Origin of the sequence: Streptomyces sp. NPDC015220 (genome assembly GCF_043079345.1) — a bacterium.
GTDB lineage: Bacteria > Actinomycetota > Actinomycetes > Streptomycetales > Streptomycetaceae > Streptomyces.
In genome coordinates this window covers 203557-318899 of the sequence record NZ_JBIBUK010000007.1, presented here as the reverse complement: position 1 = coordinate 318899, position 115343 = coordinate 203557, and the positions used below count along the sequence as shown (strand labels likewise).

Below are 115343 nucleotides of genomic sequence, written 5' to 3'. Positions count from 1 at the left end.
CAGTTTCCAGCCATCGATGTAGCCCGTGTCCTGCGGGCCCTGGTCCTGGACGCGCAGCTTCCAGGTCCCGTTGGCCGCCGAGGCGGACGCGTTGACCGTGTAGGTCTTGTGCACGTCCGGCGTCGGGTCGTAGCCGCTGCTCTTCAGCCGGTACGTCGACCCGTTCGGGGCGACCAGGTCGATCTGCAGGTCGCCGCTCCAGGTGTGCACGATGTCGACCGTGACCTGGAGGTTGGAGGGCGCGTTGCCGCTCCGGCCGGAGACCGTGATGGACGAGGTGACCGCCGAGCCGTAGTCCGGGATCTGCACGTCCGAGGTGTTCTCGAACGTGGAGCCGCCGCCGCCCGGGTCGCCGCCGCCGGAGCGCGAGCCGACCGCCACGGCCGCCCACGCGTCCTGCACCGCCTTGTACTCGGCGCTGGTGGTGCCGTACAGCTCGCCCGCCGCCGCCAGCGTGCCGGTGCGGGCGCTCGCGTAGTTGGTGGTGGAGGTGAACTTGGTGGTCAGCGCCCGGTACCAGATCTGCAGCGCCTTGTCCCGGCCGATGCCGGTGACCGGAAGCCCGTCGGCCGTCGGCGAGTTGTAGCTGACGCCGTTGATGACCTTGGCTCCGCTGCCCTCGCTCAGCAGGTAGAAGAAGTGGTTGGCGACGCCGGAGGAGTAGTGCACGTCCTTGCTGCCCACGCCCGAGGACCAGGAGTCGGCGGAGGCGCCGTCCTTGCTGGGCTTGTCCATGTAGCGCAGCGGGGTGCCGTCGCCGTTGATGTCGATCTTCTCGCCGATCAGGTAGTCGCCGGCGTCCGTGCTGTTGTTGGCGTAGAACTCCACGCCGGTGCCGAAGATGTCGGAGGTGGCCTCGTTCAGGCCGCCGGACTCGCCCGAGTAGTTCAGGCCCGCGGTGTTGGAGGTGACGCCGTGGCTCATCTCGTGGCCGGCCACGTCCAGCGAGGTCAGCGGGTCGTTGTTCCCGGTGCCGTCGCCGTAGGTCATGCAGAAGCAGCTGTCGTCCCAGAACGCGTTCACGTACGCGTTGCCGTAGTGGACGCGGGAGTAGGCGGCCTGGCCGTTGTTCTTGATGCCGTTGCGCCCGAAGGTGTTCTTGTAGAAGTCCCAGGTGACCGCGGCGCCGTAGTGCGCGTCGGCGGCCGCGGTGGCGGAGTTCGACGTGGTGCCGTTGCCCCAGGTGTCGCTGGACTGGCTGAACAGCGTGCCGGTGCCGGAGGTGCCGCGGTTGAGGTTGTACGTCTTGTGGCCGCCGCGCGCGCCGTCGTTCAGCGTGTACGTCGAGCCCGACTGGGTCGTCGTCAGCGTCACCTGGCCGCTGTACTGGGTGTTGCCGACACCGGTCTCGATGCCCTGGTAGCGGAACAGCTCCTTGCCCGTGCTCGCGTCCGTGACGACGTGCAGCCGGTTGGGTGTCCCGTCGTCCTGGAAGCCGCCGACCACCGTCTCGTACGCCAGCACCGGCGTGCCGCTCGCGGCCCAGATCACCTCGCGCGAGGACGGGGCGGCCGCCGCGTCGCTGCCGCCCAGGGTCCTGGCGCGCTGCACGGCCTGCTTCTCCGCGGTCGCCTTCGACACGCGCGGGGTGAGACTGGCGACCTTCACGGCCGCGCCCGTCGCCTTCACGACCCGCTGCGTCGTGCCCGACTTCGAGGTGTCGACGACCAGGTCGCCGCCGAGGACCGGCAGGCCGGCGTAGGTGCGCTCGTAGCGGGTGTGGAGGGCGCCGTCGGCGTCCTTGACGACGTCCTTGACGACCAGCTTCTCCTGCGCGCCGAGGCCGAGGTCCTCGGCGGTGCGCGACTTGGCCGAGTCGGCGTCGCGGATCAGCTCGGCGCGCTGGGAGGGGGTGAGCTTCACGGCGACGTGCGCCGGGTCGAGCCTGCCGGCATGCGGCGCCTGCGTGGGCGCGGCGCTCGCGGCGCCCGACTGGACGGCCGTGGCGATCAGCGCGGCGACACCGGCCAGGGCGACACCCGCTGCCCGCCGGTGAGTTGTGTGGGAGGTGCGTCTGCGAGAGCTGCTGCTACTCAACACTGACTCCTTCTGCGTGGCCACGGGTCGCGCGGCCAAGGGGGAGAACCGGACGGGGGGTGAGCCGTCCGGGCAGAACCGCGGAAGAACGCGGAACGAGGTGCGAAGTGCGTGAGGTGCGTGGAACGCGGGCGGAGCACAGCCGCGGAACCGTGGGGGGTCCTGTGGGCCGACTGTGAACGGCCGAAGGGAAGAGTGGCAGGAGAACGCGGACCTTGTCAGGGGCGCGTCATCAACTTGGCTGGAAATCGTTCGTTGTCCGGATGTTCATGTTCGGTATACGAACCGGATGGGCGGGACGCCCGGACGCCCCGCCCGCGGCGGACATCGCGACGTCCTGGACCGCGCCGGATCCGCGGCGGTCGGCGACCCGGGGAACCGCGTCGGGGCCCGCGGGCCCCGGCACGGCGAACGGCGGCCTCAGGCGTCGTGGTCCGCCCACACGTAGCCGTGCGGCAGGAGGTCGGCCACGGCGGCTCTGCGGACGCCGTCGGGCGTCGGCACCAGGACGTGGATGCCCGGGTGGTGGTCGAGGAGGACCTGCCGGTCGCGTCCGCACGGCGCGAGCACGCCACGACCCCGGTCCCCGACGGCGACGATGACCGACAGCTCCCGGGCGCCCGCGGCGCGGGCGTGCCCCAGCGCCACGAGCTCCGCGCAGGGGCCGCCGGTGAAGTGGTACAGGTTGATGCCGCCGAACGTCCGGCCCAGCACGTCCCGGACGGCGGCGCCGACGGTGTGCACCTCCCCGTCGCCGTTGGCCTCCACGATGCGCCGAGCGTGCTCGACCAGCCGCAGGTCCTCTTCCGTCGGCGGGTGCAGGGTGATCTTCATGCCCGGCACCCTACGGTCGCGCGGGGCGGCGGTGGGCGCCCCGGCCCGCCGCACACCGGCTCCGGCCGGCCGGACCACGCCCCCGTACCCCCGTCGGTCACGGGAGTACGGGGGCGTCGGAGCCCGGCCGTGCTCAGCCGAGGTGGGTGTGGAGCACCGCGAACAGCCCCCGGACGCGGCTGCCGTCCGGTGCGTCCCAGGCGCCGGCGACGTGGCCGGCCGCGGCCTGCGGGGGAACGGGCTGACCACCGCGCAGGACCCGGTGCACGCGCAGGGCCGCGCCGCCGTCAGGGCCGGTCAGTTCGGTGCTCTCCTCGGTGTCGGTGGCCGTGGTGGGGCCGGCGGGGAGCGGGGCCGTGCCCGTGTGCGAGCGGGTGACCTCCTCGTCCGGGGTGTCGCTCGTGCTCTGCGCCTGGGCCTGCGTCCGGCCCTCGATCAGGGCGTGCAACTGGGCGACGAGGACGGGGTCCTGGCAGCCGTCGTAGACCCAGCGCGGTCCCAGTACGCCGTGCTCCGTGGTGCCGATCAGAGCGTCCTGCGCCCCGTCGAGCGGGGCGCCGCGGTAGGTGAGCGGCACCAGGTAGGCGGCCGGGCGGGCGCCGGAGGCGTCGTGGACGACCATGAACTCGATCCCGACCTCGCCCGCGGGGTCGTCCAGCCGGAAACCGCCCGACTTCGACAGCCGCGGTTCGTCCCCGCCGCCCTGGTACCACCGTCGGGAGGGCAGCCAGGAGGTCAGCAGCTCCAGCTTGGTCGGCTTGAGGGTGGTGTCGTGGATGACGGCCATGCCGAGACTCTCTTCCGTTGACGTCGGTGTCGGTGCGGACGTGCGCCCACACACCTTCGCATTCCCCGGCGGACGCCGGCGCCGCCGCCACCGGCCGCCGGATCTCCGTCACCGGCCCGCCGGGGCCGTCCGCTCCCGGCGGCCGGGCGCCGCGGGCCCTCGTGCGGGTCGGTCACCGCCTCCCCGGGTCCCGGCGTCCGGTTCAGGCCAGGCTGTCGCGCCAGGCGCGGTGCAGCTCGGCGAAACGGCCCCGGCCGGCGATGAGTTCACGGGGCCGTCCGTCCTCCGCGATCCGGCCGTGCTCCATCACCAGCACCCGGTCGGCGATCTCCACGGTGGACAGCCGGTGGGCGATCACCACCGCCGTACGGCCCCGCAGGATCGTCGCCATCGCGCGCTGCACGGCCTGTTCGCCGGGGATGTCGAGCGAGCTGGTCGCCTCGTCGAGGATCAGCACCGCCGGATCGGCCAGCAACGCCCTCGCGAAAGCCACCAGTTGACGCTGGCCCGCCGAGATGCGGCCGCCCCGCTTGCGTACGTCGGTGTCGTAGCCGTCGGGCAGCGCGCTGATGAAGTCGTGGGCGCCGATCGCCTTCGCGGCGGCCTCGATCTCCTCGCGGGTCGCCTCCGGGCGGCCGATGGCGATGTTGTCGGCGACCGTGCCGGAGAACAGGAACGCCTCCTGCGTCACCATGACGACCCCGCGCCGCAGTTCGGGCGTGGCGAGATCGCGCAGGTCCACGCCGTCCAGCAGCACCCGCCCCGTGGACGGGTCGTAGAAGCGGGCCAGCAGCTTGGCCAGGGTCGACTTCCCGGCGCCCGTGGAGCCGACCACCGCGACGGTCTGCCCGGCGGGGACGGTCAGGTCGAAGCGGGGCAGCACCTCACCGCCGGTGCGGTAGCCGAAGCCGACCGCCTCGAACACCACCTCGCGGCCCGGCAGTTCGGAGGCGAGCGGCGGGAGCGGCCGGGGCTCCGTCGGCTCCGGGACCGAGGGCGCCTGGGCCAGCAGCCCCGCGATCTTCTCCAGGGAGGCGGCGGCCGACTGGTAGGAGTTGAGGAACATCCCGAGACGGTCGATCGGGTCGTACAGGCGGCGCAGGTACAGCACCGCCGCCGCCAGCACGCCCAGCTCCAGCGAGCCGTCCGTCACCCGGTGGGCGCCCCACAGCACCATCGCGGCGACCGCCGTGTTGGCCACCAGCCGGGAGCCGACCACATAGCGGGCCATCTCCAGCAGCGCGTCGCCGTTGGTGCGTTCGTGGCGGCGGTTGAGGACGGCGAAGTCGGCGTCGTTGGCGGCCTCGCGGCGAAAGGCCCGCACCGGCCGGATGCCGTTCATCGTCTCCACGAACTTCACGATCACCGCGGCGATCGCCGTGGACCGTTCCCGGTACACCCGCCCCGCGCGCCGCTGGTAGAGCCGCACCAGCAGGTACAGCGGCACGAACGACGCGACAGCGACGGCGCCGAGCCCCGCATCCAGCCACAGCAGCATCGCGGAGATGGAGAGGAAGGAGAGCAGGACCGTGATCAGTTCCTGCAGGCCCTCGTCCAGCAGTTCGCGCAGCGACTCCACGTCCGTGGTGGAACGGGAGATGAGCCGGCCGGAGGTGTAGCGCTCGTGGAAGTCGACGCTGAGCGCCTGGGCGTGGCGGAAGATACGGCCGCGCAGATCCAGCAGCACGTCCTGGTTGACCCGGGCCGCGCCGGCGATGAACGCCCACTGCAGCCCGCCGGAGGCGAGGGCGCACAGCAGATAGCCGACGGCCACCGCGACCAGCGGCCCGTGGTCGTGGGCGCGGAACGCCGGGACGGCCGTGTCGATCGCGTACGCCACCAGCAGCGGGCCCGCCTGGACGGCCGCCTGCTGGAGCAGCAGCACGAGCGTGGTCCCGGCGACGCGGGCCTTCATGGGGGCCAGCAGCGAGCGGAGCAGGGCGGCGGTCGCGCCGGGGGGAGTGGGCAGCACGTCCCGGTCGAAGGGGTCGCCGGCGTCCCCGGGGCGCGGCGGGTCCGCCTCGTCCTCGGCCACGGGGACGGATGTGGTGGGGGCCGTCATCGGTCCTCGTCCTCCTCTTCCTCTCGCGCCTGGCCGCCCGACATCAGACGGGCGTACTCGGCGTTCGTGCGCAGCAGTTCGTGATGGGTGCCGACGGCGGCGATCCGGCCGCCGGAGAGCAGGGCGACGCGGTCGGCCAGCAGCACCGTGGAGGGGCGGTGCGCCACGATCAGGGCGGTGGTGTCGGCCAGTACCCGGCGCAGCGCGGCCTCCACGGCGGCCTCCGTGTGCACGTCCAGGGCGGACAGCGGGTCGTCCAGGACCAGGAAACGGGGCCGGCCGACGATCGCGCGGGCCAGTGCAAGGCGCTGCCGCTGGCCGCCGGACAGACTGAGGCCCTGCTCGCCGACCTGGGTGTCGGTGCCCTGTGGGAGCGTGTGCGCGAAGTCGGCCTGGGCCACGGCGAGCGCGCGGTCCAGCTCGGCGGTGCCCGCCGTGCCGTCCGCGCCCATGAGAACGTTGTCGCCGACGCTGGCGGAGAAGAGGGTGGGCTCCTCGAAGGCCACGGCGACGAGGGCGCGCAGGGCCTCCCGGTCCATCGTGGTGATGTCCTCGCCGTCGAGGGTGATGCGGCCCCCGGTCACCTCGTGCAGGCGGGGGACGAGCGCGGTGAGGGTCGTCTTCCCGCTGCCCGTCGCACCGACCAGGGCCAGGGACTCGCCGGGGCGGACGTGCAGGTCGACGTCGTCCAGGAGGGGCGGGGAGTCGGGGGCGGCGTCGGGGTAGCGGAAGCGGACGTGCTCGAACCTCAGCCCGCCCGCACGGCCGGCGCCGGCGCCGGGCCGGGGACGGGCGTGCGGGGCGGCGGGACCGGGCGCCGCCGTATCCGCGTGGCTCTCCGGCCGCGCGTCCATCACCTCGAAGTACCGCTCCGTCGCGGTCGCCGCCTCCTGGCTCATCGCCAGCAGGAAACCGATCGACTCCACCGGCCAGCGCAGCGCGAGCGCGGTGGACAGGAAGGCGACCAGGGTGCCCGCCGACAGGGCGCCGTCCGCGACCCGCACCGCGCCCACCACCAGCGTCGCCCCGATGGCCACCTCCGGCAGGGCCACGATGACCGCCCAGATCGTCGCCAGCAGCCGGGCCTTGCGCAGCTCCGTGCCGCGCAGGGTGCCCGCCAGCTCGCGGAACGCGCGGGCCTGACTGCGGTGCCGGCCGAACCCCTTGATGACGCGGACGCCGAGCACGCTCTCCTCGACCACCGTCGTCAGGTCCCCGACCTGGTCCTGCGCGAGCCGCGCCGCGTGCGCGTACCGCTTCTCGAAGAACGCGCTCAGGGCGACCAGCGGCAGGGCGGGCGCCAGCATCACCAGCCCGAGCGTCCAGTCCTGGAGCAGCATGATGACGACACCCACCAGGATCGTCACGCCGTTGACCAGCAGGAAGGTCAGGGGGAAGGCGAGGAACTGGCGCAGCAGCATCAGATCGGTCGTGCCCCGGGAGAGCAACTGGCCCGACGCCCAGCGGTCGTGGAAGGCGACCGGCAGCCGCTGGAGGTGCCGGTAGAGACCGGCCCGCAGCTCCGCCTCGACGTGCGACAGCGGCCGGGCCACCAGCCACCGCCGCAGTCCGAACAGCAGCGCCTCGGCCACGCCGAGCAGCAGCAGGTACAGCGCGCCGAGCCACACGCCGCGCGTGTCCCGGTCGGCGACCGGCCCGTCCACCAGCCATTTCAGGACGAGCGGGATCACCAGACCCACGCAGGAGGCGACGATCGCGACGAACGCGGCGACGGACAGCCGGGCGCGCACCGGCCGGACGTACGGCCACAGCCGCAGCAGCGTGCGGACGGCGGAACGCCCCGGGCGGGACGCGGCGGGGCCCGTCGGCCCCGTGTCGTCGGGACGGGTTTCGGTGGCGGCAGGTGTCGTGGGCATCACCGGTGAGCCTACGGATCGGCGTCGGCGTCGCCCACCGAGTTTCGGCCGGACCGGGCTCCATCACCGGCCCTACGACCTGCGTCTTCGTCCGTCCGGGGGACGGCGTTCACCGCCCGGCTCGCAGGGGCCCGCCGTCGCACGTCCGTCCGCGCCGCGACGCCCGGCGGGCTCCCCGAGCGGGGCCCCACCGCCGCACCGGGCGAAAGCCCGGGCGGCCCGGCATCCGTGGGGCGGCCCGCCGCCGCGGGCGGTGGCTGACGACCGGGGCGTCCTCGGTCAGTCCGCGACCTTCAGCAGCAGCACCGAGCGGGCCGGCACGGTGACGGCCGAGCCCGCCGGGTGGCTCACCCGCGGGGGCCCGGTCTGGTCCTCCAGCGAGGTGTCCACCACCACCTCGTACCGCCGCGCCCAAGGCGGCCCCGGCAGGACGAAGCCCACCGGGCGGTCCCCGGCGTGCAGGACGGCCAGGAAGCTGTCGTCGAGGACCGGGGCGCCCCGCTCGTCGCGCCCCGGGATGTCCCGGCCGGAGAGGTACATGCCGAGGGTGGCCGCCGGGGCGTACCAGTCCCCTTCCGTCATCTCCGCGCCGCGCGGGGTGAACCAGGCCAGGTCCCGCAGTCCCTCGGCCGAGTGGGACCGCCCGGAGAAGAACGCCCGGCGGCGCAGCACCGGGTGGCGGTGGCGCAGGGCGATCAGCCGGGAGGCCAGCTCGCACAGGGCACGCCAGCCGGGGTCCTCCAGCAGGGACCAGTCCAGCCAGCCGATCTCGTTGTCCTGGCAGTAGGCGTTGTTGTTGCCGCGCTGGGTGCGGCCCAGCTCGTCGCCCGCGACCAGCATCGGCACGCCGGTGGACAGCAGCAGCGTGGTCAGCAGGTTGCGCAGCTGCCTGCGGCGCAGCGCCCGTATCCCCTCGTCGTCGCTCTCGCCCTCCGCCCCGCAGTTCCAGGAACGGTTGTCGTCCGTGCCGTCCCGGTTGCCCTCGCCGTTGGCCTCGTTGTGCTTGCGGTCGTAACTCACCAGGTCCCGGAGGGTGAAACCGTCGTGCGCCGTGACGAAGTTGACGGAGGCGTAGGGGCGCCGGCCGCCCCAGGCGTACAGGTCGCTGGAACCGGACAGCCGGTAGCCCATCTCCCGCACGTCCGGCAGGGCATGGCGCCAGAAGTCCCGCACGGTGTCGCGGTAGCGGTCGTTCCACTCGGCCCACAGCGGCGGGAAGGCGCCCACCTGGTATCCGCCCGCGCCCACGTCCCACGGTTCGGCGATCAGCTTGACCCGGCGCAGCACCGGGTCCTGCGCGATCACGGCGAGGAACGGCGAGAGCATGTCGACGTCGTGCATGGAGCGGGCCAGCGCGGCGGCCAGGTCGAAGCGGAAGCCGTCCACGCCCATCTCGGTCACCCAGTAGCGCAGCGAGTCGGTGATCAGGCGCAGCACGTGGGGCTGGACCACGTGCAGGGTGTTGCCGCAGCCGGTGTAGTCCGCGTACCGGCGCGCGTCCGGTTGCAGCCGGTAGTAGCGCTGGTTGTCGATGCCCTTCAGGGACAGCGTCGGGCCGTACTCGTTCGCCTCGGCGGTGTGGTTGTAGACCACGTCGAGGACGACCTCGATGCCGGCCGCGTGCAGCGCGCGCACCATCCGCTTGAACTCGCCGACCTGCTGGCCGGCGGTGCCGGAGGCCGCGTACCCGGCGTGCGGGGCGAAGTAGCCGATCGAGTTGTAGCCCCAGTGGTTGCGCAGGCCGCGGCGGAGCAGGTGGTCCTCGTGGGCGAACTGGTGCACCGGCAGCAGCTCCACCGCCGTCACGCCCAGCCGTACCAGGTGCTCGATCGCCGCCGGGTGCGCGAGTCCGGCGTACGTCCCGCGCAGTTCCTCGGGGACGCCGGGGTGCAGCCTGGTGAAGCCGCGCACGTGCAGTTCGTAGATGACCGAGTCGGCCCACGGGGTCTTGGGACGGCGGTCGTCGGACCAGTCGTCCCCGTCGTGGACGACGACTCCCTTGGGCACGTGGGGCGCGGAGTCGCGGTCGTCGCGCACGGTGTCGGCGACGTGCTGGTCCGGCCAGTCCCGCACGTGCCCGTAGACCTGGGGCGGCAACCGGAACGCGCCGTCCACCGCGCGCGCGTACGGGTCGAGCAGCAGTTTCGCCGGGTTCCAGCGGGCGCCGGTCCACGGGTCCCAGCGGCCGTGCACCCGGTAGCCGTAGCGCTGCCCGGGCATCACACCGGGGACGAAGCCGTGCCAGATCTCGTGCGTCAGCTCGGTGAGCCGGGCGCGGGTCTCCTTGCCGGCCTCGTCGAACAGGCACAGCTCGACGGCCTCCGCGCCGCCCGCCCACAGCGCGAAGTTGGTGCCCGCCACCCCGTCCGGGCCGACGCGGAAGCGCGCGCCCAGCGGCGTGGAGGCGCCCGGCCACACGGGTGCGGTGGGTGGCGGCGCCCCCCGCCGCACACCGGCCCCGCCGACGGCGGGAACGACCCGGGCCGCGGCCGGCAGCGCCTGGGCGGCGACCCGGCCGCCGGCGGCGCGCCCGTTTCCGGCGGCCTGCCCGCTTCCGGGGGTGGGCCCGTCGCCGGGGGTGGGCCCGCTGCCGGGGGTGAGTCCGTCGCCGGGCGCGCCTTTGTCGCCGGCGGTCCGCTCGGCTTTAGCGGCGCGCCCGTTCCCCGCGGCGCGTCCGTCGCCGCCCGCGCCTCCGCCGGCGCCTCCGCCGGTGTTTCCGTCGGTGGTGACGCCTCCCTCGACGGCGGGTCCCCCCTCGGTGGCGTGCCCGTCCGCGGTGTGCCCGTCCGGGGTGGCGGGCCCGTCCGCCACCGCCTCCTGCTCGGCTGCGCTCGACACCTGGTCGGCCCCTTTTTTCGGCTGTTGCGGCTCGTTCGGCTCCGGCCCGCTCCTGCGGCTTCCTCCCGGGCGCGGCCCCCCGGCGCGTGGTCCTCCCCACTGTTCTGCCCAGAGGTCGGGTCGCACTCACGTTTCCCGGGAGCGGGCCGGTCGTTGGGCAGCCCGTGAGGCACGTACAACGGCGCGCACGGCGCGCGAGGGCCGTGATGGCCGCCGTACTGACATGGGCAGGACTGCTGGCCGGGGCCGCCGGCTGCACCTCGGGCGACCCGGACGCCCTCGGCCGGGCCTTCGGCAAGCCCCCGGCGCCCGAGGACGTCATCCGCGTCGTGCCGGGCGACGGCAGCAAGGACGTCCGCCCGGATGCGAAGCTGCGGGTGCGGGTGGCCGACGGGCGCCTGGAGTCCGTCCGGGTCGTCAAGGCGCAGGACGCGCAGGACGCCCCGGTGACCGGGCGCCTCTCCCGCGACGGTCGCGACTGGCGGCCCGACGACGACCGGCTCGCCCTCGCCGCCAAGTACACCGTCGACGCGGTCGCCGTCGACGGGGACGGACACCGCTCCGCCCGGCACACCACCTTCACCACCTACGTCCCCGACGAGCGTTTCATCGGCTACGTCACGCCGGAGAACCGCGCGGTCGTCGGCACCGGAATGATCGTCTCCCTGTCCTTCAGCCGCGAGATCGCCGACCGGGCCGCCGTGGAGCGCGCCGTCCGCGTCACCGCCCGACCGCCCGTGGAGATCCGCCCGCACTGGTTCGGCAGGAGCCGCCTCGACTTCCGCCCCCGGGAGTACTGGAGGCCCGGCACCCGGGTCACCGTCGACCTGCGTCTCCGGGACGTCCAGGGGGCGCCCGGGCTCTACGGGCTGCAGTACAAGACCTTCTCCTTCACCGTGGGCCGCAGCCAGGTCTCCCGGGTCGACGCGGCCGCGCACACCATGCAGGTGCGCCGCGAGGGCGAGCTGCTGGCCACCGTCCCCATCACGGCCGGGGCGGCCAGGAGCAGCACGTACAACGGGAAGATGGTGGTGATGGAGATGCTCGAGGTCACCCGCATGAACAGCCGCACGGTCGGCTTCGGCGGCGAGTACGACATCTCCGACGTCCCGCACGCCATGCGGCTCACCGACTCCGGGACCTTCGTGCACGGCAACTACTGGTCGGTCCCGGACACGTTCGGGCGCACCAACGTCAGCCACGGCTGTGTGGGACTGAAGGACGTCAAGGGCGGCGGATCCGGGACCCCGGCGGGCTGGTTCTTCGACCGCAGCCTCGTCGGCGACGTGGTGGAAGTCGTCAACAGCAACGACCGGACCGTCTCGGCGGACAACGGACTCGGCGGGTGGAACATGGGCTGGAAGGACTGGACGGCGGGCAGTGCGGTCAAGTGATGGGCCGGGGGCACGGGTCGGGGGCCGGCGGCCGTGCGGAAGCGGTTTCCAGCGGCTGTCGAAGTTGGGACGGAACAGTGACATTCGGCTGACAACTCGCCCCTGACCTTGTGGTTACTATGCGCCAGTGCGCGCGGGACGCGCTGGGGCATGGGTCTGACCGGCCCGGGGAGGGGACGAACTTGAACGTGCGGCCGATATCGGGGGCGTCGGTTGACGCGCGGGTACGCGGGGGACGAGCGGGGACCAGGGGGCGCAGGGGGCTGCTCGCGCTGGTCTCCGGCGCGCTCGTCCTCGCCGTCACCGCGTGCGGGGGAGGCGGCTCGGACTCCGGGTCCGGCCAGAGCAAGGGCAAGGACGCCGGCACGACCGAGAGCAAGCAGTCGCAGGCGGTCGTCAGCATCGCGCCCAAGGACGGCGCGACGTCCGTCGACACCAGCGGCGCCCTCAAGGTCGCCGCGAGCGGGGGCACGCTCACCCAGGTCGTCGTCAAGGACGCCAAGGGCACCGAGATATCCGGGAAGATATCCGGCGGCGGCGCCTCCTGGACGCCGTCCACCCACCTGGCGGCCTCGACCAAGTACACCGTCCACGCGGTCGCCAAGGACTCCGCCGGCCGCCAGGCCGCCGAGGACTCCAGCTTCACCACGCTGACGCCGCGGAACACCTTCGTCGGCAGCTTCACCCCCGAGGACGGCTCCACGGTCGGCGTCGGAATGCCGTTCTCCGTCAACTTCACCCGGGGCATCACGCGCCCCGGCGCCGTCGAGAAGGCCATCCGGATCAAGACCGAGCCGGCCGTCGAGGTCGAGGGCCACTGGTTCGGCAACGACCGCCTCGACTTCCGGCCCGAGCACTACTGGAAGGCCGGCACCAAGGTCACCGTCAAGCTCGACCTCGACGGCGTCGAGGGCCGCCCGGGCGTCTACGGCAAGCAGTCCAAGACGGTCTCCTTCACCATCGGCCGCAACCAGGTGTCCGTCGTGGACGCGAGCAAGCACACGATGAAGGTGACGCAGGACGGGAAGGTCGTCCGGACCATCCCCGTCACCACCGGCAAGCCCGGCTACGACACCTGGAACGGCCGGATGGTCATCAGCGAGAAGCTCACGGTGACCCGGATGAACGGCGAGACGGTCGGCTACGGCGGCGAGTACGACATCAAGGACGTGCCGCACGCCATGCGCCTGACCACCTCCGGCACCTTCATCCACGGCAACTACTGGGGCGGCGGCGCCTTCGGCAACTTCAACGCCAGCCACGGCTGCGTCGGCCTGCGCGACGTGCGCGGCGGCTACGACAGCGGCGTGCCGGCCGCCTGGTTCTTCAACCACTCGCTGATCGGCGACGTGGTGGAGGTGCAGAACTCCCAGGACAAGACCGTCGCCCCGGACAACGGGCTCAACGGCTGGAACATGTCCTGGAGCGAGTGGAAGGCGTGAGCGCCCCCGCGCTCCTCCCGCGGCGGACGGCGGGCCCCGCCCGACGGACCGCCGCCCCCCTCCTGACGGGGCGCGGCCGGCCTGAGCGGCCCTTCTCCTGACGGGCGCGGCCGACGCGCGACGGACCGGCCCGGTGTGACAGACCGCACCGGGCCGGTTGCCGTTAATGGTGGTTAACCTGCTTCCCATGACCGTAACTCTGGAAGTCGCCGGGGGCGTCGGCACGCTGCGCCTGGACCGCCCGCCCATGAACGCGCTCGACGTCGCCACGCAGGACCGGCTCAGGGAACTCGCCGAGGAGGCCACCCGCCGCGAGGACGTGCGCGCCGTGGTGATCTACGGCGGCGAGAAGGTGTTCGCGGCCGGCGCGGACATCAAGGAGATGCAGGTGATGGACCACGCGGCGATGGTCCTGCGCGCCCGCGCCCTCCAGGACTCCTTCACCGCCGTGGCCCGCATCCCCAAGCCGGTGGTCGCCGCGGTCACCGGCTACGCGCTCGGCGGCGGCTGTGAGCTCGCGCTCTGCGCCGACTACCGGATCGCCGGGGAGAACGCCAAGCTGGGCCAGCCGGAGATCCTGCTCGGCCTGATCCCCGGCGCGGGCGGCACGCAGCGGCTGTCCCGGCTGATCGGCCCCTCCAAGGCCAAGGACCTCATCTTCACCGGCCGTCAGGTCAAGGCCGACGAGGCCCTCGCGCTGGGCCTGGTGGACCGGGTGGTGCCGGCCGCCGAGGTGTACGAGGCGGCGCACGCCTGGGCGGCGAGGCTCGCCCAGGGCCCGGCGATCGCGCTGCGCGCCGCCAAGGAGGCGGTCGACACCGGCCTGGAGACCGACATCGAGACCGGCCTCGCCGTCGAGCGGAACTGGTTCGCGGGGCTGTTCGCCACGGAGGACCGCGAGCGCGGCATGCGCAGCTTCGTGGAGGAGGGCCCGGGGAAGGCGAAGTTCCTCTGAGCCCCGACCGGCGCCCCAGAACCCGGATCGGCGCCCGGGAACCCGGATCGGCGCCCGGGAACCCGGATCGGCGCCCGGGAACCCGGATCGGCGCCCGGGAACCCGGATCGGCGCCCGGGAACCCGGACCGGCGCCCGGGAACCCGGACCGGTCCGTCCTCCCGTGACCCGGCGGTCACCCCTCGGGTCACGCGAGGTTGACCGGCAGTCCGGTCGCGTGTCGCTCGTTGGGGCGGTTCGCGGAGGCCGGGCGGCCCCGGGGCCGTGCCGCCTCAGGGGAACCGGACCCCGCCTCGGCCCGGGCCGTTCCGGCAGGCCGGCCCGGCCGCCACGGCGGTTGAAGTGCCACCGGCACATGCCCGCCCGATCCGGCGCACCGGGGGCGCCCGGGGGGCGCATTCCACCGGAACGGCAACGGGGGTCGTTCCGGGCGGCCATGATGGGGGGCATGGCGGGGCTGGAGGGCATGAGACAGCCGCGGGGGCAGGAGCATGCCGCCGCGGCGCGCTGGTCGCCCGCGGTCGAGGACGAACGGGGGCTGGCCGCCCTGGAGTCGTACGGCAACCCCACGGAGGCGGAGGTTCCGCTGCCGTCCCGTCCCGAGTCCGCGGCCACCGCCCGCCGGCTCGTCCAGGTCGTCGTCCTGCGCCACTGGGGCCTCAGCCCGAAACTGACGGAGGACGCGGTCCTGCTCGTCTCCGAACTCGTGGGCAACGCCGTGCGGCACACCGGCGCCCGCGTGTTCGGCCTGCGGATGCGCCGTCGCCGGGGCTGGATCCGGGTCGAGGTCCGCGACCCCTCCCGCGGGCTGCCCTGCCTGATGCCGGTGCAGGAGCTGGACGTCAGCGGCCGGGGCCTGTTCCTGGTGGACGAGCTGGCCGACCGCTGGGGCGTGGACCTGCTGCCGCGGGGCAAGACGACGTGGTTCGAGATGCGGGTGGCGGAGCGCTGACCCGGCGGACCCGGTCAGGCCGCCGAAGCCGGCGGTCCCGGCTCCCGCCCGACCGACGCCCACCCGGCGACCGTACGAGTGAATCGCCCGTTTTCTTACCGTACGCCTCTTAAATGGTGCGGGTGACCACCACCGACCGCCGCGGCGTGCTGCGGGCCGGAGCCGGGCTCGTCGCCGGGGGCGCGCTCGCCGCCGGGTGTTCGGCCACCGGTGCCGCCCCGCACGTCACCACGTCCGACGCCTCGCCCTCCGGCGCCCCCGGCACCGCGACCGCCCGCTCCGCCACCCCGTCAACCGCCCCCGTCCCGCGGCCCTTCCCGAACCAGCCCGCGCAGATCACCCACGGTCCGCGCGACAAGCCCCGCGTCGCCCTCACCTTCCACGGGCAGGGCGATCCGGTCCTCGCCCGCGCCCTGCTCACCGCGGCCGAGCGGCACGGCGCCCGTCTCACCGTGCTCGCCGTCGGCACCTGGCTGGAGCAGTATCCGCAGATGGCCCGCCGGATCCTCGACGGTGGACACGACCTCGGCAACCACACCCGGCGTCATCTGGCCGTCAACGCCATGTCCGAGGCCGACGCCCGCGCGGAGATCACCGGCTGCGCGGACCGCATCAAGGGGCTCACCGGCTCGATCGGAACCTGGTTCCGGCCCTCGCGCGCCCCGACCGCCTCGCCGCTGGTCCAACGGCTGGCCCGGGACGCCGGATACCCCCACGTGCTCTCCTACGACGTCGACTCCCTCGACCACACCCGGCCCGGCGCCGCCGCCGTCACCCGCAAGGTCATGGCGGAGGTCCGGGGCGGCTCCGTGGTGAGCCTGCACTTCGGGTACCCCGACACGGTCTCCGCCCTCCCCGACGTACTCGACGAACTCGCCCACCGCGGCCTGCGCGCGGTCACCACCACGGAGCTGCTGAGCTGATGCACCCCACCCCCCTCTCCCGCCTCACCCGGGCCCTGATCGCCGGCGCCGCCTGCGCCGCGCTGGCCGCGCTCTCCGCCTGCAGCGGTGCGGACCCCGGACACCGCAACGACGAAGCGCTCGGCAGCAAGGCGCCCGCGGAGCCCCGGCCCCAGCGGCAGCAGGCCGACGGCCTGGCCGGCATGCCGCCCGTCCTGGACCCCAAGGACGTCTACGCCGCCGACCGCCCCGGCAAACTGTCCCCGGTGGTCAAGGACTTCCCCTCCCGGATCTACGTCCCCAACACCAACTCCAACACCGTCACGGTCATCGACCCCAAGACGTACAAGGTCATCGAGACCATCCCGGTCGGCCGCCAGCCCCAGCACGTCGTGCCGTCCTGGGACCTGAAGACGCTGTGGGTCAACAACGACCTCGGCAACTCGCTGACCCCCATCGACCCGAGGACCGGCAAGGCGGGCGACCCCGTCGACGTGCACGACCCGTACAACCTCTACTTCACGCCCGACGGCAAGTACGCCGTCGTCATGGCGTCCAAGGACCGCCAGCTCGTCTTCCGCGACGCGCACACCATGGACCGGGTGAAGACCGTCCCCGTCACCTGCGCCGGCGTCAACCACGCAGACTTCTCCATGGACGGCCGCTACTTCATCGTCTCCTGCGAGTTCAGCGGTGAGCTGCTCAAGGTCGACACCGCGAGGATGAAGGTCGTCGGCCAGCAGAAGCTCGACTTCCACGGCGCCATGCCGCAGGACGTGAAGATGTCACCCGACGGCAAGAGGTTCTACGTCGCCGACATGGTGGCCGACGGGCTGTGGATCCTGGACGGCGACAGGTTCGGGAAGCCGGAGTTCCTCCACACCGGCAAGGGCGCCCACGGTCTGTACGTCAGCCGCGACTCCCGCGAGATGTACGTCTCCAACCGGGGCGAGGGCACCATCTCCGTCTTCGACTTCCCGAGCGGGAAGCTCACCAAGAAGTGGCGGCTGCCACAGGGCGGCAGCCCCGACATGGGCGGCGTCTCCGCCGACGGCAAGGTGCTCTGGCTGTCCGGGCGCTACAACTCCGAGGTGTACGCCATCGACACCCGCACCGGCCGACAGCTCGCCCGCGTCAAGGTCGGCAGCGGCCCGCACGGCCTCGCGGTCTACCCGCAGCCCGGCCGCTACTCGCTCGGCCACACGGGCATCTTCCGCTGACAACCCGGTAGCCGGACACGCCTGCGAACGGGTGACGGTCCGTCCCCCGCCGCCGCGGTACGGGGATCGTGCTGCGCATGATCACCACTCGTCCGCGGCGGCGGGCCGCCGCCGCCGTCCTGTCCCTCTCCGCCGTCCTCGCGACCACGGCCGCCACCGCCCCCACGACCACCGCCACCGCCCCCACGACCACCGCCGCCGCGCGCCCCGCGGCCACGGCGGCCGCGCGGGCCGCCGCGCCCGCCTGCCCCCGGTACGACGACCGGATCAAGGCGGCGGCCGACCGGCGCGTCGACATCGGCCGCATCACGCCCGCCCCGGCCTGGCGCACGACCTGCGGCACCCTGTGGCGCAACGACAACCGCGCCCCGCGGACCGTCTTCGAGGAGGGCTTCCACCCCCGTGACGTGCTGACCGGCCAGTACGACATCGAGAAGTACGTCCTGGTCAACCAGGTGTCGCCGTACGTCTCGACGACCTACGACCACGACCTCTTCAAGACCTGGAAGTCGAAGTACAACTACTACGTCGACGCCCCCGGCGGCATCGACGTCAACCGGACGATCGGCGACACCCACAAATGGGCCGACCAGGTCGAGGTCGCCTTCCCCGGCGGGATCGCCCGGCGGTACATCGTCGGCGCCTGCCCCGTCGACAAGGCCACGAAGACCGAGATCATGGGCGAGTGCGAGAGCAATCCGCACTACGAGCCGTGGCACTGAGCCCGTCGGCCCACGGGCCGCGGCCCCGGACCCGGCCGCCGACGGCGCCCGCGCCCCACGGGCGCCGTCCGGGCCGTCCGGCTTGAGTCTCCAGCCGCTGGAAGGCGCAGACTCGCCGACGTGAGCGAAACAGACGGCATCCGACCCCTCACCATAGGCGAGCTGGCCCGGGCCACCGGACTGACCGTGCGGACCATCCGCTACTGGTCGGACGAGGGCGCCCTGCCCCCGGTGGCCCGCTCCACCGGGGGCTACCGCCTCTACGACGCCGCCTCGGTGGCCCGCCTGGAACTGATCCGCACCCTGCGCGAGCTGGGCCTCGGCCTGGCGGACGTGCGCCGGGTGCTGGCGGGTGAGCGGACGGTCGCGGAGGTGGCCGCCGCGCACGTGGCCGCCCTCGACGCGCGCATCGCCTCGCTGAAGGTGACCCGTGCGGTGCTGTCGACCGTGGCACGACGCGGCTCGAACGCGGAGGAGACGACCCTGATGAACAAACTGGCACGGCTGTCGGCGGCCGAACGCGGACGGATCATCGAGGACTTCACGGAGGAGATCTTCGAGGGACTCGACACGGCCGACCCCGACATCCGCACCCGGCTGCGGTTCGCGACGGCGGACCTGCCGGCCGACCCCACACCGGCGCAGGTGGACGCCTGGGTGGAGCTCGCCGAGCTGATCCAGGACCCCGGGTTCCGCGCCCTGATGCGCCGGATGATCGAGTTCAACGCGGCCGACCGGGACCCCGACGCCCCGGCGGGCACCTCGCTGTGGTTCATGAGCCGCCTGGTGCAGCTCGCCGGCGAGGCGCTGCGGCAGGGCGTCGCCCCCGGGACATCCGAGGCCGAGGAGATCCTGCGCGGGCTGCTCGGCGACGCCGACCGGGCCGCCGTACTGGAGCGCCTGACCGCCGCGGCGAGCGAACAGGTCGCCCGTTACCGGCGGTTGGCGGCCGTTCTGAACGGCCTGGAGGCCCAGCCGGCGTACGACGAGGAGTTCTCGTGGGTGGTCGCCGCACTGAGGTCCGGCGTGGGCCGTTAATCTGACCTGCGTCACTACGACAGCAAGACAGATCGAACGCGACACAAAGGGGCGGACCGGTGGCGGACATCGAGGAAGCACGCAAGCAGTTCCAGCGGATCGATGCGGACGGCGACGGGTTCATCACCGCCGCCGAGTTCAAGTCCGCCCTGGCCCAGGGCGGTGACTGGAACGTCACCGACACGGTGGCCGAGGCGATCATCAAGCAACGGGACCTCAACGGTGACAAGGTCCTGTCCTTCGACGAGTTCTGGGCCTACCTGAACAAGTGACGCGGGCGGGGGCGCCGGGCCGTCGCGGCCGGGCGTCCCCGTCATGCGGTGCGGGCGGCCCCGCTCACCCCAGGGCCCTGTTCACCGCGGCCGGCACGGCCCGCACGGAGGCCGCCGTCGCCGACGCGTCCCGGCGGCCCGCCCCCACGCCGTGGCGCCGTTCACCCGGCGCTCGGCGTACAAGGTCGTCCCGTCGCGGCCGGGGTGCTCGCCGAAGTCCAGCACCTCCACCCGGAGCCCGGCGCCCGCGAGGGCGTCGACGAAGGCGGCGCGGCGGTCGGCGCCCGTGCCCTCGTGGTCGTCGGTGCGGTCGCAGGCCGAAGCGTGCGGACGGGACGGTGAGGCCCGGACGGGTCCCGCCGGACCGACCACGCGTGCGGTGGCACCGGGCCGTCCTCGGCCGGGTACGCGGCCCGGAACGGCTCGTACGGCTCCTTCGGCGTCACCCGTTCGGTCGGGACCCGGAATAGGCCGCACGGGCCGGGGGTTGCAGGTGGACCGCAAGGAATGCGCAGGACACCGACACCGACCTCCGGGAAGAGCGAGGCGAGCTGACATGAAGATCGGCATCATCGGCGCGGGCAACATCGGCGGCAACCTCACCCGGCGGCTCACCGCCCTCGGGCACGACGTGTCCGTCGCGAACTCCCGCGGCCCCGAGACCCTCTCCGAGCTGGCGCAGGAGACCGGCGCACGTCCCGTCCGCGCCGAGGAGGCGGCCCGCGGCGCCGAGGCGGTCGTGGTCACCGTCCCGCTGAGGGCGGTTCCGGACCTGCCGTCCGGACTGCTGACCGGCGCCGCCGACGGCGTGGTGGTGATCGACACCGGCAACTACTACCCGCAGCGGGACGGCAGGATCGCGGCCATCGAGGACGACGGCCTCACCGAGAGCCGCTGGACCGAACAGCACATCGGCCACCCCGTGATCAAGGCGTTCAACGGCACCTACGCCCAGGACATCCTGGACCGCCACCGTCCGGCCGGCGACCCGGACCGGATGGCCCTGCCGGTGGCGGGCGACGACCCGGCGGCCAAGGCGAAGGTCCGGGCACTGATCGAGGAGCTCGGCTTCGACACGGTGGACTCCGGCGGCATCGACGACTCCTGGCGCCAGCAGCCCGGCACCCCGGTCTACGGCCTCCGGGCCGGCGTCGACGCGGTCACCAAGGCGCTGGGGGAGGCGTCCCCGGAGCGCCCGGCGGACTTCCGGGGCTGACCCGGGCGGCCGTTCCCGGCGCGGACCGACGGGTCCGGCCTGGACCGGTGGCCCCCGGCGGACCGGTGGTCCTGGGTACGGACTGCTGTACCCGGCTTTGACAGGCAGATCCGGACTGGACCGGTGGCCCCGGCTCGGACCTGCGCCGGCTCGGACCTGCGCCGGCTCGGACCTGCGCCGGCTCGGACCGGCGGCCCGGAACGGACCTGCGCCGGCTCGGACCGGCGACTCCGGAACGGACCGCCGCACCCGGCCGGGACCGCCGCACCCGGCCGGGACCGCCGCACCTGCCTCGAACCGCCGGAAGCGCGGGCCCCGCCAGGCGCACCCCGGACGGGCGGGCTCAGACGGTCTTCAGCGGCCGGTGCGGTCCTGCGGGGAGTTCGACGCCCACCGGGTCACCGGGGCGCACCGGGCCGCCGGTGACGACGATGCCCATGATCCCGGCCTTGAGCCGCACCCGGCCGTCCTCGTCCCGCCCGACGACCTGTTTCATCAGGCCCTTGCCCAACCCGTCGATCTGCGCGCACGGGTTGCGCAGGCCGGTGACCTCGACGACGGCCTGGTGCCCGAGCCTCAGCAGCGTGCCCGTGGGCAGATCGAGCAGGTCGATCCCGCGCGTGGTGACGTTCTCCCCGAGCTGTCCGGCCGCGACCTCGAACCCGGCTCGGCGCACCTCGTCGAACAACTCCTCGTGGATGAGGTGGACCTGCCGCAGATTCGGCTGGGAGGGATCCTTCTCCATCCGGAACCGGTGCTTGACCGTCACCCCGGCGTGCACGTCCCCCTCCACCCCGAGCCCGGCGAGCAGGGTGATGCCCTCCCGGTTCGGCTTGCTGAAGGAGTACGTGCCGCTGCTGCTGACCGCAGTGATCTCGCCGCCCATGCCGACCAGCCTAAGGGGTGGCCCATTTCCGCAGGTCGGCGAGAGTGCCGAAGTTCGCCACATTGGTGTCGTGCGGCTCGTCGGTGTACTGGTGGAAGCGCCACTTGGCCTTGATGCGGGGGTGGCCCGCGCTGACGTAGTCGGCGATCCACAGTCCGTCGCCCGCGTAGGAGGTGGTGTCGATGGTCAGCCAGAAGTGGCGGTTGGTGTAGAGGAGCACCCGGTTGTGCGGCCGCAGCTCCTTCACCTTGCGGATGAAGCGGTCCTTCTCCGCGTTGGAGGCGTGCGTGCCCTCGCCGGTGGTCTCCCAGTCCACGGCGAGGAGGTCGCCCTTCCTCTCGGGGGCGTGGGAGAGGAAGTACTCGGCCTGGGCCGTGATGTCGCCGGGCCACAGGAAGTGGTAGAAACCGACGACCAGTCCGGCGTCGCGGCCGTGCTTGGTCTGGGCGCCGAGCCTGGAGTTGACGTACGAACGGCCCTCGGTCGCCTTGACGAAGACGAAGGACAGGCCGTGCGTGCCGTAGGCGGCGGACTGGTAGGCGCTCACGTCGATGCCGTGCAGCATGCAAACTCCCTGAGAGTGCCGTGGGGGGGAGAGGAGTCGTCGGTTGAGTTCTGCCCCGTCTCCCGTCCGGACGATCCCTTCAGGGTGTTCGAACATCAGCTCCGGCCGGGCCGGCGGGCCCGGGACCGGCACCGGCTCCGCCGGCCCGGCCGGTGGTGTCTCCTCGCCGCTCAGCGGCGGCCTCCGGTGCGGGCGAGCGCGTACCGGAGGCCGGAGCGGCCGAAGCCGGACGAGCCGCGCGGGCGTCCGCGGCGGCGTCCCGCGCCGCCGCGGCCACCGGTCGGGTGCGAGCCGGCGCCCGGCGCTCCGGCGGGCGCCGCCGGAGCGCCGGGCCGCTCAGGAGTGGCGGTGGTAGGCCTTGTTGGAGATGCGCCAGCCGTCATTGACGCGGACCAGCAGGAAGATGTCGGTGAAGGTGTCCGCGCCGTGCCAGAGCGTCATGGTCGCGGTCGCGACGGTGCCGTGCACGTCGACGGAGTCGATGCGGCGGGAGCGGGTCGCCTCGTCGGCGGCCGGCCGGCCCTGGAAGAGGGTGCAGTACTCCTCCAGCGGCCAGGAGACGAAGACGCCGTCCCGGATGCCCTCGATGTGGGCGGTGGGCAGGAAGGCGTCGCGGAAGTGGGCGGGGTCGCCGGTGGCGTGACCGCGGATGTAGGCGCGCAGCGGTTCGAGCACGGCGTCCTCCACGGCGGGGGCCGTGGCGGCCGCGGCGATGTCGGCCTCGGGACCGGCCGGGGCGTCGGCCAGCTCGCCCGCGCTGCGCAGGGGGGTGTTCGACGCGGCGGCCAGCAGCGCCATGTCCTTGGCCAGCGCACCGATGGTGAACTGCGCCGGGGCGGCGGCCGACTGCCCGGCGAGCAGGTCCCGCTTGCGGGCCACGAGCCCGCCGAGCTGGCCGAGTTCGAGGACGTCGAGCACCTGGTCGCGGGGCAGGCCCAGCGCGTCGGCCTGCCGCAGTGAGTCGCGCAGCGCGAGGACGGCGCCCGCGAGGCTGTTGTTGGCGATCAGCTTGAGCGCGGCGGCGGTCCCGGCGTCGCCGACGGGACGCACCGTGCCGAGCGCCTCCAGAACGGGCCGGACCCGCTCCAGCGTGTCCTGCTCGGCGGCGGCGAGGATCCGCAGCGCGCCGGCGGCCACGGCCGGCACGGAGCCGAGCACGGGCGCGTGGACGTAGGCCGCGCCGAACCGCTGCGCCAGCTCCGACGCTTCGGCGGGCGCGACGGTGCTGGTGTTCAGCACGATGGCGTCCGGGCGCAGCGAGTCGCGGACCTCGTCGAGGACCTCCCGGCAGGCCGGGCCGTCGAACAGCGCCAGGAGCACGAGGTCGGCCTTGGCCACGGCGTCCTGCGGTGCGTCGGCCGTCTCGACGGCGTCTGCCGTGCGCCCGGAGCGGGTCCAGCCGACGACGTCCCAGCCGTGGCCGGTGAGTCGGGTCGCCACTGCCTGGCCCATGCGTCCCAGTCCGAGGACGGCGATCGTGTGCGGTGCGGTCATGCGTCCCAGGGTGGTGCACCGTGATGACTGCGGCAAGTGCGGTTTCCGCAGGGGAGCTCTGCGGGAAACGCATACCGGATGGGCATACTGGGCGGATGGACCTGACGGTGTGGCGGACGTTCGTGACGGTGTGCCGGCTCGGGTCGCTGTCCGCGGCGGCCACCGAGCTCCACCACACGCAGTCGGCGGTCTCCCGGCAGATCGCCGGGCTGGAACAGCAGCTCGGTGTGGCCCTGGTGGAGCGCCATGCCCGCGGGGTGCGGCCGACCCGGGCCGGCGAGGTGTTCCGGCACTACGCCCTGGCCACGCTCAACGAGGCCGACCGCGCCGTTCGCGCCGTACGGGACGTCCGCGACGGGGAGTCCGACCGGCCGCTGGCCGTCGGCGCGACACCCTCGCTGGCCGCGGGGATCGTCCCCCAGGCCATCCGGGGCCTGCTGGAGGAGGCCGGGGCCATCCGGTGGAGCCTGCTGCCCGGCCTGAGCGCACAACTGCACAACCGCGTGATCGACGGCGTCCTGGACATCGCCGTCGTCACCGACGCGCCGCCCGGGCTGCCCCACGACCCACGGGTCGAACGGCGGTTCCTCGGGCTGGACGACATGGTCGTCGCACTGCCCCTCGGCCATCCGCGGGCCGGGTGCGGACCGGTGCACATGCGGGCGCTGGCCGACCAGACCTGGGTCGAGGACAACGACGGCTCGGCGGCGCTGCTGCGCCAGCACGCCGCGCGCTCCGGGGTCGGCGCCCGCATCGACCTCGCCGCGGCCGATCTGCTCGGCAAGCTGGCCCTGGTCGCGACCGGCCACGCCATCGCGCTGATCCCCGGGGTGCTGACGTGCGCGCTGCGCACCGACGTCACCACGGTCGCCCTCGTCGACCCTCCGACGCGCGGCATCTACACGATCACACCGCGTCGCGACCCCCACCCGTGCGCGGCGCCCCTGCTCGACCGGCTCGCGACCGCCTTCGCCTCGGTCCACCCCGCCCGGGCCGCCGGCCGGCCGGGCGGGGAGGGCGCCCGGCCGCGGCCGAGCCGAGCCGGCACCGTGACCTGACCGGAGGGGCCGCCCGCGGCGCCGGGGCTCGTGGGGTGCGCGGCCGTCGCGGTCGGAGCGGGCCGTTCGGGCGGGCGGGGGCGAGGCGGGTCGGCCCGCCCGGCGCGGGCCGCCTCGTGCCGGGGCGGCGCCGGCGAGGGAACGGCCGCCGCGCGAGGGCCGTGCGCTCCGCGGTCGCGGTGGCCGGAGGGGTCACCTGACCGGAAAGCCGGGATCGCCGGACCGCCGGTTCCCCGGCGGCACACGGGACGTTCCGGCGGCGGGCCGTCCACCGCGCACGGCGAATCGGGAGATTCGGGAAACGGGTCCGGACCGGCGCGGACTTATTGAGTGAAGGCGTGGAGCCGCCGGGCAGTGGTAAACCTACTGCTCGAACTGCCGGACTCGGCCGACCGCTTAAAACGCCGACCCGCTTATTTCAAGTTGTCGTCCGTGCACGAACGTGCACCCGCGATGCACAAACATGAGGCCGCTGGATCTGGCCCCGACCGCCACGCGCGATGCATCGTTCCTGAGTGCTGCCCGGTGGCCGCGCGCGAAACCGCCGGGTCTGAATTCGCGTGCGATGCCCGATAGGTGCGGCATAGGTGCCTATCTCGACATGGCAGGGAGTGAGCGGGGCATGATGGCGGTCGGACGGGTCCAAGATCTTGTTGCCGAATGGGTGAAACGCCGGCCGGAGAGTTGCGCGGTACGCGTTCCAGTCACCGGGGAATCACTTTCCTACCGAGAACTGTGGGATGTTTCGCAGCGGCTGGCCGACGATCTCGTCGCCGCCGGAACACGTCCCGGGGACGCCGTTCCCGTCGCGGTGGACAGATCGCTCGAACTCGTCCCGGCGTTCCTCGGCATCCTGCTCGCGGGCGCCGCCTACGTGCCGCTCGACGCGATGGCCCCGGAAGTCCGCCTGCGGGGCATCCTCGACGAGATCGGCACCGATCTGGTCGTCACCTACGGACCCGACTCGCGCCGTGAGCGCTGGGCGAACCTGCCGGACGGCCCCCGCCTCGTCCCGGTGCCCACCTCCGCCCCGCGGGGCGGAGCCGTCCCGGAGCCGGGCCCCGGCGACGCGGAGGCGCCCGCCTACATCACGTACACCTCCGGGTCGACGGGCCGGCCGAAGGGCGTGATCGTTCCGCACCGGGGCGTGCTCCGGCTGGTGCGCGAGCCGGTCTTCTGCGCCATCCGACCCGGCGACCAGGTGGCCAACACCTGCAACCCCGCCTTCGACGTCACCACCTTCGAGATCTGGAACACCCTCACCGCCGGCGCGACGCTCGTCGTGCTGCCCTCGGTGGTCACCGACCTGTCGCTCGAGGAGTGGGCGCGGATGGTGCGCTCGGAGGGCATCGACACGATGTTCCTCACCACCTCGCTGTTCCACACCGTCGCACGGGAACGGCCCGAGGCGTTCGGCGAACTGCGCACGCTGATCACCGCGGGCGAGCAGTTGGAGCTGGGCATGGTGCGCGACGTCCTGGCGGCGCGGGCGCCCGGGCGCCTGGTGAACGCCTACGGCCCGACCGAGGCCACCACCTTCGCCTCCTACTTCGACTGCACGCTCCAGAGCCTGGCCGGCCGCGACCGGGTGCCGATCGGACGCCCGATCCAGGAGACCACGCTGCGTGTCGTCGCGGACGACCTGACCGAGGTGCCCCGGGGCGCGGTCGGCGAGTTGTGCATCGGCGGCCCGGGGGTCGCCCTCGGATACCTCGGCCGCCCCGAGCTGACCGCCGAACGGTTCGTCACCGACGGCGCCACCGGCGAGACGCACTACCGGTCCGGCGACCTGTGCCGGGTGCTGGCGGACGGCACGATCGAGTACCTGGGTCGCGCCGACCGGCAGGTGAAGCTGCGCGGCTTCCGGGTCGAGCTGCCGGAGGTGGAGCGCGCCGCGGTGGCCACCGCGCTGGTGAGCGCCGCGTTCGTGGAGAAGGTGGGCGAAGGGCCGTCGGCGATGCTGGTCGGATTCGCCCTGCCGTCCACCACGGGACCGACCGAGCCTGAGGACCTGGGCAAGGCGGTCGGCGCCGCGCTCGCCGACCGGCTGCCGTCCTACATGATCCCGGCCCGCTGGATCGTGCTGGAGCGGCTCCCGGTGGGCTCCACGGGCAAGGTCGACCGCGCCGCACTGCTGCGGCTGGTGGACGCCGATCCCGCCGCCGGCACCGGCCCCGTGTCCGCGCCGGCCCCCGAGCCGGACGGCGGCGACGCGCTGGTGGACGAGCTGGCCGGGTTCTGGCGAGAGGTGCTGGGCGCCGACGAGGTCGGCGCGGGCGACAACTTCCTGGAACTGGGCGGCGACTCGGTGCGCGCCATGCAGCTCGTCTCCCGGATCGGCCGGAGGTACGACGTGCAGGTGGAGCCGGGCACCGTGCTGCTGCTCGACTCGCTCGCCGAACTGGCCGAGCACGTGCGCCAGTTGCGGCCGGTGACCGCATGACCGCCGAACTGCGGCGGCGCGGGGAGCGGACCGCGCCCGCGTCGGCCGGCCAGGAACGGCTCTGGCTGATCGAGACGACCTCCCAGGGCAGCGCCACCTACAACGTGCCGGTGTTCCTCGCCTGGAACGAGCGCATCGACCTGGCGGCGCTCCGGACGGCGCTGAAGGACGTGGTCGAGCGGCACGAGGTACTGCGGACCGCCTACGAGCTGCGTGACGGGCGGCTCCTCCAGCTCGTCCGGGAGCCGCAGGCGCCGCCCGTCGAGGTCCTCGACGCGGACTCGGTGCGCCAGGCCCGCGACGAGGCCGCGCGGCGCGGGCGCGAACCCTTCGACCTGGCCGGCGGCACGGTGCTGCGCTGTGTCGTCTGGCGCGGGATGCCCGGCGGGGACGCCCTGCTGCTGGCGGTGCACCACATCGCGGTGGACGGCTGGTCGCTCGAACCGCTCCTGGACGACCTCGCCGCCGCCTACGACGCGGCGCTGGCGGGGAAGCGGCCGACGGCCGGCGAACTGCCCGTCCAGTACACGGACTACGCCGTCTGGGACCATGCCGCGGCCGAGAGCCCCGACATCCAGCGGCAGCTGGAGGAACGGGCCGGTCAACTGCTGGAACTCTCCGACGAACTCGTTCTCGACGGGTGCAGCCGCAGGCCCGCCGCGGACGAGGGGAGCCGACCGGGCCGGCAGCGGCACTTCCCGGTGCCCGCCGCGGTGTCGGCGAAGGTGGGAGAACTCGCCCTGTCGCTGCGGGCGACGCCGTTCGTGCTGTGGTACGCCGCCGTCCAGGCCGCGCTGTACCGCTGGTCGGGGCGGCGCGAGTTCCTGGTGGGCGCGGTGACCGCCAACCGCAACCACCCCGAGCTGGAGCGGCTGGTCGGGTTCTTCGTCAACACCGTCCCGCTGCGCTGCGCGGTGGACCCCGGCTGGTCGTTCGCCGAGCTGTGCCGCAAGTCCCGGCCCGAGGCGTACCGTTCGCTCAGCCACCAGAAGCTCCCCTTCGACCGGCTCACCACCGCGGTGAACGCGGCCCGCGGCGCCGGCCGGTCGGCGCTGGTCGGCGTCGGCTTCGTGCACCAGGCCCCGCCCACCGGGCACGCCCGCTGGGCGCCGCCGGAGGAGCTGTCCACCGACACCGCCAAGTTCGACCTGATGGTGATCGTCAACGAGGTCGGGCCCGAGCTGACCGTCACCGTCGAGTACGACACCGACCGCTACTCCGACGAGGTCTGCGACCGCCTCGGAAACACCCTGGTGGAGCTGGTCACGGCCGCCGTCGAGGACCCGGACCGGCCGCTGGACGAGTTCCTGGGCGAGCCGCCGGCCGTCCAGGGGGCCACCTCCGCTCCCGTCGCTCCCCGAAAGCGCGAGGACGCCCCGCTCACGGACGAGCAGAGGCGGGCGGCGGAACTGTTCGTCGCCGTGCTGGGCGAGGGCAGCCGCTACGCCGCCGTCCGGTCCGCGGACGAGCTGACCGCCGGCACCGACTTCTTCGTCCTCGGCGGCCACTCGCTGCTGGCGGTCACCATGCTGGCGGAGGCCGAGCGGCGGTACGGCGTCGAACTGTCGCCCAGGATCTTCCTGGCCGACCCCACGGTCGCCGGACTCGCGGACGCGCTGGCGGCGGCCCGGGCCACCGGCGGCGCCCCGGCGGTGGTGACCGGCGACGGCCCGTACCCCGCGAGCTCCGCGCAGCAGCGCTTCTGGATGCTGGACCGGATGGCGTGGCTGCGTCCGGCCTACCTCTCGCCGACCCTGGTCGAGACGGCCGGCGGGATCGACCGCGAGGCGCTGCGACGCGCCGTGGACTCGGTACTCGGACGGCACCCGGCGCTGCGGTCGCGGTTCGTGCTCGACCGCAAGGAACAGCGCGTCACCTACCGCACGGACGGGCCGCCCGCCGTCACCACGGTCACCGAGTCGCCGGCCGACCTGCGCGGGCACCTGGCCGAGCTGTGCACCACACCGTTCGACCTGGCCGGACAGGCGCCGGTCCGGGCCGACATCGTCTGCCCGGACGACGGCCGGACACTGCTGGCCCTGGTCCCCCACCACATCGTGGTGGACGGCTGGTCGGCGCAGGTCCTCCTCGACCAGATCGCGACCGCCTACCGGCAGGACGGCGAACTGGCCGAGCCGGTCCACCCGGCGGCGGTCGCCGAGCCGGTCGACACCGACCGCGTCGGGTCCGTCGTCGAACGCCTGCGGGGCGCCCCCATCGACCCGCCGCTGCCGCTGGACCGGCCCCGGCCGGCGCTCCAGTCCACCGAGGCGGCCGCCGTCAGCGCGCTGCTCGGGGAGGAGGACCACCGGCGGCTGCGCAAGGTCGCCGTGGGGGAGCTGGGCTGCAGCACCTTCGTGATCGCGGCCACGCTCATGGGCGCGGCACTCGCGCGCGGCGGCGCCGGCCGCGACTTCCTGCTCGCCTTCCCCTGGTCGGGGCGCGACTCCACCGGCGCGACCGACGCGGTGGGCATGTTCGTCAACACCCTGGTGGTCAGGGTGAACCTGACGGGCGAGCCCACCTGGCGCGAGCTCCTGGTCCGGGTGCGCGACGACGCCAAGGCGGCCTACCGGGACGCGGCGGCCCCCTACGACCCGGTCGTCGCGGCGCTGCACCCGGGACGGGACCTCGGCCGCCCGCCGCTCACCCCCCTCTACGTGACCTCGATGGCGGAGCCGGCCCTGCCCGCGCCCTTCGCCCGCCACCTGGCGCCCGACCCGTTGCACATCAAGTACGAGCTCGAGCTGACAGCCGTCGAACGCGGCGACGACCTCGAGCTGGAGCTGGCCTACGCGACCGCGCTGTTCGACGAAGGCACGGCGCGCGGCCTGCTGGACGCCATGGTCGCCGCGGCGGCAGACCTCTCCGGCGATCCCGACGCACAGCCATGACGAAACCCAGCAAGGAGAGACAAGTGGACGATCGACTCCTCGACCGCGTGCGCGACGCCTGGGCCCTGGTCCTCGGCACCGAAGACCCGGCGGCCGTCCCGCTGGACACCAACTTCCTGGAGGCGGGCGGCTCCTCGCTGCTGCTGATCATGCTCTGGGAGGAACTGTCCGAGCAGACCGACCGCGACCTGCGCGTCTCGGATCTCTTCGAGCACTCCACGGTGCGCGCGCAGGCCGCGCTGCTGGCCGGCGAGACGCCGGAGCCCGTCGTCGCGGAGGCGGGCCCCCAGGGCCCGGGGCGGGGCGACCTGCTCGGGCTGCGGGGTGCGGGCCGATGACCCGCCCCACCGACATAGCGGTCGTCGGCGTCGGGCTGCGCTACCCCGACGCCGCCACGCCCCAGCAGTTCTGGCGCAACATCGAGCAGGGCTCGGTCGCCATGCGCGAACTGACCGAGGAACAGCTCGCCGACGCCGCCCTGCCCGCCCAGATCCTCGACGCCCCGGGTTTCGTGCGGATGGGCACCACGCTGCCGGGCGTCACCGACTGGGCCGCCGACTTCTTCAACTACACGCCCAAGGAGGCCGAGACCATCGATCCGCAGCAGCGGATCTTCATGGAGGCCGCCTGGGAGGCGCTGGAGGCCGCCGGGCATCCGCCCCGGGACGGCGGACCGCGGACCGGCGTGTTCGCGGCCAGCTACGCCGGGCACTACTCGGCGGCCGTGTTCACCGACAAGGCGCGCCGGCGCGGGCTGCGCGCGGCCATCGACGACCTCGACCTGACCGTGGGCGGCCAGCCGGACTTCCTGACCTCCCGCACCGCCTACAAGCTCGGCCTGCGCGGGCCCGCCGTCAGCATCCAGACCGGCTGCTCGGCCTCGCTGTACGCGCTGCACTACGCGACGCTCAGCCTGCTGTCGGGCGAGGTCGACATCGCGCTGGCCGGCGGAGCGACCGTCATCGAGCCGTTCCTCGGCTACCTGCACGCGCCGGGCGGGGTGCTGTCGGAGGACGGGTACTGCCGCTCCTACGACGCCTCCTCCACCGGAACCGTCTACAGCTCCGGCATCGGCGTGGTGGCGCTGCGGCGGCTGTCGGACGCCCTGGCCGACGGAGACCCCGTCCTGGCCGTCGTGCGCGGCAGCGCGGTGGGCAACGACGGCGGCGACCGGCTCGGGTACGTCGCGCCGAGCCCCGTCGGGGTGTCGGACGTCATCGGCTCCGCGCTGCGGGTGTCCGACGTCCCGGCCGAGTCGTTCGTCTACGTCGAGGGGCACGGCACGGGTACGGCGGTGGGCGACGAGATCGAGCTGATCGCGCTGCGCCGCGCGTTCCGGTCGTTCACCCGGGAGAGCGGGTACTGCGCGCTCGGCTCGACCATGACCAACATCGGGCACAGCGGCCCGGCGGCCGGGATCGCCGGGTTCATCAAGGCGGTCAACATCGCGCGGACGGGCGTGCTGCCGCCGCACCCCATGTTCGACAAGCCGCGCACGCCCGACGTGATGGCCGACAGCCCGTTCTACGTGACGACGCAGGCCATGCCGAGCACCGGAGCCGACCGGCACGTGCTGGTCAACTCCATGGGCGTCGGCGGGACGAACGCCGCGGTGGTCCTGGGCGCGCCCCCCGCCCCGACCCGGGCCGCGGCCCCCGGGCGGCCGACCGTCCGGCTGACCGTCTCGGCGCGGACCCGTTCCGAGCTGGACGAGCAGTGCCGCCGCCTGGCCGACGCGTTGGAGACCCGCGACCTGCCCGCGGCCGACGTGGCGCACACACTGCGCGTCGGGCGCGCCGACTTCACCGAGCGGCGGGTCGTCACCGCCGCCCCGGACAAGCTCGCCGCCGCCCTGCGTCTTCCCCGGCCGCCCGCCGTCCGCACCCAGCGGGCCGAGTCGGGCCGTGCCGTCGTGGTGCCCGCCGACGCGCCCGAGTCGCTGCTGGCGGCCCTGCCCGGACGCTCCGGCGCCGCCGCCGGGGCGTACGAGATCACCCTGACCGGCGCCGGCGACGACGCGGTGGAGGAGGCGCTGACCGCCGCCTGGCTGAACGGCGTCGAGGTCGACTGGGAGGCATTCTCCGGCGGCGCCGGGCGGCGCGTGGAACTGCCCACCTACCCGTTCACGCGCAAGCGCCACTGGCTGCTCGACCGCATCGACGTCCTGCGCCCGGACACCCCCGCCGCCCCCGTGGAGGCGACGCCGGGGGCCGGCTCGGGCGACCCGCTGGAGAGCGAGCTCACCGAGATCTGGCAGGAACTCTTCGGGGCGGAGAACGTCGGCCTCGACGACGAGTTCGGCGCACTGGGCGGCACCTCGCTGATGTCGGTCCAGATGGCGCTGGAGGTCCAGCAGCGCTACGGCGTGCTGGTCAACCTCCACCGGGCCGGCGGCAGCAGGGCGACGATCCGCAAGCTCACCACCATCGTCCGCGGCCTGATGGAGGGCTCCGGCATCCAGGCGGACGGCGTGGACGCCGCCGACGGCGACGGAGCCCTGATCGACCAGGACCTCCAGCTCCCGCTCGGCGAACTGGCCGCCGAGGAGGCGCCCGGCACCGACGTGCTGCTGACCGGTGCGACCGGCTACCTCGGCGCGTTCCTGCTGGCCGACCTGGTGCGCCACTCCGACGCACGGGTCTACTGCGTGGTGCGGGCGGAGGACGAGGCGACCGGGCTGGAGCGGCTGCGCGCGAACGCCGTGAAGTTCGGCCTGCCGGAACCCGATCCCGAGCGCGTGCACGTGGTGCCGGCCGATCTGAAGGACATCGGGCTGGCCTGCCGCCTCTACCGGGACGGCGAACTGGCCAGGCGGATCGGGCACATCATCCACTGCGCCGCCCAGGTCGTCTTCACCGAGCCCTACCGGGTGCTGCGCGACAGCAACGTGCTGCCCCTGGTGGACCTGCTCAAGTGGGCCCGCTCCAAGGGCATACGCGACTTCAGCTACGTCTCGACGCTCGCCGCGGCCGCACCGCCGGACGAGAACTCCACCACGCTGCTGGAGACCCGCGAGCAGCCGCTCAACCCGATGCTCGGCGGCTACGGCGTCAGCAAGTGGGTGGGCGAGCGGCTGCTGGAGCGCGCCGACGAGGACGGCATGCGGTGCCGGGTCTTCCGGCCGGGCATGATCATGGCCTCCTCCGAGAGCGGCGCCTGCAACGACCGCGACCTCATCTGGTTCGTGCTCGCGGCCGGCCTGGCGGTGGGCGCGCACCCGCTGGACGACCAGGCGATCCCGGTCTCGCCGGTGAACGTGCTGTCGCGCGGCCTGGTCGAGCACGCGCTGTCGCCGGCCTCGGCCGGGCGGGCCTTCCACCTGGTGCACGAGAAGTCGATCAGCCTGCCCGGGATGTTCGAGCTGCTCGGCGAGGTGGGCCGGCCCACCCGCCCGATGCCGCTGCCCGAGTGGCAGAAGCTGGTCGGTGACGAGGCGATCAAGCGCGGCAACCAGGTCATGTCCACCACCGCGCTGTGGGAGCAGGAGGACGCCTTCCACCTGGACGAGGACGGCGTCCAGGCCCGCAACTGGCGGACCTGGCTGCGCCGCAACCGGATCGACCCCGCCGTCACGGGTGAGCAGCTCCTGGCGGGGCTGCGCTACCTCACCGGGCGGTTGCCCGAGATCGCCGAACTGCTGCCCGACCTGGTTGAGAAGACGGAGGAGCGATGACCACCACGACCCAGCACCGACTCGCCGTGCTCGGCGCCGGAAGCATGGGCACCGGGATCGCCACGCTCGCGACCGGCCGGGGCATCCCGGTCGTGCTCGTCGACGTGTCGGCCGAGGCGCTGGCCAAGGCCGAGCAGGCGGTGCCGACCCAGCGGCGGCTCGCCCAGATGATGGGCTCGCTGCCCCGCGACGTCGAGCCCGGCACCCTGACGGCCACCACCTCCATCGCCGACGTCGCCGGCTGCACGGCGGTCGTGGAGGCGGTGACCGAGCACGCCGAGACCAAGGCGAAGGTGCTCGCCGAGGCCCACCAGGCCGCGCCGGACGCCGTGCTCATCTCCAACACCTCGGCGATCCCGATCGACGAGCAGGCCGACGCGGTGGCCCAGCCGGCGCTGCTGCTGGGCGTGCACTTCATGAACCCGCCGTACCTCATCAGCACCGCCGAGGTCATCAGGGGGCCGCGCACCGCCCAGGACACCATGGCGGGCGCGGGCGCGCTCCTGGACGAGCTGGGCATCACCCAGGTGGTGGTCGGCGACGGCCCCGGCTTCGTCATCAACCGGATCCTGCAGCGCTCGATCAACGAGGCGTCCCGCATCGTCGCCGAGGGCATCGCCACGCCGGAGGCGGTGGACGCCGCCTTCCAGGGCTGCCTCGGCCACACCACCGGCCCGCTGGCGACCGCCGACCTGATCGGCCTGGACAACGTCGTGGACACGCTGCGGGTGCTGCACGAGCGGACCGGCGACGCCGGATACCAGCCGAGCGAACTGCTGCTCGCCAAGGTCGAGGCGGGCGACTTCGGCCGCAAGACCGGCCGCGGCTTCTACGACTACACCACCACTGGAAGGTGATCATGGACACCACGGCCACACCGCTGACCGACGAGGCGATCCGCGCGAACCTCACCGAGTTCCTGGCGGCGCGCACCAAGCAGCAGGTCACCCACGACCTCGACCTGTTCGCCACCGGACTGGTCTCCTCGCTGTTCGCGATGGAGCTGCTGACGCACATCGAGGGCGCCTTCGGACTCACCGTGCCGCCGCAGGAGCTGAAGCTGGACTCCTTCCGCACGCTGGACGCCATGACCGCGCTCGTCCTGAGGATCACCGGTGACTGACGCGTCCGAGTGGGTGGGCGAGCTGATCGGCGACCGGGCCGGCGCCTGGGACCTGAGCGGCGAGCTGCCCCGCGACCTGGTGCGCGAGCTGGGCGTCAAGGGCCTGCTGTGCGCCCAGGTGCCCACGGAGTACGGCGGGGCCGGGTGGAGCAGCCTGGAGAACGGCGAGTTCACCGCGTCCGTCGGCAGCCGCTGCTCGTCCCTGCGCAGTCTGATGACCTCGCAGGGCATGGCCGCCTGGGCGGTGCAGCGCTTCGGCGACACCGACCAGAAGGTGGAACACCTGTCGGCGCTGACGTCGGGCTCGGTCGCCGGGGTCGCCTTCAGCGAGGTGGGCGCCGGCAGCGACCTGTCGGCCATGCGGACCCGGATCGAGGAGGACGGCGACGACGTCCTCGTCACCGGTTCGAAGGTGTGGGTCACCGGGGCCGGCTACGCCGACCGGCTGGTGGTCTTCGGCCGGTACGGCGACGGCGCGGCGGCGTTGGTGGTGCCCACCGACGCCCCCGGCGTCACCGTCGCCCGGGTCCCCGATCCGCTCGGCTGCCGCGCCGCCGGGCACTCCGACGTGACGCTGGACGCGGTGCGGCTGCCCCGTCGGCACCTGCTCGGCGGTGCGGGCCTGCCGCTGGACTGGCTGGTCACCTCGGTCCTGACCTACGGGCGGCTCTCGGTGGCCTGGGGCTGTGTGGGCATGCTGCGCTGCTGCCTGACCGAGACCGCCGGGCACGCCTCGCGCCGCGAGCAGTTCGGCAGCCCCCTGGCCGAGCACCAGCTCGTCGCCGGGCACCTGGCCGATCTGCTGACGGCCGAGAACACCGCCACACGGTGCTGCGAGCACGCCAGCCGGTGCTGGGACGAGGGCAGCTCCGAGCTGCCGACCGCCGCGGTCGTCGCCAAGCAGGTGGCCGCCGAGGGCGCGGCCCGGGGCGGGGCCACGGCGGTGCAGGTGCTCGGCTCGGCGGGCAGCCGCGACGGAAGCCCGGTGGCCCGGGTGTACCGGGACGCCAAGCTCATGGAGATCATCGAGGGGAGCAGTGAGATATGCCGGCTGCTGCTGGCGCGCCACGCGGTGGCGGTGTGGGCGTGAGCGCGGACACGACCATCGGCCTGGGCCGCACCCGTGTCCTGCTGCCGGACGTGCGGGTGCCGGTCAAGGAGCTGCCCGAGTTCGGCCAGCTCGGCCACGAGGAGGCCGAGTTCGTCGCCACGAGCGGCATCGAGACGGTCGGTGTGTTCGAGGACCGGACCTCGGGCGAGCTGGCCGCGCAGGTCACCCGCGAACTGCACGAGGAGGTGGCGGGCGAGGGCGGCCCGGACGCCGACGTCCTGCTGCTCGTCGGTCCGCGCGCGCCCGACGTGCTGCTCGGCTCGGACGCCTGCCGGGTGCAGAAGGACGCCGGCCTCGCCTCGGCGTTCGCGTTCACCGTGGACGGGGTCGGCTGTGTGGGGTCCAGCGCCGCCTGGGCGCTCGGCCGCGACCTGCTGCTGGCCGACCCCTCCCGGCGCAGCGTGACCATCGCGCACGCCAGCCGCCCCACCGGCGTCGACCGGGTCCGGTTCCCGGTCACGATCATCGGCGACGGCGCGTACGCCACCACACTGGTCCGCGGCGGCCGTCCGGTGCTGCGCGCGCACCGGATGGAGACCGACGGCTCGTTCCACGACCTGTTCGGCGTCGACTACAAGCAGGTGCCCTGGTACGAGTGGCGCGAGGAGTGCGCCTCGCCCGACCGTTACCGGTTCGAGCTGGCCATGCACAGCAGGCAGCGGATCGCGCGGCTGGTGGACGAGACGCTGGCCGACGCGGGCATCACCCGCGCCGACGTGGCGGTCACGCTGATGCAGAACGTCACCGCCGGGGCCTTCACCTTCTACGAGACGCTGCTCGGCCTGCCGATCCACCAGGTCTGCCGCGACCAGCTGTCCGGGCTGGGCCACCTCGGCGCGATGGACGTGGTGCTCAATCTCGACCAGCTGCTGGCCACCGGCGAGCTCGCCGAGGGCGACCACGTGCTGGTGCTCAACAACAGTCCGGTCGCCGCGTGGGCGGTGACCCTGTGGGAGGTGTGATGAAGACCGTCAAATGCCTCGTATGGGATCTCGACAACACGCTGTGGCAGGGGACCGTCCTGGAGGACGGCCGGGTCACGCTCGACCCGCGCGTCCGCGAGGTGGTGGCCGAGCTGGACAGGCGCGGCATCCTCCAGTCGGTCGCCAGCAAGAACGACCACGACCTGGCCTGGAAGTGGCTGGAGGAGCTGGGGGTCGCCGAGTACTTCATCCTCCCGGAGATCGGCTGGCACCCCAAGTCGCAGTCGGTGCGCCGGATCGCCGACAAGCTCAACTTCGCCGACTCGGTGATGGCGTTCGTCGACGACCTGCCGGTGGAGCGCGCCGAGGTCGCCCACCACCTGCCCGAGGTGCGCTGCTACGACGCGGCCCAGGTCCTGGACCTGCCGGCGCTGCCGGAGTTCAACCCGGCGACCGTCACCGACGAGTCGAGGCAGCGGCGGCTGATCTACCGCTCGGGCTTCGAACGCGAGGCGGCGCGGGAGGGGTTCGAGGGACCCGACGAGGACTTCCTGCGCACCCTCGACCTGGAGCTGGTGGTGCGCCGCGCGAGCGAGACCGACCTGGCCCGGGTGGAGGAACTGACCCTGCGCACCAGCCAGATGAACGCCACCGGCGTGCACTACTCGGACGAGACGCTGCGCGGCCTGCTCACCGACCCCGACCACGACGTGCTCGTGGCGAGCATGAGGGACCGGTTCGGGTCGCACGGTTCGGTCGGCATCATCCTGCTCGAACGGCACCCCTCGGTGTGGCGTCTGAAGCTGCTGGCCACCTCGTGCCGGGTCGTCTCCTTCGGCGCCGGCTCGGTGCTGCTGCGCTGGCTCATGAGCCAGGCCGCGCTCGCGGGCGCCCACCTGGCCGGCGACTTCCGGCGCACCGACCGCAACCGGATGATGGAGGTCGCCTACCGCTTCGCCGGCCTGACCGACCAGCGGTGCGACTGCCTGGCCGAGCTGTCCGTCGACCCGGGGACCCCGGAGATCCAGGTGCTCCACGTCGAGCCCGAGGTCTTCGAACCGCCCACGACCATGCGTCTGATCGTTCCGGATCTGCAGGAGGCACGATGACGGAGCACGGAACGATGTACGAGTGGTTCGCGGCCTCCGCCGCGCGGTACCCCGGTCACAGCGCCGTGGAGGCGGGCGGGACCACGCTGACCTACCGCGAACTGCGCGAGTGCGCGGACGCGGTGGCCGAGCGCATCCTGCGGACCACCGGCGAGCCGCCGCGCCGGGTCGCGCTGCTGGCCGCGCGCGGCATCACCGCCTTCGCCGGCTACCTGGCCGCGCTGCGGCTGGGCGCGACGGTCGTCCCGCTCAACCCCGGCTACCCCGCCGAGCGCAACCGGCGAAGCCGGTCCCTGGCGCGGCCGGACGTGCTGATCGCCGACGCCGCCGGAGCGGCGCAGCTCACCGACGAGGACACCGGACCCATCCTGCGGTTCACCGACGAGGAGGTCGCGGGGCTGCGGGGCGGGGCCGGACTGCCGCCGCTCACCGCATCGCCGGACGACGTCGCCTACATCCTGTTCACCTCCGGCTCGACCGGCCGCCCCAAGGGCGTGCCGATCCGGCACCGCAACGTGACGCCCTTCCTGGCGCACAACGTCACCCGGTTCGAGGTCGGCCCCGGCTGCCGCATGTCGCACACCTTCGACCTGACCTTCGACCCGTCGGTGTACGACCTGTTCGTCACCTGGTCCGGGGGCGCGACGCTGGTGGTGCCCGGCGGACAGGACATGCTCACACCGGTCGACTACCTCGAACGCAACCGCATCACGCACTGGTTCTCGGTGCCGTCGGTGGTGTCGGTCGCCGCCGAGCTGGGCAACCTCCCGGCCGGCGGCGCGAGTTCGCTGCGGCACAGCGTGTTCATCGGCGAGCAGCTCACCGCCGAGCAGGCCAGGGCCTGGCACGCGGTGGCCCCGCGGGCCAAGGTCACCAACGTGTACGGGCCGACCGAACTCACCATCCAGTGCACCGAGTACTCGCTGCCCGACGACCCCGCCGCCTGGCCGGCCACCTCCAACGGGACCATCCCCATCGGCGACGTCTACGGCTTCCTCGAATTCCTGGTGCTCGACGAGGAGGGCAAGCCCGCCAAGGAAGGGGAGCTCTTCGTCCGGGGCCCGCAGCGGTTCGACGGCTACCTCGACCCGTCCGACAACGAGAACCGCTTCATCGGCTTCGGCGGGGGCCGCTCGCTCCCGGCGGTCGGGGACCTGACGGCCGACCACTACTACCGCACCGGTGACCGCGTCCGGTACGAGCACGGCACCCTGGTCCACCTCGGCCGGACCGACAACCAGGTCAAGGTGCGCGGCTACCGGATCGAGCTGGGCGAGATCGAGGCCGCGCTGCGCAAGCACCCGGAGATCGGGCAGGCCGTCGTGGTCGCGGTCCGCGAGGGCGACGAGACGCGTCTCTTCGGCTGCTACACCGGTTCCCCGCTCGAACGGGCCGAGCTGCTGCGCTGGTTGCGCAAGCGCGTGCCCGTCCACTCGGTCCCGCGGCGGATGCATCACGTGGACTCCCTCCCGCTCAACGCCAATGGGAAGATCGACCGCGGCAGAGTGCGGGAACTGGTGGCCGAGCGCGAGCGTGCCGTTCCGACGTCGCACTGAGAGGCAACAGCTCGATCAGGAAGCAGAGCACACATGTCATTCCTCCGTGGGTTACTCCGGGACACCATCCCCCCGGCCGGCATCATCCGGCTGCTCAGCCTGAGCAACCTCGCCAAGACCGCCGGACACGGCATCCTGATGGCGGTCAGCGTCCTGTACTTCACCCGGACGGTGCACATCTCCGCCGACCGGGTAGGCCTGGCGCTGAGCCTGGGCGCGGCCATCGGGATGCTCGGCAGCATCCCGGCGGGCCATCTCGCCGACCGGTTCGGGCCGCGCGCGGTCACCATCGTCTGCCTGTTCCTGCTCGGCGTGTTCGCCGCCGGGTACGCGCTGGTGACCGGGTTCGCCGGGCTGGTCGTCGCGGTCAGTCTGGCGCTGATGGCCGAGAGCGCCACGGACGCGGCACGGGGTGCGCTGGTCGCGGGGCTGATACCGCCGGACGAACGGGTCCGCACGTTCTCCTACATGCGGTCGGTGGCCAACATCGGCATCGCCGCCGGAGCCATGGCGGGCGGCGTCGCGCTCTACTTCGACACCAAGGCCATCTACCTCGGTGTGCTCGTCCTCGGCGGAGTGCTCTTCCTGATCTCGGGCGCCGCCTACTTCGCCGTGCCGGCGGTTCCGGCGACGGCGCACAAGGGAGGGTCGCGCACGGCGGTGCTGCGCGACCGCCCGTACGTGGTGCTGGCGCTGCTCAACACGGTGCTGGTCATGCACATCTCGATCCTCACCGTCGCGCTGCCCATCTGGATCACCACCCGGACCTCCAGCCCGACCTGGACCTACTCGCTGGCGCTGATCGTCAACACCGCGATGGTGGTGCTGCTCCAGGTCCGGGTGAGCAAGGGCAGCGAGAAGGCGGCGGGCGGCGGACGGGCGTTCCGCCGTACCGGGCTGGCGCTGGCGGCGTGCTGCGCGCTGTTCGCGCTGGCGCAGGGCAGGCCGGCCTGGCTGGCACTGCTGCTGCTGGCCGCCGGGGTGATGGCGCACACGCTCGGCGAGATGCTGCAGGGCGCCGGGCAGTGGTCGGTGTCGTTCTCGCTCGCCCCCGAGCACGCGCAGGGACAGTACCAGGGACTGTTCGCCATGTCCGTGCAGCTCGGCACCGTCGCGACCCCGGCCCTGGTGACCTTCCTGCTGACACACTTCGCCTGGGCGGGCTGGGTGCTGCTGGCCGTTCCGCTGGCCCTGGCCGGACTGGCCGCGCCGCCCGCCGTCCGCTGGGCCGAGGCGACCAGGGACCGGATCGCCGTGCAGCAGGCGGTCCCCGAAACGACAAGCTAGGAGCCAAGCGTGGACTTCAGCCTGTTCTACTTCGCCAACGACAGCAACGAGAACGAGACGGACCGCTACCAACTGCTGTTGGAGGGCGCGAAGTTCGCCGACCGGAACGGTTTCTCGGCGGTATGGACCCCGGAACGGCACTTCCATCCGTTCGGCGGCCTCTATCCCAACCCGGCGGTGACCGGCGCCGCGGTGGCCGCGGTGACCGAGCGGATCGAGATCAGGGCGGGCAGTGTGGTGTCCCCGCTGCACCACCCGCTGCGGATCGCCGAGGAGTGGTCCGTGGTGGACAACATCTCCGGGGGCCGCGCCGGAATCTCGTTCGCCTCGGGCTGGAACGCGGCCGACTTCGTGCTCGCCCCCGGCAACTACGAGGACCGCCGAACGCTCGTCCGCGAGCACGTGGAGCAGGTCCGCGCCCTCTGGCGCGGCGAGACGATGTCGTTGACGGACGGCGTCGGAACACAGCGGGACGTCGCCGTCTATCCGCGCCCGGTACGGCAGCGGCTCCCGGTGTGGGTGACCAGCGCCGGCAGTGTCGAGACGTTCCGCGCCGCCGGACGGCTGGGCGCGGGAGTCCTCACCCACCTGCTCGGCCAGGAGCCGGACGAACTGGCCGGGAAGATCACCGCCTACCGGGAGGCGCTGGCCGAACGGCCCGGACACGACGGCTGGAACGGGCACGTCGCCCTGATGGTGCACACCTTCGTGGGCGACGACGAGGCGGAGGTGAAGGAACTGGTGCGCGCACCGCTCTCGGACTACCTGCGCAGCTCGCTCGGGCTGCTGCTGGGCGCGCGCTACGACGGCGCGCGGATGGTCGACCCGAAGAAGCTGTCCGCGGCCGACACCGAGTTCATCGTCGGCCGCGCGTTCGACCGCTACTTCGAGACCGGCGGTCTGCTCGGGACCGTGGACAAGGCGGCGCGGACCGCCGCGGACTTCGCCGCGCTCGGCGTGGACGAGGCGGCCTGCCTGATCGACTTCGGGCTGCCGACCAAGGCGGTGCTGGCCGGGCTGGACCCGCTGGACGAGGTCAGGAAGCGGATCGCCGCGGGATCGGCGGAGGGCCGGTGATGGCGAGCGGCATCGTCGATCTCGCGTACGTGCTGCCGAGCGGGACGGCCCGGGTGGAGGACCTGTCCCGGTCCTCGGGCCTGCCGGCGGACCAGATCCAGCGGATCACCGTCACCCCCGAATGGCCCGTGCTCGCCCCGGGCGAGCAGCCGTGGGACCTGGCCATCCGGGCGGCCCGCACGGTGCTGGACCGGACGGGAGTCGCCCCGGCCTCGATCGGCAAGGTGATCTACGCCGGATCGGGCGAGTGGGAGCCCGCGTTCTGGTCGCCCGCGGCCAAGGCGGCGGACGCCCTGGACATCCGCGCGGCGCACTGCCTGGAGGTGGTCAACTTCTGCAACTCCGCCTCGCCGGCCCTGCAGCTGGCCGCCGACGAGACGGCGCTGAACCGCAGCGAGTACGTGCTCGTCCTGCTGGGGGACCGGCTCAGCCAACTGGTCGACCACGAGGACCCCGAGTCCAAGGCGCTGTTCAACTTCGCCGACGCGGCGGCCGCGGTGCTGGTGGGGAGCCGGCGCAGCGAGTTCGAGATCCTGCACACGGCGCTGCGCACGGACGCCTCCTGGGTCGACTACTACTCCGCCGACCGCGAGGACTTCGTGACCCTGGTGCGCCGGCGGGGACGCCGCTCCGGCCTGCGCCAGGCGTACCTGAAGAACCTCGCCGAGCTGGTCGACGTGACGCTCGGCTCGCTGGGCCGGAGCCGGGCCGACGTCGCCCGGCTGCTGATCAACCAGACCGACCGGACGATGCACGAGGAACTCCTCGACGACCTGGGCATCGCGCGGGAACGCAGCGTCTTCAACTACCACCGCTACGCGCACCAGGGCCCCGCGGACACCTTCATCGCCCTCGCCGACCTGAAGGCCGAGGGACGGCTGGACCCGGGCGACCTGATCCTCCTCTGCACGAGCGGGGTCGGGTTCAGCTGGGGCGTCACGGCGCTGGAGTACCGGCCGCACTCGGACTGACGGATCGCGGCGGAGCCCGCCGGTCACCGATGCGCCCGGAGCGGGGCGCGGTGCCGCCGGCGCCGGACGGCCGTACCGTCCGGCTCCGCACCGCTTCCGGCACGCTGACGCCCGTTCCGCCGGCCGCGGCGGGAACGGCAGGAAGGAGATCACGGTGTCGCCCCTCCAGGGCACCATCCCCCTCGGACACGGCGCCCGGGTGCCCTGCCCGCGCGGTCCCCGGTGAACGGCGGGGCCTTCGGGGCCGGGGTGAAGGACCTGCGGCGATGGCCGGCGTCCGCGCCCGGGGCGGCCCCGGGGCGGCCGGGGCCGGGAAATGCTCCGTTCACCCTCGTGTTCCTGCACCACGCCGGGGGTTCGGCCACGGCCTTCGCCCCGTTCGCGCGGTGGCTTCCCCCTCAGTGGAACGTGCTGTCCGTCGACCTCCCCGGCCGGCTGATGGCCAGGGGGGAGCGGCCGTGCCGCACCTCCGTGGAGGCCGTCGACTTCCTGGTCCCCCGGCTGCGGCCCCTTCTCACCGGCCCCTACGCGGTGTTCGGGCACAGCATGGGGGCGCTGATCGCCTTCGAGACGGCCCGGGAACTGTCACGGACGGGCGTGCCGCCGGTCTGGGTGGGGCTCTCCGGGGCCTCCGCCCCGGGGCACTCGCCCGACCGGGGCCGGCGCCACCTGTGGTCGCGCGAACAGCTGACCGCCTTCATGCGGAAGGCGGGCGGCACCCCGGAGTCGGTCTTCGGGATGCCGGACGTCCTGGACCGGATGATGCGGGTGCTGCGTGGCGACCTCGCGATCGTGGACACCTACCGCAAGCACCCCGGCCCGCCCCTGCACGTTCCGGTCTCGGTGTTCTTCGGGCGTCAGGACCCGGTGGTCCCGCCGCGGACGACCGCTTTCTGGAGCGAGCACACGACGGCGGCGACCAGGACCCATGCCTGGCCGGGCGGCCACTTCTACTTGTTCGACCAGTTGGAAGCCGTAGGCGCCGCCATCCAGCGGGAGGTCGCCGCCGTCTGCCTCGCGGCCCGGTGAGCCCGCGCGGTCGCCGTCGGCGCGCGCCCCGGTCCGTGCCGGGCACCGGCACGGACCCGGTCCGCGCCGACCGGGGCGATCGCGCGATCAGCCCGGGGTGCGGACGGCCAGGGCGGCGGCGAAGCCGTCGGGCGCGGCGACGTCGGTGACGCTCCAGCCCTCGGGCGCGGGTGCGGGATGCTCCCCGGTGCCGAGGTAGTCGCGTGACAGGTCGTCGGACAGGCCGGTGCCCAGGCCTTTGAGGTAGGCCTCCTTGCGCGTCCAGACCCGGGCGAACGCCAGCGGACTGTCGGTGTCGTCCAGGGCCCGCAGTTCGGCGGCCTCCCGCGGGTGCAGCATCCGCGTCACGTCGGCGACGGTCCGCGGCCCCGGCAGCCGTTCGATGTCCGCGCCGACCGGTGTGGACGACAGTGCCAGCAGCACCATCGGGCCGCTGTGGGAGAGGGAGAAGTGCACGGCGCCGCCGGTGACGGAGGGACGGCCGTGCGGCCCGCCGCACCCCGGGCAGGGATCGCGCTCCAGGCGCAGTGCCCGGGGCTCCCGCCCCACGGCCGCCGCCACCAGCTGACGCAGCGCCACATGAGCGAGCACGTAGGCGAGCCGGGCCTCCTCGTCGCGGAAGGCGGCCGCACGCTCGAGCTCGGCGTCGTCCAGCACGGTGCGCGCGAGCCGGGTGGCCCGGTGCCCTTCCCGGCCGGCGTCGGCCACCCACACCGAGGGCGTCCGGGGCCGGGCCGGCGGACTGGCCGGCGAGAAGAGGCTCGGGACTGTCAGGACGGGCGAGGTCGGCACCCGTACAGCATAGGCAGCGGACCGAGGCGGCCGGCCGGTTCCTCGTGGGCGCCCGTCCTGGTCTGTGGTGTCCGGCACTTCACGCGCGGGGCCGTCGATGCCGGCCGGGTCCTTCCGTGCATATATGCAAGCGCGGGTCCTGTCAAAGAGCCGGCCGCGCGGAGGGTCCGGATCACTCGGCCGCCGGGCGCCCGGACCGCTTTCGATTCGTCCCCGCGAGCTGTGTCGCATCGGGGCGGATGCCGGACCCATGGGTATTTCGACAGGGCCGCATTCGTCTCGCTCCGGGCAAAACGCTCGCCTGTGTGAACTCGTCGATATTGGCCGGATCATTACTGTGCGGCGACCGGTTCGTCGCGATGTAAGGACGAGAAGAAGGTGGTCACGTCCATCTTCGTGACATCACCCGTTCAACCTGGGCCGAGAAGTGGGGTCTTTCCGTAAGCGGCGCTGTCCGATAACGTGATCTAGCTCGTCAGTTCAGCTCTTCGAGTTCGCCTTAGCCGCTCCTTGACAACCCGCCAGGAGGATCGTGTGGAACTTGAGTTGATCGACTGCTCGCCTTGGTATGCGGTGTTCGCAATGACGGGTGTCAGTCCCGATGACGGGATCTGTGCATTGTTCGCGCGGAAAGGTGCCGGCTGTCGGGGCGGGAGCGCCGTAATGGCGGGTGCGCTCGGCGGCGGCCGGGTCGGCTCGAGCGTCTCACCGGGGGTGTGACGTGGCGCATCTGTACCACCTCTTCGTCGAGGGGGCCGGACCGGACGCCCGACCGACCGCCCGCGACGACGCCCCGACCTGGATGAGGCGCGCCCAACGCCTGGAGCGGGAACAGCGGGCCGGTGCGCGGCCGGCGGACACGGAGGACGTGTCCGCCTCGGACGGGTGACACCGCCCGGTTCCCGGCAGCCGGCGCCGTGCGGGCATCGCGGCCCGCCCACGGCACGTCCGGCGAGAGCCTCCGACCTGGACGGACCGCGGACCGTCACCCTTGCCGCGCGCTGAGGACATGCCTCCTCCTGGAGGAGCGGTAGCCGACGGCGCGTGGCGCGTCCGGCGGCGTTCCGGCGCCCCGGGTCACCGCGTGGCTCCGGCCGTCGTGCACGCGCCGCCGCTCCTGACCGCGTCCGGCTGCCCGACGGACGCCCCCCGTGGCCGTCGGCCGCCCGGGGCGCCGCCTCGGAGGGGCGCGCCGGAGGGGGCGTGACCCGAACGCTCGCGTGCGCCTCCGTCGACCGGCCGCCGCCGGCCGCCGGAAGACCGGCGGTGAGGTCCGCGACGGTGTCGTGGCGGACCCGTGCCGCACCCCGACCGCCGGATGTGGGCCCCACACCCGGTCGCCCGTACTGACCACCGATCCACCACGACCGAAGGTGGCGGCCGTGTCGCCGCCGCCTGGCTGAGCCATGGCCGCGGGCCGGTCTCCGGCCGCGCCGGCGCCGTGAGAATTCGGACCGCCCGCCGTACCCACGCCACGAACCACAGCAACTGTGATTTCAAGCGAAGGATCAGCGACCGTCATGTGCAAGGAACAACTTCTCGACTTGCCGGGAGCCGCACCTCTCTCTGGGGCACTGAAGCACCGCCTGCAATCCGCACGTCAAGCGTTCATCGCGGTGGCCGACGACGAGGAGACCTGGTTCGACACGATCCGGCAATCGCTGTGCGGCAACGCGAGTGCCGCCGGCACTCCGCCGCGGGTCCTCGTTCTGTGCGATCGCATTCCGCGGAGAGCAGCCTCCTCGTGCCAGGCGCCCCCACCGAGCAGTATGCAGATATGCGTCGTGGACGAAGTTCCCGCGCAATTCGCCGTGTTCGACCGGGAGGTCGCGTTCAGTCTGGTCGGCAGCGTGCCGGTCGAAGCGACGGACGCCGCCGCGGTGGAGTCGCTGGCGAAATGTTTCGAGTCGCTGTGGCGGCGCGGTCGGTTACTGACCGGGGCGCCCGATCCGGGTATCGGCGCATCCGCGTGGTCCGACGACGTGCAACTCGCCATAATGAGACGACTGGTGAACGGTGACACGGAGGACAAGATCGGCCGCTGTCTCGGGATGAGCCGCCGCACCGTCGCCGCGCACGTCGCGAGAATCTCCCGGCGACTGGGCAGTACCAGCCGCACCCAACTCGGATACCTCATCGCCAAAGGCAACCTGCTGGACCCGTTCGACCTCGCCGACTGAGCGACTTCTCCGCACATCCCGGCATTACTGGATCACAGGCGGATTCGCTTCGGTGCTGCCACAGGGGCACGGCCCGCGCTACGGTGCCCCTGTGGCTCGGAGGGATTCGGTTCGGCCGGTCGTTCCCGGCCCGTCGGAGCCGATGCCACCAAAAGCTCCTCCCGCACATCGCCGGAATTCCGGCGCCGGTGCGCTTTTCCGGAGAGGTCCTGATTTCGCGCCGTTCAGTAGATGTGCTGGTCGCCGACGAGAGCGCCGCACCAGTCCATGCCGAGATAGGCGGCCGACTTGCTGAGCATGTCGATCATGGGCCTGGTGTCGTCGGGATCCCGGCCTTCGGTGAGGGTGCACACGGACCAGAGCCGTTTGCCGCTCATGCGAGCCCGGAAGTCCACACCGTCCAGGTCCAGCCAGCGCCCCCAGTAGTCGAGGTAGAGCTTGGCCGACGCGGAGACGCTGTACCAGTAGAGCGGCGACACGATGACCAGGTCGCTCGCTTCCAGCGTCGCCCCCAGCAGCAGCGACTCGTTCTCGCTCGTGACCGTGCCGGTCCCCTCCTCCCGGCCGCGGCCGTCCACGAAGTCCGGCAGCGCGTGGTCGGCCAGCCGGAGCCACCGCTGGGCGGCGGCGGGCGGGAGGTCCTCGGCGAACTTCCGCGCCAGCCTCTCGGTTCGGCTGCCGGGGCGGTGGCTGGCCAGGACGAACAGGAAACCGCGGGTGCCGGCCTGCGTGGTCACCGGATCCCCGCCTGCCGCAGGGCGGCCGTGTGCAGCTCGGTCCCGTAGTCGATCGCGCCGCCGAGCTTGGCGTAACGGCGCTTGGTGCGGCCGGCCGTCCGGGACAGGACGGTGATGCTGTTCTGCATCAGCTTGTGCGACTCCAGGAGGTTCAGCACCTCCAGCTCGCCGGGGTGCTTGCGCTGGTACTCGGCGATGTAGCGCAGCACCGCCTCGCCCTCGGGGTAGGACATGAGGTAGTGCATGACCACCACCCCGCCGTCGGGGTTGACCAGGTCCATCAGGTGGTCGAAGAAGTACAGGCACTCCCAGGCGTCCACCCAGGCGAAGTCGATCGGCCGGAAGTCGGCGGGCAGATGGTCGGCCAGCTCCTTCATGTCGGCGTTCACCACCGTGACCGAGTCGTCGAGGTTCAGCTCCTCGAGTACCTCGGTCACCCGTTTGGCGGAGGAGTCCGGGTCCTGGAGGTTGTCGACGACCGCCAGGCGCGGCTGGTACGGCTCGGTATGGGCGGCGGGCGTGACCAGCGGAGGGTCGGCGAGCAGCCAGTCGTTGTCGAGCTGTTCGGCGTCGGCCAGGTGGCGGCGGGTCTTCTCGGCGAGGGCCGCCGCCTCGGCCCGGGCGCCCTCCCTGAGGTCGGCCAGCTCCGCCGCCAGGAACGGGGTCGTGTAGCCCATGCCGACCTCGAGCACCCGGCGCGGCCTGATCAGCCGCACCAGATTGGCCAGGAGCGGCGCCACCACTTCCGTCCCCATCTCCGGTACGCGCAACTGCGCGGCGGCTGCCTGGAAATCGGCCTGGAATATCCGTGGAATCGTCATGTTGTTCCTCACCTCAGCGGGCATCGGAAACCACCGCGATGTCGACTGTCCGCGCGTCCGCCACGACCAGTGGGGCCGAGCGCTCGGGGGGCCGGTTCCACACCGCGGCAGCGTGTTCTGCCGCGGCCGGATGCCCGGTCATGATCGCGCCCATCCGGCCGAGCCCGATGAATGCGAGCTTCGTCATGGAGCGAGATCCTTGCAGCCGCCTTATTGCGGGCGCAACGGACTGCCGCCGACACAAACGTGCGAGTTTTCTCGGCTTGCGAGAGGCCTCGGCGCGCCGCCCGGCGGGAATTCCGGAAGTGCGCGGGCGGCAGCGCCCGCGCTCTCGTACCGCGTCGGATCCCGGCGATCCGGATGCCGGAGCCGCGCAGGACCCGTAGGACCTCCGGGTCCGAGGTCCACCTGGTGACCGGGACCGGTGAGGCCGGCGCGGTGGCGGCCGGCGGGGACGTGTCCGGTCTCCCGGGGAGGTCCCACCGCCTCACGCCGCGTCGGCGAAGCAGGCCCCGACAGCGCCGTATGACAGGAAAGCGCCGGTCAGAGCCTGATTCGCTAGCACTCGATGATGTTCACCGCGAGCCCGCCCCGGGCCGTCTCCTTGTACTTGACCGACATGTCGGCGCCGGTGTCCTTCATGGTCTTGATGACCTTGTCCAGGGAGACCATGTGGGAGCCGTCGCCGCGCAGGGCCATGCGGGCGGCGGTGACGGCCTTGACGGCGGCCATGCCGTTGCGCTCGATGCACGGGATCTGGACGAGGCCGCCGACGGGGTCGCAGGTGAGGCCGAGGTTGTGCTCCATGCCGATCTCGGCGGCGTTCTCGACCTGTTCGGGCGTCCCGCCCATCACCTCGGCCAGCGCGCCGGCCGCCATCGAGCAGGCGGAGCCGACCTCGCCCTGGCAGCCGACCTCGGCCCCGGAGATGGAGGCGTTCTCCTTGAACAGCATGCCGATCGCGCCGGCGGCGAGCAGGAAGCGGACCACGCCGTCCTCGTCCGCGCCGGGGATGAAGTCGAGGTAGTAGTGCAGGACGGCGGGGATGATCCCGGCCGCACCGTTGGTCGGAGCGGTGACCACCCGGCCGCCGGCCGCGTTCTCCTCGTTCACCGCCATGGCGTAGAGCGTGATCCACTCCATCGCGCGGGCCGCGGCGTCGCCCTCGGCGCGCAGCTGGCGCGCGGTGACCGCGGCGCGGCGGCGCACCCTCAGCCCGCCCGGCAGGATGCCCTCACGGGTCATGCCGCGCCCCACGCAGGACCGCATCACCCGCCAGATCTCCAGCAGGCCCTCGCGGATCTCCTCCTCGGTGCGCCAGGCCCGCTCGTTCTCCAGCATCAGCGAGGAGATCGACAGGCCGGTCTCCCTGGTCAGGCGGAGCAGCTCGTCACCGGTGCGGAAGGGGTACTTCAGGACGGTGTCGTCGAGCTTGATGCGGTCGGCGCCCACCGCCTCCTCGTCCACGACGAAGCCGCCGCCGACCGAGTAGTACGTCTTGGTCAGCAGCTCGGCCCCGGAGGCGTCGTACGCCCACAGGGACATGCCGTTGGCGTGGTAGGGCAGGGCCTTGCGGCGGTGCAGGACCATGTCGTCGTCGAACGAGAACGCGATCTCGTGCTCGCCGAGGAGACTCAGACGGCCCGAGGTCTTGATCCGCTCCACCCGCTCGTCCGCCGTCTCCACGTCCACCGTGCGCGGCGAGTCGCCCTCCAGACCGAGCAGCACCGCCTTCGGGGTGCCGTGGCCGTGGCCCGTCGCGCCGAGGGAGCCGTACAGCTCCGCGCGCAGCGACACGGTCCGCTCCAGCAGGCCCTCGTTGCGCAGCCTGCGGGCGAACATGCGCGCGGCGCGCATCGGGCCGACGGTGTGGGAGCTGGACGGGCCGATGCCGATCGAGAACAGGTCGAAGACCGAGATGGCCACGGGGACTCCTCAATGCGGGGGGTGGTGCCGGGGGTGGTGGCGGGACGGGGCGCCGCGTACGCGGTGGTGACCGGTGTGCGTGGCGCCCCGGTGGGGACGGCCCGCCGGCCGGTGACCGGCGGGATCGTGACTTACTTGTCGAGACCCGGGTACAGCGGGTGCTTGTCGGCCAGGGCCGTCACCCGGGCCTTCAGCGCCTGCGCGTCGTACGAGGGCTTCAGCGCCTCGACGATCACGTCCGCGACCTCGGCGAAGTCCTCGGCGGTGAAGCCGCGGGTCGCCAGGGCCGGGGTGCCGATCCTGAGGCCCGAGGTGACCATCGGCGGGCGCGGGTCGTTCGGGACCGCGTTGCGGTTGACCGTGATCCCGACCTCGTGGAGGCGGTCCTCGGCCTGCTGACCGTCCAGCTCCGAGTTCCGCAGGTCCACCAGGACCAGGTGCACGTCGGTGCCGCCGGTCAGCACGTCCACGCCGGCCGCCTTGGCGTCCTCGCGCACCAGGCGCTCGGCCAGGATGCGGGCGCCCTCCAGGGTACGACGCTGGCGCTCCTCGAAGTCCTCGCTCGCCGCGACCTTGAAGGCCACCGCCTTGGCGGCGATCACGTGCTCCAGCGGACCGCCCTGCTGACCGGGGAAGACCGCGGAGTTGATCTTCTTCGCCAGCTCGGCCGTGGACAGGATCACACCGCCGCGCGGGCCGCCCAGCGTCTTGTGGGTGGTGGTGGTGACCACGTGGGCGTGCGGCACCGGGTTCGGGTGCAGGCCCGCCGCGACCAGACCGGCGAAGTGCGCCATGTCGACCATCAGGTACGCGCCGACCTCGTCCGCGATCCGGCGGAACTCGGCGAAGTCCAGCTGCCGCGGGTACGCCGACCAGCCGGCCACGATCAGCTTCGGCCTGGACTCCTTGGCCAGCCTCTCCACCTCGGCCATGTCGACCAGGCCGTCCCCGCCCACGTGGTAGGCGACGACGTCGTAGAGCTTGCCGGAGAAGTTGATCTTCATGCCGTGGGTCAGGTGCCCGCCGTGCGCGAGGTTCAGGCCCATGATCGTGTCACCGGGCTTGAGCAGGGCGAACATCGCGGCGGCGTTCGCCTGGGCGCCCGAGTGCGGCTGCACGTTGGCGTGCTCGGCGCCGAACAGCTCCTTGACGCGGTCGATCGCGATCTGCTCGACCACGTCGACGTGCTCGCAACCGCCGTAGTAGCGGCGGCCCGGGTAGCCCTCGGCGTACTTGTTGGTCAGGACCGAGCCCTGCGCCTCCATCACCGCGACCGGAGCGAAGTTCTCCGAGGCGATCATCTCCAGCGTGGACTGCTGGCGGCGCAGCTCGGCGTCGACCGCGGCGGCCACGTCCGGGTCGAGCTCGTGCAGGGGGGTGTTCAGGACAGTCATCGGCTCGTCCGTTCCTCAGCCGGCGTTCTGGGCGGAGTACTCGTCGGCGGTCATCAGGTCGGCCGGCTCCTCGGCCAGCCGCACCTTGAACAGCCAGCCGCCCTCGAAGGGCGCGGAGTTGACCAGCGACGGGTCGTCCACCACGTCCTGGTTGGCCTCGGTGACCTCACCGCTGACCGGGGAGTACAGGTCGGACACCGACTTGGTCGACTCCAGCTCTCCGCAGGTCTCGCCCGCGGTCACCGTGTCGCCGACCGCCGGGAGCTGGGCGAAGACGACGTCACCGAGCGCGTTGGCCGCGAACTCCGTGATGCCGACCGTGGCGACGCCGTCCTCGACGGGCGACAGCCACTCGTGCTCCTTGCTGTAACGCAGCTGCTGGGGATTGTTCATGGCCTGAATTCTCCTGTACGCGAGGGAGTGCTGATGAATGAGGGAGTGCGGAAGACATGCGTGACCAGGGGCGATGTGCCCCAGGTCACGCACGGCCGGTCACGACGACGCCGCTGGTGCCGCCGGAGGACGTCCCGGTGTCACTTCTGCCGCTTGTAGAAGGGCAGTGCCACGACCTCGAACGGTTCGTGGCTGCCCCGGATGTCCACGCCGACACCCGTGGTGCCCGGGGCGGCGTGCGCGGCGTCGACGTAGGCCATGGCGATCGGCCGGCCCAGGGTGGGGGAGGGGGCGCCGGAGGTGACCTCGCCGATCACCTCGCCGCCGGCGACCACCGCGTACCCCGCGCGCGGGACGCGACGGCCCTCGGCGACCAGGCCGACCAGGACCCGAGGGGGGTTCTGCGACGCGCGGGCGGCGGCACGCTCCAGCGCCTCGCGCCCGACGAAGTCGCCCTCCTTCTCGAACTTGACCACCCGGCCGAGCCCCGCGTCGAACGGCGTCAGCGCGGTCGTCAGCTCGTGCCCGTACAGCGGCATGCCGGCCTCCAGCCGCAGCGTGTCACGGCAGGACAGCCCGCAGGGCACCAGCCCGGCGTCCGCTCCGGCGTCGGTCAGCGCCTGCCACAGCTTCTCGGCGTCGGCCGGGGCGACGAACAGCTCGAAGCCGTCCTCGCCGGTGTAGCCGGTGCGCGCGATCAGCGCCGGGACGCCGGCGACCGTGCCGGGCAGGCCCGCGTAGTACTTCAGGCCGTCCAGGTCGGCGTCGGTGAGGGACTTCAGGATGCCGGGGGACTCGGGGCCCTGCACGGCGATCAGGGCGTACTCGTCGCGGTCGTCGCGCACCTCGGCGTCGAAGCCCGCCGCCCGCCCGGTCAGCGCGTCGAGCACCACCTCGGCGTTGGAGGCGTTGGCGACGACCAGGTACTCGGTCTCGGCCAGCCGGTAGACGATCAGGTCGTCCAGGATGCCCCCGTCCTCCCGGCAGATCATGGTGTACCGGGCCCGGCCGACGCCGACCGAGGCGATGTTGCCGACCAGGGCGTGGTTCAGCAGCGCCGCGGCCTGCGGGCCGGTGACCGTGATCTCGCCCATGTGGGAGAGGTCGAACAGACCGGCCCGGGTGCGCACGGCCAGGTGCTCGTCGCGCTCGGAGCCGTAGCGCAGCGGCATGTCCCAGCCGGCGAAGTCGGTCATCGTCGCCCCGAGCGAGCGGTGCAGCGCGTCGAGCGCGGTGTGACGCAGCGGATGGGAGGCGGAACTGCTCATCGGTCGGTCTCCAAGGCGATGGGCCCCCGCTCGAACGCAGCCGGGCGCGGGGGAGGGCGAGGACGGAACTCGTGTCCTCCCCATCTGTCATCGGAACCTGAGAGGTTCGCCATGACCGCCGTCGCACGGACGGATCACGGCTTGCACCTTGGGTGGAGCCACTGCGGCAGCGGCCCGCTTTTCAGATGTGCCTCGCCCGCGCGGTAACGGGGCCTGAGAGATTCAAGGGAGGGACTTGCTCCTTCGGCGTCCGGGCAGACGTACTGCCGGGAACTCTCCCGCGCGGATTCAAGCGGCCGGTATGCAGTTGGCGCGCCCATCATTGCACGGCTCGCCGTGTCCCGGCAGGGCGGATCTGTAACCGGCCTGTGGCAGAACGCGTACGGAAACGGGAGGCGCCCCGCATTACCTTCTCTTTACACTCGAAGGGGAGGTGAACCGTCACCACCCAGGGGAGGACGATGACGGTGAACAGGACCGCACCGGCGTACGCGACGACCCGTGCCCCGGCTCTGCCCGGGCGGCCCGCGGCCCGGGCCCGTGAACACGCGGACCGGCACCACGCGCCCGTCGTCCGCGACCTGCGCGAGCGGGCCGGCCGCGCCCCGCACGCGCTGCTCTTCGGCCCGCACGACCTGGTCGTGGTCACCGGCCTGCCCGGCAGCGGCAAGTCGACCCTGATGCGCCGCACGGTGCGCGGCGTCCGGATCGACTCCCAGGACACCCGCGAGCGCTGGGACGCCCGCCTGGCGCCCCGCCTGCCCTACGCCCTCTACCGGCCCCTGGTCCGCCTCGCCCACTACGCCGCCCTGCGCCGCGCCCTGCGCTCGGGCGAGCCGGTCGTGGTCCACGACTGCGGCACCCAGAGCTGGGTCCGCACCTGGCTGGCCCGTGCCGCCCGCCGGCGTGGCGGCACCCTCCACCTGATCCTGCTCGACGTCACCGCCGGCACCGCGCTCTCCGGTCAGCGCCACCGCGGTCGCGGTGTCTCCCGCTACGCCTTCCTGCGCCATCGCCGCAGCGCCGGCCGCCTGCTGCGCGCCGTGGAGGAGGGCGCCCTGCCCGAGGGCTGCGGCTCGGCGGTCCTGCTGGACCGCGAGGCGGCGGCCGGCCTGCGCCGGATCGCCTTCACCGCCGGCTGACCACCCGTCGGCACCGGACCCCGACCACCGGCGGGGCCGGTGCCCGTACCGGCGGCCCCTGATCACCCGCGCCGGCGGGCCGGAGAAGGCCGCACCCGCCGACCGGAGAAGGCCGCACCGTGGACGGTGGCAACTCCCGCCGGCCGGACGGCGAGGAGCACGCCGTGGAGCCGTCCGCCGGGCCGGACGGGGTTCACCGGCCTGCCCCGGGCCGGCACCCGTTAGCCTTTCGGTCACAGCAGTGGTTCCCAGCAGGCGGTAGGCAGATGGACTTCCCGGCGGACTTCTCCGCGGACATTCCGGGGGACTTCCCGGCACAGGCGCACCCCCAGCCGCACGGCGGCTGGCCCGGCAACGAGCTGGAGGAGGTGCTCTCCGCGTCCCTCGGCGTACCGACGGCCGGCGGCCGGATCGTCGAGGTGCTGGGCCGCAGCTTCCTGTGGGTGCCGCTGCCCAACGGCGGCGGCCCGAACAGCGGTCCGCTGGACTTGCCGACCCTGGAGATCGAGGGACAGGCGTACGTCCCGGTCTTCAGCTCCGAGGAGCAGCTCCGTCAGGTCGCCGGCCCCCACATGCCGTACACCATCGCGCCCGCCGTCGAGTTCGCCCGCGGACTGCCGCCGCAGGTCGGCGTCGTGGTCAACCCGGACGGTGTCGTCGGCATCCCGCTGCCCCCGCAGGCCGTGGCCGAACTGTGCCGGGCGGGCCGCACCGAGCTGGACGGCCCGGCGAGCGGCGGCCGGGTACGGCTCTACGAGCCCGACTGGCAGGACGACCCGGTCGACTTCCTCGCCGCCGCCTGTGCCGAGTTCGCCGAGACGGGCGTCGTGCTCACGGCGCGCCGCTGCCTGGCCGCCGTCGAGACGGCCGACCCGGTCATGTTCGTCGGCGTCGAGCTCTCCCAGTGGGACGGCGACCTGCGCGCCCGCCCCCTGGAGGCACTCGGCCGCGCCCTGGCCAGGGTGCCGGTCGGCTGGCCGGTCAACCTGGTCCTCATGGACGTGGCCCAGGACCCTGTGGTCGACTGGCTGAGGGAAAAGGTCAGGCCGTTCTACCAGTACGGTCACTGAGGGCTTCCCGGCGGCGCGGAGCGGCTCCGGCGCACGCCCCCGCCGCGGGCAGCGGACCGGCCGCGACCGTCCCGCGGCGGCGGGACGACGAGAGGGAACGATCGCGCAGGCGGCCTTAAGCTGGACTCACGGCTCGGTCGGAACCTTTGGTGTATGGAGGGGCGTAGAAGTGAGCGCCAGCGCGAGCGGCACCGCGGCCGGGCAGGTGGAGCAGATGCTGCGCCAGGTGACGCCCGGACGCTACGACGCCTACGAGGCGCTGCTCCGCGCGCTCGCGACCCCTTCCTCCGGCCAGGTCTGGATGCTGCTGTGGCACGGCCAGGCCGGCGCCCCGGACGCCCAGTACGGCCACATGGAGGTCGACGGCCACGGCTACGCGCCCTGCGTGACCTCCGCCCAGGAACTCTCGGCGAGCGGCTGGACGCGGTCGTACGAGGTGGTCGACGGCCTCGACGTCGCCCGCACCCTCTACCCCGACCACTACGGCCTCTGGCTGAATCCGCACGCGCCGGGCGGTGGCGTCGGCGTCCCCTGGCTCGACCTGCGCCGCATCGCGGCCGGCCTGGACCGCCAGCCCGCCGGCCCGCTGCGGCTGTCCGAACCGGCCGTGGAGATCCCGCAGTTCTACGCCCTGCTCACGCAGAACGCCCACCGCACCCCGGCCCTGCGCTCGCTGCGCCGCGCCTGGGTGCAGCCCGCGTTCGGCGCGCCGTACCTCGCCATCGGCCTGGAGGTGTACGACACCTCGCCGCCGGCCGTCGACTCGGTCCGATCGATGATGCAGCGGTCCATCGGCGCCGTACCGGACGGGCTGCCGGTGTCGACCGTCGCGATGTCCGACGCCTTCGACCCGGTCGCGATGTGGCTGCGCGCCAACTCCCGCCCGTTCTACGACCGTGAGGCGCACGCCGGTCCCGCCCAGGGACCGGCCGGCGGCTACGGCTACCCGCCGGTCGGCGCCGGGTACTGAACGGCCCGCCGGACGTGTCCGCATTCCGGCTCCCCTGAGCGCCCCGGCACGGCGGGGACTCTTCTGCGCGCGTAGATTGCCGCCGGTTGGCCCTGAACCGCACCGAATCGCCGAAGTGTCCCAACTGCCCGGCGTCCGGGAGGTGTTACCCAGTGTTCGGATAACGGAATCCTCCGCAGTGCATCACGGTTGCGCATACTTTCACCGTCAGATCTGGCGGGTGATCACGGCGAGGTTGAAGACTCGCGACTCAGACATGAGGTCGAGGGCCTCGTGGTCGAGCGCGAGCCGGCGAATCCGCCTGGCACCAAGGCCGCACCATCCGTGGCCGGCGCACGGCAACCAAGTACCAAACCGCCGCACACAGCGGCAGGCGCAGGCCGGTCACCACCGGCGAGAGGGGTCGGGTCATAGTGACCGCACCGATCGAGACCACCGGGGCGGCAGCCGAGGCGCAGCCTGAGGCTGCGCTCGCCGGCGCCGGTGAGGGGCGGATCGAGGGTCGTTCCCTTGGGCAGATCGCCTGGTCCCGGTTCAAGAAGGACAAGGCCGCCGTCACCGGTGGCGTCATCGTGATCCTGCTGATCGTCCTGGCGATCGCCTCGCGTCCCGTCCAGGCCATGTTCGGCCTCGACCCCAACGCCTTCAACCAGGACCTCATCGACCCCAACACCTCGCTGCCCAAGTCGGGTTGGGGCGGCATGAGCCTGGACCACCCGCTGGGCGTGGACCCCAAGTTCGGCCGCGACATCGCCACCCGCGTCCTCGAAGGCTCCTGGGTCTCGCTGGTGGTGGCCTTCGGCGCGACCATCCTGTCCAACGTGATCGGCGCCATCATGGGCGTCGTCGCCGGCTACTACGGCGGCCGGGTCGACTCGATCATCAGCCGCCTGATGGACACCTTCCTCGCCTTCCCCCTCCTGCTCTTCGCGATCGCCATCTCCGCCACCCTCCAGGGCGGCGCGTTCGGCCTCAACGGACTGCCGCTGCACCTGAGCGTGCTGATCTTCGTGATCGGCTTCTTCAACTGGCCCTATCTGGGACGCATCGTCCGGGGCCAGACGCTCGCGCTGCGCGAGCGCGAGTTCGTGGACGCCGCCCGGGGCATGGGCGCCAAGGGGCCGTACATCCTGTTCCGGGAACTGATGCCCAACCTGGTCGGCCCGATCATCGTCTACTCGACGCTGCTCATCCCGACCAACATCCTCTTCGAGGCGTCCCTCAGCTTCCTCGGCGTCGGCATCCAGCCCCCGCAGGCGTCCTGGGGAGGCATGCTCCGGGAGGCCGTCACCTACTACAAGGTCGATCCCCAGTTCCTGATCGTGCCCGGCCTCGCCATCTTCATCACCGTCCTCGCGTTCAACCTGCTCGGCGACGGTCTCCGCGACGCTCTCGACCCGCGCAGCCGCTGACGCCTGCTCACTGAGAGCCCATCAAGTTTCCGATCTATGGGAGGGAAGCAGACCATCATGCGAAGGTCAGCGCTGGCCGCGATCGCGGCCATCGGCTCCGTCAGCCTGCTACTGGCAGGCTGCAGCAAGGCCGACGACAACAAGGACGGCGGCAAGCCGAAGGCGGCCGGCGCCAACGCGGCGACCAAGGGTGTCGTCAACGCGTCCGAGACCAAGGGCGGCACGGTCGTCTACGAGATGTCGGACGTCCCGGACTCGTTCGACCCGGGCAACACGTACTACGCGTACATGTACAACCTCAGCCGGCTGTGGGCGCGTCCGCTGATGACGTTCCAGCCCGGCCCCGGCACCCAGGGCAACACCCTGGTCCCCGACCTCGCCGCCGGCAAGGGCGTGCCGAGCGACGGCGGCAAGACCTGGACGTACAAGCTGCGTGCGGGCCTGAAGTACCAGGACGGGACGCCGATCACCTCGAAGGACGTCAAGTACGCCGTCGAGCGGTCCAACTTCGCGCGTGACGTGCTCTCGCTCGGTCCGAACTACTTCCAGCAGTTCCTGCTGGACCCGGACCACTACAAGGGCCCGTACAAGGACAAGAGCGCCAAGGGCCTGTCCTCGATCCAGACGCCCGACGACACCACGATCGTCTTCCACCTGAACCGCGCCTTCCAGGAGTTCGACTACCTCGTCGCCGCTCCGCAGACGGCCCCGGTGCCCCAGGCCAAGGACGACGGCGTCGACTACGTCAAGCACATCGTGTCCTCCGGCTCCTACCAGTTCCAGAGCTACGAGGAGGGCCAGAAGGCCGTCCTGGTCCGCAACAAGAACTGGGACCCGAAGACCGACCCGCTGCGCAAGCAGTACCCGGACAAGATCGTCGTAAACCTGAAGGTCAACGCCGAGACCATCGACCAGGACCTCCAGTCCGGCAAGGCCACGGCGGAGCTGACCGGCATCGGCGTCGGGGCCTCCACCCAGGCCGACCTGCTCGGCTCCCCGGACGGCAAGGCCAGCACCGACAACACCTTCGGCGGCCGCCTCGTCTACGCCGCGGTGAACACCAAGGTCAAGCCGTTCGACAACGTCGCGTGCCGCAAGGCCGTCCAGTACGCCATCGACAAGGTCTCCGTGCAGACCGCGATGGGCGGACCGGTCCGCGGTGAGATCGCCTCCACCGTCGTGCCGCCGGACATCACCGGCTACGAGAAGGCCGACCAGTACGCGACCGCGGACAGCAAGGGCGACGTGGCCAAGGCCAAGGAGCAGCTGAAGGCCTGCGGTCACACCACGATCAACACCAACATCTCGGCCCGCTCCGACCGCCAGCAGGAGGTCGACGCGGCCACGGCGATCATCAGCTCGCTGAAGAAGGTCGGCATCAACGCCACCCTCAAGCAGTACCCGCAGGGCAAGTACTTCACCGACTACGCGGGTGTGCCGAAGTTCACCGAGAAGCAGAACATCGGCATCATGATGATGCAGTGGGGCGCCGACTGGCCCTCCGGCTACGGCTTCCTGCAGCAGATCCTGAACAGCAAGGCCATCAGCCAGTCCGGCAACACGAACCTGTCGCAGTTCGCGAACAAGGCCGTCGACGCCAAGCTGGCCCAGGCGATCGCCAACCCGGACGTGGCCGCGCGCAACAAGCTGTACGCCGAGATCGACAAGACCACCATGGACCAGGCGGTCATCGTCCCGCTGACCTACTTCAAGGTCCTGCTCTACCGCTCGCCCTACGCCACCAACGTGGCGTCGTCGGCGGCCTGGAGCGGTCAGTACGACTACCTCAACCTCGGCACCACGAAGAAGTAGCAGCCCCGGAAGGCAGGTGAAGGCATTGACGCCCGCGGGTTTCGCCACCCGCGGGCGTCAGCGCCGGCCCCCGTGATCTCGTACATCCTCCGCCGGACGTTCGCGGCAGTGATCCTGCTGCTGGTCGTCTCCGCGGTCACCTTCGCCATCTTCTTCCTGCTGCCGCGGATAGTCGGTCAGACCGCAGACCAACTGGCGCAGCAGTACATAGGCAAGAGCCCGTCGAAGGCCGACATCCTCGCGGTGAAGCGCAACCTCGGACTGGACCAGCCGGTCTACGTCCAGTACTGGCACTTCATCAAGGGGATCGTGGCCGGCGCCGACTACAACATCGGCCCCACCACGGTGCACTGCGATGCGCCGTGCTTCGGCTACTCCTTCAAGACCCACGAGGCGGTCTGGCCGCAGCTCACCTCCCGCATGCCGGTGACCATCTCGCTGGCGTCCGGCGCCGCGGTGCTGTGGCTGCTGTCGGGCGTGGCGGTCGGCGTCGTCTCCGCGCTCAAGCCGCGCTCGTTCTTCGACCGCGCCTTCATGGGCGTCGCGCTCACCGGTGTCTCGCTGCCCATGTTCTTCACGGGCAACCTGGCGATCCTGCTCTTCGTCTTCAAGTGGCCGATCTTCGGACGCGACTACATCCCGTTCACCCAGAACCCCGAGCAGTGGGCCAACACCCTCTTCCCGGCCTGGTGCTCCCTCGCGCTGCTGTACTCCGCCGTCTACGCCCGGCTCACCCGCTCGGGCATGCTGGAGACGATGAACGAGGACTTCATCCGCACGGCCCGCGCCAAGGGCCTGCGGGAGCGCAAGGTCGTCGTCCGGCACGGACTGCGGGCCGCCCTCACCCCGATCATCACCGTCTTCGGCATGGACATCGGCCTGCTGCTCGGCGGCGCGGTGATCACCGAGACCGTCTTCTCGCTGGACGGCGTCGGCGCCTACGCGGTGAAGGGCATCACCGACAACGACCTGCCCAAGATCCTCGGCGTGACCCTGCTCGCCGCCTTCTTCGTCGTCATCGCAAATCTCCTGGTGGACGTGCTCTACGCGGCCGCCGACCCGCGGGTGAGGCTCTCGTGACCGAACTCTCCAAGACCGCCGCCGCCGAGAGCGAGCCGGCCGCCACCACTGCGGAGGCCCCCAAGGCCTTCCTCGAGGTCCGCGACCTCAAGGTGCACTTCCCGACCGACGACGGCCTGGTCAAGTCCGTCGACGGGCTCAGCTTCAAGCTGGAGAAGGGCAAGACCCTCAGCGTCGTCGGCGAGTCGGGCTCCGGCAAGTCGGTCACCTCGCTGGCGATCATGGGCCTGCACCGGCTCGGCGCGCGCGGCAAGAACGTGCGGATGTCCGGCGAGATCTGGCTGGACGGCAAGGAACTGGTCTCCGCCGCCCCGGACGAGGTGCGCAAGCTGCGCGGCCGCGAGATGGCGATGATCTTCCAGGACCCGCTGTCCGCGATGCACCCGTACTACACGGTGGGCAACCAGATCGTCGAGGCCTACCGGGTCCACCACGGCGTCACCAAGAAGGAGGCCCGGGCCCGGGCCGTCGAGATGCTCGACCGGGTCGGCATCCCCGAGCCGGCCAAGCGCGCCGACTCCTACCCGCACGAGTTCTCCGGCGGTATGCGCCAGCGCGCGATGATCGCGATGGCGCTGGTGAACAACCCCGAGCTGCTGATCGCGGACGAGCCGACCACCGCCCTCGACGTGACCGTCCAGGCGCAGATCCTGGACCTGATCCGGGACCTGCAGAAGGAGTTCGGCTCCGCGGTCATCCTCATCACCCACGACCTCGGCGTCGTCGCCGAGATCGCCGACGAGGTACTGGTGATGTACGGCGGCCGGTGCGTGGAGCGCGGCCCGGTGGACGAGATCTTCGAGCGGCCCCAGCACCCCTACACCTGGGGTCTGCTCGGCTCCATGCCGCGTGTGGACCGCGAGACCTCCGACCGGCTCATCCCGGTCAAGGGGCAGCCGCCGAGCCTCATCAACGTCCCCTCGGGCTGTGCCTTCCACCCCCGCTGCCCCTACGCGGACGTCCCCAAGGGGAACGTCACCCGGACGGTGCGCCCCGAGCTGCAGCAGGTCGACGGCGGCCACTGGTCCGCCTGCCACCTCTCGCCGGAGGACCGTACGCGGATCTGGACCGAAGAGATTGCGCCGAAGCTGTGAGTGAGACGAAGAAGACGGATGCCGCGGACGAGGTCACGGTGCCCGGGCAGGCGTCGGCTCCCGAGGACCGCGAGGTACTGCTCAAGGTCACGGGCCTGACCAAGCACTTCCCCATCAAGAAGGGGATCCTGCAGCGCCAGGTCGCCGCGGTGAAGGCGGTCGACGGCATCGACTTCGAGGTGCGCCGGGGCGAGACCCTCGGCGTGGTCGGCGAGTCGGGCTGCGGCAAGTCCACCATGGGCCGCGTCGTCACCCGTCTGCAGGACCCGACCGACGGCACGATCGAGTTCGAGGGCCGGGACATCACCCGGCTGAGCACCGGACAGATGCGCCCGCTGCGGCGGGACATCCAGATGATCTTCCAGGACCCGTACGGCTCCCTCAACCCCCGCCACACCATCGGCTCGATCGTCTCCGCGCCCTTCCGGCTGCAGGGCGTGGAGCCCGAGGGCGGGGTGAAGAAGGAGGTCCAGCGGCTGCTGGAGCTGGTCGGCCTGAGCCCCGAGCACTACAACCGCTACCCGCACGAGTTCTCCGGCGGCCAGCGCCAGCGTATCGGCATCGCCCGCGCGCTCGCGCTCAAGCCGAAGCTGGTGGTGGCCGACGAGCCGGTGTCCGCGCTGGACGTGTCCATCCAGGCCCAGGTGGTCAACCTGATGGACGACCTCCAGGAGGAGCTGGGTCTGACCTATGTGATCATCGCCCACGACCTGTCCGTCGTCCGGCACGTCTCGGACCGGATCGCGGTGATGTACCTCGGCAAGATCGTCGAGCTCGCCGACCGCACCTCGCTGTACGAGGCGCCGATGCACCCGTACACCAAGGCGCTGATGTCGGCCGTGCCGGTCCCCGACCCCAAGCGCCGGGGCGCCAAGAGCGAGCGCATCCTGCTCCGCGGCGACGTGCCCTCGCCGCTCGCCCCGCCGAGCGGCTGCCGCTTCCACACCCGGTGCTGGAAGGCGACGCAGATCTGCGCGACGACCGAGCCGCCGCTCAAGGAGCTGAGGCCCGGTCAGCGGGTGGCCTGCCACCACCCGGAGAACTTCGCGGACCAGGCTCCCCAGGACACGGTGCTGCTCTCGGCCGCGAAGGAGGCGGCGGAGCTGGTGGCCGACGAGGTCCTGGCGGAGTCCGCCAAGACCTCGGCGGCGGTGGCGGCGTCCGACGTGGTCGCCCAGGCGCAGGCGGAGGCCGACGCGTCGCCCTCGGCCGACGCCGAGGAGGCGCCGGCCTCCGAGGAGAAGGCGCCGGCCTCCGACGACAAGAAGTCGGCCTCCGAGGAGAAGGCGCCGGCCTCCGACGACAAGAAGTCGGCCGACGCGGAGAAGAAGCCGGCCGCTGAGGAGAAGAAGCCGGCCGACACGGAGAAGGCGGCCGTCGCCGACGAGAAGCCGGCCGACACGGAGAAGCCGGCCTCCGAGGAGAAGGCGCCGGCCTCCGACGACAAGAAGTCGGCCGACGCGGAGAAGAAGCCGGCCGCTGAGGAGAAGAAGCCGGCCGCCGCGAAGGACGCGGACGCCGATCGCGGCGACGGTGACGACGCCGGCGACCGGGACGGCGACGGCGACCGCGGCGAGGACGCCGGCCGGAGCGGTGACGGCTCCGACGACGACAGCGGCGACGACGGTCAGGAGTCGAGCGACGACTGAGGCATGACGAGTTGGCAAAGTCATGCTCATGACTGAACGGGAGAGCGCAGAGTCGTTCCCGTCCGTGCGATCCACCGATCGACGCACGCGCGAAGGGATGACCTCATGGCACTCTCCCGTTCGGCACGTCTGGGAACCGTCGTCACCGCGGCGCTCTCCTTCCTGACCGTCGCCGCATCCTCGGCCCCCACCCACGGTGCCCCAGGCATCGGCGACACCTACTTCCCACAGGCGGGCAACGGCGGCTTCGACGCCCGCCACTACGCCCTCGACATCGCCTACGACCCGGCCAGCGGCCGTCTGGACGGCCGTACGACGCTCACCGCACGCGCCACCGAGAACCTGGCCTCCTTCGACCTGGACCTGCAAAAACTGGAGGTCACCCGCGTCGAGGTGGACGGCAGACGGGCCCGGTTCACCCGGGACGGCGACGAACTGCGCATCACCCCGTCCGCGACCCTGCGCAAGAACCGCACCTTCCGGGTCGCCGTCACCTACGGCGGCGTCCCCGAGCCGCTGAGCGGCCCCATCGTCTTCGGCTCGAAGTACGGCTGGATGAAGACCGAGGACGGCGTCTTCGTCGCCTGCGAGCCCAACGCCGCCTCCACCTGGTTCCCCTCCAGCGACCACCCGTCCGACAAGGCCGCCTACGACATCACCATCAAGGCGCCCAAGGGCCTGACCGGTGTCTCCAACGGCCGGCTGGTGTCGACGTACGACAGGGGCGGCTCGACGTACACGCACTGGCGCGAGAGCCGGCCCATGGCCACCTACCTGGCGACCGCCACCATCGGCAGGTTCGACGTGCGCACCGGGCGGACGCCCGCCGGCACGCCCATCTACGTCGCCGTCGACCCGAAGCTGAAGAACAGCAACAGCGTCGACGTGTACGCCGTCACCGCCGAGGCCACCGACTATTGGTCGCGGGTCTTCGGGCCGTACCCGTTCGAGGAGACCGGCGCGATCGTCGACGACATGCCGGAGGCCGGGTTCTCGCTGGAGGTGCAGAGCAAGCCGGCGTACTCGGCGGTGCGCAGCGAGTCGACCATCGTGCACGAGCTGGCCCACCAGTGGTTCGGCGACTCGGTGTCGGTGGAGCGCTGGAAGGACATCTGGCTCAACGAGGGCTTCGCCACCTACGCCCAGTGGCTGTGGGCCGAGCACCGGGGCACCCGCTCGGCGCACGACTCCTTCCTCGCCGGCTACAACTCCGTCCCGGCCGGCAGCTCCTTCTGGCAGATCAAGGTCGCCGACCCGCAGCGCGACACCATGTTCGCCTCCGCGGTCTACCAGCGCGGCGCGATGACCCTCCAGGCACTGCGCGAGCGCATCGGCGACAAGGCGTTCTTCGAGCTGCTGCCGGCCTGGACGAAGCTGCACCGCTACGGCAACGCGAACACCTCCGACTTCGTCCGCCTCGCCGAGCGGGTCTCCGGGCAGCGGCTGGACGACCTGTTCCAGAAGTGGCTGTTCACCACGGGCAAACCGGCCCTGTAGGCATCCTCGCCCTTGCGCCGCAAGGGCGGCGCCGCGCCCTGAGTAAGAATGTGGCGTGCTTCAGCAACTGTTCAGCCCCTCCGTCCAGCACACGGTGGACGTCGTCGGCATCTTCGTGTTCGCCATCTCCGGCGCGCTGCTGGCCGTCCGCAAGAACTTCGACGTCTTCGGCATCGCCGTGCTCGCCGAGGTCACCGCGCTGGGCGGGGGGCTGTTCCGTGACATCGTCATCGGCGCCGTGCCCCCGGCCGCCTTCACCGACCTGGGATACTTCCTCACCCCGCTGCTCGCCACCCTCGTGGTCTTCTTCCTCCACCCCCACGTGGAGCGCATCCAGCGGGCGGTCTACGTCTTCGACGCGGCCGGCCTCGGCCTGTTCTGCGTCTCCGGGACGACGAAGGCGTACGCCTACGGCCTCAGCCTCACCTCGTCGGCGACCCTGGGCCTGGCCACCGCCGTGGGCGGCGGTGTGCTGCGGGACGTGCTCGCCAACGAGGTGCCCTCGCTGCTGCGGTGGGACCGCGACCTGTACGCGGTCCCGGCCATCGTCGGCGCCACGATGGTGGTGCTGTTCATCCACTACGACGTGCTGACACCGGTGACCACCGGGCTCGCGGTGGTCACCGCCTTCGTGCTCCGCCTGCTCGCGATGCGGTACCACTGGCGAGCTCCGCGGGCGTGGAACCGGCGTTCGACCGTCCGGGAGGAGTAGGGGAGGCGGGCCGGGTGCGCGCGGGCCCCTTCCCGGTCAGCTCCTCGGTCAGCCAGCCGAACGCCGCGGGCACCTGCGGCCGCCACAGCGCCAGGGTGTGCCCGCCCGCGCTGCGCGGCAGGAAGACCACGCGCACGGTGGTCGGGGCCTTGGCGATCCGCTCCAGCGCCACCCCGGCCTCGTAGCCGTCGCCGGCCTCGCCGGAGAGGTAGAGGCCGATGCGCGGCGGTGTGCGGTACCCGCGCAGCAGGACGTACGGGTTGTTCGCCCGGCGCAGCGCCAGGCTCTGGTTGGCCAGCGAGTTGCGCTGGCCGATCGGGTCGTTGTAGCCGGACATGCTCACCGCGGCGCGGTAGCGGTCGGGGTGGGCGACGGCGAGCTTGGTCGCGCAGTGGGCGCCGGCCGAGTAACCGGCGGCCGCCCAGCCGTCCGGCGCGGCCTCGGCGCGGAAGTTGTCCGTGACCATCTTCGGCACGTCGATGCTCAGCCAGGTGTCGGCGTTGACGGTGCCGGGGACGTTGGCGCAGCCGGTGTCGATCCGGGCGACCAGGTTGGTGCGCGGGGCGACCAGGATGAAGGGGGCGACCCGGCCGCTGAGCATCAGCGGCCGAAGCTGCTCGTGCACGTGCAGCGACCCGAACCAGGCCTTCGCCGAGCCCGGGTAGCCGGACAGCAGCTCGACCACGGGGAACTTCCTGGTCCGGTAGGCGGGGTCGTCGTACTGCGGCGGCAGCCAGACGTAGACCTCGGCGTCGACGCCCGAGACCCGGCCCTTGAGCTGGGTGACCCTGACCCCGCCGGCCGCGTGCATCCGGGGGCCGTCGGCCCGGGTGAACTCCTGCCGCACCCTGGGCAGCTTCCGGTAGGCGATGCCTCCGGTGCCGTCGGCGCCCAGGTCCGCGGCCCGCTGCACATGGTTGCCCGTGCCGATCAGGTCCGCCCAGTTGTCGTACAGGTTGTTGGCGTTGTTCACCAGGACGAAGACCAGGGTGACGGCCGTGGTCTGGGCGAACAGGAGCATCAGCGCCCGGAGCGCGGCACGCACCGCCCTGGGGCCCTTCAGTCGCGTCCACAGGACGAACGGGAGGACCAGCGCGGCCACGGCCAGCGCGACGACGGTGTACAGGAACGGAGTCCCGGTGAGGCTCATGTCCCCATAGAGGGGCATTGAGGGCCCGGGGTTACGCACGAGTGCGGACACTTACCGAGAAATTGCCCGGGACTCACCCGGAGGACGGTGTGCGCTCACACCGGCGCCGCGTCCAAAGCTACCGCTTAGTAGTTTCCTGTTGTAACGTTCACCCATGTCAGAAGCAGCTTCCGCCGCGGTCGCGCGGGCCACGATCGGTGACAGCGAGTTCGACCGGGACACCGCGGTCGTCCGGCGCACCCCCGGCGTCTACGACATCGACCTCTCCGCCGGCTGGACGATCATCAACGCCGTCAACGGCGGCTATCTGCTGGCCGTCCTCGGCCGCGCGCTCGCGGACGCCCTGCCGCACCCGGACCCGTTCACGATCTCGGCGCACTACCTGACCGCGTCCCGGCCCGGGCCTGCCGTCGTGCGCACCGACCTCGTCCGCGCCGGCCGCACCCTGTCCACCGGGCAGGCCTCCCTCTTCCAGTACGACGACGACGGCGAGGAGGTGGAACGCATCCGCGTCCTGGCCTCCTACGGCGACCTGGCCGGCCTGCCCGACGACGTCCGCACCACGGCCGAGCCGCCCGCGATCCCGCCGATCGAGCAGTGCTTCGGCGCCGAGGACGGTCCCGCCCCCGTCCCGGGCAGCTCCGCCATCGCCGACCGGCTGATGCTCAAGCTGGACCCGGCCACCCTCGGCTGGGCGCTCGGCTCGCCCTCCGGGAAGGGCGAGATGCGGGCCTGGTTCGGGCTCGCCGACGGCCGCGACGCCGACCCGCTCTCCCTGCTGCTCGCGGTGGACGCGCTGCCCCCGACCGCCTTCGAGCTCGGTCTGCGGGGCTGGGTGCCGACCGTCGAGCTGACCGTGCACGTCCGCTGCCGCCCGGCCCCGGGACCGCTGCGCGTGTCCATCACCACCCGCAACCTCGCCGGCGGCTTCCTGGAGGAGGACGCCGAGGTGTGGGACAGCGCCGACCGGCTGGTGGCGCAGTCCCGCCAGCTCGCGCGCGTCAGGCTCGACCGGGACTGAGCGCGTCGCGGCGGCCCGGGCCCGTCGGGACTCTCCTCCGTTTCCTCTCCGCGAGGTCCGCGCCTGCCCGGTCCCCCCGGCCGGGCGGAGCCGGTGACGCCGCCCCGCGGGCGCTCGGGGAACCGCCCGGGGCCGGTCGCGCCCGCCGCGGGGCTCGAACGGTGCGGCGGGCGCGACGGGAGTGCGGGCCCGAGCCGTCAGTCCCGCCAGTGCCGGCGGCCGACGCTGATCAGTCGTAGCTGCCGGGCCGCGAGCCGGGTGACGTGCTCGCGTTCGGCCGCCCGGGCGGCGGGCGTCTCCAGGAAGAGCGAGGCGGTGACCAGCATCTGGTCGACGTAGAGGTGGGCGAGCATGAGCAGGTCGTCCTCGCTCCAGCCGGTGGACTGCGAGTCCTTGGCCAGCTCGTCCTTCACCTCCCGGCCGAACCGGGACAGTTGCTCCCGGATCGCCTCCCGCACCGGCTGGACCCCGCCGTGGCGCTCCCGGGCGATGAACCGGACGTGGGCGGGGTGCGCGTCCACATGACGGGCGATCAGCTCGACGGCGCGCGTGATGCGTTCCTCCGTGTCGTCCCCTGCGGACACCGTCGTCCGGATCATCGGGTGCAGGCTGCCCAGCGCCTCCTCGACCAGGGCCACGCCGAGGTCCGCCGTGGAGCGGAAGTGCCGGTAGAAGGCGGTCGGGGCGATGCCGACCGCGCGCGTGACCTCGCGCAGACCCAGGCTGCTCAGGCTCTGCTCCGCCAGCAGGGCCAGCGCCGCGTCCAGGAGGGCCTGCCGGGTCTTCAGCTTCTGGGCCTGCCGGACGCCGGGGGTGTGACTCATGCCATGCAGTTAACAACTGTTCTCCGGAATTTCCAAGCAGTGGGCCGCGCTAGACTGGGTAGTCAGTGAACAACTGTTACTACAAGCGCGTTCACCGGAACGTCACGGCGGCCCCCGGATGCCGCCGGAAGAACGCTGGAGGGGGATCCGATCCCATGCTGTTCCTCGTCGCCGCACTGCTGCTGTTCGGCGTGACCCTGGGCGCCGTGGCCCACGCGCCGCTCGGCCTCAGCGCCGTCGCCGCCGTCGTGATCGGTGCCTGGCTGGCGGTCTTCGCGCTCCGCGAGCGCCACGCCCGCCGGCGCGGCACGTCCCACTGACGCCGCGCCCCGCCGACGCCCAGTCCGTCCGACCGTCGGGAGCACCCACCATGCTGCACCTCACCGCACCGGCCACGCGCCGCACCGTCGCACGCGACACCGAAGGCATGGCCGTCGCGTCCTTCATCCTCGGCCTGCTCGGCCTGCTCGTCCTCAACCTGGTCCTCGGCCCCATCGCCATCGTGCTGGCCTCGGTGGCCCTGTGGCGCGGCACGCCCCGCCGGGGCCGCGCCCTGCTCGGACTCGCCCTGGGCGCCGCCGACCTCGTCGTCCTCCTGGCCTTCATGCAGGCCGACCACACGGTGTCCTGGAGTTTCTAGGCCGTCGCGGGGCTCGCGGTCACGGGGTGTCGAGCGCGGAGCCCGGCCCCGCGGGCCGCGGGCGACTCGGCGCGACCTTGGCCCGGGGGCCCGGGAAGGCGCCCCGTAGAATCGGCCTCACCATGGCTTACCTCGACCACGCCGCGACCACCCCCATGCTTCCGGAGGCGGCAGAGGCGCTGACCGCCGCGCTGGCCGTCACCGGCAACGCCTCCTCCCTGCACGCGTCCGGCCGCCGGGCCCGCCGCACGGTCGAGGAGTCCCGCGAGACCCTCGCCGAGGCCCTCGGCGCACGCCCCAGCGAGGTCGTCTTCACCTCCGGCGGCACCGAGGCCGACAACCTCGCGGTCAAGGGCCTGTACTGGGCCCGCCGCGCCGCCGATCCGGCCCGCACCCGCGTCCTGGCCAGCCCCGTGGAGCACCACGCCGTCCTCGACGCCGTTCACTGGCTCGGCGAGCACGAGGGCGCCACCGTGGAGTACCTCCCGGTCGACCCCTACGGCCGGGTCCACCCCGAGGCCCTGCGCGAGGCCATCGCCCGCGACCCCGACGACGTCGCCCTCGCCACCGTCATGTGGGCGAACAACGAGATCGGCACCGTTCTGCCGGTCCGTGAACTGGCCGACGTGGCCGCCGAGTTCGGCGTACCGCTGCACGCCGACGCGGTACAGGCGTTCGGTCAGGTCCCGATCGACTTCGCCGCCTCCGGCCTCGCGGCGATGACGGTCTCCGGCCACAAGATCGGCGGCCCCTACGGCATCGGCGCCCTGATCCTCGGCCGTGAGCACAGCCCCGTGCCCGTCCTGCACGGCGGCGGCCAGGAGCGCCACGTCCGCTCCGGCACCCTCGACGTCCCCGCGATCGCCTCCTTCGCCGTGGCCGGCCGGCTCGCCGCCGAGCAGCGCGAGTGGTTCGCCCGCGAGATCGGCGCCCTGCGGGACCAGTTGATCGACGCCGTCCGCGCGGCGGTCCCCGACGCGATCCTCGGCGGCGACCCCGCACCCGGGGGACGGCTTCCGGCCAACGCCCACTTCACCTTCCCCGGCTGCGAGGGCGACTCCCTGCTGCTCCTGCTGGACGCCCAGGGCATCGAGTGCTCCACCGGCTCCGCCTGCACCGCCGGCGTCGCCCAGCCCAGCCATGTCCTCCTCGCCACCGGCACCGACCCCGACCTGGCCCGCGGCACCCTGCGCTTCTCCCTCGGCCACACCTCCACCGAGGCGGACGTGGAAGCGGTCGCCAAGGCCATCGGCCCGGCGGTGGAACGCGCCAGGGCGGCGGGACTGACGTGAGGCGCGCCTGACGCCGGCCCGACGGACACCGCGGGCCGCCGCGGTCAGGGACCCGAGGGCTCCCTGGGGTCGGAGGGCTTCCCGGCTCCCGAGGGCGCTCCGGGGACGGAGGGCGTCCCGGAACCCGAGGGCGCCTCGGAGTCGGCCGCCGCCTCCCGCACCAGCCGCAGGTAGCGGGCCCAGTCCCAGTGCGGTCCGGGATCCGTGTGGTCCGCGCCCGGCACCTCCACGTGGCCGATGATGTGCTCGCGGTCGAGGGGTATGCCGTAGCGCCGGCAGATCCCCGCCGTCAGCCGCGCCGAGCCGGCGTACATGGCGGCCGTGAAGGACGACGCGTCGGCCACGAAGCCCTCGTGCTCTATGCCGACGCTCCGCTCGTTGTACCGGCGGTTGCCCGCGTGGAAGGCCACGTCCAGCTCGCGGATCATCTGCGTCACCCGCCCGTCCCGGTCGACTATGTAATGCGCGGCGGCGCCGTGCCCCGGGTCCTGGAACGCCTTCACCGCGCTCGCGTAGCCGCCCTGCGTGACGTGGACGACCACACGGTCGACCGGGTAGTCGTCCGGGCGGTCCGCCCGCCGGTAGTTGGCCTGGGACGCCGCCACCCACCGGGCGCCGCGGAAGTCCACCGCGCCCGCGACCCGCGGCCGCTGCGCGCCGGGCAGCTTCCACCACAGCCGGCCCAGCGCGTCGTGGCCCACCGCGATCCCGCCCGCGACCACCGCGGCCCCGCCCACGAGCAGGGCGCGCCGCCGCACGCTCCGGTCCGGGCCGCCCCCGGCGCTGCTGTTCTCCCCCATGCGATCTGCAACGGATATCCGGCCGCCGGCGTTCCCGCGCCCCCGTACCCTGGAGGGGCTATGACTGACACCCCGCAGCGCCCCCGCCCCCTCCGCGTCCTCGCCGCCATGTCGGGCGGCGTCGACTCCGCCGTCGCCGCCGCGCGCGCCGCGGAAGCCGGCCACGACGTCACCGGCGTCCACCTCGCGCTCTCCGCGAACCCGCAGTCCTTCCGCACGGGCGCGCGGGGCTGTTGCACCATCGAGGACTCGCGCGACGCCCGCCGCGCCGCGGACGTGATCGGCATCCCGTTCTACGTCTGGGACCTCGCCGACCGCTTCCGCGAGGACGTCGTGGAGGACTTCGTCGCCGAGTACGAGGCCGGCCGCACCCCCAACCCGTGCCTGCGCTGCAACGAGAAGATCAAGTTCGCCGCGCTGCTGGACAAGGCCCTGGCCCTCGGCTTCGACGCGGTGTGCACCGGCCACTACGCCAAGGTGATCGTGAACGAGGACGGCGCCCGCGAGCTGCACCGCGCCTCCGACATGGCCAAGGACCAGTCCTACGTCCTCGGTGTCCTGGACGACAGGCAGCTCGCGCACGCGATGTTCCCGCTCGGCGACACGGTCACCACCAAGGACGAGATCCGCGCGGAGGCCGAGCGGCGCGGCCTGGCCGTCGCCAAGAAGCCCGACTCGCACGACATCTGCTTCATCGCCGACGGCGACACCCAGGGCTTCCTCGCGAGCCGCCTGGGCAAGGCGGAGGGCGACATCGTCGACGAGTCCGGCGCGGTCGTCGGCACCCACGAGGGCGCGTACGGCTTCACCGTCGGACAGCGCAAGGGCCTGCGCATCGGCACCCCGGCCCCCGACGGCAAGCCCCGCTACGTCCTGGACATCTCCCCGGTCACCAACACCGTCACGGTCGGCCCCGCCGCCGCCCTGGACGTCGAGGCCCTCACCGCGATCAAGCCCCGCTGGTGCGGCGCCGCCCCCACCGGCCCCGGCACCTACACCGCCCAGCTGCGCGCCCACGGCGGCGAGAGCGAGGTCACCGCGGAGCTCGTCGACGGCGAACTGCGGGTCACCTTCACCGAGCCGGTCCGCGGCGTCGCCCCCGGCCAGGCCGTCGTCCTGTACGACGGCACCCGGGTGGTGGGGTCGGCGACGATCGCCGCGACCACGCGCGCGACCGCCGGGGCGGCCTGACCCGCCGGGAGCACGGGGCCCCGGCTACGCCCCGAAGAACTCCGCCAGCGCCGGCGCCAGTACGTCCGGGTCCACCATGTGGGTCTGACCGGCCAGACAGCGGTACGCGCCGTCCGGGACCGCCTCGGCCGTCGCCCGGGCGGCCTCCCGCAGGGCGGCGGGACTCCCGCCGCCGGCCAGGGACAGCACCGGTGCGGTGATCCGGGCCAGCCGGTCGCGGGGGAGCAGACCGTCGGCCATCACCGCGTCGTCGTGGGCCAGGGTCGGCGCGATCGCCTCCATGTCGGGCCACATGGGGGAGTTGCGGGCGTTGGCGATCATCTCCGGCGCCAGGCCGGTCAGGGACAGGAACAGGGCCACCGCGTCACCGCGCCGGCCCTCGGCGAGCGCCTCCGTCAGCCGCGCGGTGTACTCGGCGCGCTCCCCGGCGTCCTCGCCGGACAGCGCGAACGGCGGCTCGTAGACCGCCACCCGCGTCACCGGCAGGCCGCTCGCCGCCGCCTGAAGGGCGAGCGCGCCGCCCGACGAGATGCCGTACAGCGCCGCGCTGCCGCCCGCCGCGTCGAGGATCGCCGCGAGGTCCTCCACCTCGCGGGCCACCGCGTAGGGCGCCGTGTCGCCGCTCTCGCGACGTCCCCGGCGGTCGGGGACGAGGACGTCGAAGCGGTCCGCGAGGCGGGCCGCCAGCGGCGCCATCGTCGCACCCGTCGACATCGCCCCGCTCACGAGGACGACCGCGGGGCCGTGTCCGGTGCGTCGGTACGCGATGGGTGTGCCGTCGCGTGAGGTGACCATCTTCTCCATGCCACAGCAGACTGCCACGCCGGACCCGGCTCATCGCGGAGGCACCGGACGATCAGGTCGTCGTACCCCCTCCTTTCACACCCGGCGCGCCGGCATCACTTCCCCTCACACCACTTCCACCTCGTAGAAGCACAGGTGGTCCTTGATCGCCGCCACGTCCGGCTTCGGGTCGGGGTACGCCCACACCAGGTCCGGCGCGTCCGGCAGCGACCAGTAGGAGGCGTCGCCCTTGAAGGGGCAGTGCGTGTGCGTGTCGGAGGGGGTCAGCAGGTCGAGGCGTACGTCGTTGGGCGGCAGGTAGTAGCGCGGCGGACAGCCGGTCTCGCGCAGCACCAGGGGGCGGTCGCTCTCCGCCAGTACCTGGCCGCCGTGCACCACGCGCACGTGCTCGCCGCTCCGCTCGATGGTGATCGTGTGTCCTTGGGCCATACCGGTACAGCACCCGCGCGCGCCGGGTTCTTCCCGGGTTCGGTCCGAGGCCCGTCCGCGCGCCGCGTACCGTTGAGGCCATGAACATCTGCGTCTTCCTGTCCGCCGCCGACCTCGCCGACCGCTACACGGGCCCCGCCCGGGACTTCGCCCGCCTGCTCGGCAAGGGCGGCCACACCCTGGTCTGGGGCGGGTCCGACAGCGGGCTGATGAAGGTGGTCGCGGACGGCGTGCAGGAGGCGGGCGGCCGGCTCGTCGGCGTGTCGGTCGACTTCCTGTCGGCCAAGGCGCGGCCCGGCGTCGACGACATGGTGATCGCGCCGAACCTCGCCGAGCGCAAGAGGCTGCTGCTGGAGAAGGCCGACGCCGTGGTGATCATGGTCGGCGGCACCGGGACCCTCGACGAGGCCACCGAGATCCTGGAGCTGAAGAAGCACGGCCGGACCGAGAAGCCGGTGGTCCTGCTGAACACCGCGGGCTTCTACGACGGCCTGCGCGAGCAGTTCCGCCGCATGGAGGAGGAGGGGTTCCTGCCCCGGCCGCTCGCCGAGCTGGTGTACTTCGCCGAGGAGCCGACGGCCGCGCTCGCGTACCTGGAGGAGTCGCTGGGCGAGCGCTGACCCGGTGGTGCGAGCATGGCGGGCATGGCTACACATGTGATCACCGGAGCCGGTTCCGGCATCGGCGCGGCCGTCGCCCGCCGTCTGCACGCGCGCGGCGACGAACTCGTGCTGCACGCGCGCGACGCGGGCCGGGCCAAGGAGCTGGCGGCACAGTTCCCCGGCGCGCGCACACTGGTCGGCGACCTGGCCGACCCGGACCGGCTGAGCTGGGCGTTCTCCCACCAGTCGCTGCCCGACCGGGTGGACTCCCTGCTGCACGTCGCGGGTGTGGTCGACCTCGGCCCGGTCGGCGAGCTGACCCCGAAGACCTGGCGTCACCAGCTCGACGTCAACCTCATCGCCCCGGCGGAGCTGACCCGCCACTTCCTGCCCCAGCTGCGCGCCGCGCGTGGCCACGTGCTCTTCGTCAACTCGGGCGCCGGCCTCGACGCGAGCCCCGACTGGTCCGCGTACGCGGCCTCCAAGCACGGCCTCAAGGCGCTGGCCGACGCCCTGCGCCAGGAGGAGCACGGCAACGGGGTCCGGGTGACCTCCGTCTACCCGGGCCGCACCGCCAGCCCCATGCAGGCCAAGGTCCACCAGCAGGAGGGCAAGCGGTACGACCCGGAGAAGTGGATCGACCCGGAGTCGGTGGCGACCACCATCCTGATGGCCCTCGACCTGCCGCGCGACGCGGAGGTCAACGACCTGACGGTCCGGCCGGGGCGCTGATCGCCCGGAGCCGTTCCGTAGGCTTCCCGCGTGAGCGAAAACAGCCAGTTCCAGTACGGCGCCGCCACCGGGATCGGGTCGATGCCCGGTGGGGACGCCCGGGAGGCCGCCAAGACCGTCACCGGGACGTTCGAGGACTTCCCCTTCCTTCCCGAGCTGCCCGCCCGGGGGCCCGGCGCCGACATGATCGGCCGCACCGCCGGGATGCTCGTCGAGCTGTACGCGCGCGTGGAGCCCAGCGGATGGCGGATCGGCGACCGGCCCGGACGGGACACCCGGCGGGCCCGGTCCTGGCTGGGGGAGGACCTCGACGCCCTGGAGGAGTTCACCCAGGGGCACCAGGGGCCGCTGAAGGTGCAGGCCGTCGGCCCCTGGACACTCGCCGCCAACCTGGAGCTGAGGAACGGCGAGGCCGTCCTCTCCGACCCCGGCGCCTGCCGGGACCTCGCCGCCTCGCTCGCCGAGGGACTGCGGCTGCACCTCGCCGAGGTGCGGCGGCGCGTGCCCGACGCCGAGCTCGTCCTCCAGGTCGACGAACCCTCCCTGACCGCGGTCCTGCGCGGGCAGGTGAGGACGGCCAGCGGCTACCGCACCCACCGAGCCGTCGACCGGCAGGTGGTCGAGGCCACCCTCCGGGACGTGCTCGGGGCGCACGCCCCAGGCCCCGTCGTGGTCCACTCCTGCGCGCCGGACGTGCCCTTCGCGCTGCTGCGCCGGGCGGGCGCGGCGGCGGTCTCCTTCGACTTCTCGCTGCTCACGGAGCGCGACGACGAAGCGATCGGAGAGGCCGTGGAGGGCGGCACCCACCTCTTCGCCGGCGTCGTCCCGGCCACCGACGGCCCGTTGTCAGACCCTGCCGGTAGCGTCATGGGTGTCAGAATGCTGTGGCGCAGGCTGGGGCTGCGACCTGGGCTTCTCGCCCAGGCGGTCACGCTCTCCCCGGCGTGCGGACTCGCGGGCGCTTCCCCCGCGTACGCACGCCGGGCGCTCGCCCACTGCGTCCGGGCGGCGAAATCCCTCGCGGACAACCCAGAGTAACGGGAGGACCACACGGTGGCCGGCGACAAGCAGCAAGCGGAGACAGCGGTGCCCGCCGAGGCACGGGAGAAGCACGCGCGGCTCGCGGAGCAGGTCGAGGAGCACCGCTTCCGGTACTACGTCAAGGACGCGCCCGTCATCAGCGACGCCGACTTCGACCGGCTCCTGCGCTCCCTGGAGGAGCTGGAGGAGGAGTACCCGGAGCTGCGCACTCCCGACTCGCCGACCCAGAAGGTCGCGGGCTCGTACGAGACGGAGTTCACGGCGGTCGAGCACCGCGAGCGGATGCTCTCGCTGGACAACACGTTCAACGACGACGACCTCGCCGCCTGGGTCGACCGGATCGCCAGGGAGCTGGGCGAACAGGAGTACCACTTCCTGTGCGAGCTCAAGGTCGACGGACTCGCCGTCAACCTGACCTACGAGCACGGCCGGCTCACCCGCGCGGCGACCCGCGGCGACGGCCGCACCGGCGAGGACATCACCCCCAACGTCCGTACGATCGCCGAGATCCCGGACCGGTTGAAGGGCGACCGCGTCCCCGACCTGGTGGAGGTCCGCGGCGAGGTCTACTTCCCGATGGCCAAGTTCGAGGAGCTCAACGCCCGCCTGGTCGCCGCCGGCGACAAGCCGTTCGCCAACCCGCGCAACGCGGCGGCCGGTTCGCTGCGCCAGAAGGACCCGCGGGTCACCGCCGGCCGCCCCCTGCACATGGTCGTCCACGGCATCGGCGCCCTGCGGGGGTACGAGGGCCTGACCCGGCTCTCCCAGGGGTACGACCTGCTGCACTCCTGGGGCCTGCCCACCTCCGGGCACAACCGGGTGGTCGACGGCCTCGACGGCGTCCGCGAGTTCATCGCGTACTACGGCGAGCACCGGCACTCGGTGGAGCACGAGATCGACGGCGTGGTCGTCAAGCTCGACGAGATCCGCCTCCAGGGCCGGCTCGGCTCCACCGCGCGCGCACCGCGCTGGGCGATCGCCTACAAGTACGCGCCCGAAGAGGTCAACACCAAACTGATCGACATCAAGGTGGGCGTCGGACGCACCGGCCGCGTCACGCCGTACGCGCAGGTCGAGCCGGTCACGGTGGCCGGCTCCGAGGTCGAGTTCGCCACCCTGCACAACCAGGACGTGGTGAAGGCCAAGGGCGTGCTCATCGGCGACACGGTGGTGCTCCGCAAGGCCGGTGACGTCATCCCGGAGATCCTCGGTCCGGTCGTCGACCTGCGCGACGGCGGTGAACGGGAGTTCGTGATGCCCGCCGAGTGCCCCGAGTGCGGTACGCCGCTGCGGGCCATGAAGGAGGGCGACATCGACCTGCGCTGCCCCAACGCCCGCACCTGCCCGGCCCAGTTGCGCGAGCGCGTCTCCTACCTCGCGGGCCGCGAGTGCCTGGACATCGAGAACTTCGGCGAGGTGGCCGCCGCCGCGCTCACCCGCCCGCTGGAACCGGCCGACCCGCCGCTCGTCGACGAGGGCGACCTGTTCGACCTCACCGTGGAGAAGCTGCTGCCCATCAAGGCCTACGTCCTGGACCCGGACAGCGGCCTGCCCAAGCGGGACCCGAACACGGGCGAGGAGAAGGTCGTCACCGTCTTCGCCAACCAGAAGGGCGAGCCGAAGAAGAACACCCTGGCGCTGCTGCGGAACGTCGAGGCGGCCAAGGGCCGTCCGCTGGCCCGTTTCCTGAACGGGCTCTCCATCCGTCACGTCGGGCCGGTGGCGGCCCAGGCGCTGGCCCGCGAGTTCCGCTCCATCGACCGCATCGAACAGGCCACCGAGGAGGAACTCGCGCGCATCGACGGGGTCGGCCCGATCATCGCCGCCGCGCTCAAGGAGTGGTTCGCGGAGGACTGGCACCGGGAGATCGTGCGCAAGTGGAAGGCCGCCGGCGTGCCGTTGGAGGACCAGGGCACCGGCGAGGACGAGGGCCCGCGCCCGCTGGAGGGCCTGACGGTCGTGGTCACCGGCACCCTCGAGAACTTCACCCGGGACGGCGCGAAGGACGCGCTGCAGAGCCGGGGGGCCAAGGTGACCGGCTCCGTCTCGAAGAAGACGTCCTTCGTCGTGGTCGGTGACAACCCCGGGTCCAAGTACGACAAGGCGATGCAGTTGAAGGTGCCGGTCCTGAACGAGGACGGTTTCGCCGTCCTGTTGGACCAGGGACCGGACGCGGCGGCCGAAGTCGCCCTCCCGACCGGCGAGTAGTGGTTGAAGGCCACCGGTTCGGCGCATACCAGATGCATACGGGTGGCCGGGGCGCATTCGGGCAACCGTCGGCGACCGGTGCCCGAGCGAGCCTTCCGCGGCCTACTGTTGAGGGGTGCGCCCGCCGTGCCCGGCCAGCGGTCGGAGCACCCCGTGCTCCGACGAGCGCGTGGAAGGGTTTTCCAGCGCGGTACCGGTGCGGGCCGAAAGGGCACCGGGACGCGCGGCGTGGGCACCGCCGGCTGTGAGAGGGACGGGAATGGAACCGACCGAGAGCGCCGCCCCGCACTCACGGCTGCGCCGGGTGACCGGCGCATGGCGAGGGGGCCGGGAGCGGGCGGGGGAACGTCCGGGCGTGCTGAAGCGCGCGGGACTCGCCGGGCGCGCGGCGGGACAGTACACCGTGGTGGAGAGCCGGGCCCGCACCTCGCCGGCCGGCGAACCCGCGTCCGGCCCGCCCGGAACCGGGCCCGGACGGTCCGGGCCCCGGCGCACGCTGCCCGTGACGGTCGTCACCGCGGCCGCTCTCGCCCTGAGCGCCGGCTTCTGCCGGGCGTACACCGCGGGTCACGCGCTCTTCCCGTCCGGCACGGTCGGCTGGTCGCTCGCCGTGCTCACCGGCGTCATCGTCGGCCACCTGGTCATGCTCGGCCGCGCCCGCTGGTGGGGCGGCACCGGTTCCGGCACCGCCCTCACCCTCGCGGTGCTCCTGCTGTACGGCTGGGTCCCGGCCGGCATGGTCAGCCTCGCCGTCGTCGCCCTGGTCGGCATAGCCCGGCGGGGCCGCTGGCGGCCGGGCGTGCTGAACGGCGCGGTGGACATCCTCGGGATCGGCGCCGCCGCCCTCGTGCTGGCCGCCTTCGGCCGGGTGCCGACCGTGGAACGGCCCTGGGACCCGGGCGCCTGGACCGCCTACACCGTCCCCGCGGTCGTGCTGGCCGCCGCCGCCTACCTCGCGGTCACCCGGCTCCTGCTGTGGTACCTGCACTCCCCGCGCACCGGCGGCCTGCCCACCGTCGCCCGCACCGCCCTGGTCAGACAGGGTCTCCTCGCGGTCGCCCTGCTCGGCATCGCACCGCTGGTCTGCGTCGTCGCCGTCGCCGAGCCCGTGCTGCTGCCGCTGTTCGCCATCCCGCTCATCGCCCTCGACTCCACCCTGTGGATAGCCCGCGCCCGGGCCGAGGAGCAGCTGCGCGACCCGCTGACCGGGCTGCCCAACCGGCAGTGGCTCCTGGACCGCATCTGGACCGCCCTCGACGAAGCCGAGCGCGCCGGCGCCCGGGCCGCCCTGATGCTGATCGACCTCGACCGCTTCCGCTCGGTCAACGACACGCTCGGTCATCTCGCCGGTGACCGGCTGCTGCTGCAGATAGCCGACCGGCTGCGGCAGGCCCTGCCGCACGGAGCGGAGGCCGCGCGGCTGGGCGGGGACGAGTTCGCCGTGTTACTGCCCGTCGCCGACTCCACCACGTCCGCGACCCGGATCGCGCGCGGGCTGGTCACCGCCCTCAGCTCGCCGCTCGACCTCGACGGGCTCACCCTCGTCCTGGAGGCCAGTGCGGGGGTCGCCGTCTTCCCCGACCACGCCCTGGACGCCGAGGGCATGCTGCGCCGGGCGGACGTGGCGATGTACCAGGCCAAGCGCGACCGTACGGGCGTGGAGGTGTACGAGTCCAAGCGGGACTCCAACACCCCGGACCGGCTCGGCCTGCTGGGCGACCTGCGCCGCGCCCTGGACGCCCACGAGGTCCAGCTGCACTACCAGCCCAAGGTCCGCTTCGACGGCCAGGTCGCCGGCCTGGAGGCGCTGGTGCGCTGGGTGCACCCCGAGCGGGGCAAGGTCCCGCCGGACGAGTTCATAGCGATCGCCGAATCCTCCGGCCTGATGCCCCATCTGACGGAGTACGTGCTGGAGACCGCCCTCGGGCAGGTAGCCGAGTGGCGCGCCCAGGGCCTCTTCGTGCCCGTCGCGGTCAACGTCTCCCCGCGCGACGTGCACACCCCCGGCTTCGCCGGCTCGGTGGCCGCCCGGCTGGCCCGGCACGGCGTCCCGGCCGGAGCGCTCCAGCTGGAGATCACCGAGCACGTGCTCCTGGAGGACCCGCAGCGGGCCGCCGACACGCTGGCCGGGCTGACCGCGCACGGAGTGAAGATGTCGCTGGACGACTTCGGCACCGGCTACTCGTCGCTGGTGCACCTGCGCCGGCTGCCGGTGAGCGAGCTGAAGATCGACCGCTCGTTCGTGGCCCGGCTGGCGGTGGACACCGAGGACGCCGAGATCGTGCGCTGCACCGTCGACCTGGCCCACTCCCTCGGGCTGCTCGTCGTCGCGGAGGGCGTCGAGGACGACGAGACCTGGGAGCGGCTGCGCGATCTGGGCTGCGACGCCGTACAGGGCTGGCTGGTCGCCGCCGCGATGCCCCCCGGGGAGACCACCGCCTGGCTGCGCGCCCGGGGATCGAGGGGCTGGGTCCGCCCCGCCGCCGCGCTGCCCGCGGCGGCGGCCGAGGAGTGAGGCTCCCGCCCGCCCGCCCGTGACCCGGCCGGCGCCTCCCCGGGGCCCGCGGACTCCTCCCGCCGGCCGGCCCGCCCCACCCGCGGTCCTGGCCGCCCCCTCCGTCCGGTCCGCGCGGTTCAGTCCGCGTCCGGCGGTACGAAGTGGCCGATCAGCAGGGCCAGTCGGCGTTCGTGGGCCTCCTGCGGGAGCCGGCCGCTGCGCATCAGCGTCACCAGGCCGTGCAGCGCGGCCCAGTACGTCTCGGTCAGCAGCCCCGGGTCGTCGCCCTCGGCCGCGATCGGCCGGACGGCCGCCAGCAGCTCGCCGAACGCCTCGTGGAGGGGCGCCGGAGCCTCGGGCGTGGCGAACGGCAGGTCCACCATGTGCGTGAACATCGCGTCGTAGAGCGCGGGCCGCCGCCGGGCGAAGGCGGTGTACGCCTCGCCCACCGCCGCCAGCGGCCCCCGGACGCCCCCGGCCGCCGTGCGCGCCGTCCGCAGCTCGGCGGCCAGTACCTCGCACCCCTGCACCGCGACCGCGGCCATGATCGCGTCCTTGCCCTTGAAGTGGCTGTACAGGACGGGCTGGCTGTACTCGATCTCGGCGGCCAGCCGGCGTGTGGTGACCGCGTCCCAGCCCTCCGCCTCCGCCAGTTCCCGCGCGGCCGTCACGATCAGCCGCTCGCGTTCCGCTCGTTCGCGCTCCCGGCGCGTCTGGATCGTCATGCCACTCATTCTAGCGGCGCTAGCCAACCTGTCGACGCTCTGGTAGCTTCGCTCTCGTTCCTAGCGTTGCTAGATTCCGTGAACGAGGAGCTTGCCGTGACCACCACCGCGTACGTCCTGGCCATCGTGCTCGACCTGTTCTTCCTGTTCATCGGGGCCCGTTTCCTGCTCCAGCCCCGCCCGGCCGCCGCCGGCTACGGCGTCCCGGCGAAGCCGGACGGCGACGCCGCCTACCTCACGGTCAAAGGTCTGAGGGACGGCGCCTTCGCACTGCTGGGACTGGCGCTGATCGCCTTCGTGGGCGCCCGCGCCGAGGCCTGGTACATGCTGATCGTGGCGATCGCACCGCTCGGCGACACGCTCATAGTGCTGCGCCACGGCGGAACGAAGGCCGTCGCCTTCGGGATCCACTTCGCCACGGCGATCGTTGTGCTGATCAGCGCCGGACTGCTCTTCGCCGTCTGACGGCGCCCGCACGACGGCCGCGTCGGGCGGCCCCGGTACGCCGGCCCCCGTCCGACGGCTCCGGGCCGCCGGACGGCGAACCGCCGCCGGCGCCCGTTCGACGGCACCGTCCGCAGGTACCGGACCGGCGAAGCCCGTCCGGCAATCTCCCAGGGAGGCGAGCCATGTCGCTGTTCGTACCGAAGTTCGACGAGTCCGTGATCGTCCGCGACGCCGACGCGGAGGTGGTCGGCTCCGCGCCCACCAGCGTCAAGCTGCTGGCCGACAGCAGCGCCACCGCGGGCGCGCTGTCCACCGTCCGGGTCACCCTGGCCGACGGCGCGGACGGCGCCCGTCCGCACCGGCACGACGACTCCGCCGAGATGTTCTTCGTCTTGGACGGCGCCGCGGAGATCCTCTCCGGCGACGACGTCGTCACCGCCGGGCGCGGCGACCTCGTGATCGTCCCGCCGGGCCGGCCCCATGCCTTCGCCGCCGTCCCCGGCAGCCCGGCCGACCTCCTCGTGGTCATCACGCCCGGTGTCGAGCGCTTCGAGTACTTCCGCCACCTCCAGCGCGTCCGCCTCGGCGAGGTGAGCCAGGAGAGCCTGCTGGAGGTGCAGGACCTCTACGACAACCACTTCCTGCCAAGCGAGGCGTGGGACGGCCGCCGCGGCTGAGGGAGCGCGGACAAACCGTTTGCACGGGCAGGGGGCACCGCCCCATAGGATTGGGGCCTGTGGGCACATTCCCGCCTGTTGTGGAATGTGACCACAGGCCCCGGCCCAAACCACACACTCACCCCAGAGGAACGCTGCATGCCTGGCATCACGCGCGAGGAGGTCGCCCACCTCGCCCGGCTGGCGCGTCTGGAGCTGAAGCCCGAAGAGCTCGACCACTTCGCGGGACAGCTGGACGACATCATCGGCGCGGTGGCCCGCGTCAGTGAGGTCGCCGACCGAGACGTACCGCCGACCTCCCACCCGCTGCCGCTGACGAACGTCATGCGCGCGGACGAGGTCCGTCCGTCGCTCACCCCCGAGCAGGCGCTCTCCGGCGCCCCGGCCCAGGAGCAGCAGCGTTTCAAGGTGCCGCAGATCCTGGGGGAGGAGTAACAACCATGACGGACATCATCAAGCTCACCGCCGCCGAGACCGCCGAGAAGATCGCCTCCGGTGAGTTCACGGCTGTCGAGGTCGCCGAGGCCCACCTGGCCCGGATCGAGGCCGTCGACGAGAAGGTGCACGCCTTCCTGCACGTCGACCGCGAGGGCGCGCTCGCCCAGGCCCGTGCCGTGGACGAGAAGCGGGCGCGCGGCGAGAAGCTCGGCCCGCTGGCCGGCGTACCGCTGGCGCTCAAGGACATCTTCACCACCGAGGGCGTGCCGACCACCGTCGGTTCCAAGATCCTCGAGGGCTGGATCCCGCCGTACGACGCGACGCTCACCAAGCGGCTGAAGGCCGCCGACGTCGTCATCCTCGGCAAGACCAACATGGACGAGTTCGCCATGGGCTCCTCCACCGAGAACAGCGCCTACGGCCCGACCGGCAACCCCTGGGACCTCACCAGGATCCCCGGCGGCTCCGGCGGCGGCTCCTCCGCCGCGCTCGCCTCCTTCCAGGCCCCGCTGGCCATCGGCACCGACACCGGCGGCTCCATCCGCCAGCCGGCCGCCGTCACCGGCACGGTCGGCGTGAAGCCCACCTACGGCGCGGTCTCCCGGTACGGCATGGTCGCGTTCTCCTCCTCCCTCGACCAGGGCGGCCCCTGTGCCCGCACGGTCCTCGACGCGGCGCTGCTGCACGAGGTCATCGCCGGCCACGACCCGCTCGACTCCACCTCCATCGACGAGCCGGTCCCGCCGGTCGTCGAGGCGGCCCGCAACGGCAGCGTCGAGGGCATGCGCGTCGGCGTGGTCAAGCAGTTCCGCGGCGAGGGCTACCAGGCCGGCGTCATCCAGCGCTTCGACGAGTCCGTCGCGCTGCTGAAGGAGCTCGGCGCCGAGATCGTCGAGCTGGACTGCCCGTCCTTCGACCTGGCGCTGTCGGCGTACTACCTGATCGCGCCGTCCGAGTGCTCCTCGAACCTGGCCCGCTTCGACGGCCTGCGCTACGGCCTGCGCACCGGCGACGACGGCGGACACTCGGCCGAGGAGGTCACCTCCCTCACCCGTGAGGCGGGCTTCGGCCCGGAGGTCAAGCGCCGCATCATGCTCGGCACCTACGCCCTCAGCTCCGGCTACTACGACGCGTACTACGGCAGCGCCCAGAAGGTCCGCACCCTCATCAAGCAGGACTTCGACAAGGCGTTCGAGCAGGTCGACGTGATCGTCTCCCCGACGACGCCGACCACCGCCTTCGCGATCGGCGAGCGCGCCGACGACCCGATGGCGATGTACCTCGCCGACCTGTGCACCATCCCCACCAACCTGGCGGGCAACGCGGCGATGTCCCTGCCCTGCGGTCTCGCCCCGGAGGACAACCTCCCGGTCGGCCTGCAGATCATCGCCCCGGTGATGAAGGACGACCGCCTGTACAAGGTGGGCGCCGCCGTCGAGGCCGCGTTCGTGGAAAAGTGGGGGCACCCGCTGCTCGAGGAGGCTCCGTCGCTGTGAGCAATGCCCTGTCCAAGGCCAAGGGCTTCAAGAAGTCCAAGTCCGGTACGTACCTGTCCATGGCCACCACCGCGTTCGGCGCGTTCGGTGTCGCCAAGCAGATGAAGAAGGCCCGCGCCGAGAGCGACACGCTGCGCCTGATCGACGCCGCCGTGTCCGCCGCCGCGATCGTCACCGGCCTCGCCATCCTCTACCGCGAGCTGAAGCGGCTGGGCGACGACGACGTCCTGCTGGGCTGAGAGGGAAGTTTTCACCGTGACCACCACGACCGACCTGGTGTCGTACGAGGACGCGCTGGCGTCGTACGACCCCGTCATGGGCCTCGAGGTCCATGTCGAACTCGGCACCAAGACCAAGATGTTCTGCGGCTGTTCGACCGCGCTCGGCGCCGACCCGAACGCCCAGACCTGCCCGGTCTGCCTCGGCCTGCCCGGCGCGCTCCCGGTCGTCAACGCGACCGGCGTCGAGTCCGCCGTCAAGATCGGTCTCGCGCTGAACTGCGAGATCGCCGAGTGGTGCCGCTTCGCCCGGAAGAACTACTTCTATCCGGACATGCCGAAGAACTTTCAGACCTCCCAGTACGACGAGCCGATCGCCTTCAACGGCTACCTCGACGTGCAGCTGGAGGACGGCGAGACCTTCCGCGTGGAGATCGAGCGCGCCCACATGGAGGAGGACACCGGCAAGTCGACGCACGTCGGCGGCGCCACCGGCCGCATCCACGGCGCGTCCCACTCCCTGCTGGACTACAACCGGGCCGGCATCCCGCTCATCGAGATCGTCACCAAGCCGATCGTCGGCGCCGGTGAGCGTGCTCCGGAGGTGGCCAAGGCCTATGTCCGCGAGCTGCGCGAGGTCATCCGGGCGCTCGGCGTCTCCGAGGCCCGCATGGAGATGGGCCAGATGCGCTGCGACGTCAACCTGTCGCTGATGCCCAAGGACGCCGACAAGTTCGGCACCCGCAGCGAGACGAAGAACGTCAACTCGCTGCGCTCCGTCGAGCGCGCCGCCCGGTTCGAGATCCAGCGGCACGCCGCGGTGCTCTCCTCCGGCGGCACGATCGTCCAGGAGACCCGCCACTTCCACGAGGACACCGGGTCCACGACCTCGGGCCGCGTGAAGGAGGAGGCCGAGGACTACCGGTACTTCCCGGAGCCCGACCTGGTGCCCGTGGCCCCCTCCCGCGAGTGGGTCGAGGAGATCCGCGCCGGGCTGCCCGAGCTGCCGCTGGTCCGCCGTACCCGGCTCCTGGCGGAGTGGGGCGTGACGGCCACCGACATGCAGGCCATCCTCAACGCCGGTGCGCTGGACCTGATCGTGGCCACGATCGACGCCGGTGCCGACGCGGCCTCCGCCCGCAAGTGGTGGATGGGCGAGCTGGCGCGCAGCGCCAACGAGTCCGGCAAGACCCTGGACGAGCTGGCGATCACGCCGCAGCAGGTCGCCCGGGTGACCGAGCTGGTGACCTCCGGCGACCTGAACGACAAGCTGGCCCGCCAGGTCATCGAGGGTGTGCTCGCGGGCGAGGGCACCCCGGACGAGGTCGTCGACAAGCGTGGTCTGAAGGTCGTCTCCGACGAGGGCGCGCTGACCGCCGCCGTCGAGGAGGCCATCGCCGGCAACCCGGGCGTCGCGGACAAGATCCGCGGCGGCAAGGTGGCAGCGGCCGGCGCCCTGGTCGGCGCCGTCATGAAGGCCACACGCGGGCAGGCCGACGCGGCCCGCGTCAAGGAGCTCATCCTGGAGAAGCTGGGCGTCAGCGAAGGCTGACCGACCCGCACCGGCGGCGAGCCCTGGGGGGATGCATCGAACCCGATGCATCCCCCCGGGGCATTGCTCCCCACCCGTGCCCCCGCCCCTGCCGTCGACCCCGGTCGCCGACCCCGCCGTCGCCCCCGGCCAGCACTGACTCCGGTCGCCGACCCCGCCGCCGGTCACCGGCCGCCGGGCCGACCCCGCCGCCGGCCGCCGGGCCGGGGGCGCTACGCTCGCCCGCCATGAGTGGACGCGCCGATTCCGAAACACCCGCCCAGATACCCCGGACGGACGACGTCCAGGCCGCCGGCGCGCGGGACGCGGCCGGAGCCGCCGGCGAACGGGACGCCTCCGAGTCCGCCGCCGTCCCGCTAGAGCCCGGGACACCCGGCCTGCCCGACGGCGCCCTGCCCGACGGCGCCGAGGACGGCCATGAGGGTGGCCCCGAGGACGGACCCCAGGGCCCCGCGCAGGTGGCGCGCCGGGCGCGCTGGACGGCGGCCGGGGCCGCCGGCCTGCTGACACTCGCCGGGCTCGCCGCGTCGCTGCTGCGACTCGCCGGCTCGGCCCCGGTCCTCGTCGCCGCCGCCTACGCCGCCGGGGCGGCCGTCTGCGCGGTCGCGGCGCTCCTCGGCTCCCGGGGCCGCACCCGGCGGGCGTTGTGGCTGATGATCGCCGGAGTGATGGTGATGGCGCTCGGCGACCAGTCCGACTGACCGCGGCCGCCCCGCACGACGGCGCGCCGAGCGACAGCGCCGGGCGCCGGCGCCGGACGGAACGGTCCGCGCCCCACGATCCGGTCCGCCACGCCCGGACGACCCGGTCCGCCACGCCGGACGATCCGGCCGGCCCTGTCCCGCGACCCGGCCCGCCACGTCCGGACGACCCGGCCCGCCGCACTGCACGACCCGGCCCGCGCACCGGACGATCCGGCCCGCCGCGCCGTACGACCCCGCGGACGCTTCGCGGGTTGACCGGCCTCGTCGTGACAGCCCTCCGACAAACCTCACCCGACTGCCCTGTGAATTGGATCGCAGTCATGTGAATAGCGCCACGAAAACGGAAAACGATCACATTCACCTGCAAGAGTGTCCTCACCTTGCTCATGTGTTCTTTGCGGGCTGTTCAGTTCATGGACGACTGTTCCCGGTCAAAGATCCCCAAACAGTCACCTGGGAGCACGTTCGTGGCAGCCCTCGCGCGTTGGTGTGTCCGGCACCGCCTTGTCACCGTTCTGCTCTGGCTCCTCGCCCTCGGCGGAGTCACCGTGGCCGCCGCGGTCGCGGGCCCGGCGTACTCGAACGACTACGAGGTCCCCGGCACCGAGTCGGGCCGAGCCACCCAACTGCTGCGCGAGGGCTTCCCGGGGCTCGGCGGCGACAGCGACACCGTCGTCTGGCGCACCACGCCCGGTGATGTGCGGGCCGCCGACGTCGAGCAGACGATGAGCCGCACCCTGGACCGGATCGCGACCCTGCCCGGCGTCGCCTCGGTGACCAGCCCCTACAAGGGCCAGGGCGCGGACCAGATCAGCCGCGACGGGCACACCGCGTACGCGACGGTCACCTTCGACCACCCCGCCCAGGACATCGGCAAGTCCGAGGCGCAGGCCGTCGTCGGCGCGGCCAAGGCCGCCCAGAGCGACGGGCTGCAGGTGGAGCTCGGCGGCAGCGCGATCGGCGCCACCCAGTCCTCCGGCGGGCACCTCGCCGAGGTCGTCGGCGTGGCCGTGGCCGCCGTCGTGCTCTTCCTGGCGTTCGGCTCCCCGGCCGCCTCGCTGCTGCCCATCGCCACCGCGCTGGTGAGCGTCGGCACCGCCTACGGCGCCATCGGACTCCTCGGACACGCCATGACGGTGGCCGAGTTCGCACCGATGCTGGGCATGCTGATCGGACTGGGCGTCGGCATCGACTACGCGCTGTTCATCGTCACCCGGCACCGGCGCGGACTGAAACGCGGCCTCGGCACCACCGAGGCGGCCACGAACGCCGTCGCCACCACCGGACGCGCCGTCGTCTTCGCGGGCGCCACCGTGTGCATCGCCCTGCTGGGCATGCTGATCCTGCGCCTCGGCTTCCTCAACGGGGTGGCGGTCGCCGCCGCGTCCACCGTCGTCCTCACGGTGGCGGCCTCGGTGACCCTGCTGCCCGCCCTGCTGTCCTACATCGGTCCCCGCGCCCTGAGCCGGCGCGAGCGGCGCCGACTGGCCGAGCACGGTCCCGAACCCGAGGTGCCCACCGGGTTCGCCGCCCGCTGGTCGGCCTTCGTCGAACGCCACCCCAAGCTGCTCGGCGTCCTGGCCCTGGGCGTCGTCACCGTGCTCGCCCTGCCCACGTTCTCCCTCCACCTGGGCACATCCGACCAGGGCAACGACCCGAAGTCGGCGACCACCCGGCGGGCGTACGACCTCATCGCCGAGGGCTTCGGGCCGGGGGTCAACGGACCGCTGACCCTGGTGACCCGGGTGGACGGCGCCGCGGGCAGGCTCGCCCTCGACAACCTCGACACCACCCTGCGGGCCACCGAGGGCGTCGCCGCGGTCACCCCCGCCACCTACAACACCGGCGGCACCACCGCCTACCTGACCGTCGTCCCCGACTCGGCGCCCCAGTCGCAGCACACCAGCGACCTCGTCGACCGGCTGCGCACCGAGGTGCTGCCCAGGGCTGAGACCGGTACCTCGCTCGACGTGCAGGTCGGCGGCGTCACCGCCGGATACGACGACTTCGCCGGTGTCATCGTCGACCGCCTGCCGCTCTTCGTCGGCGTGGTCGTCGGCCTCGGCTGCGTCCTGCTGCTGCTCGCCTTCAGGTCGCTGGGCATCCCGCTCAAGGCCGCCGCCATGAACATCGCCGCCGTCGCCGCCGCCTTCGGCGTCGTCGTCGCGATCTTCCAGTGGGGCTGGGGCAGCGAGTTCCTCGGCCTGGGCCGGGCCGGCCCCATCGAGCCCTTCCTGCCCGTGATCATGGTCTCGGTGCTCTTCGGCCTCTCCATGGACTATCAGGTCTTCCTGGTCAGCCGGATGTACGAGGAGTGGCTGGAGACCGGCGACAACCGCCGTGCCGTCCGGGTCGGCCTCGCCGAGACCAGCCGGGTGATCAACTCGGCCGCGGTCATCATGATCTCGGTCTTCCTCGCCTTCGTGCTCGGCGGCGACCGGGTGATCGCCATGTTCGGCATCGCGCTCGCCGCCGCCGTCGCCCTCGACGCCTTCGTGCTGCGCACCCTGCTCGTGCCCGCCCTGATGCACCTGCTCGGCCGTGCCAACTGGTGGCTGCCGCGTCGGCTCGACCGGGTGTTGCCCCGGATCAGCATCGAACCGCCGGAGTGCCGCGCCGCCGCCCATGAGAAGCTCACCGACGTCGTGGAAGCACTGACGAAGGAGCAGCAGCGGGATGTACGCGATATCCCTGGGTGACGACCATGCCGAACTGCGTCCACTGGAGCCCTGGCACGCCGAGGAGTTCCTCGCGCACCTGGACCGGGGGCGGGAGTTCATCACCCGGCACATACCGTTCGGAGCGAAAGCCACGGACCTGGAGTCCGCGCGTGCCCTCCTGCGGTCCTACGCAGACCGGCACGCCTCCGACAGCGGCTTCCTGCACGGGCTGTGGCTGGAGGACAAGCTGGTCGGCGGGCTGCTGTTCCGGGTCTTCGACGCGGCGACCGGCACCTGTGAGATCGGCTGCTGGCTGGAGCCCGCCGGGACCGGGCGCGGGCTCGTCACCCGCGGAGCCCGGGTGCTGATCGACTGGGCGTTCGACGAGCGCGGTATGCACCGGGTGGAGTGGCACGCCTCCTCGGCCAACGAGCCGAGCGTCAGGGCGGCACGGCGACTGGGTCTGACCCGCGAGGGTGTGCTCCGCGAGAGCTTCCCCTACCGGGGCGTGCGCCAGGACATGGAGGTGTGGGCGGTGCTCGCTCCCGAGTGGCGTGCGGCTCGCGCGGGCGCCGCACGCGACGATCGTTAAGGGACCTCTCAGAGAGCGTCCGTACGGTGCTCGGCATGGGAACAAGGACCGCACAGGAAGCCGGAGCCGCGACCGGGGCCGAGGCGAAGGACGACCAGGAGGCGGCGGACGCCACCGAGTCGGACACGCCCGACGCCGGCGCGGCCGGACCACGCGACGGACACGGCCCGCGCGACGACGCCGAGGAGACGTGGACCGAGGCCGAGGCCGAGGCCGGCGAGGCCGGCGAGGCCGGCGAGGCCGGCGAGGCCGGCGAGACCGGTGCGGCGGGGGCGGCTCCGTCCGGGGTGGGTCAGGGCGCGGGCGCCGTCGTCTCCGCCGCTCTCGGCATGGTCTCGCTGAGCGGCAGCTGGCTCGGCACCGTCGCCGGCGCGCGTGAACAGCTGATCGGCCAGCTGCGGACCTCGACCTCCGCGAGCGTCGCCAAGCAGATCAAGGAGGTCTACGGCGACGCCTGGCACACCACCGCTCTGTGGGGCGGGCTGTTCGCGCTCGTCGCCCTGATCGTCGGCGTCGTGGTCCTCGCCCGGCCCGCGTTCGGAGCCGTGCGCGCACCGCAGGCCCCGTGGATCAAGTCGGTCGCCTGGGCGGGCGTGGTGCTGGGCGTCGTCGGCCTGCTGCTGGCCGTGCTGAAGTACACCGACGCCCTGCTCGGACTGCCGTCCGCCTGACACCCCGCCCCCGCTGAGCGCGGTACCTCAGGGCGGCCGCAGGTGCCTTACGGCCGCCCTGAGGATCTCCCCGGTCGCCTCTAAGGCCCCGGACGCCGCCCGGGATGCGGAACTCTCCCGATGTGGCCGGCCCCCCTGGGAAACGAGAGTGGACGCATCGCCCCGAGCGATGCCGTGAACCACCTCACCAGGGAGAGACCGTGTTCGAGTACGAGTACCACCAGCTCCGTTCCGCCGAGCTGCGCCGCGAGGCCGAGCAGGCGCGTCTGGTCCGTACGGCCGCCCGCATCCGCCGGTCCGCCCGCCGTTCGGCCGGCCAGGACGCCCCGGAGGCGGAAACCCATAGCCGGCCGTTGCGCCGGCACCGGTTCACCCCCGCCGCATGAGCGCCGGGGCACGGGGCGCCGGCCCCACGGGGGAGGACCGGCGCCTTCCCCGGCCCGCCCGGAGCCGCGCCCGCCCCTTCCCGCCCGCCGGGCCGCCCGCCGCCCCGCCCGCCGGGGCGACCGCCGCCCCGAGCACCCCGGCGCACTTCCGCCAGGCCCCGTCGGCCGGCCCCCGTCAGGACCTGCCGGCAGTGCCCGCACCCGGCGTGGCGGCACCGGCCGGTCCCGCCCTCGCGGCGGTCCCCGACCCGAAAACCCGTCCCGGACCGCCGGACCCGCGTGCGATGCTCGGGCCTGTGGAGAACAGGTCCGTCAGTCCGGTGTTCGTCGGCCGTGCGAACGAGCTCGGCACGATGCGCGAAGCACTCGCCCGCGTGGCCGCGGGGGAGCCACAGGCGCTGCTGCTCGGCGGCGAGGCCGGCGTGGGGAAGACCCGGCTGATCGAGGAGTTCGCCGGCGCCGCCGCCCGCCGGGGCGCCGTCGTCGCGCTCGGCGGCTGTGTGGAGATCGGCGCCGACGGACTGCCCTTCGCCCCCTTCTCCGCCGCCCTGCGCGCCCTGCGCCGCGAACTGCCCGGCGAACTCGCCGCCGCTGCCTCCGGCCAGGAGGAGGAACTCGCCCGCCTGCTGCCCGAACTCGGCGAACAGACCGCCGCGCGCGGCACCGGCCGGCACGACGAGGAGGGCATGGCCCGTCTCTTCGAACTCACCGCCCGCCTGCTGGAGCAGGTCGCCGCCGAGCACACCGTCGTCCTCGCCCTGGAGGACCTGCACTGGGCCGACGCCTCCACCCGGCACCTCCTCGCCTACCTCTTCCGCAACCTGCGCACCGGCCGCCTGATCGTCCTGGCCAGCTACCGCTCCGACGACATCCACCGCCGCCACCCGCTCCGCCCGCTGCTCGCCGAACTCGACCGGCTGCGCACGGTCCAGCGCATCGAGCTCGCCCCCTTCACCCGCCAGGAGGTCGGCCGCCAGCTCGCCGGCATCCTCGCCACCGAACCGGCCCCCGCCCAGATCGACGAGATCTTCGAACGCTCCGACGGCAACGCCTTCTTCGTCGAGGAACTCGCCGTCTGTGCCAACGAGGGCTGCCCGTACCTCAGCGACTCCCTGCGCGACCTGCTCCTGGTCCGCGTCGAGACGCTGCCCGAGCCGGCCGAGCAGGTCGTCCGGATCGCCGCCGAGGGCGGGTCCACCGTCGAGTACCGGCTGCTCGCCGCCGTGGCCCGGCTCACCGAGGACGACCTCATCGAGGCGTTGCGGGCCGCGGTGAACACCAACATCCTCGTCGCCGCGCCCACCGGCGACGGCTACCGCTTCCGGCACTCCCTGGTCCGCGAGGCCGTCAGCGACGACCTGCTGCCCGGCGAACGCTCGCGCCTCAACCGCCGCTACGCCGAGGCGCTGGAGGCCGATCCGACGCTCGCCCCGGCCGATCAGCGCGTCATGCGCCTGGCCAGTTACTGGTACCACGCCCACGACCCGGCCAAGGCCCTCCCCGCCGTCCTGGACGCCTCCGTCGCGGCCCGCGCCCGGCATGCCTACAGCGAACAACTGCGCCTGCTGGAGAGGGCGATGGAACTGTGGGACGCCGCCCCGCCGGAGGTACGGGCGCGGCTGCGTCCGGCCGACTACACCGAGGCCTACACGCCCTGCGGCGGTGACCCGGCGACCACCCCCCTGCGCTACCTCGACCTGCTGGCCGAGGCCGCGGTCGCGGGCCGCTTCTGCGGGGAACGGGACCGCGCGATGAAGATCATCAAACGGGGGCTGCGCCTCCTGGAGGACGAGCACGACCCGTTGCGCGCCGCCTGGTTCTGGAGCCAGCGCTCCCGCCTGGTCGAGGCGAGGTCCCAGGGCGACGGCTGGCGCGAACTGGCCACCGCGCAGGAGCTGGTGCGCGGCCTGCCGCCGTCCGAGGTGCACGCCGAGGTGCTCGCCAACGTCGCCAACTGGTCCATGGTCCACATGCCGGGCCCCGAGGCGTTCTCGGCCGCGGAACGGGCCGTGGAGTACGCGCGCATGGTCGGCGCCTGCGAGGTCGAGATGTCCGCCCGCCTCACCCTCGGCGGCCTCATGGTCGAAGCCGGCGACATCGACGCCGGACTCGCCGAGATGTACGAGGTCAACCGGCACACCGTGGAGCACGGCATCCTCGCCGTCGCCGGACGCTCCTTCGTCAACCTGCCCTCCGAGCTGGAGTCCGTCGGCCGCTCCCGGGAGGCCGTGCCCCTGCTGGAGGAGGGCATCGCCTTCACCCGGCGCTCCGGCCTGCTCGACCAGGAGGCCTGGGTGTGGGGCAACCTCGCCGAGTCACTGTTCAGCCTGGGCCGTTGGGAGGAGTCCGCCGAGGCGGCGTCCCGGTCCTGGCGCGTCGGCCGGAGCGCCAAACCGCGCGCCTTCCACGCGCGGATACGCGCCGAACTCGCCTTCGCCCGCGGCGACCGTGCCGATGCGTCCCGCCACCTCGACGACGCCTGGAAGCACTTCGGTGTGCACGAGCGCGCACCGCAGCACGCCCTGCCCCTGGCCCGGATCGCGATCGGCATCGCCGCGGCCGAAGGCCGGCTGCCGGACGCCCGTGCCGAACTCGAACGCGTCCTGGACGCCGGCTTCCCGGCCGGCACCCACCGCTACGGCTGGCCCCTGCTGCTCGCCGCCGCCACCATGGAGGCCCACGCGGCCGGGCGGCCCGCCGCCGGCCCGGAACGCCCCGACACCCTCGAACGCATCCGGCGGGCCGCCCGCTCGCTGGCCACCGGTGTCCCCGTGTGGCAGGCACACGAACGCTGGGTGCGCGCCGAACTGCTGCGCGCCGAGGGCCGCGACCGGCCGGAGGACTGGGCCGGGATCGTCGCGGCCTTCGAGACGCTGGAGCGCCCCTACGACCTCGCCCGGGTCCGGTTCCGGCTGGCCGAGTCCCTGCTCCTCGCCGACGACGACCAGCGCGAGCGGGCCACCGAACTGCTCCGCCTGGCCCACGCCGTCGCCGAGCACCTGCGCGCCCGTCCGCTCGCCGACTCCGCGGCCCTGCTCGCCCGGCGCGCCCGCCTGCCCCTCGTCCCCGCCCCGGGGCAGCGCGCCGCCACCGATCCCGCGGAGTCCCTCGGCCTCACCAACCGGGAACGCGACGTCCTGCGCCTGGTCTCCCAGGGGCGCACCAACCGTCAGATAGCGGAGGAACTGTTCATCTCCCCCAAGACGGCCAGCGTCCACGTCTCCAACATCCTGGCCAAGCTCGGCGTCTCGGGCCGGGGCGAGGCGGCGGCGATGGCACACCGGCTGGAACTGTTCGCCCACGACACGCTCACCGTCCCGGCGGCCGGATGAGCCGTACGGTGGACGGGACCGGGAAGGAGCAACCGTGTTCAACGCCTTCGAGGAACTCTTCGCGCCGAGCCGCAAGCACACCCGGGACGAAGAGAACCGGCTGGAGCTGACCCGGGAGGACGTCGGGGACGGCGACCCCGGGCGGGGACCGGTCGACCTCGCCTCCGGAAAGGTCGTCGTACGACTGCCCCGGGCCGCCGCGCGGAAGCCGGAACCCGGCGGCGAGGAGTGAGCGACCGGGCTACCTCACCTCCAGTTCCAGGATCCGGTCGTCCCCCTTCCTCGGCTTGCCGCGGCCGTCGGTGTTGCTGGTGACCAGCCAGAGCCGGCCGCCTCCCGCGGAGACCACCGTGCGCAGACGCCCGTAGACACCGGTCAGGAACGCCTGGGGCGCCGCCGAGGCCCGCGTGCCCTCCATCGGGACGCGCCACAGACGCTCACCCTTGAGGGCGGCCATCCAGACACATCCCCCGCTGTAGGCGATGCCGCTGGGTGAGGCCTGGTCCGTGTGCCACTGGGCCACCGGGTCGCGGAAGGCGGGGTCGCCGGACTTCCCTTCCACGTCCGGCCAGCCGTAATTGCCGCCCGGCTCGATCGCGTTCAGCTCGTCCCAGGTGTCCTGGCCGAACTCGGAGGCGAACAGCCGCTGCCTGGTGTCCCAGGCGAGACCCTGCACGTTGCGGTGGCCGTAGGAGTACACCGGGGAGTCGGGGAACGGGTTGCCCGGGGCGGGCGCGCCGTCCGGTGTCAGGCGCAGGATCTTGCCGCCCAGGGACTTCTTGTCCTGGGCCAGACCGCGCTCGCCGCTCTCGCCCGTTCCCGCGTACAGCATGCCGTCGGGGCCGAAGGCGATCCGGCCGCCGTTGTGGACCACCCCCTTGGGGATGCCCTTGAAGATCGTGTCCGGTGCCCCGAGCTGTCCCCCGGCCGGGCGTTTCGCGTCGTACAGCATCCGGACGATGCGGTTGTCCGAGGCGGAGGTGAAATAGGCGTAGATCATGTGGTCGGAGGCGTAGCCGGGGGAGAGGGCGATGCCGAGGAGGCCGCCCTCGCCCTGCGGCGCCACTCCGGACACACTGCCCAGCTCGGTCTTGCGGCCCGTCCGCTCGTCGATCCGGGTGATCGTCCCGCGGTCGCGGGAGGAGACGAGCAGGCCGCCGTCCGGGAGCGGGGCCAGACCCCACGGCGAGTTCAGGCCCTGCGCCACCGTGCGCAGCACCTTCACCGAGCCCTTGGCCGGTGGCGCGCTCTCCCCGGCCGGCCGCTCCGCGGACGAGGACGGCGCCGCCGTACGACCGGGCGTCGAGGGACCCGCGCCGGACGGCGACCCCCCGGACGAGCACCCGGCCGCCAGTACGAGCGCGGCGGCCAGCAGACATGGAACAGCTCGACGTTGCACGGTCACGTCCCTTCGAGTCGGCGGGTCCCGGGCCCTGTCGTCGAAGTCCCTCCCCGAGCCTCCGGCCGCAGGGCGCCCCCGGCCCCGCCCTCCGGACGGACGACGGGAGCCTGACGACAGGTCCCACTTCTCATACACCGCCCGCGCGCACCAGGTTCCCCCGCGTCGAGGACCGACGCCCGCCGAACCGCCGTACCGACGTGCGAACCCCGCCCGGGTGCGGTCGGCGTGCGGCCCTTCCGACCCTTCCGGCCTCGTTCGTCCCTCCGGCCTCTCTCGCCCTCTCCCGGCCGCCGCACGGCCGTGCGCCCGGCTCCCCGTCGCCGTACGACCTCGCCGCCCGGGCCCGTCGTGCGCGCCTCAGTCCCACGACCCCCGTGCCGCCGGCAGCCGTGCCACCTCCGCCAGGTCCCGGGCCGTCAGGCGAAGCTCCGCCGCTCCCGCGTTCTCCGTGACCCAGCGCTCCTGCTTGGTGCCCGGGATCGGGACGACCTGCCGACCCTGGGCCAGTACCCAGGCCAGGGCCACCTGGGCCGGGGTGACCTGCTCGCCGTGCCGGGCGGCCACCCGCCGCAGGCCCGCGACGATCGGCTGGTTCGCCGCCATCATCTCGGCGGTGAAGCGCGGGTGCCGGGCCCGCAGGTCGTCCGGTTCGAAGCCCTGACCGGGGGTGAGCGTGCCGGTCAGGAAACCGTTGCCGAGCGGCATCGCGGCCAGGAAGCCGACGCCCCGGGCCGCGCACCACGGGAGCAGGGACTCCAGCGCCTCCGGTGACCACACCGACAGCTCGGCCTGCACCGCGCTCACCGGGAACACCTGCTGCACCCGCTCCAGCCGGCGGATCGTTCCGTCATGCATCCCCGCGCCGGACCGGCGCCGGCCGCGCGCCCCCACGGCGCACAGACCGAGCGCCCGCACCTTCCCGGCCCGCACCAGCTCCGCCATCGCCCCCCAGGTCTCCTCGACCGGCACCTCCGGGTCGGCCCGGTGCAACTGGTAGAGGTCGATCACGTCCGTCTGCAGCCGCCGCAGCGACGCGTCGCAGGCCCGGCGCACGTACCCCGGGCGTCCGTTGGCCACGATGTGCTGCTCGCCCACCAGCAGCCCCACCTTCGTGGAGACGAAGGCGTCCGGCCGGCGCTCCTTCAGCGCCCGCCCCAGCAGCAGTTCGTTGGTGAACGGGCCGTACATGTCGGCCGTGTCCAGGAGCGTGGACCCTAGGTCGAGCGCCCGGAGCACGGCCCGCAGCGACGCCTCCCCCCGCTGCCGCGACGTGCCGTACGACCAGCTCATCGGCATGCACCCAAGTCCTACGGCCCCCGCCGCGAGTGCCCCCGCGCCGATCGTCCTGCGCTCCACCTCGCCGTAACCCTCCCTCGCCTGCGGTTCCCCAACCTAACCTCTGCCTCCGCGCACCCCTGACATAGCCTCCTGGGCATGACTGCTGACGTGTGGCTGCCCATCCCGCCGGAGGAGATCGAGGGACTTCCCGAAGGCCCGAACTACCTGTTCTGGGACGGAGGTGACGACGGCGGTCAGGAGTACCCCGGGGACCCGGCCGACTGCGTTCTCTACGCGGTGCCGTACATGAAGCCCGCCGAGCTCTGCGTCCGCCCGATGCCCCGCATGGGCTCGGTGCGGGTGGTGCAGACGCTGACCGCGGGGACCGACCACGTGGAGCAGGGCCTGAGGCACCTGCCGGCCGGCGTGCGGCTGTGCAACGCGCGCGGGGTGCACGAAGCGAGCACCGCCGAGCTCGCCCTGGCCCTCGTCCTCGCCTCGCTGCGCGGCATCCCAGGCTTCGTGCGGGCCCAGGACCGGGGCGAGTGGCGGGGCGGCTTCCGGCCCGCGCTGGCGGACCGGAGCGTCCTCATCGTCGGCTACGGGGCGATCGGCGCCGCCATCGAGGACCGGCTCACGCCCTTCGAGCTCGCGCGGGTGGCGCGCGTGGCGCGCTCCGGACGCGCATCGGCGCGCGGTCCGGTGCATCCACTCACCGAACTGCCCTCGCTGCTCCCGGAAGCCGACGTCGTCATCCTCTCCACGCCCTTGACGGAGGCCACCCACGGCCTGGTCGACGCCGACTTCCTCGCCCGGATGAAGGACGGCGCGCTGCTGGTGAACGTCGCCCGCGGGCCCGTCGTCGACACCGGGGCGCTGCTGGCCGCGCTGGCAACCGGCCGGATCACCGCGGCCCTCGACGTCACCGACCCCGAGCCGCTGCCTCCCGGGCACCCCCTGTGGCACGCTCCCGGCGTGCTGATCAGCCCGCACGTCGGCGGCCCCACCTCGGCGTTCCGGCCGCGCGCCGAGCGGCTGCTGGTGGGCCAGCTGCGCCGCTTCGTGAACCGGGAGCCGCTCGCCAACGTGGTCCTCACGACGGGTACGGCGGGTGCGGCGGACGAACGGTCCGCGGGCGCGGCAGGCGCGTAGTCCGCTTCGGGTACCGTCCGCGATCATCCGGACGCGGTGCGTACCCGCATATGCGCTACTCGTCACGGAGCGTAGAGAAGCTATGTCCCTGAGTGACGAGACTGGTGTATCGTCCCCGGCAGGGGTCGCGCCGGGCACTTCCGGCGCCGGGGACGGACATTCCAGACTGTGAGGGGGGCGACGGGCGATGCACGGCCTATGGACGAACGATCCGACGCGGCGGGGCCGCCACCGCAAACCCTGGCGCACGGCAGCGCGTGGACGCGGCCCGTACCCCCGCGGTCAGCAGCAGCACCGCGGGCCCGGCGGCCGCGCAAGGAACGCGCACCCGGCGTGCCCGGCCCCGCGGGGCCGGACGGCGTGGGCCGGGAGGGACCGGTGAGCCCCCCTCCGCCCGCCGTGGCCGTGCCCGGCGGAGCGCTGCGCGACCAGTCCTCGCCGGGGGCGCCGCCGACCCGGCCGACCACCACCGTCGGCGGCGCCCGCAGACTGGCTCCCCAGTTCGCCCTGGCGCTGATCTGCGCGGGGTACGCCATCGGTTCCGCCACCGGCTGGGGTTCGCGCGAGGTGGCGCGGGTCATGGGCGACTTCGGGCTGAGCGCCGCGGCCGGCACCGCGGCCGTCTCGTGCGTGCTGTACGCGCGCAGCAACCGCGTCCGCTTCCGGCTCGCCTGGCTGCTGTTCGCCCTCTCCTCGGCGATGGCGTGCCTGGGCAACGCGGTCTGGGGGTGGTACGAGGTCGTCCTCGACGAGCCCGTACCCAGCCCCAGCTACGCCGACCTGTTCTTCCTGTGCTTCGCACCGCCCGCGATCGTCGGTCTCCTGGTGCTCGCCAAGCGGCCGGCGAACAGGGCGGGCTGGGTGTGCCTGGCCCTGGACGCCTGGCTGATCGGCGGCTCGCTGCTGACCCTCTCCTGGAGCCTCGCACTCGCCCAGGCGGCCAAGTTCGACGGACCGAGCGTCGCGTACACCGCGCTCTCGCTGGCCTACCCGCTGCTGGACATCGCTCTGGTCAGCATGGTCCTCGCCCTGCACTTCCGGCGCTCACGGGTCAACCGCAGAGCCGTGAACACCGCGATCGGCGGCCTGGCCCTGACCGTGCTGAGCGACGCCCTGTTCACCTCGCCGCTGCTGCACAACAGCTACCGCTCCGGGCAGCTCCTCGACGCGGGCTGGTTCGCCGGCTCGCTGCTCCTCGCCTACGCCCCCTGGGTCGCCTCCCGGTGCGTCGGGGTGATCGCCGAGCAGCACGACGCGGCCCGCCCCGAGGAGGATCCCGCGGCGGCCGACGGGCACCCGCACGACGCTCCCGCGCGGGAGGACGCGGACCACCGGAGCGACGGGCACGCGCGCGCGCCCGACGAGGCCACCCCCGCCGTCGCACCCGCGGCCGACGGCCACGCGCCCGGCACGCACACCCGCGCGCCGCACGGGCACGTTCCCGGGCAGCGCACGGCGGGACCCGGCGGGTACGCCCGGCCGCCCGCGCCGGGAGGCGAGCACGACCGGTATCCGGCCGGCCGGCCCATCGCCGGCTCCCTCGCCGCCCTCACCCCCTACCTCGCCGCCGCCGTCTGCACGCTGGGGATCCTCTACAACGTCCTCAACGGCCACAGCGTCGACCGCGTGGTCCTGATCACCGCCGGCGCGGTGGTCCTCGCCCTCGTCGTACGCCAGGGCATCATGCTGCTCGACAACATCACCCTCACCCAGGAACTGGCCCAGAAGGAGAACCACTTCCGCTCCCTGGTCCAGGGCTCCAGCGACGTCATCATGATCGCCGCGACCAACGGCATCCTGAGATACGTGTCCCCGGCCGCCGCCGGGGTGTACGGGCGGCCCGCCGAGGAACTGGTGGGCACCGAACTGGCCAGTCTCATCCACCCGGAGGACCTGGGGTGCGTGGTGCACGAGGTGCGCCGGTTCCTCGTCGCCGGTCCGCTGGAGGAGCCCACCACACGCATCGAGTGCCGCTTCCGGTCCGGCGCCGGAGGCTGGCTCAACGTCGAGTCGACCATCAACCGCCACCACGGCGGCCTGATCTTCAACAGCCGGGACGTCACCGAGAGAGTGCGCCTGCAGGCACAGCTCCAGCACAACGCCGAGCACGACCCGCTCACCGACCTGCCCAACCGCGCACTGTTCACCAAGCGCGTGCAGCAGGCGCTCTCCGGCCGCCGCAGCACCGACCGCGGCACCGCCGTGCTCTTCATCGACCTCGACGGCTTCAAGGGCGTCAACGACACCATCGGGCACCAGGCCGGGGACCAGCTCCTCGTCCAGGCCGCGCACAGACTCCAGGCCGCGGTCCGGCTCGGGGACACCGCCTCCCGGCTCGGCGGTGACGAGTTCGCGGCCCTCATCGTCGGGGACGGCACCCGCGACCACAGCGCACGCGAAGGGCACATCCTGGAGCTGGCCGACCGCCTCAGAGTGACGCTGTCGCAGCCCTACCTCATCGACGGCAACGATGTCCGGGTCGCCGCGTCCATCGGCGTCGCCTTCGCCGAACCGGGCCTCGGCGCGGGCGAGCTGCTGCGCAACGCCGACCTCGCCATGTACCGCGCCAAGGCGGCCGGCAAGGGACGCGTCGAGCTGTACGCACCGCAGATGCAGCAGGACGTCGTCCGCCGGGCGGGGCTGGCCACCCGGCTCAGGTCCGCGCTGCACGACGGCGAGTTCACCCTGCTGCACCAGCCGGTGGTCTGCCTCGCCGACGGCCGGATCACATCGGTCGCCGCCCACGCGCGCTGGCGTTCGGCCCAGGGCGTGCTGTTCACCCCCGCCGAGTTCCTGCGGGAGGCCGAGGACGGCGACCGGACGGCCGAACTGGGCCGCTGGACGCTGGAGGAGGCCGTCGAACAGGCCGCCGAGCGCGCCCGCACCGGCCTGGCCGTGTCCGTGGTGGTCCGGATGGGCGCCCGCCGGCTGGTGGACCGCGCGCTGCCGCCCGGCACCGTCGAGGCCCTGCTGACCCGGCACGGGCTGCCCTCGGGGGCGCTGACGATCGAGCTGTCGGACACCGACCCGCGGGTTCCGCTGGACGAGCTGGAGCGGCGCCTGGCCGCCCTCGGACGGCTCGGCGTCCGGATCGCGCTGGACGGCTTCGGCAGCGGCCACGGGGCGATCGCGGCGCTCAGAAGACTCCCCGTCGACGTGCTCAAGCTGGACCGCGGCCTGGTCGAGGGCGTCGTGGAGTCCGCCCGCCTGCACAAGATCACAAGTGGTCTGCTGCGCATCGCGGGCGACCTGGGGCTCCAGTCCGTGGCGGACGGCGTGGACCTGCCCGAGCAGGTGGTCGCCCTGCGCGCGATGGGCTGCACCCACGGTCAGGGGATGGCCTTCGCCGGCCCGCTGGACGAGCACCGGCTGCGCCGGGCGCTCACGACCGGTCACTACCCGGTGCCGCACGGGCCGGCCGAACCGGTGCTCGCCGGTGGCCGTGCGGGGCCGTACGCCGCCGGGGTGACCGCCGTCTTCGGCGGTGGGACGACGCTGCGACCACATGGTGAGACTCCCGTCCCACCCACTTGACAGTGGGTGCGTGCCGGGGGGAGGGTCAGTGCCATGCGCACCCGAATTCTCGTACTTGGACAGCGCGTCGGCTGAGCTGGGACCCACCGGAGGAGATCCGGAATCCCCAGCGACCCTCACCGGCGCGCTCCCCTCGCTTGCCTCACGGCACGAGGGGTTTTTTGTTGCACTGGCACCCGCCGTGCGGCAGCCGTAGACCGTGCGAACCCGGCGAAAGCCGACACGCACGCCCCCCCGCAAAGAACCTCAGCATCGAGAAGAGAAGCCGATGACCGAGCAGGCCACCGGGGCCCATCATCCGCAGCCGCGGCCCCGATCCGGAGGACACCAGTCCGCGCCCGAGCACGTCACGGGTGCGCAGTCCCTCATCCGCTCTCTCGAGGAGGTCGGCGCCGACACCGTATTCGGCATTCCCGGCGGTGCGATCCTGCCCGCCTACGACCCGCTGATGGACTCGACCCGGGTGCGCCACGTCCTGGTCCGGCACGAGCAGGGCGCCGGGCACGCGGCCACCGGGTACGCCCAGGCCACCGGCAAGGTGGGCGTCTGCATGGCCACCTCCGGACCGGGCGCGACCAACCTGGTCACCCCGATCGCCGACGCCCACATGGACTCCGTCCCGATGGTCGCGATCACCGGCCAGGTGGCGTCCTCCTCGATCGGCACGGACGCCTTCCAGGAAGCGGACATCGTCGGCATCACCATGCCGGTCACCAAGCACAACTTCCTGGTCACCAAGGCCGAGGACATCCCGCGGGTGATCGCGCAGGCGTTCCACATCGCCTCCACCGGCCGCCCCGGTCCCGTCCTCGTCGACATCGCCAAGGACGCCCTCCAGGCGAGGACCACCTTCTCCTGGCCCCCGGTGATGGACCTGCCGGGCTACCGGCCCGTCACCAAGCCGCACGCCAAGCAGATCCGCGAGGCCGCCAAGCTCATCACCGCCGCCAAGCGGCCCGTCCTCTACGTCGGCGGCGGCGTGATCAAGGCCAAGGCCACCGCCGAGCTGAAGGTGCTCGCCGAACTCACCGGAGCGCCCGTCACCACCACCCTGATGGCGCTCGGCGCGTTCCCCGACAGCCACCCGCTGCACGTGGGAATGCCGGGCATGCACGGTGCGGTCACCGCCGTCACCGCGCTGCAGAAGGCCGACCTGATCGTCGCCCTCGGCGCCCGCTTCGATGACCGCGTCACCGGCAAGCTGGACAGCTTCGCCCCGTACGCCAAGATCGTCCACGCCGACATCGACCCGGCCGAGATCGGCAAGAACCGCGAGGCCGACGTGCCGATCGTCGGGGACGCCCGCGAGGTCATCGCCGACCTGATCCAGGCCGTCCAGAAGGAGCACGCGGAGGGCCGCAGCGGCGACTACACCGCCTGGTGGAACGACCTCAACCGCTGGCGCGAGACCTACCCGCTCGGCTACGACCAGCCCGGCAACGGCTCGCTCTCCCCGCAGCAGGTCATCGAGCGCATCGGACAGCTCGCGCCCGAGGGCACGATCTTCGCGGCGGGCGTCGGCCAGCACCAGATGTGGGCCGCGCACTTCGTCCAGTACGAGCAGCCCGCCACCTGGCTGAACTCCGGCGGCGCGGGAACCATGGGCTACGCCGTTCCGGCGGCGATGGGGGCCAAGGCCGGCATGCCCGACCGCACCGTCTGGGCGATCGACGGCGACGGCTGCTTCCAGATGACCAACCAGGAACTGACCACCTGCGCGCTGAACAACATCCCGATCAAGGTCGCCGTCATCAACAACGGCGCCCTCGGGATGGTCCGCCAGTGGCAGACCCTGTTCTACAACCAGCGCTACTCCAACACCGTGCTGCACTCCGGCCCGGACGACGTCAACCCGCAGGCGAGGGGCACCCGCGTCCCCGACTTCGTGAAGCTGTCGGAGGCCATGGGCTGCTACGCGATCCGCTGCGAGTCCCCGGCCGACCTGGACAAGGCCATCGAGGAGGCCAACTCCATCAACGACCGCCCGGTCGTCATCGACTTCATCGTCCACGAGGACGCGATGGTGTGGCCGATGGTCGCCGCCGGCACTTCCAACGACGAGATCATGGCCGCCCGGGACGTCCGCCCCGACTTCGGCGACAACGAAGACGACTGACAGAGAGCTGAGCGATAACCATGTCCAAGCACACCCTCTCGGTCCTCGTCGAGAACACCCCCGGCGTCCTCGCCCGGATCACCGCGCTGTTCTCCCGCCGCGGCTTCAACATCGACTCGCTCGCGGTCGGCGTCACCGAGCACGCCGACATCTCCCGCATCACCATCGTGGTCAGCGTCGAGGACTTCCCGCTGGAGCAGGTGACCAAGCAGCTCAACAAGCTCGTCAACGTGCTCAAGATCGTCGAGCTGGAGCCCACCCAGGCCGTCCAGCGCGAACTCGTCCTGGTGAAGGTGCGCGCCGACAACGAGACGCGCTCCCAGATCGTCGAGATCGTCCAGCTCTTCCGCGCCAAGACGGTCGACGTCTCCCCGGAGGCCGTGACCATCGAGGCCACCGGGTCCAGCGACAAGCTGGCCGCCATGCTCAAGATGCTGGAGCAGTACGGCATCAAGGAACTGGTGCAGTCCGGCACGATCGCGATCGGCCGCGGCGCCCGTTCGATCACGGACCGGTCGCTGCGCGCCCTCGACCGGTCGGCTTAGCGGCGTATTCGGGCGGCCGGGGGAAACCCGCCGCCCGTATACCGAGACCCCCAGACTTCCCGTCCCCCCACCGGCATACGGTGGGACGCACAACCTGCACACCAAGGAGAGAACCCAAAGTGGCCGAGCTGTTCTACGACGCTGACGCCGACCTGTCCATCATCCAGGGCCGCAAGGTCGCGGTCATCGGCTACGGCAGCCAGGGCCACGCCCACGCGCTGTCGCTGCGCGACTCCGGTGTCGACGTGCGTGTCGGTCTGCACGAGGGCTCCAAGTCCAAGGCCAAGGCCGAGGAGCAGGGCCTGCGCGTGGTGAGCCCGTCGGAGGCCGCCGCCGAGGCCGACGTCATCATGATCCTGGTGCCGGACCCGATCCAGGCCCAGGTCTACGAGGAGCACATCGCCCCGAACCTGAAGGACGGCGACGCGCTGTTCTTCGGCCACGGCCTGAACATCCGCTACGGCTTCATCAAGCCCCCGGCCGGTGTGGACGTGTGCATGGTCGCCCCGAAGGGCCCGGGTCACCTGGTGCGCCGCCAGTACGAGGAGGGCCGCGGCGTCCCGTGCATCGTCGCGGTCGAGCAGGACGCCTCCGGCGACGCCTTCGCGCTGGCCCTGTCCTACGCCAAGGGCATCGGCGGCACCCGCGCCGGCGTCATCAAGACGACCTTCACCGAGGAGACCGAGACCGACCTGTTCGGCGAGCAGGCCGTGCTGTGCGGTGGCACCGCCGCCCTGGTGAAGGCCGGCTTCGAGACGCTGGTCGAGGCGGGCTACCAGCCGGAGATCGCCTACTTCGAGTGCCTGCACGAGCTGAAGCTGATCGTCGACCTCATGTACGAGGGCGGCCTGGAGAAGATGCGCTGGTCGATCTCCGAGACCGCCGAGTGGGGCGACTACGTCACCGGCCCGCGCATCATCACCGACGCCACCAAGGCCGAGATGAAGAAGGTCCTCGCCGAGATCCAGGACGGCACCTTCGCCCGGAACTGGATGGACGAGTACCACGGCGGCCTGAAGAAGTACAACGAGTACAAGAAGCAGGACTCCGAGCACCTGCTGGAGACCACCGGCAAGGAGCTGCGCAAGCTCATGAGCTGGGTGGACGAGGAGGCGTAAGCCTCACTCCCGAAGGGGCCGGGGCCGATGGCCCCGGCCCCTTCGGGGCACCCGGAGTAACGTCGGAAACCCAGCGGATCCACGGCGTTGTCCACCCCGTCCAGCCACGGACGGGTGATCCTTCCGCAGCGGAGTAATACAAAGCGCGCAACGCTACTACACTGCTGCACAACAACGCGTCAGGCCCACAGCGTCGTGCGTCTTCCACGCGGCCAAGCGACACCGAGGAATCGCAGGCACGCCCCCTCGCCGTCCGGCACGCACTCCCGCCGCACCGGCCGGAGGCCCTGGTAGCTCCGCTACGAGGACCCTCGCCCGGCACGCCGGGAGCACGCACCGACCGACGCGGGGACGCACCCACGATTCCCCGGCGCCGCTCCTTCCTCCGCCTGCGGCCGTCGGGACGGCCGTCCGCATGCATTGGACTTGTGAGGACTCACGTGAGCTCGAAACCAGTCGTACTCATCGCTGAAGAGCTGTCGCCCGCCACCGTCGACGCGCTCGGTCCGGACTTCGAGATCCGGCACTGCAACGGCGCCGACCGGGCGGAACTGCTCCCCGCCATCGCCGACGTGGACGCGATCCTGATCCGCTCGGCCACCAAGGTCGACGCCGAGGCCGTCGCCGCCGCGAAGAAGCTCAAGGTCGTCGCCCGTGCCGGCGTCGGCCTGGACAACGTCGACGTCTCCGCCGCCACCAAGGCCGGCGTGATGGTCGTCAACGCGCCCACCTCGAACATCGTGACCGCCGCCGAGCTGGCCTGCGGTCTGCTCCTGGCCACCGCGCGCAACATTCCGCAGGCCAACGCGGCGCTGAAGAACGGCGAGTGGAAGCGCAGCAAGTACACCGGCGTGGAGCTGGCCGAGAAGACCCTCGGCGTCGTCGGCCTCGGCCGCATCGGCGCCCTGGTCGCCCAGCGGATGTCCGCCTTCGGCATGAAGGTCGTCGCCTACGACCCCTACGTGCAGCCCGCGCGGGCCGCGCAGATGGGCGTCAAGGTGCTGACCCTGGACGAGCTGCTGGAGGTCTCCGACTTCATCACCGTCCACCTGCCCAAGACCCCCGAGACCCTCGGCCTGATCGGCGACGAGGCGCTGCGCAAGGTCAAGCCGAGCGTGCGCATCGTCAACGCCGCGCGCGGCGGCATCGTCGACGAGGAGGCGCTGTACTCGGCGCTCAAGGAGGGCCGCGTCGCCGGCGCGGGCCTGGACGTGTACGCCAAGGAGCCCTGCACGGACTCCCCGCTGTTCGAGTTCGACCAGGTCGTCTGCACCCCGCACCTCGGCGCCTCCACGGACGAGGCCCAGGAGAAGGCGGGCATCGCCGTCGCCAAGTCGGTGCGGCTGGCCCTCGCCGGTGAGCTGGTGCCGGACGCGGTCAACGTCCAGGGCGGCGTCATCGCCGAGGACGTCAAGCCGGGTCTGCCGCTCGCCGAGCGTCTCGGCCGCATCTTCACCGCGCTCGCCGGCGAGGTGGCCGTCCGCCTCGACGTCGAGGTGTACGGCGAGATCACCCAGCACGACGTGAAGGTGCTGGAGCTGTCCGCGCTCAAGGGCGTCTTCGAGGACGTCGTCGACGAGACGGTCTCCTACGTCAACGCGCCGCTGTTCGCCCAGGAGCGCGGTGTGGAGGTCCGCCTGACCACGAGCAGCGAGTCCTCGGACCACCGCAACGTGGTCACCGTGCGCGGCACCCTCGCCGACGGCGAGGAGATCTCGGTCTCCGGCACCCTGGCGGGCCCGAAGCACCTCCAGAAGATCGTCGCGGTCGGGGAGTACGACGTCGACCTCGCCCTCGCCGACCACATGGTCGTCCTGCGCTACGAGGACCGTCCCGGCGTCGTCGGCACGGTCGGCCGGGTCATCGGCGAGGCCGGCATCAACATCGCCGGCATGCAGGTCGCCCGCGCGGCGGTCGGCGGCGAGGCGCTGGCGGTGCTCACCGTCGACGACACGGTGCCCGCCGGGGTCCTGGCCGAGGTCGCCGCCGAGATCGGGGCGACGTCCGCCCGCTCGGTGAACCTGGTCTGAGCCGTCGTTCGTCCAGGGTGACCCCCGATCGGGGTCACCTCCTTCCGGGGGCGTCGCCCCCGGAAACCCGTTCGCCCCGCGAGCGGACTCCTCCGAGGACGCCGGACGGGCTGGTCGACCAGCCCGTCCGGCGTCGCACTGTGCGGGAGGCGGTCAGGCCACCGCCTCCGCGGCCTCCACCGCCTCCGCGGTCTGGGCGACCGGGGGGCTCTGCCGGACGTGGATCCGGCGCAGACTCGCCGCCGCCGCGGCCGCCGCCAGGACCAGCACCGCCGCCGCGGCGACGGCCGCACCGTGCATCCCGCTGGTGAAGGCCTCCCGTGCCGCCGTCACCAGGGCCTGACCGGTACGTCCGGGAAGCCGCGCGGCGACCGCGAGCGCGCCGCCGAGGGTCTCGTGCGCCGGGGCCGGGGCGCCGGACGGGATCTCGTGGCGGTAGACCGCCGTGCCGATCGAGCCGAGCACCGCCATGCCCAGCGCGCCGCCGAACTCGGCGCCCGTCTCCAGCAGCGACGAGGCCGTGCCCGCCCGCTCGACCGGGGCCGCGCCCAGCGCCAGGTCGGTCATCTGGGACATCACCATCACGATCCCGGAGGCCAGCACCGCGCACGCGGTCAGCACCAGCCGGAGCGAGTCCGTGCCGGCCAGGGCCAGCATGACGTAGCCGGCCGCGGCGATCGCGAAGCCCGCCGTGACGACGTACGCCCGGTCGACGCCCTTGTGCACCAGGGAGGTCGCCAGGGGAGCCGCCATGCCGATCGGCAGGGAGGGCAGCAGTGCCCACAGGGCCGCCTCCATCGCACTCTTGCCGAGCACCGACTGGAGGTACTGCGTGGTGAAGAAGGCCGAGCCCGTCATCGCGAAGGAGGAGACGAGGTTGAGCACCACCGCGGGGGCGAAGCCCCGGCCGCGGAACAGGGCCGGCGGGATCATCGGCGCGGCCGCCGTGCGCTGACGGCGGACGAAGAGCGCCGCGAAGAGCAGGCCGACGGTGATCGAGACGACGTAGAGGGGGCGCACGCCCTCGGACGGAATCTCCTTGAGGCCGTAGACCACGGGGAGCACGGCGGCCATCGACAGCGGCACGCTCAGCAGGTCGAAGCGGCCGGGCGCGGGGTCCTTCGACTCCGGCAGCAGGATCGGGCCGAGCACCAGCAGCAGCGCCATCGCGGGCAGGTTGACCAGGAAGACCGAGCCCCACCAGAAGTACTGCACCAGGACACCGCTCAGCACGGAGCCCAGCGCGATGCCGCCGGTCGTCACCGCGGACCAGACGCCGATCGCCTTCGCCCGCTGCGCGGGGTCGGTGAACATCGTGCGGACGATCGCCATCGTCGAGGGCATCAGGGTCGCGCCGCCGATGCCGAGGACCGCGCGGGCGGCGATCAGGGTCTCGGCGCTGTCGGCGTACGCGGCCACCAGGGAGGCGGCCCCGAAGGCGGCCGCACCGATCAGCAGCAGCCGGCGGCGGCCGACGCGGTCGCCGAGCGAGCCCATCGTCATCAGCAGGCCGGCCAGGACGAACGCGTAGACGTCGAAGATCCACAGCTGCTGGGTGCCGCTCGGCTCCAGGTCCGCGCTGATCGCGGGGATGGCGAAGTACAGGACCGAGACGTCCATCGAGACCAGCAGCAGCGGCAGCATCAGCACGCCCAGGGCGGTCCATTCACGGCGGCCGGCGCGGCCGGTCCCGGTCGGGGTGGTGCTCGTCGGGTTCGTCATGGCAGGGGAACATACACCTGTTTAAAACAACCGTCTAGAACAAGAGTATAGATCAAGCGTCTAGGACGGCCGTATGAATCGCGGGTAGGGTGGGCCCATGGGACATCGCGAGGATCTGCTCGAAGGCGCGAAGCGCTGCCTGCTGGAGAAGGGCTTCCTGCGCACCACCGCGCGCGACATCGTCAGGGAGTCGGGGACCAACCTCGCCTCGATCGGCTACCACTACGGCTCCAAGGACGCCCTGCTGGCACAGGCGTACGTCTCCCTGATCGAGGCCGTGGGGGACACCATGGCGCCCGGCTGGGGGGCGGGCGGCGAAGTGACGGCCCCCGCCGGGTCGCTGGAGCGCTTCGAGGCCGTGTGGGCGAACGTCATCCGCTCGCTGCCCGAGTCCCGGGCGATCTGGCTGCTGAGCTTCGAGCTCATCTTCCAGGGCGACCGCGTCCCGGAGGTGCGCCGGCTGCTGGGCGAGGCCCAGCGGGAGGGGCGGTCGGGGCTGGTCGCCATGTTCACCGGCATCCCGGAGGCCGACCTCGACGAGGAGAGCGTCGAGACCGAGGGCCGCTTCTACCAGACCCTCCTCAACGGCCTCATGGTGCAGTGGCTCTTCGACCCGGACTCGGCCACCGGCGCCGACCGGCTCACCGAAGGACTGCGCCGGGTGATCGAGGCGGCCGGCGAGGCGGCGAGCGGCCAGAAGCCGCAGGAGTCCTAGAACCGCCCAGGGCCCGCCCTAGAGCCGTGCCGCCTTCAGGGCCATGTGCAGCAGCAGCCGGTCCTCGCCGTCGTCCAGGTCGAGACCGGTCAGCTGCTCCACCCGGGACAGGCGGTAGTACAGGGTCTGACGGTGGATGCCCAGCTCGGCCGCGGTCCGGCCGGCCTGCCCCGCGCAGTCGAGGTAGACCTCGGCGGTACGGGACAGTTCCTGCTGGCCGGGGGAGAGCAGCGGGCCGACCACGCCGTCGTGCGCCGCCTCCGGGGGCAGGGAGGTCAGCAGCCGGTAGGGGCCGATCCGCGCCCACTCGGCGACCGGGCCGAGCCGGGGTTCCGCCAGGGCCGCCCGGGCCGCCGCCGACGCCTCCGCCCAGGCCGCGCCCAGGGTGGCCAGACCGGTCCGCCCGGCGGCCACGCCACCGGCCGCTCTCCCGCCGGCCGGCCCACCGCCCGCCGGTCCGCCGCCGTCCGCCCGCTCCAGCAGCCGTGTCGCCGCCGACACCGCCGGCGTCAGCGTCTCCGGGGTCCGCAGCCGGACCAGCAGCGCCAGACACTGCGCGGTGGCGCCCCACGGGACGGTGCACAGGGCCGTCGCCCCCGGCAGCGTACGCACCGAGGGGGCGTCGTCCGGGTCGGCCGAGGGCCAGGGCGCCACGCACACCACGGTGTGCGGTCCGTCCGCCCGCACGCCCAGGGCCGTACGCAGCTCCGCCACCGCCATGTCCCGCTGCCAGCCCCGCTCGGCGGTCAGCACCGCCCGCAGCTCGCGGGTGAGGTCGGCCCCGTGCTGCGCCTCGTCCGCCAGCAGCGCGCCGATTCGCGCGGTCACCGTCATGGCCGCCGCCAACTGCCGCTCGGACGGTCCCGGATCGTCGACCAGCAGCCAGACGTAGCCGAGGACGACACCCCGATGGCGTACCGGCAGGCAGATCCGTCCCCGGTACACGCCCGCCTCGGGAGTCGGCGGGATCCGCACCGGACCGGTCGCCCGCGTGATCCCGAAGCCCTCGAACCAGCGGCGGACCGCCGCCGTGGAGCGGCGGGTGAGGATCGACCGGGTGCGCACCGGGTCCAGGGCGGAGGGGTCCAGGTCGCCCTCGCTGTCGTAGGCGCCGAAGGCGATGAGCTCGAAGTTCCGGTTCTCCAGGGTGGCCGGGGCGCCGAGCAGCTCCGAGATCTCGTCGACCAGCTCCTGGTAGTCACCTTCGTACGCCGCTGTCACCCGGCCATTCTCCCGCACTTTCCCAGGACCTTCATACATCTGTCTGAGATCGCGACCGCTGATGCGTGACAGCTGTCGATGGCCGAGGATCGGGGAGGTTCCATAGCTTTCACAGTGGTTCTCCGTGCCGTCCCGGAATGGTCGGGATCAGGCCTTTTGCTGACTGTTGTGGAGGTGCCCCGTGCTGGGTCCCGTGATTCTTGCCGCGTCGCGCAGCGACCGGATGCGACGTCTGATCTCGGCGGCCCCGGTGACCAAGCAGGTGGTGGACCGCTTCATCCCCGGCGAGACCGTGACCGACATCGTCCCGATCATCGAGGACCTCACGGGCAAGGGCCTGGAGCTGACCATGGACGTGGTCGGCGAGGACATCACCACCCCCGAGCAGGCCACCGCGGCCCGCGACGCCTACCTCGGACTGATCGACCGGATCAAGGACCTCGACCTCGGTGAGAGGGTCGAGATGTCCGTCAAGCTGTCCATGTTCGGCCAGGCGCTGCCCGGCGGCCACGAGCTGGCCCTCGCCAACGTCCGCCCGGTCGTCGAGGCCGCCGCCGCCATCGGCACCACGGTCACCCTGGACGCGGAGGACCACACCACCCTCGACTCGATGTTCGCCATCCACGAGGAGCTGCGGAAGGACTTCCCGCAGACCGGCTGTGTCATCCAGGCCTACCTCTTCCGCACCGAGGCCGACGCGCGCCGCCTCGCCGCCGCCGGCAGCCGGGTGCGCCTGGTGAAGGGTGCCTACAAGGAGCCCGCCGAGGTCGCCCACCAGAACAAGCACGAGATCGACAAGGCGTACGTCCGGATCCTGCGTACCCTCATGGAGGGCGACGGGTACCCGATGATCGGTTCGCACGACCCGCGCCTGATCTCGATCGGACAGGAGCTGGCCCGCACCGCCGGCCGCAAACTGGACGAGTACGAGTTCCAGATGCTGTACGGCATCCGCAGCGACGAGCACCTGCGGCTGGCCGCCGAGGGCCACCGCATGCGCGTCTACACCGCCTACGGCACCGACTGGTACGGCTACTTCATGCGGCGTCTCGCGGAGAAGCCCGCCAACCTGCGCTTCTTCGCGCGCAGCATGATCACACGTGGCTGACCCGGGCGTGCCGTGCCGAAACCCCCGCCAGGGGTCCCGGGGCCGCACCCCGGGAAGGCACGGCGCCCGCCCGACGGCCGGCAAGGGCTGAGCCCGCACCACCCCGCGACACACCGCCCAAGTCAAGGAGTTACGGAACCCATGGACGCTGTGACCCAGGTCCCCACCCCCGTCAACGAGCCGGTGCACGGCTACGCCCCCGGCTCGCCCGAGCGCGCCCGGCTGGAGGCCAAGCTCAAGGAGCTGGCCGAGAACCCGGTCGACCTGCCCTGCACGATCGGCGGCGAGAAGCGGCTGGGCGGCGGCGAGGCCTTCGAGGTCGTCCAGCCGCACAACCACAAGGCCGTCCTCGGCACCTACCGCAACGCCACCAAGGCGGACGCCCAGGACGCCATCGACGCGGCGCTCGCCGCGGCCCCGGCCTGGCGCGCGATGTCCTTCGACGACCGGGCCGCGATCATCCTGCGCGCCGCCGAGCTGCTGGCCGGCCCGTGGCGCGAGACGATCGCCGCCTCCACCATGCTCGGTCAGTCCAAGACCGCCCAGCAGGCGGAGATCGACAGCCCCTGCGAGCTGGTCGACTTCTGGCGCTTCAACGTCCACTACGCCCGCCAGATCCTGGCCGAGCAGCCCCCGGCCAACTCCCCGGGCGTGTGGAACCGCCTCGACCACCGTCCGCTGGAGGGCTTCGTCTACGCGATCACGCCCTTCAACTTCTCGGCGATCGCCGCCAACCTGCCCACCGCGCCGGCCCTCATGGGCAACGTGGTGATCTGGAAGCCGTCCCCCACCCAGACGCACGCCGCCGTCCTGCTGATGAGGCTGCTGGAGGAGGCGGGCCTGCCCAAGGGCGTCATCAACCTGCTCACCGGTGACGGCCTGGAGGTCTCCGAGGTCGCGCTGAACCACCGCGACCTGGCCGGCATCCACTTCACCGGCTCGACCAAGACCTTCCAGCACCTGTGGAAGACGGTCGGCAACAACATCGAGAAGTACCGTTCCTACCCGCGCCTGGTCGGCGAGACCGGCGGCAAGGACTTCGTGGTCGCCCACCCGAGCGCCGACCGCGCGGTGCTCAAGACGGCGCTGACCCGCGGCGCCTTCGAGTACCAGGGCCAGAAGTGCTCGGCCACCTCCCGCGCCTACGTTCCGGCCTCGATCTGGAACTCGGGCTTCAAGGAGGAGTTCGCCGCCGAGATCGAGGGCCTGACCATGGGCGACGTCACCGACCTGTCGAACTTCATCGGCGCGGTCATCGACGAGCGTTCCTTCGCGAAGAACAAGGCCGCGATCGACCGGGCCCAGCAGGACCCGTCCTGCACGATCGTCGCGGGCGGCTCCTATGACGACTCGGTCGGCTGGTTCGTCCGTCCGACCGTCATCGAGTGCACCGACCCGGAGAACGAGGTCTTCACCACCGAGTACTTCGGCCCGATCCTCGCGGTCCACGTCTACGAGGACGACCGGTACGACGAGATGCTGACCCAGATGGAGTCGGTGTCGGACTACGCCCTGACGGGCTCGGTCGTCGCCGGCGACCGTGCCGCGGCGGCGTACACCATGGAGAAGCTGCGCTACGCGGCCGGCAACTTCTACATCAACGACAAGTCGACCGGCGCCGTGGTCGGCCAGCAGCCCTTCGGCGGCGGCCGCGCCTCCGGCACCAACGACAAGGCCGGCGCCCCGCAGAACCTGATGCGCTGGACCCTGACCCGTGCCATCAAGGAGGCCCTGGTCGCGCCGACCGACTACACCTACCCGCACATGGGCTGATCCCCGCCCCGCGGCCCCGCACCCCGCCCCCGTTCCGCGACCCCCTCCCGGAACGGGGGCGGTGCCGTGCCCGGCCCGCCGGTTCAGAAGGAGAAGTCCTTGACCACGGCCCGGCCCTCGGCCGCCGCTCGCCGGTAGGTGTCGCTCAGCCGCGCGTAGTGGTCCCGGAACATCTCGCGCACCTCGCCCTCGCCCCAGCCCGGCGGGTCCGCCGTCAGCCCGCTGTCGGCCGCCGCCCAGAGATCCTCGAAGTCCGTCGACTCCGCGAACCGCGCCGCCGCACGCACCTCGTCGGCGGACAGGACGATGTAGGGCGGCTCGTCGGAGTTCGGCCGACGGTACACGGGACGGCCGCCGAATATCAGCAGGGAGGCGGGTTCCTCGGGGCCCAGGGCCCGGGCCCCGGACCCGCGGACCAGGCGGTCAAGGTCGAAGAAGTCCTTGTGGATCACGCTCTCGATACTGCCGGGGGACGGCTCCTCGGCGTCCCAGGCGGCGCTGAAGAGCCGGTCGAGCCAGGCCGGGTCGTCGAGCGGCTCGTCCTCCCGGACGGCGATGAGGTGCACGTGGTATCCCATGACCGGCACCGTAGGGCCGCCCACTGACATCGACGGTGGTGGACGGGATCCGGTGGCCGTGGCTCTCCCACCGGCCGACGTCCCGCCGGGCCGTGTCCGCGTCGTCCCGCCCGACGGCCCCGGTCCCGACCCACGGCGCGCGGCCCCGGTCCCGACCCACGGCGCGCGGCCCCGGTCCCGGCCCAGGGCCCCCGGCCCCGGTCCCGGCCCAGGGCCCCCGGCCCCGG

Annotated in this window: 97 protein-coding genes and 1 riboswitch (1 of these 98 running past the window's edge); of the genes, 69 read left to right on the top strand and 28 right to left on the bottom strand. The window is 72.7% G+C overall.

From position 1 onward, the window contains the following. The 6 genes from ACF061_RS18180 to glgX form a co-directional block, all read right to left on the bottom strand. Positions 1-2037, bottom strand: partial view of a M4 family metallopeptidase gene (locus ACF061_RS18180; protein WP_392267869.1) — the 5' portion only. Its footprint begins 12 nt before the window's first position; 2037 of the gene's 2049 nt are visible here — the first part of the coding sequence; it begins with the start codon at positions 2035-2037; the stop codon falls past the left edge of the window. A gap of 420 nt (positions 2038-2457) precedes the next feature. After that, a complete protein-coding gene (locus ACF061_RS18175) occupies positions 2458-2871 on the bottom strand; it encodes a cytidine deaminase family protein (protein WP_392267868.1) in 414 nt (137 codons plus the stop codon). Between the two features lie 133 nt (positions 2872-3004). Next, positions 3005-3658 (bottom strand): 1,4-alpha-glucan branching protein, encoded by a 654-nt coding sequence (locus ACF061_RS18170; protein ID WP_392267867.1) that lies wholly within the window; start codon positions 3656-3658, stop codon positions 3005-3007. A 202-nt stretch (positions 3659-3860) separates the two neighbouring features. Next, positions 3861-5720 carry an ABC transporter ATP-binding protein gene (locus tag ACF061_RS18165; protein ID WP_392267866.1) on the bottom strand — a complete coding sequence of 620 codons (1860 nt, stop codon included), beginning with the start codon at positions 5718-5720 and terminating at the stop codon, positions 3861-3863. Beyond that, positions 5717-7597, bottom strand: a complete 1881-nt coding sequence (locus tag ACF061_RS18160) for an ABC transporter ATP-binding protein (protein ID WP_392267865.1) — start codon at positions 7595-7597, stop codon at positions 5717-5719. Before ACF061_RS18160 ends, ACF061_RS18165 begins: the two co-directional genes overlap by 4 nt. A gap of 279 nt (positions 7598-7876) precedes the next feature. Beyond that, on the bottom strand, positions 7877-10093 hold the full coding sequence (gene glgX / locus ACF061_RS18155) for a glycogen debranching protein GlgX (RefSeq protein ID WP_392267882.1): 2217 nt from the start codon (positions 10091-10093) through the stop codon (positions 7877-7879). 506 nt (positions 10094-10599) lie between these two features. On the opposite strand from glgX, the gene ACF061_RS18150 reads away from it, so the two are divergent. From ACF061_RS18150 to ACF061_RS18105, 10 genes are all read left to right on the top strand, one after another. Next, the gene (locus tag ACF061_RS18150; RefSeq protein WP_392267864.1) at positions 10600-11829 is read left to right on the top strand and encodes an Ig-like domain-containing protein; all 1230 of its coding nucleotides are present in this window, start codon (positions 10600-10602) and stop codon (positions 11827-11829) included. A gap of 182 nt (positions 11830-12011) precedes the next feature. Continuing rightward, entirely contained in the window at positions 12012-13271 is a 1260-nt protein-coding gene (locus ACF061_RS18145; protein ID WP_392267863.1) for an Ig-like domain-containing protein, read from the top strand. Between the two features lie 187 nt (positions 13272-13458). After that, a complete protein-coding gene (locus tag ACF061_RS18140; protein WP_392267862.1) occupies positions 13459-14226 on the top strand; it encodes an enoyl-CoA hydratase/isomerase family protein in 768 nt (255 codons plus the stop codon). A 447-nt stretch (positions 14227-14673) separates the two neighbouring features. Continuing rightward, complete coding sequence (locus ACF061_RS18135; protein ID WP_392267861.1) at positions 14674-15177, top strand: ATP-binding protein; 504 nt, start codon at positions 14674-14676, stop codon at positions 15175-15177. 113 nt (positions 15178-15290) lie between these two features. Beyond that, positions 15291-16100 (top strand): polysaccharide deacetylase family protein, encoded by an 810-nt coding sequence (locus tag ACF061_RS18130; RefSeq protein WP_392267860.1) that lies wholly within the window; start codon positions 15291-15293, stop codon positions 16098-16100. Continuing rightward, positions 16100-17299 carry a hypothetical protein gene (locus ACF061_RS18125; RefSeq protein ID WP_392267859.1) on the top strand — a complete coding sequence of 400 codons (1200 nt, stop codon included), beginning with the start codon at positions 16100-16102 and terminating at the stop codon, positions 17297-17299. The genes ACF061_RS18130 and ACF061_RS18125 overlap by 1 nt, the downstream gene beginning before the upstream one ends. Before the next feature lie 77 nt (positions 17300-17376). Beyond that, positions 17377-18021 carry an ADP-ribosyltransferase gene (locus ACF061_RS18120; protein WP_392267858.1) on the top strand — a complete coding sequence of 215 codons (645 nt, stop codon included), beginning with the start codon at positions 17377-17379 and terminating at the stop codon, positions 18019-18021. Positions 18022-18141: 120 nt separating this feature from the next. Next, the gene (locus tag ACF061_RS18115; protein ID WP_392267857.1) at positions 18142-19059 is read left to right on the top strand and encodes a MerR family transcriptional regulator; all 918 of its coding nucleotides are present in this window, start codon (positions 18142-18144) and stop codon (positions 19057-19059) included. A gap of 59 nt (positions 19060-19118) precedes the next feature. Then, positions 19119-19331: an EF-hand domain-containing protein gene (locus ACF061_RS18110; RefSeq protein WP_313743572.1), complete on the top strand. Its 213-nt coding sequence runs from the start codon at positions 19119-19121 to the stop codon at positions 19329-19331. A 43-nt stretch (positions 19332-19374) separates the two neighbouring features. Then, complete coding sequence (locus tag ACF061_RS18105) at positions 19375-20547, top strand: NADPH-dependent F420 reductase (RefSeq protein ID WP_392267856.1); 1173 nt, start codon at positions 19375-19377, stop codon at positions 20545-20547. Between the two features lie 343 nt (positions 20548-20890). On the opposite strand, the gene ACF061_RS18100 is transcribed toward ACF061_RS18105, so the two are convergent. The 3 genes from ACF061_RS18100 to ACF061_RS18090 form a co-directional block, all read right to left on the bottom strand. Continuing rightward, positions 20891-21433, bottom strand: a complete 543-nt coding sequence (locus tag ACF061_RS18100) for an MOSC domain-containing protein (protein WP_392267855.1) — start codon at positions 21431-21433, stop codon at positions 20891-20893. Positions 21434-21443: 10 nt separating this feature from the next. Continuing rightward, complete coding sequence (locus ACF061_RS18095; protein WP_392267854.1) at positions 21444-21998, bottom strand: GH25 family lysozyme; 555 nt, start codon at positions 21996-21998, stop codon at positions 21444-21446. Between the two features lie 336 nt (positions 21999-22334). Further along, on the bottom strand, positions 22335-23501 hold the full coding sequence (locus tag ACF061_RS18090; RefSeq protein ID WP_392267881.1) for a nuclear transport factor 2 family protein: 1167 nt from the start codon (positions 23499-23501) through the stop codon (positions 22335-22337). A gap of 86 nt (positions 23502-23587) precedes the next feature. Here ACF061_RS18090 and ACF061_RS18085 point away from each other — a divergent pair, with 86 nt between their 5' ends. The 15 genes from ACF061_RS18085 to ACF061_RS18015 all read left to right on the top strand — a co-directional run bounded on the left by ACF061_RS18085 (position 23588) and on the right by ACF061_RS18015 (position 43746). After that, positions 23588-24550: a LysR family transcriptional regulator gene (locus ACF061_RS18085; protein WP_392267853.1), complete on the top strand. Its 963-nt coding sequence runs from the start codon at positions 23588-23590 to the stop codon at positions 24548-24550. A 463-nt stretch (positions 24551-25013) separates the two neighbouring features. Continuing rightward, a complete protein-coding gene (locus ACF061_RS18080; RefSeq protein ID WP_392267852.1) occupies positions 25014-26993 on the top strand; it encodes an amino acid adenylation domain-containing protein in 1980 nt (659 codons plus the stop codon). Beyond that, complete coding sequence (locus tag ACF061_RS18075) at positions 26990-29887, top strand: condensation domain-containing protein (protein ID WP_392267851.1); 2898 nt, start codon at positions 26990-26992, stop codon at positions 29885-29887. The genes ACF061_RS18080 and ACF061_RS18075 overlap by 4 nt, the downstream gene beginning before the upstream one ends. 23 nt (positions 29888-29910) lie before the next feature. After that, positions 29911-30225: an acyl carrier protein gene (locus ACF061_RS18070; protein WP_392267850.1), complete on the top strand. Its 315-nt coding sequence runs from the start codon at positions 29911-29913 to the stop codon at positions 30223-30225. Next, a complete protein-coding gene (locus tag ACF061_RS18065; protein WP_392267849.1) occupies positions 30222-33560 on the top strand; it encodes a thioester reductase domain-containing protein in 3339 nt (1112 codons plus the stop codon). Before ACF061_RS18070 ends, ACF061_RS18065 begins: the two co-directional genes overlap by 4 nt. Further along, positions 33557-34417, top strand: a complete 861-nt coding sequence (locus tag ACF061_RS18060) for a 3-hydroxyacyl-CoA dehydrogenase family protein (RefSeq protein ID WP_392267848.1) — start codon at positions 33557-33559, stop codon at positions 34415-34417. Before ACF061_RS18065 ends, ACF061_RS18060 begins: the two co-directional genes overlap by 4 nt. Positions 34418-34419: 2 nt before the next feature. Beyond that, positions 34420-34683, top strand: coding sequence for an acyl carrier protein (locus ACF061_RS18055; protein ID WP_392267847.1), 264 nt, complete (start codon positions 34420-34422; stop codon positions 34681-34683). After that, positions 34676-35773, top strand: coding sequence for an acyl-CoA dehydrogenase family protein (locus tag ACF061_RS18050; RefSeq protein WP_392267846.1), 1098 nt, complete (start codon positions 34676-34678; stop codon positions 35771-35773). The genes ACF061_RS18055 and ACF061_RS18050 overlap by 8 nt, the downstream gene beginning before the upstream one ends. Beyond that, positions 35770-36756: a 3-oxoacyl-[acyl-carrier-protein] synthase III C-terminal domain-containing protein gene (locus ACF061_RS18045; RefSeq protein WP_392267845.1), complete on the top strand. Its 987-nt coding sequence runs from the start codon at positions 35770-35772 to the stop codon at positions 36754-36756. Before ACF061_RS18050 ends, ACF061_RS18045 begins: the two co-directional genes overlap by 4 nt. Beyond that, positions 36756-37826 carry an HAD-IIIC family phosphatase gene (locus ACF061_RS18040; RefSeq protein WP_392267844.1) on the top strand — a complete coding sequence of 357 codons (1071 nt, stop codon included), beginning with the start codon at positions 36756-36758 and terminating at the stop codon, positions 37824-37826. The genes ACF061_RS18045 and ACF061_RS18040 overlap by 1 nt, the downstream gene beginning before the upstream one ends. Beyond that, the gene (locus tag ACF061_RS18035; protein WP_392267843.1) at positions 37823-39382 is read left to right on the top strand and encodes an amino acid adenylation domain-containing protein; all 1560 of its coding nucleotides are present in this window, start codon (positions 37823-37825) and stop codon (positions 39380-39382) included. Before ACF061_RS18040 ends, ACF061_RS18035 begins: the two co-directional genes overlap by 4 nt. A gap of 33 nt (positions 39383-39415) precedes the next feature. Further along, positions 39416-40669: an MFS transporter gene (locus ACF061_RS18030; RefSeq protein WP_392267842.1), complete on the top strand. Its 1254-nt coding sequence runs from the start codon at positions 39416-39418 to the stop codon at positions 40667-40669. Positions 40670-40678: 9 nt separating this feature from the next. After that, complete coding sequence (locus ACF061_RS18025) at positions 40679-41746, top strand: MupA/Atu3671 family FMN-dependent luciferase-like monooxygenase (RefSeq protein ID WP_392267841.1); 1068 nt, start codon at positions 40679-40681, stop codon at positions 41744-41746. Then, entirely contained in the window at positions 41746-42717 is a 972-nt protein-coding gene (locus ACF061_RS18020; protein ID WP_392267840.1) for a 3-oxoacyl-ACP synthase III family protein, read from the top strand. Before ACF061_RS18025 ends, ACF061_RS18020 begins: the two co-directional genes overlap by 1 nt. A 333-nt stretch (positions 42718-43050) precedes the next feature. Further along, on the top strand, positions 43051-43746 hold the full coding sequence (locus tag ACF061_RS18015; RefSeq protein ID WP_392267839.1) for a thioesterase II family protein: 696 nt from the start codon (positions 43051-43053) through the stop codon (positions 43744-43746). A gap of 87 nt (positions 43747-43833) precedes the next feature. Here the strand turns inward: ACF061_RS18015 and ACF061_RS18010 are convergent, their stop codons facing one another. Further along, on the bottom strand, positions 43834-44538 hold the full coding sequence (locus ACF061_RS18010; RefSeq protein ID WP_392267838.1) for a 4'-phosphopantetheinyl transferase family protein: 705 nt from the start codon (positions 44536-44538) through the stop codon (positions 43834-43836). Positions 44539-45259: 721 nt separating this feature from the next. On the opposite strand from ACF061_RS18010, the gene ACF061_RS18005 reads away from it, so the two are divergent. Both ACF061_RS18005 and ACF061_RS18000 read left to right on the top strand, forming a co-directional pair. Beyond that, positions 45260-45427: a hypothetical protein gene (locus ACF061_RS18005; protein ID WP_392267837.1), complete on the top strand. Its 168-nt coding sequence runs from the start codon at positions 45260-45262 to the stop codon at positions 45425-45427. A 631-nt stretch (positions 45428-46058) separates the two neighbouring features. After that, complete coding sequence (locus ACF061_RS18000) at positions 46059-46718, top strand: LuxR C-terminal-related transcriptional regulator (protein WP_392267836.1); 660 nt, start codon at positions 46059-46061, stop codon at positions 46716-46718. A 224-nt stretch (positions 46719-46942) separates the two neighbouring features. Here the strand turns inward: ACF061_RS18000 and ACF061_RS17995 are convergent, their stop codons facing one another. From ACF061_RS17995 to gcvT, 7 genes are all read right to left on the bottom strand, one after another. Next, entirely contained in the window at positions 46943-47455 is a 513-nt protein-coding gene (locus ACF061_RS17995; protein WP_392267835.1) for a flavodoxin family protein, read from the bottom strand. Continuing rightward, positions 47452-48276 (bottom strand): hypothetical protein, encoded by an 825-nt coding sequence (locus ACF061_RS17990; protein WP_392267834.1) that lies wholly within the window; start codon positions 48274-48276, stop codon positions 47452-47454. Before ACF061_RS17990 ends, ACF061_RS17995 begins: the two co-directional genes overlap by 4 nt. A gap of 13 nt (positions 48277-48289) precedes the next feature. Next, positions 48290-48463 (bottom strand): NAD(P)-binding domain-containing protein, encoded by a 174-nt coding sequence (locus tag ACF061_RS17985; RefSeq protein ID WP_392267833.1) that lies wholly within the window; start codon positions 48461-48463, stop codon positions 48290-48292. A 371-nt stretch (positions 48464-48834) separates the two neighbouring features. After that, positions 48835-50202, bottom strand: a complete 1368-nt coding sequence (locus ACF061_RS17980) for an L-serine ammonia-lyase (RefSeq protein ID WP_392267832.1) — start codon at positions 50200-50202, stop codon at positions 48835-48837. A 131-nt stretch (positions 50203-50333) separates the two neighbouring features. Then, positions 50334-51596 carry a serine hydroxymethyltransferase gene (gene glyA, locus ACF061_RS17975; protein ID WP_392267831.1) on the bottom strand — a complete coding sequence of 421 codons (1263 nt, stop codon included), beginning with the start codon at positions 51594-51596 and terminating at the stop codon, positions 50334-50336. A 15-nt stretch (positions 51597-51611) separates the two neighbouring features. Next, entirely contained in the window at positions 51612-51989 is a 378-nt protein-coding gene (gene gcvH, locus ACF061_RS17970) for a glycine cleavage system protein GcvH (protein WP_392267830.1), read from the bottom strand. A gap of 140 nt (positions 51990-52129) precedes the next feature. Next, positions 52130-53257: a glycine cleavage system aminomethyltransferase GcvT gene (gene gcvT, locus ACF061_RS17965; RefSeq protein WP_392267829.1), complete on the bottom strand. Its 1128-nt coding sequence runs from the start codon at positions 53255-53257 to the stop codon at positions 52130-52132. 191 nt (positions 53258-53448) lie between these two features. Then, a riboswitch (glycine riboswitch) is annotated at positions 53449-53548 on the bottom strand. Between the two features lie 170 nt (positions 53549-53718). Between gcvT and ACF061_RS17960 the strand changes: the two genes are divergently transcribed. The 10 genes from ACF061_RS17960 to ACF061_RS17915 all read left to right on the top strand — a co-directional run bounded on the left by ACF061_RS17960 (position 53719) and on the right by ACF061_RS17915 (position 65695). Continuing rightward, positions 53719-54399, top strand: coding sequence for an AAA family ATPase (locus ACF061_RS17960; RefSeq protein ID WP_392267828.1), 681 nt, complete (start codon positions 53719-53721; stop codon positions 54397-54399). A 266-nt stretch (positions 54400-54665) separates the two neighbouring features. Continuing rightward, positions 54666-55469, top strand: a complete 804-nt coding sequence (locus tag ACF061_RS17955) for an enhanced serine sensitivity protein SseB (protein WP_392267827.1) — start codon at positions 54666-54668, stop codon at positions 55467-55469. Positions 55470-55683: 214 nt separating this feature from the next. Further along, positions 55684-56439 carry an enhanced serine sensitivity protein SseB C-terminal domain-containing protein gene (locus ACF061_RS17950; RefSeq protein ID WP_392267880.1) on the top strand — a complete coding sequence of 252 codons (756 nt, stop codon included), beginning with the start codon at positions 55684-55686 and terminating at the stop codon, positions 56437-56439. Between the two features lie 413 nt (positions 56440-56852). Beyond that, positions 56853-57851, top strand: coding sequence for an ABC transporter permease (locus ACF061_RS17945; protein WP_392267826.1), 999 nt, complete (start codon positions 56853-56855; stop codon positions 57849-57851). Between the two features lie 36 nt (positions 57852-57887). Then, entirely contained in the window at positions 57888-59663 is a 1776-nt protein-coding gene (locus tag ACF061_RS17940) for an ABC transporter substrate-binding protein (protein WP_392267825.1), read from the top strand. Positions 59664-59735: 72 nt separating this feature from the next. Continuing rightward, positions 59736-60743, top strand: a complete 1008-nt coding sequence (locus ACF061_RS17935; protein WP_392267824.1) for an ABC transporter permease — start codon at positions 59736-59738, stop codon at positions 60741-60743. After that, positions 60740-61837 (top strand): ABC transporter ATP-binding protein, encoded by a 1098-nt coding sequence (locus tag ACF061_RS17930; protein ID WP_392267823.1) that lies wholly within the window; start codon positions 60740-60742, stop codon positions 61835-61837. The genes ACF061_RS17935 and ACF061_RS17930 overlap by 4 nt, the downstream gene beginning before the upstream one ends. Further along, complete coding sequence (locus ACF061_RS17925) at positions 61834-63486, top strand: dipeptide ABC transporter ATP-binding protein (RefSeq protein ID WP_392267822.1); 1653 nt, start codon at positions 61834-61836, stop codon at positions 63484-63486. Before ACF061_RS17930 ends, ACF061_RS17925 begins: the two co-directional genes overlap by 4 nt. A gap of 105 nt (positions 63487-63591) precedes the next feature. Beyond that, positions 63592-64983 carry a M1 family metallopeptidase gene (locus ACF061_RS17920; protein ID WP_392267821.1) on the top strand — a complete coding sequence of 464 codons (1392 nt, stop codon included), beginning with the start codon at positions 63592-63594 and terminating at the stop codon, positions 64981-64983. Between the two features lie 55 nt (positions 64984-65038). Next, positions 65039-65695, top strand: a complete 657-nt coding sequence (locus tag ACF061_RS17915) for a trimeric intracellular cation channel family protein (RefSeq protein WP_392267820.1) — start codon at positions 65039-65041, stop codon at positions 65693-65695. Here ACF061_RS17915 and ACF061_RS17910 read toward each other — a convergent pair. Beyond that, entirely contained in the window at positions 65604-66845 is a 1242-nt protein-coding gene (locus tag ACF061_RS17910) for an alpha/beta hydrolase (protein ID WP_392267819.1), read from the bottom strand. The two genes, ACF061_RS17915 and ACF061_RS17910, sit on opposite strands and share 92 nt — an antisense overlap. A gap of 154 nt (positions 66846-66999) precedes the next feature. Between ACF061_RS17910 and ACF061_RS17905 the strand changes: the two genes are divergently transcribed. Beyond that, positions 67000-67866, top strand: a complete 867-nt coding sequence (locus ACF061_RS17905; protein ID WP_392267818.1) for a thioesterase family protein — start codon at positions 67000-67002, stop codon at positions 67864-67866. A 197-nt stretch (positions 67867-68063) separates the two neighbouring features. On the opposite strand, the gene ACF061_RS17900 is transcribed toward ACF061_RS17905, so the two are convergent. Beyond that, positions 68064-68690: a TetR family transcriptional regulator gene (locus ACF061_RS17900; protein WP_392267817.1), complete on the bottom strand. Its 627-nt coding sequence runs from the start codon at positions 68688-68690 to the stop codon at positions 68064-68066. Positions 68691-68845: 155 nt separating this feature from the next. Here ACF061_RS17900 and ACF061_RS17895 point away from each other — a divergent pair, with 155 nt between their 5' ends. The 3 genes from ACF061_RS17895 to ACF061_RS17885 all read left to right on the top strand — a co-directional run bounded on the left by ACF061_RS17895 (position 68846) and on the right by ACF061_RS17885 (position 70622). Beyond that, entirely contained in the window at positions 68846-69010 is a 165-nt protein-coding gene (locus ACF061_RS17895) for a hypothetical protein (RefSeq protein WP_392267816.1), read from the top strand. 53 nt (positions 69011-69063) lie between these two features. Further along, positions 69064-69330: a DUF4190 domain-containing protein gene (locus ACF061_RS17890; RefSeq protein ID WP_392267879.1), complete on the top strand. Its 267-nt coding sequence runs from the start codon at positions 69064-69066 to the stop codon at positions 69328-69330. 122 nt (positions 69331-69452) lie between these two features. Next, a complete protein-coding gene (locus tag ACF061_RS17885) occupies positions 69453-70622 on the top strand; it encodes a cysteine desulfurase family protein (RefSeq protein WP_392267815.1) in 1170 nt (389 codons plus the stop codon). A gap of 44 nt (positions 70623-70666) precedes the next feature. On the opposite strand, the gene ACF061_RS17880 is transcribed toward ACF061_RS17885, so the two are convergent. After that, positions 70667-71422, bottom strand: a complete 756-nt coding sequence (locus ACF061_RS17880; RefSeq protein WP_392267814.1) for an N-acetylmuramoyl-L-alanine amidase — start codon at positions 71420-71422, stop codon at positions 70667-70669. Positions 71423-71482: 60 nt separating this feature from the next. On the opposite strand from ACF061_RS17880, the gene mnmA reads away from it, so the two are divergent. Further along, positions 71483-72613 carry a tRNA 2-thiouridine(34) synthase MnmA gene (mnmA, locus tag ACF061_RS17875; RefSeq protein ID WP_392267813.1) on the top strand — a complete coding sequence of 377 codons (1131 nt, stop codon included), beginning with the start codon at positions 71483-71485 and terminating at the stop codon, positions 72611-72613. Between the two features lie 24 nt (positions 72614-72637). On the opposite strand, the gene ACF061_RS17870 is transcribed toward mnmA, so the two are convergent. Further along, positions 72638-73417, bottom strand: a complete 780-nt coding sequence (locus ACF061_RS17870) for an alpha/beta fold hydrolase (protein ID WP_392267812.1) — start codon at positions 73415-73417, stop codon at positions 72638-72640. 105 nt (positions 73418-73522) lie between these two features. Then, the gene (locus tag ACF061_RS17865; protein ID WP_392267811.1) at positions 73523-73846 is read right to left on the bottom strand and encodes a DUF427 domain-containing protein; all 324 of its coding nucleotides are present in this window, start codon (positions 73844-73846) and stop codon (positions 73523-73525) included. A gap of 80 nt (positions 73847-73926) precedes the next feature. Here ACF061_RS17865 and ACF061_RS17860 point away from each other — a divergent pair, with 80 nt between their 5' ends. The 5 genes from ACF061_RS17860 (at position 73927) to ACF061_RS17840 (ending at position 80944) form a co-directional block, all read left to right on the top strand. After that, a complete protein-coding gene (locus tag ACF061_RS17860) occupies positions 73927-74466 on the top strand; it encodes a TIGR00730 family Rossman fold protein (RefSeq protein ID WP_392267810.1) in 540 nt (179 codons plus the stop codon). Positions 74467-74481: 15 nt separating this feature from the next. Then, positions 74482-75180 (top strand): SDR family oxidoreductase, encoded by a 699-nt coding sequence (locus tag ACF061_RS17855; RefSeq protein WP_392267809.1) that lies wholly within the window; start codon positions 74482-74484, stop codon positions 75178-75180. Positions 75181-75210: 30 nt separating this feature from the next. Continuing rightward, positions 75211-76218 (top strand): methionine synthase, encoded by a 1008-nt coding sequence (locus ACF061_RS17850; RefSeq protein ID WP_392267808.1) that lies wholly within the window; start codon positions 75211-75213, stop codon positions 76216-76218. Positions 76219-76233: 15 nt separating this feature from the next. Next, complete coding sequence (gene ligA, locus ACF061_RS17845; RefSeq protein ID WP_392267807.1) at positions 76234-78429, top strand: NAD-dependent DNA ligase LigA; 2196 nt, start codon at positions 76234-76236, stop codon at positions 78427-78429. A gap of 259 nt (positions 78430-78688) precedes the next feature. Next, a complete protein-coding gene (locus tag ACF061_RS17840; RefSeq protein ID WP_392267806.1) occupies positions 78689-80944 on the top strand; it encodes a putative bifunctional diguanylate cyclase/phosphodiesterase in 2256 nt (751 codons plus the stop codon). A gap of 119 nt (positions 80945-81063) precedes the next feature. Here ACF061_RS17840 and ACF061_RS17835 read toward each other — a convergent pair whose 3' ends face one another. Next, positions 81064-81651 carry a TetR/AcrR family transcriptional regulator gene (locus ACF061_RS17835; protein WP_392267805.1) on the bottom strand — a complete coding sequence of 196 codons (588 nt, stop codon included), beginning with the start codon at positions 81649-81651 and terminating at the stop codon, positions 81064-81066. A 96-nt stretch (positions 81652-81747) separates the two neighbouring features. On the opposite strand from ACF061_RS17835, the gene ACF061_RS17830 reads away from it, so the two are divergent. The 13 genes from ACF061_RS17830 to ACF061_RS17770 all read left to right on the top strand — a co-directional run bounded on the left by ACF061_RS17830 (position 81748) and on the right by ACF061_RS17770 (position 95056). After that, positions 81748-82116: a DUF4267 domain-containing protein gene (locus tag ACF061_RS17830; RefSeq protein ID WP_392267804.1), complete on the top strand. Its 369-nt coding sequence runs from the start codon at positions 81748-81750 to the stop codon at positions 82114-82116. A 164-nt stretch (positions 82117-82280) separates the two neighbouring features. Then, positions 82281-82775 carry a cupin domain-containing protein gene (locus ACF061_RS17825; RefSeq protein WP_392267803.1) on the top strand — a complete coding sequence of 165 codons (495 nt, stop codon included), beginning with the start codon at positions 82281-82283 and terminating at the stop codon, positions 82773-82775. Between the two features lie 138 nt (positions 82776-82913). Further along, positions 82914-83210 carry an Asp-tRNA(Asn)/Glu-tRNA(Gln) amidotransferase subunit GatC gene (gene gatC, locus ACF061_RS17820; protein WP_009190762.1) on the top strand — a complete coding sequence of 99 codons (297 nt, stop codon included), beginning with the start codon at positions 82914-82916 and terminating at the stop codon, positions 83208-83210. Between the two features lie 5 nt (positions 83211-83215). Continuing rightward, positions 83216-84709, top strand: a complete 1494-nt coding sequence (gatA, locus tag ACF061_RS17815; RefSeq protein ID WP_392267802.1) for an Asp-tRNA(Asn)/Glu-tRNA(Gln) amidotransferase subunit GatA — start codon at positions 83216-83218, stop codon at positions 84707-84709. Continuing rightward, on the top strand, positions 84706-84948 hold the full coding sequence (locus ACF061_RS17810) for a hypothetical protein (RefSeq protein ID WP_392267801.1): 243 nt from the start codon (positions 84706-84708) through the stop codon (positions 84946-84948). The genes gatA and ACF061_RS17810 overlap by 4 nt, the downstream gene beginning before the upstream one ends. A 16-nt stretch (positions 84949-84964) precedes the next feature. Further along, on the top strand, positions 84965-86479 hold the full coding sequence (gene gatB / locus ACF061_RS17805) for an Asp-tRNA(Asn)/Glu-tRNA(Gln) amidotransferase subunit GatB (RefSeq protein ID WP_392267800.1): 1515 nt from the start codon (positions 84965-84967) through the stop codon (positions 86477-86479). 227 nt (positions 86480-86706) lie between these two features. Then, entirely contained in the window at positions 86707-87180 is a 474-nt protein-coding gene (locus ACF061_RS17800; RefSeq protein WP_392267799.1) for a hypothetical protein, read from the top strand. Positions 87181-87650: 470 nt separating this feature from the next. Further along, positions 87651-89882 (top strand): MMPL family transporter, encoded by a 2232-nt coding sequence (locus ACF061_RS17795; protein ID WP_392267798.1) that lies wholly within the window; start codon positions 87651-87653, stop codon positions 89880-89882. Further along, entirely contained in the window at positions 89860-90435 is a 576-nt protein-coding gene (locus ACF061_RS17790) for a GNAT family N-acetyltransferase (protein WP_392267797.1), read from the top strand. Before ACF061_RS17795 ends, ACF061_RS17790 begins: the two co-directional genes overlap by 23 nt. A gap of 35 nt (positions 90436-90470) precedes the next feature. Next, positions 90471-91106: a hypothetical protein gene (locus tag ACF061_RS17785; RefSeq protein WP_392267796.1), complete on the top strand. Its 636-nt coding sequence runs from the start codon at positions 90471-90473 to the stop codon at positions 91104-91106. A 200-nt stretch (positions 91107-91306) separates the two neighbouring features. Continuing rightward, positions 91307-91492, top strand: coding sequence for a hypothetical protein (locus ACF061_RS17780; protein WP_392267795.1), 186 nt, complete (start codon positions 91307-91309; stop codon positions 91490-91492). Between the two features lie 284 nt (positions 91493-91776). Continuing rightward, positions 91777-94824, top strand: coding sequence for an AAA family ATPase (locus ACF061_RS17775; protein ID WP_392267794.1), 3048 nt, complete (start codon positions 91777-91779; stop codon positions 94822-94824). Positions 94825-94858: 34 nt separating this feature from the next. After that, complete coding sequence (locus ACF061_RS17770; protein ID WP_392267793.1) at positions 94859-95056, top strand: DUF6191 domain-containing protein; 198 nt, start codon at positions 94859-94861, stop codon at positions 95054-95056. Positions 95057-95065: 9 nt separating this feature from the next. On the opposite strand, the gene ACF061_RS17765 is transcribed toward ACF061_RS17770, so the two are convergent. Further along, positions 95066-96223, bottom strand: a complete 1158-nt coding sequence (locus ACF061_RS17765) for a PQQ-dependent sugar dehydrogenase (RefSeq protein WP_392267792.1) — start codon at positions 96221-96223, stop codon at positions 95066-95068. Between the two features lie 360 nt (positions 96224-96583). Then, positions 96584-97582 carry an aldo/keto reductase gene (locus ACF061_RS17760; protein WP_392267791.1) on the bottom strand — a complete coding sequence of 333 codons (999 nt, stop codon included), beginning with the start codon at positions 97580-97582 and terminating at the stop codon, positions 96584-96586. A 78-nt stretch (positions 97583-97660) separates the two neighbouring features. On the opposite strand from ACF061_RS17760, the gene ACF061_RS17755 reads away from it, so the two are divergent. The 6 genes from ACF061_RS17755 (at position 97661) to serA (ending at position 107999) form a co-directional block, all read left to right on the top strand. Continuing rightward, entirely contained in the window at positions 97661-98656 is a 996-nt protein-coding gene (locus ACF061_RS17755) for a 2-hydroxyacid dehydrogenase (RefSeq protein WP_392267790.1), read from the top strand. Positions 98657-99034: 378 nt separating this feature from the next. Then, the gene (locus tag ACF061_RS17750; protein WP_392267789.1) at positions 99035-102190 is read left to right on the top strand and encodes a putative bifunctional diguanylate cyclase/phosphodiesterase; all 3156 of its coding nucleotides are present in this window, start codon (positions 99035-99037) and stop codon (positions 102188-102190) included. 268 nt (positions 102191-102458) lie between these two features. Further along, the gene (locus ACF061_RS17745; RefSeq protein ID WP_392267788.1) at positions 102459-104306 is read left to right on the top strand and encodes an acetolactate synthase large subunit; all 1848 of its coding nucleotides are present in this window, start codon (positions 102459-102461) and stop codon (positions 104304-104306) included. Between the two features lie 20 nt (positions 104307-104326). Continuing rightward, positions 104327-104851 carry an acetolactate synthase small subunit gene (gene ilvN / locus ACF061_RS17740; RefSeq protein ID WP_392267787.1) on the top strand — a complete coding sequence of 175 codons (525 nt, stop codon included), beginning with the start codon at positions 104327-104329 and terminating at the stop codon, positions 104849-104851. A gap of 119 nt (positions 104852-104970) precedes the next feature. After that, complete coding sequence (gene ilvC, locus ACF061_RS17735) at positions 104971-105969, top strand: ketol-acid reductoisomerase (protein ID WP_392267786.1); 999 nt, start codon at positions 104971-104973, stop codon at positions 105967-105969. A 440-nt stretch (positions 105970-106409) separates the two neighbouring features. Then, a complete protein-coding gene (serA, locus tag ACF061_RS17730; protein ID WP_392267785.1) occupies positions 106410-107999 on the top strand; it encodes a phosphoglycerate dehydrogenase in 1590 nt (529 codons plus the stop codon). A 153-nt stretch (positions 108000-108152) separates the two neighbouring features. Here the strand turns inward: serA and ACF061_RS17725 are convergent, their stop codons facing one another. After that, positions 108153-109721 (bottom strand): MFS transporter, encoded by a 1569-nt coding sequence (locus ACF061_RS17725; protein ID WP_392267784.1) that lies wholly within the window; start codon positions 109719-109721, stop codon positions 108153-108155. A 97-nt stretch (positions 109722-109818) separates the two neighbouring features. On the opposite strand from ACF061_RS17725, the gene ACF061_RS17720 reads away from it, so the two are divergent. After that, positions 109819-110436 carry a TetR/AcrR family transcriptional regulator gene (locus tag ACF061_RS17720; protein WP_392267783.1) on the top strand — a complete coding sequence of 206 codons (618 nt, stop codon included), beginning with the start codon at positions 109819-109821 and terminating at the stop codon, positions 110434-110436. An 18-nt stretch (positions 110437-110454) separates the two neighbouring features. Here ACF061_RS17720 and ACF061_RS17715 read toward each other — a convergent pair whose 3' ends face one another. Continuing rightward, complete coding sequence (locus tag ACF061_RS17715) at positions 110455-111696, bottom strand: PucR family transcriptional regulator (RefSeq protein WP_392267782.1); 1242 nt, start codon at positions 111694-111696, stop codon at positions 110455-110457. Positions 111697-111838: 142 nt separating this feature from the next. Here ACF061_RS17715 and ACF061_RS17710 point away from each other — a divergent pair, with 142 nt between their 5' ends. Together ACF061_RS17710 and pruA are read left to right on the top strand one after the other, a co-directional pair. Beyond that, positions 111839-112765, top strand: a complete 927-nt coding sequence (locus ACF061_RS17710) for a proline dehydrogenase family protein (RefSeq protein ID WP_392267781.1) — start codon at positions 111839-111841, stop codon at positions 112763-112765. Between the two features lie 141 nt (positions 112766-112906). Then, entirely contained in the window at positions 112907-114538 is a 1632-nt protein-coding gene (gene pruA / locus ACF061_RS17705) for an L-glutamate gamma-semialdehyde dehydrogenase (RefSeq protein WP_392267780.1), read from the top strand. A gap of 83 nt (positions 114539-114621) precedes the next feature. Here pruA and ACF061_RS17700 read toward each other — a convergent pair whose 3' ends face one another. Further along, a complete protein-coding gene (locus tag ACF061_RS17700) occupies positions 114622-115116 on the bottom strand; it encodes a DUF1877 family protein (RefSeq protein ID WP_392267779.1) in 495 nt (164 codons plus the stop codon). Positions 115117-115343 lie beyond the last annotated feature (227 nt).

What these genes read in the sequence shown, in the direction of transcription:
- ACF061_RS18175 (WP_392267868.1), bottom strand. Translation starts at nt 2,871, where the DNA reads ATGAAGATCACCCTGCACCCGCCGACGGAAGAGGACCTGCGGCTGGTC.
- ACF061_RS18170 (WP_392267867.1), bottom strand. Translation starts at nt 3,658, where the DNA reads ATGGCCGTCATCCACGACACCACCCTCAAGCCGACCAAGCTGGAGCTG.
- ACF061_RS18165 (WP_392267866.1), bottom strand. Translation starts at nt 5,720, where the DNA reads ATGACGGCCCCCACCACATCCGTCCCCGTGGCCGAGGACGAGGCGGAC.
- ACF061_RS18160 (WP_392267865.1), bottom strand. Translation starts at nt 7,597, where the DNA reads ATGCCCACGACACCTGCCGCCACCGAAACCCGTCCCGACGACACGGGG.
- ACF061_RS18140 (WP_392267862.1), top strand. Translation starts at nt 13,459, where the DNA reads ATGACCGTAACTCTGGAAGTCGCCGGGGGCGTCGGCACGCTGCGCCTG.
- ACF061_RS18135 (WP_392267861.1), top strand. Translation starts at nt 14,674, where the DNA reads ATGGCGGGGCTGGAGGGCATGAGACAGCCGCGGGGGCAGGAGCATGCC.
- ACF061_RS18130 (WP_392267860.1), top strand. Translation starts at nt 15,291, where the DNA reads ATGGTGCGGGTGACCACCACCGACCGCCGCGGCGTGCTGCGGGCCGGA.
- ACF061_RS18125 (WP_392267859.1), top strand. Translation starts at nt 16,100, where the DNA reads ATGCACCCCACCCCCCTCTCCCGCCTCACCCGGGCCCTGATCGCCGGC.
- ACF061_RS18120 (WP_392267858.1), top strand. Translation starts at nt 17,377, where the DNA reads ATGATCACCACTCGTCCGCGGCGGCGGGCCGCCGCCGCCGTCCTGTCC.
- ACF061_RS18105 (WP_392267856.1), top strand. Translation starts at nt 19,375, where the DNA reads ATGCGGTGCGGGCGGCCCCGCTCACCCCAGGGCCCTGTTCACCGCGGC.
- ACF061_RS18100 (WP_392267855.1), bottom strand. Translation starts at nt 21,433, where the DNA reads ATGGGCGGCGAGATCACTGCGGTCAGCAGCAGCGGCACGTACTCCTTC.
- ACF061_RS18095 (WP_392267854.1), bottom strand. Translation starts at nt 21,998, where the DNA reads ATGCTGCACGGCATCGACGTGAGCGCCTACCAGTCCGCCGCCTACGGC.
- ACF061_RS18085 (WP_392267853.1), top strand. Translation starts at nt 23,588, where the DNA reads ATGGACCTGACGGTGTGGCGGACGTTCGTGACGGTGTGCCGGCTCGGG.
- ACF061_RS18080 (WP_392267852.1), top strand. Translation starts at nt 25,014, where the DNA reads ATGAGGCCGCTGGATCTGGCCCCGACCGCCACGCGCGATGCATCGTTC.
- ACF061_RS18075 (WP_392267851.1), top strand. Translation starts at nt 26,990, where the DNA reads ATGACCGCCGAACTGCGGCGGCGCGGGGAGCGGACCGCGCCCGCGTCG.
- ACF061_RS18065 (WP_392267849.1), top strand. Translation starts at nt 30,222, where the DNA reads ATGACCCGCCCCACCGACATAGCGGTCGTCGGCGTCGGGCTGCGCTAC.
- ACF061_RS18060 (WP_392267848.1), top strand. Translation starts at nt 33,557, where the DNA reads ATGACCACCACGACCCAGCACCGACTCGCCGTGCTCGGCGCCGGAAGC.
- ACF061_RS18055 (WP_392267847.1), top strand. Translation starts at nt 34,420, where the DNA reads ATGGACACCACGGCCACACCGCTGACCGACGAGGCGATCCGCGCGAAC.
- ACF061_RS18040 (WP_392267844.1), top strand. Translation starts at nt 36,756, where the DNA reads ATGAAGACCGTCAAATGCCTCGTATGGGATCTCGACAACACGCTGTGG.
- ACF061_RS18035 (WP_392267843.1), top strand. Translation starts at nt 37,823, where the DNA reads ATGACGGAGCACGGAACGATGTACGAGTGGTTCGCGGCCTCCGCCGCG.
- ACF061_RS18030 (WP_392267842.1), top strand. Translation starts at nt 39,416, where the DNA reads ATGTCATTCCTCCGTGGGTTACTCCGGGACACCATCCCCCCGGCCGGC.
- ACF061_RS18020 (WP_392267840.1), top strand. Translation starts at nt 41,746, where the DNA reads ATGGCGAGCGGCATCGTCGATCTCGCGTACGTGCTGCCGAGCGGGACG.
- ACF061_RS18000 (WP_392267836.1), top strand. Translation starts at nt 46,059, where the DNA reads ATGTGCAAGGAACAACTTCTCGACTTGCCGGGAGCCGCACCTCTCTCT.
- ACF061_RS17990 (WP_392267834.1), bottom strand. Translation starts at nt 48,276, where the DNA reads ATGACGATTCCACGGATATTCCAGGCCGATTTCCAGGCAGCCGCCGCG.
- ACF061_RS17985 (WP_392267833.1), bottom strand. Translation starts at nt 48,463, where the DNA reads ATGACGAAGCTCGCATTCATCGGGCTCGGCCGGATGGGCGCGATCATG.
- glyA (WP_392267831.1), bottom strand. Translation starts at nt 51,596, where the DNA reads ATGACTGTCCTGAACACCCCCCTGCACGAGCTCGACCCGGACGTGGCC.
- gcvH (WP_392267830.1), bottom strand. Translation starts at nt 51,989, where the DNA reads ATGAACAATCCCCAGCAGCTGCGTTACAGCAAGGAGCACGAGTGGCTG.
- gcvT (WP_392267829.1), bottom strand. Translation starts at nt 53,257, where the DNA reads ATGAGCAGTTCCGCCTCCCATCCGCTGCGTCACACCGCGCTCGACGCG.
- ACF061_RS17960 (WP_392267828.1), top strand. Translation starts at nt 53,719, where the DNA reads ATGACGGTGAACAGGACCGCACCGGCGTACGCGACGACCCGTGCCCCG.
- ACF061_RS17955 (WP_392267827.1), top strand. Translation starts at nt 54,666, where the DNA reads ATGGACTTCCCGGCGGACTTCTCCGCGGACATTCCGGGGGACTTCCCG.
- ACF061_RS17950 (WP_392267880.1), top strand. Translation starts at nt 55,684, where the DNA reads ATGCTGCGCCAGGTGACGCCCGGACGCTACGACGCCTACGAGGCGCTG.
- ACF061_RS17940 (WP_392267825.1), top strand. Translation starts at nt 57,888, where the DNA reads ATGGGAGGGAAGCAGACCATCATGCGAAGGTCAGCGCTGGCCGCGATC.
- ACF061_RS17920 (WP_392267821.1), top strand. Translation starts at nt 63,592, where the DNA reads ATGGCACTCTCCCGTTCGGCACGTCTGGGAACCGTCGTCACCGCGGCG.
- ACF061_RS17910 (WP_392267819.1), bottom strand. Translation starts at nt 66,845, where the DNA reads ATGAGCCTCACCGGGACTCCGTTCCTGTACACCGTCGTCGCGCTGGCC.
- ACF061_RS17905 (WP_392267818.1), top strand. Translation starts at nt 67,000, where the DNA reads ATGTCAGAAGCAGCTTCCGCCGCGGTCGCGCGGGCCACGATCGGTGAC.
- ACF061_RS17900 (WP_392267817.1), bottom strand. Translation starts at nt 68,690, where the DNA reads ATGAGTCACACCCCCGGCGTCCGGCAGGCCCAGAAGCTGAAGACCCGG.
- ACF061_RS17895 (WP_392267816.1), top strand. Translation starts at nt 68,846, where the DNA reads ATGCTGTTCCTCGTCGCCGCACTGCTGCTGTTCGGCGTGACCCTGGGC.
- ACF061_RS17885 (WP_392267815.1), top strand. Translation starts at nt 69,453, where the DNA reads ATGGCTTACCTCGACCACGCCGCGACCACCCCCATGCTTCCGGAGGCG.
- ACF061_RS17880 (WP_392267814.1), bottom strand. Translation starts at nt 71,422, where the DNA reads ATGGGGGAGAACAGCAGCGCCGGGGGCGGCCCGGACCGGAGCGTGCGG.
- mnmA (WP_392267813.1), top strand. Translation starts at nt 71,483, where the DNA reads ATGACTGACACCCCGCAGCGCCCCCGCCCCCTCCGCGTCCTCGCCGCC.
- ACF061_RS17870 (WP_392267812.1), bottom strand. Translation starts at nt 73,417, where the DNA reads ATGGAGAAGATGGTCACCTCACGCGACGGCACACCCATCGCGTACCGA.
- ACF061_RS17865 (WP_392267811.1), bottom strand. Translation starts at nt 73,846, where the DNA reads ATGGCCCAAGGACACACGATCACCATCGAGCGGAGCGGCGAGCACGTG.
- ACF061_RS17860 (WP_392267810.1), top strand. Translation starts at nt 73,927, where the DNA reads ATGAACATCTGCGTCTTCCTGTCCGCCGCCGACCTCGCCGACCGCTAC.
- ACF061_RS17855 (WP_392267809.1), top strand. Translation starts at nt 74,482, where the DNA reads ATGGCGGGCATGGCTACACATGTGATCACCGGAGCCGGTTCCGGCATC.
- ACF061_RS17840 (WP_392267806.1), top strand. Translation starts at nt 78,689, where the DNA reads ATGGAACCGACCGAGAGCGCCGCCCCGCACTCACGGCTGCGCCGGGTG.
- ACF061_RS17835 (WP_392267805.1), bottom strand. Translation starts at nt 81,651, where the DNA reads ATGACGATCCAGACGCGCCGGGAGCGCGAACGAGCGGAACGCGAGCGG.
- ACF061_RS17825 (WP_392267803.1), top strand. Translation starts at nt 82,281, where the DNA reads ATGTCGCTGTTCGTACCGAAGTTCGACGAGTCCGTGATCGTCCGCGAC.
- gatC (WP_009190762.1), top strand. Translation starts at nt 82,914, where the DNA reads ATGCCTGGCATCACGCGCGAGGAGGTCGCCCACCTCGCCCGGCTGGCG.
- gatA (WP_392267802.1), top strand. Translation starts at nt 83,216, where the DNA reads ATGACGGACATCATCAAGCTCACCGCCGCCGAGACCGCCGAGAAGATC.
- ACF061_RS17800 (WP_392267799.1), top strand. Translation starts at nt 86,707, where the DNA reads ATGAGTGGACGCGCCGATTCCGAAACACCCGCCCAGATACCCCGGACG.
- ACF061_RS17790 (WP_392267797.1), top strand. Translation starts at nt 89,860, where the DNA reads ATGTACGCGATATCCCTGGGTGACGACCATGCCGAACTGCGTCCACTG.
- ACF061_RS17785 (WP_392267796.1), top strand. Translation starts at nt 90,471, where the DNA reads ATGGGAACAAGGACCGCACAGGAAGCCGGAGCCGCGACCGGGGCCGAG.
- ACF061_RS17775 (WP_392267794.1), top strand. Translation starts at nt 91,777, where the DNA reads ATGCTCGGGCCTGTGGAGAACAGGTCCGTCAGTCCGGTGTTCGTCGGC.
- ACF061_RS17755 (WP_392267790.1), top strand. Translation starts at nt 97,661, where the DNA reads ATGACTGCTGACGTGTGGCTGCCCATCCCGCCGGAGGAGATCGAGGGA.
- ACF061_RS17745 (WP_392267788.1), top strand. Translation starts at nt 102,459, where the DNA reads ATGACCGAGCAGGCCACCGGGGCCCATCATCCGCAGCCGCGGCCCCGA.
- ilvN (WP_392267787.1), top strand. Translation starts at nt 104,327, where the DNA reads ATGTCCAAGCACACCCTCTCGGTCCTCGTCGAGAACACCCCCGGCGTC.
- ACF061_RS17725 (WP_392267784.1), bottom strand. Translation starts at nt 109,721, where the DNA reads ATGACGAACCCGACGAGCACCACCCCGACCGGGACCGGCCGCGCCGGC.
- ACF061_RS17720 (WP_392267783.1), top strand. Translation starts at nt 109,819, where the DNA reads ATGGGACATCGCGAGGATCTGCTCGAAGGCGCGAAGCGCTGCCTGCTG.
- ACF061_RS17715 (WP_392267782.1), bottom strand. Translation starts at nt 111,696, where the DNA reads ATGTATGAAGGTCCTGGGAAAGTGCGGGAGAATGGCCGGGTGACAGCG.
- pruA (WP_392267780.1), top strand. Translation starts at nt 112,907, where the DNA reads ATGGACGCTGTGACCCAGGTCCCCACCCCCGTCAACGAGCCGGTGCAC.
- ACF061_RS17700 (WP_392267779.1), bottom strand. Translation starts at nt 115,116, where the DNA reads ATGGGATACCACGTGCACCTCATCGCCGTCCGGGAGGACGAGCCGCTC.